105 protein-coding genes (2 of these 105 only partly in view) are annotated in these 113,863 nt (G+C 61.4%); 37 read left to right on the top strand and 68 right to left on the bottom strand.

Going from position 1 to position 113,863, the window contains the following annotated elements; genetic code table 11:
• The 6 genes from NCR40_RS26970 to NCR40_RS26945 all read right to left on the bottom strand — a co-directional run.
• Nucleotides 1–864 carry the 5' portion of a citrate synthase gene (locus NCR40_RS26970; protein ID WP_250511241.1) on the bottom strand. The gene continues 480 nt to the left of window position 1, outside the view, so only the first 864 of its 1,344 coding nucleotides appear in the window; it begins with the start codon at nt 862–864; its stop codon lies off the left edge, out of view.
• A gap of 165 nt (nt 865–1,029) precedes the next feature.
• The gene (locus tag NCR40_RS26965) at nt 1,030–1,962 is read right to left on the bottom strand and encodes a hydroxymethylglutaryl-CoA lyase (RefSeq protein WP_250511240.1); all 933 of its coding nucleotides are present in this window, start codon (nt 1,960–1,962) and stop codon (nt 1,030–1,032) included.
• Between the two features lie 46 nt (nt 1,963–2,008).
• Nucleotides 2,009–3,178, bottom strand: a complete 1,170-nt coding sequence (locus NCR40_RS26960) for a CaiB/BaiF CoA transferase family protein (protein WP_250511239.1) — start codon at nt 3,176–3,178, stop codon at nt 2,009–2,011.
• A complete protein-coding gene (locus NCR40_RS26955; protein WP_250494759.1) occupies nt 3,178–4,461 on the bottom strand; it encodes a CaiB/BaiF CoA transferase family protein in 1,284 nt (427 codons plus the stop codon). The genes NCR40_RS26960 and NCR40_RS26955 overlap by 1 nt, the downstream gene beginning before the upstream one ends.
• On the bottom strand, nt 4,458–4,943 hold the full coding sequence (locus NCR40_RS26950; protein ID WP_250468289.1) for a hotdog family protein: 486 nt from the start codon (nt 4,941–4,943) through the stop codon (nt 4,458–4,460). Before NCR40_RS26950 ends, NCR40_RS26955 begins: the two co-directional genes overlap by 4 nt.
• A 12-nt stretch (nt 4,944–4,955) precedes the next feature.
• Nucleotides 4,956–5,480, bottom strand: coding sequence for an FAS1-like dehydratase domain-containing protein (locus NCR40_RS26945; protein ID WP_250468288.1), 525 nt, complete (start codon nt 5,478–5,480; stop codon nt 4,956–4,958).
• A gap of 157 nt (nt 5,481–5,637) precedes the next feature.
• Here NCR40_RS26945 and NCR40_RS26940 point away from each other — a divergent pair, with 157 nt between their 5' ends.
• Nucleotides 5,638–6,711: an Ldh family oxidoreductase gene (locus NCR40_RS26940; RefSeq protein WP_250511238.1), complete on the top strand. Its 1,074-nt coding sequence runs from the start codon at nt 5,638–5,640 to the stop codon at nt 6,709–6,711.
• A gap of 90 nt (nt 6,712–6,801) precedes the next feature.
• Nucleotides 6,802–7,704 (top strand): LysR substrate-binding domain-containing protein, encoded by a 903-nt coding sequence (locus tag NCR40_RS26935; RefSeq protein ID WP_244830394.1) that lies wholly within the window; start codon nt 6,802–6,804, stop codon nt 7,702–7,704.
• Nucleotides 7,705–7,722: 18 nt separating this feature from the next.
• Here the strand turns inward: NCR40_RS26935 and NCR40_RS26930 are convergent, their stop codons facing one another.
• From NCR40_RS26930 to NCR40_RS26885, 10 genes are all read right to left on the bottom strand, one after another.
• Nucleotides 7,723–8,646 (bottom strand): SMP-30/gluconolactonase/LRE family protein, encoded by a 924-nt coding sequence (locus NCR40_RS26930; protein ID WP_250511237.1) that lies wholly within the window; start codon nt 8,644–8,646, stop codon nt 7,723–7,725.
• A gap of 16 nt (nt 8,647–8,662) precedes the next feature.
• Nucleotides 8,663–9,688, bottom strand: coding sequence for an ABC transporter substrate-binding protein (locus tag NCR40_RS26925; RefSeq protein WP_250511236.1), 1,026 nt, complete (start codon nt 9,686–9,688; stop codon nt 8,663–8,665).
• Between the two features lie 32 nt (nt 9,689–9,720).
• A complete protein-coding gene (locus NCR40_RS26920) occupies nt 9,721–10,476 on the bottom strand; it encodes an SDR family NAD(P)-dependent oxidoreductase (protein ID WP_250511235.1) in 756 nt (251 codons plus the stop codon).
• A gap of 38 nt (nt 10,477–10,514) precedes the next feature.
• Nucleotides 10,515–11,321 carry an ABC transporter permease gene (locus NCR40_RS26915; RefSeq protein ID WP_244830399.1) on the bottom strand — a complete coding sequence of 269 codons (807 nt, stop codon included), beginning with the start codon at nt 11,319–11,321 and terminating at the stop codon, nt 10,515–10,517.
• Nucleotides 11,302–12,174, bottom strand: a complete 873-nt coding sequence (locus tag NCR40_RS26910) for an ABC transporter ATP-binding protein (protein WP_250511234.1) — start codon at nt 12,172–12,174, stop codon at nt 11,302–11,304. Before NCR40_RS26910 ends, NCR40_RS26915 begins: the two co-directional genes overlap by 20 nt.
• A complete protein-coding gene (locus NCR40_RS26905; protein ID WP_250511233.1) occupies nt 12,171–13,196 on the bottom strand; it encodes an ABC transporter substrate-binding protein in 1,026 nt (341 codons plus the stop codon). The genes NCR40_RS26910 and NCR40_RS26905 overlap by 4 nt, the downstream gene beginning before the upstream one ends.
• Nucleotides 13,197–13,339: 143 nt before the next feature.
• Nucleotides 13,340–14,410, bottom strand: coding sequence for a 3-isopropylmalate dehydrogenase (gene leuB, locus NCR40_RS26900; RefSeq protein ID WP_250511232.1), 1,071 nt, complete (start codon nt 14,408–14,410; stop codon nt 13,340–13,342).
• 49 nt (nt 14,411–14,459) lie between these two features.
• The gene (leuD, locus tag NCR40_RS26895) at nt 14,460–15,056 is read right to left on the bottom strand and encodes a 3-isopropylmalate dehydratase small subunit (protein WP_244830405.1); all 597 of its coding nucleotides are present in this window, start codon (nt 15,054–15,056) and stop codon (nt 14,460–14,462) included.
• Nucleotides 15,057–15,058: 2 nt separating this feature from the next.
• A complete protein-coding gene (leuC, locus tag NCR40_RS26890; protein ID WP_250511231.1) occupies nt 15,059–16,489 on the bottom strand; it encodes a 3-isopropylmalate dehydratase large subunit in 1,431 nt (476 codons plus the stop codon).
• A 147-nt stretch (nt 16,490–16,636) separates the two neighbouring features.
• Nucleotides 16,637–17,575 carry a LysR substrate-binding domain-containing protein gene (locus tag NCR40_RS26885; RefSeq protein ID WP_250494751.1) on the bottom strand — a complete coding sequence of 313 codons (939 nt, stop codon included), beginning with the start codon at nt 17,573–17,575 and terminating at the stop codon, nt 16,637–16,639.
• Nucleotides 17,576–17,784: 209 nt separating this feature from the next.
• Between NCR40_RS26885 and NCR40_RS26880 the strand changes: the two genes are divergently transcribed.
• From NCR40_RS26880 to NCR40_RS26860, 5 genes are all read left to right on the top strand, one after another.
• The gene (locus NCR40_RS26880; RefSeq protein WP_250511230.1) at nt 17,785–18,462 is read left to right on the top strand and encodes an aspartate/glutamate racemase family protein; all 678 of its coding nucleotides are present in this window, start codon (nt 17,785–17,787) and stop codon (nt 18,460–18,462) included.
• Nucleotides 18,459–19,232, top strand: coding sequence for a cysteate racemase (gene cuyB, locus NCR40_RS26875; protein WP_250468277.1), 774 nt, complete (start codon nt 18,459–18,461; stop codon nt 19,230–19,232). The genes NCR40_RS26880 and cuyB overlap by 4 nt, the downstream gene beginning before the upstream one ends.
• The gene (gene hydA / locus NCR40_RS26870) at nt 19,214–20,740 is read left to right on the top strand and encodes a dihydropyrimidinase (protein WP_250511229.1); all 1,527 of its coding nucleotides are present in this window, start codon (nt 19,214–19,216) and stop codon (nt 20,738–20,740) included. Before cuyB ends, hydA begins: the two co-directional genes overlap by 19 nt.
• Nucleotides 20,737–21,693: an N-carbamoyl-D-amino-acid hydrolase gene (locus NCR40_RS26865; RefSeq protein ID WP_250494747.1), complete on the top strand. Its 957-nt coding sequence runs from the start codon at nt 20,737–20,739 to the stop codon at nt 21,691–21,693. Before hydA ends, NCR40_RS26865 begins: the two co-directional genes overlap by 4 nt.
• 97 nt (nt 21,694–21,790) lie before the next feature.
• Nucleotides 21,791–22,996 carry an MFS transporter gene (locus tag NCR40_RS26860; RefSeq protein ID WP_250511263.1) on the top strand — a complete coding sequence of 402 codons (1,206 nt, stop codon included), beginning with the start codon at nt 21,791–21,793 and terminating at the stop codon, nt 22,994–22,996.
• A gap of 73 nt (nt 22,997–23,069) precedes the next feature.
• Here the strand turns inward: NCR40_RS26860 and NCR40_RS26855 are convergent, their stop codons facing one another.
• Together NCR40_RS26855 and NCR40_RS26850 are read right to left on the bottom strand one after the other, a co-directional pair.
• Nucleotides 23,070–24,479, bottom strand: coding sequence for a DEAD/DEAH box helicase (locus tag NCR40_RS26855; protein ID WP_250511228.1), 1,410 nt, complete (start codon nt 24,477–24,479; stop codon nt 23,070–23,072).
• Between the two features lie 163 nt (nt 24,480–24,642).
• A complete protein-coding gene (locus NCR40_RS26850) occupies nt 24,643–24,906 on the bottom strand; it encodes an NAD-binding protein (protein ID WP_284503499.1) in 264 nt (87 codons plus the stop codon).
• 434 nt (nt 24,907–25,340) lie between these two features.
• Here NCR40_RS26850 and dacB point away from each other — a divergent pair, with 434 nt between their 5' ends.
• Nucleotides 25,341–27,008 (top strand): D-alanyl-D-alanine carboxypeptidase/D-alanyl-D-alanine endopeptidase, encoded by a 1,668-nt coding sequence (gene dacB, locus NCR40_RS26845; RefSeq protein ID WP_350029329.1) that lies wholly within the window; start codon nt 25,341–25,343, stop codon nt 27,006–27,008.
• Nucleotides 27,009–27,073: 65 nt separating this feature from the next.
• Here dacB and NCR40_RS26840 read toward each other — a convergent pair whose 3' ends face one another.
• Genes NCR40_RS26840 through NCR40_RS26830 form a run of 3 tightly spaced genes read right to left on the bottom strand, consistent with a single transcriptional unit; the run spans nt 27,074 to nt 30,714 of the window.
• Nucleotides 27,074–28,177 carry a porin gene (locus NCR40_RS26840; protein ID WP_250511227.1) on the bottom strand — a complete coding sequence of 368 codons (1,104 nt, stop codon included), beginning with the start codon at nt 28,175–28,177 and terminating at the stop codon, nt 27,074–27,076.
• A gap of 54 nt (nt 28,178–28,231) precedes the next feature.
• Nucleotides 28,232–29,560, bottom strand: a complete 1,329-nt coding sequence (locus NCR40_RS26835; protein ID WP_244830422.1) for a uracil-xanthine permease family protein — start codon at nt 29,558–29,560, stop codon at nt 28,232–28,234.
• Nucleotides 29,561–29,598: 38 nt separating this feature from the next.
• Entirely contained in the window at nt 29,599–30,714 is a 1,116-nt protein-coding gene (locus NCR40_RS26830; RefSeq protein ID WP_250511226.1) for an aryl-sulfate sulfotransferase, read from the bottom strand.
• Between the two features lie 103 nt (nt 30,715–30,817).
• Here NCR40_RS26830 and NCR40_RS26825 point away from each other — a divergent pair, with 103 nt between their 5' ends.
• The gene (locus NCR40_RS26825; protein WP_244830425.1) at nt 30,818–31,771 is read left to right on the top strand and encodes a LysR family transcriptional regulator; all 954 of its coding nucleotides are present in this window, start codon (nt 30,818–30,820) and stop codon (nt 31,769–31,771) included.
• Between the two features lie 11 nt (nt 31,772–31,782).
• Here NCR40_RS26825 and derI read toward each other — a convergent pair whose 3' ends face one another.
• The 12 genes from derI to NCR40_RS26765 form a co-directional block, all read right to left on the bottom strand.
• Nucleotides 31,783–32,235 carry a D-erythrulose-4-phosphate isomerase gene (gene derI / locus NCR40_RS26820; RefSeq protein ID WP_244830427.1) on the bottom strand — a complete coding sequence of 151 codons (453 nt, stop codon included), beginning with the start codon at nt 32,233–32,235 and terminating at the stop codon, nt 31,783–31,785.
• 43 nt (nt 32,236–32,278) lie between these two features.
• The gene (locus NCR40_RS26815) at nt 32,279–33,040 is read right to left on the bottom strand and encodes a triose-phosphate isomerase (RefSeq protein WP_250511225.1); all 762 of its coding nucleotides are present in this window, start codon (nt 33,038–33,040) and stop codon (nt 32,279–32,281) included.
• 98 nt (nt 33,041–33,138) lie between these two features.
• On the bottom strand, nt 33,139–34,092 hold the full coding sequence (locus NCR40_RS26810; protein WP_250511224.1) for a D-ribose ABC transporter substrate-binding protein: 954 nt from the start codon (nt 34,090–34,092) through the stop codon (nt 33,139–33,141).
• Between the two features lie 69 nt (nt 34,093–34,161).
• Nucleotides 34,162–35,256: an ABC transporter permease gene (locus NCR40_RS26805; RefSeq protein ID WP_244830432.1), complete on the bottom strand. Its 1,095-nt coding sequence runs from the start codon at nt 35,254–35,256 to the stop codon at nt 34,162–34,164.
• A 27-nt stretch (nt 35,257–35,283) separates the two neighbouring features.
• A complete protein-coding gene (locus NCR40_RS26800) occupies nt 35,284–36,840 on the bottom strand; it encodes a sugar ABC transporter ATP-binding protein (RefSeq protein WP_250468269.1) in 1,557 nt (518 codons plus the stop codon).
• Entirely contained in the window at nt 36,837–37,493 is a 657-nt protein-coding gene (locus tag NCR40_RS26795) for a DUF2291 family protein (protein WP_250511223.1), read from the bottom strand. The genes NCR40_RS26800 and NCR40_RS26795 overlap by 4 nt, the downstream gene beginning before the upstream one ends.
• Before the next feature lie 27 nt (nt 37,494–37,520).
• Complete coding sequence (gene dhaL / locus NCR40_RS26790; protein ID WP_250511222.1) at nt 37,521–38,174, bottom strand: dihydroxyacetone kinase subunit DhaL; 654 nt, start codon at nt 38,172–38,174, stop codon at nt 37,521–37,523.
• A complete protein-coding gene (locus tag NCR40_RS26785) occupies nt 38,171–39,193 on the bottom strand; it encodes a dihydroxyacetone kinase subunit DhaK (protein ID WP_250511221.1) in 1,023 nt (340 codons plus the stop codon). Before NCR40_RS26785 ends, dhaL begins: the two co-directional genes overlap by 4 nt.
• 10 nt (nt 39,194–39,203) lie before the next feature.
• Nucleotides 39,204–40,136 (bottom strand): sugar phosphate isomerase/epimerase family protein, encoded by a 933-nt coding sequence (locus tag NCR40_RS26780; protein ID WP_250511220.1) that lies wholly within the window; start codon nt 40,134–40,136, stop codon nt 39,204–39,206.
• 15 nt (nt 40,137–40,151) lie between these two features.
• Entirely contained in the window at nt 40,152–41,660 is a 1,509-nt protein-coding gene (locus tag NCR40_RS26775; RefSeq protein WP_244830443.1) for a glycerol-3-phosphate dehydrogenase, read from the bottom strand.
• Nucleotides 41,661–41,681: 21 nt separating this feature from the next.
• Nucleotides 41,682–43,286 (bottom strand): FGGY-family carbohydrate kinase, encoded by a 1,605-nt coding sequence (locus NCR40_RS26770; RefSeq protein ID WP_250511219.1) that lies wholly within the window; start codon nt 43,284–43,286, stop codon nt 41,682–41,684.
• Nucleotides 43,286–44,263, bottom strand: a complete 978-nt coding sequence (locus NCR40_RS26765; RefSeq protein ID WP_244830446.1) for a sugar-binding transcriptional regulator — start codon at nt 44,261–44,263, stop codon at nt 43,286–43,288. The genes NCR40_RS26770 and NCR40_RS26765 overlap by 1 nt, the downstream gene beginning before the upstream one ends.
• 178 nt (nt 44,264–44,441) lie before the next feature.
• On the opposite strand from NCR40_RS26765, the gene NCR40_RS26760 reads away from it, so the two are divergent.
• From NCR40_RS26760 to NCR40_RS26750, 3 genes are all read left to right on the top strand, one after another.
• The gene (locus NCR40_RS26760; RefSeq protein ID WP_250468263.1) at nt 44,442–45,959 is read left to right on the top strand and encodes an FGGY-family carbohydrate kinase; all 1,518 of its coding nucleotides are present in this window, start codon (nt 44,442–44,444) and stop codon (nt 45,957–45,959) included.
• Between the two features lie 15 nt (nt 45,960–45,974).
• Entirely contained in the window at nt 45,975–47,702 is a 1,728-nt protein-coding gene (locus tag NCR40_RS26755) for a glycerol-3-phosphate dehydrogenase/oxidase (protein ID WP_250511218.1), read from the top strand.
• Nucleotides 47,703–47,812: 110 nt separating this feature from the next.
• On the top strand, nt 47,813–48,643 hold the full coding sequence (locus tag NCR40_RS26750; RefSeq protein ID WP_250494731.1) for a MetQ/NlpA family ABC transporter substrate-binding protein: 831 nt from the start codon (nt 47,813–47,815) through the stop codon (nt 48,641–48,643).
• Nucleotides 48,644–48,812: 169 nt separating this feature from the next.
• On the opposite strand, the gene NCR40_RS26745 is transcribed toward NCR40_RS26750, so the two are convergent.
• The 5 genes from NCR40_RS26745 to NCR40_RS26725 all read right to left on the bottom strand — a co-directional run bounded on the left by NCR40_RS26745 (nt 48,813) and on the right by NCR40_RS26725 (nt 53,830).
• Nucleotides 48,813–49,205: an EAL domain-containing protein gene (locus NCR40_RS26745; RefSeq protein WP_250511217.1), complete on the bottom strand. Its 393-nt coding sequence runs from the start codon at nt 49,203–49,205 to the stop codon at nt 48,813–48,815.
• 121 nt (nt 49,206–49,326) lie between these two features.
• Entirely contained in the window at nt 49,327–50,973 is a 1,647-nt protein-coding gene (locus NCR40_RS26740) for a carboxylesterase family protein (protein WP_250511216.1), read from the bottom strand.
• A gap of 276 nt (nt 50,974–51,249) precedes the next feature.
• Complete coding sequence (locus NCR40_RS26735; RefSeq protein ID WP_250511215.1) at nt 51,250–51,996, bottom strand: dienelactone hydrolase family protein; 747 nt, start codon at nt 51,994–51,996, stop codon at nt 51,250–51,252.
• Nucleotides 51,997–52,063: 67 nt separating this feature from the next.
• Nucleotides 52,064–52,825 carry a 3-oxoacyl-ACP reductase gene (locus NCR40_RS26730; RefSeq protein WP_250511214.1) on the bottom strand — a complete coding sequence of 254 codons (762 nt, stop codon included), beginning with the start codon at nt 52,823–52,825 and terminating at the stop codon, nt 52,064–52,066.
• 276 nt (nt 52,826–53,101) lie between these two features.
• The gene (locus NCR40_RS26725) at nt 53,102–53,830 is read right to left on the bottom strand and encodes a Crp/Fnr family transcriptional regulator (protein WP_244830457.1); all 729 of its coding nucleotides are present in this window, start codon (nt 53,828–53,830) and stop codon (nt 53,102–53,104) included.
• Nucleotides 53,831–54,452: 622 nt separating this feature from the next.
• Here NCR40_RS26725 and NCR40_RS26720 point away from each other — a divergent pair.
• The 3 genes from NCR40_RS26720 (at nt 54,453) to NCR40_RS26710 (ending at nt 58,702) form a co-directional block, all read left to right on the top strand.
• On the top strand, nt 54,453–56,411 hold the full coding sequence (locus NCR40_RS26720) for a PhoX family protein (RefSeq protein ID WP_250511213.1): 1,959 nt from the start codon (nt 54,453–54,455) through the stop codon (nt 56,409–56,411).
• Between the two features lie 348 nt (nt 56,412–56,759).
• The gene (locus NCR40_RS26715; protein ID WP_250511212.1) at nt 56,760–57,857 is read left to right on the top strand and encodes an alpha/beta fold hydrolase; all 1,098 of its coding nucleotides are present in this window, start codon (nt 56,760–56,762) and stop codon (nt 57,855–57,857) included.
• A 47-nt stretch (nt 57,858–57,904) separates the two neighbouring features.
• Nucleotides 57,905–58,702, top strand: coding sequence for an SDR family NAD(P)-dependent oxidoreductase (locus NCR40_RS26710; RefSeq protein ID WP_250511211.1), 798 nt, complete (start codon nt 57,905–57,907; stop codon nt 58,700–58,702).
• A 40-nt stretch (nt 58,703–58,742) separates the two neighbouring features.
• Here the strand turns inward: NCR40_RS26710 and NCR40_RS26705 are convergent, their stop codons facing one another.
• A complete protein-coding gene (locus NCR40_RS26705) occupies nt 58,743–60,224 on the bottom strand; it encodes an HD domain-containing phosphohydrolase (protein WP_250511210.1) in 1,482 nt (493 codons plus the stop codon).
• A gap of 154 nt (nt 60,225–60,378) precedes the next feature.
• Between NCR40_RS26705 and NCR40_RS26700 the strand changes: the two genes are divergently transcribed.
• Complete coding sequence (locus NCR40_RS26700) at nt 60,379–60,966, top strand: DUF308 domain-containing protein (protein WP_244830465.1); 588 nt, start codon at nt 60,379–60,381, stop codon at nt 60,964–60,966.
• 68 nt (nt 60,967–61,034) lie between these two features.
• On the opposite strand, the gene NCR40_RS26695 is transcribed toward NCR40_RS26700, so the two are convergent.
• Nucleotides 61,035–62,837 carry an ABC transporter ATP-binding protein gene (locus NCR40_RS26695; RefSeq protein WP_250511209.1) on the bottom strand — a complete coding sequence of 601 codons (1,803 nt, stop codon included), beginning with the start codon at nt 62,835–62,837 and terminating at the stop codon, nt 61,035–61,037.
• 354 nt (nt 62,838–63,191) lie between these two features.
• On the opposite strand from NCR40_RS26695, the gene NCR40_RS26690 reads away from it, so the two are divergent.
• The 5 genes from NCR40_RS26690 to NCR40_RS26670 all read left to right on the top strand — a co-directional run bounded on the left by NCR40_RS26690 (nt 63,192) and on the right by NCR40_RS26670 (nt 68,745).
• Complete coding sequence (locus NCR40_RS26690) at nt 63,192–64,424, top strand: NAD(P)/FAD-dependent oxidoreductase (RefSeq protein ID WP_250511208.1); 1,233 nt, start codon at nt 63,192–63,194, stop codon at nt 64,422–64,424.
• 163 nt (nt 64,425–64,587) lie between these two features.
• The gene (locus NCR40_RS26685; protein ID WP_284507870.1) at nt 64,588–65,793 is read left to right on the top strand and encodes a sugar transporter; all 1,206 of its coding nucleotides are present in this window, start codon (nt 64,588–64,590) and stop codon (nt 65,791–65,793) included.
• A gap of 254 nt (nt 65,794–66,047) precedes the next feature.
• Nucleotides 66,048–66,545 (top strand): hypothetical protein, encoded by a 498-nt coding sequence (locus tag NCR40_RS26680; protein ID WP_250494719.1) that lies wholly within the window; start codon nt 66,048–66,050, stop codon nt 66,543–66,545.
• A 282-nt stretch (nt 66,546–66,827) separates the two neighbouring features.
• Nucleotides 66,828–67,712 (top strand): alpha/beta fold hydrolase, encoded by an 885-nt coding sequence (locus NCR40_RS26675; RefSeq protein WP_250511206.1) that lies wholly within the window; start codon nt 66,828–66,830, stop codon nt 67,710–67,712.
• A 550-nt stretch (nt 67,713–68,262) separates the two neighbouring features.
• A complete protein-coding gene (locus tag NCR40_RS26670; RefSeq protein WP_250511205.1) occupies nt 68,263–68,745 on the top strand; it encodes a 2OG-Fe(II) oxygenase in 483 nt (160 codons plus the stop codon).
• Between the two features lie 108 nt (nt 68,746–68,853).
• Here NCR40_RS26670 and NCR40_RS26665 read toward each other — a convergent pair whose 3' ends face one another.
• Nucleotides 68,854–70,206, bottom strand: coding sequence for an MFS transporter (locus tag NCR40_RS26665; RefSeq protein WP_250511204.1), 1,353 nt, complete (start codon nt 70,204–70,206; stop codon nt 68,854–68,856).
• 298 nt (nt 70,207–70,504) lie between these two features.
• Here NCR40_RS26665 and NCR40_RS26660 point away from each other — a divergent pair, with 298 nt between their 5' ends.
• Both NCR40_RS26660 and NCR40_RS26655 read left to right on the top strand, forming a co-directional pair.
• Nucleotides 70,505–70,789 carry a type II toxin-antitoxin system Phd/YefM family antitoxin gene (locus tag NCR40_RS26660; protein WP_244830477.1) on the top strand — a complete coding sequence of 95 codons (285 nt, stop codon included), beginning with the start codon at nt 70,505–70,507 and terminating at the stop codon, nt 70,787–70,789.
• Nucleotides 70,789–71,124, top strand: coding sequence for a type II toxin-antitoxin system RelE/ParE family toxin (locus tag NCR40_RS26655; RefSeq protein ID WP_250511203.1), 336 nt, complete (start codon nt 70,789–70,791; stop codon nt 71,122–71,124). Before NCR40_RS26660 ends, NCR40_RS26655 begins: the two co-directional genes overlap by 1 nt.
• Nucleotides 71,125–71,164: 40 nt before the next feature.
• Here the strand turns inward: NCR40_RS26655 and NCR40_RS26650 are convergent, their stop codons facing one another.
• The 5 genes from NCR40_RS26650 to NCR40_RS26630 all read right to left on the bottom strand — a co-directional run bounded on the left by NCR40_RS26650 (nt 71,165) and on the right by NCR40_RS26630 (nt 76,054).
• A complete protein-coding gene (locus tag NCR40_RS26650) occupies nt 71,165–71,338 on the bottom strand; it encodes a hypothetical protein (protein ID WP_244830479.1) in 174 nt (57 codons plus the stop codon).
• A 215-nt stretch (nt 71,339–71,553) separates the two neighbouring features.
• On the bottom strand, nt 71,554–72,924 hold the full coding sequence (locus NCR40_RS26645) for an MFS transporter (protein ID WP_250511202.1): 1,371 nt from the start codon (nt 72,922–72,924) through the stop codon (nt 71,554–71,556).
• Nucleotides 72,925–72,948: 24 nt separating this feature from the next.
• Entirely contained in the window at nt 72,949–73,785 is an 837-nt protein-coding gene (locus NCR40_RS26640) for an enoyl-CoA hydratase-related protein (protein ID WP_250511201.1), read from the bottom strand.
• A gap of 45 nt (nt 73,786–73,830) precedes the next feature.
• Entirely contained in the window at nt 73,831–75,048 is a 1,218-nt protein-coding gene (locus tag NCR40_RS26635) for a CaiB/BaiF CoA transferase family protein (protein WP_250511200.1), read from the bottom strand.
• A gap of 109 nt (nt 75,049–75,157) precedes the next feature.
• Nucleotides 75,158–76,054, bottom strand: a complete 897-nt coding sequence (locus tag NCR40_RS26630) for a LysR substrate-binding domain-containing protein (protein ID WP_250511199.1) — start codon at nt 76,052–76,054, stop codon at nt 75,158–75,160.
• 376 nt (nt 76,055–76,430) lie between these two features.
• On the opposite strand from NCR40_RS26630, the gene NCR40_RS26625 reads away from it, so the two are divergent.
• Nucleotides 76,431–76,949 (top strand): Dps family protein, encoded by a 519-nt coding sequence (locus NCR40_RS26625; protein ID WP_244830484.1) that lies wholly within the window; start codon nt 76,431–76,433, stop codon nt 76,947–76,949.
• A 73-nt stretch (nt 76,950–77,022) separates the two neighbouring features.
• Here the strand turns inward: NCR40_RS26625 and NCR40_RS26620 are convergent, their stop codons facing one another.
• Nucleotides 77,023–77,697, bottom strand: coding sequence for an HAD family hydrolase (locus NCR40_RS26620; protein WP_250511261.1), 675 nt, complete (start codon nt 77,695–77,697; stop codon nt 77,023–77,025).
• 525 nt (nt 77,698–78,222) lie between these two features.
• Between NCR40_RS26620 and NCR40_RS26615 the strand changes: the two genes are divergently transcribed.
• From NCR40_RS26615 to NCR40_RS26605, 3 genes are all read left to right on the top strand, one after another.
• Nucleotides 78,223–79,776 carry a sensor histidine kinase gene (locus NCR40_RS26615; protein WP_250511198.1) on the top strand — a complete coding sequence of 518 codons (1,554 nt, stop codon included), beginning with the start codon at nt 78,223–78,225 and terminating at the stop codon, nt 79,774–79,776.
• Nucleotides 79,777–80,545: 769 nt separating this feature from the next.
• The gene (locus NCR40_RS26610; RefSeq protein WP_250511197.1) at nt 80,546–81,328 is read left to right on the top strand and encodes a GNAT family N-acetyltransferase; all 783 of its coding nucleotides are present in this window, start codon (nt 80,546–80,548) and stop codon (nt 81,326–81,328) included.
• A 107-nt stretch (nt 81,329–81,435) separates the two neighbouring features.
• Complete coding sequence (locus NCR40_RS26605; protein WP_250511196.1) at nt 81,436–82,668, top strand: GNAT family N-acetyltransferase; 1,233 nt, start codon at nt 81,436–81,438, stop codon at nt 82,666–82,668.
• 47 nt (nt 82,669–82,715) lie between these two features.
• Here the strand turns inward: NCR40_RS26605 and NCR40_RS26600 are convergent, their stop codons facing one another.
• The 3 genes from NCR40_RS26600 to NCR40_RS26590 form a co-directional block, all read right to left on the bottom strand.
• Entirely contained in the window at nt 82,716–83,474 is a 759-nt protein-coding gene (locus NCR40_RS26600; RefSeq protein WP_250511195.1) for an alpha/beta fold hydrolase, read from the bottom strand.
• Nucleotides 83,475–83,653: 179 nt separating this feature from the next.
• On the bottom strand, nt 83,654–84,409 hold the full coding sequence (locus NCR40_RS26595) for an alpha/beta fold hydrolase (protein WP_250511194.1): 756 nt from the start codon (nt 84,407–84,409) through the stop codon (nt 83,654–83,656).
• Between the two features lie 53 nt (nt 84,410–84,462).
• Nucleotides 84,463–85,236 (bottom strand): 3-ketoacyl-ACP reductase, encoded by a 774-nt coding sequence (locus NCR40_RS26590; protein ID WP_250511193.1) that lies wholly within the window; start codon nt 85,234–85,236, stop codon nt 84,463–84,465.
• A 94-nt stretch (nt 85,237–85,330) separates the two neighbouring features.
• Here NCR40_RS26590 and NCR40_RS26585 point away from each other — a divergent pair, with 94 nt between their 5' ends.
• Nucleotides 85,331–86,239, top strand: a complete 909-nt coding sequence (locus NCR40_RS26585) for a LysR family transcriptional regulator (RefSeq protein WP_250511192.1) — start codon at nt 85,331–85,333, stop codon at nt 86,237–86,239.
• A gap of 97 nt (nt 86,240–86,336) precedes the next feature.
• Here the strand turns inward: NCR40_RS26585 and NCR40_RS26580 are convergent, their stop codons facing one another.
• Nucleotides 86,337–87,206: an alpha/beta fold hydrolase gene (locus NCR40_RS26580; RefSeq protein ID WP_250511191.1), complete on the bottom strand. Its 870-nt coding sequence runs from the start codon at nt 87,204–87,206 to the stop codon at nt 86,337–86,339.
• Nucleotides 87,196–87,948, bottom strand: coding sequence for a sugar phosphate isomerase/epimerase family protein (locus NCR40_RS26575; protein ID WP_250511260.1), 753 nt, complete (start codon nt 87,946–87,948; stop codon nt 87,196–87,198). Before NCR40_RS26575 ends, NCR40_RS26580 begins: the two co-directional genes overlap by 11 nt.
• Nucleotides 87,949–88,405: 457 nt before the next feature.
• On the opposite strand from NCR40_RS26575, the gene NCR40_RS26570 reads away from it, so the two are divergent.
• Nucleotides 88,406–89,761 (top strand): MFS transporter, encoded by a 1,356-nt coding sequence (locus NCR40_RS26570; RefSeq protein ID WP_250511190.1) that lies wholly within the window; start codon nt 88,406–88,408, stop codon nt 89,759–89,761.
• 36 nt (nt 89,762–89,797) lie between these two features.
• Here NCR40_RS26570 and NCR40_RS26565 read toward each other — a convergent pair whose 3' ends face one another.
• Nucleotides 89,798–90,391, bottom strand: coding sequence for a LysE family translocator (locus NCR40_RS26565; protein ID WP_250511189.1), 594 nt, complete (start codon nt 90,389–90,391; stop codon nt 89,798–89,800).
• Nucleotides 90,392–90,491: 100 nt separating this feature from the next.
• Here NCR40_RS26565 and NCR40_RS26560 point away from each other — a divergent pair, with 100 nt between their 5' ends.
• Both NCR40_RS26560 and NCR40_RS26555 read left to right on the top strand, forming a co-directional pair.
• Nucleotides 90,492–91,370 (top strand): LysR substrate-binding domain-containing protein, encoded by an 879-nt coding sequence (locus NCR40_RS26560; protein ID WP_250511188.1) that lies wholly within the window; start codon nt 90,492–90,494, stop codon nt 91,368–91,370.
• Nucleotides 91,364–92,068 (top strand): hypothetical protein, encoded by a 705-nt coding sequence (locus NCR40_RS26555; RefSeq protein ID WP_250511187.1) that lies wholly within the window; start codon nt 91,364–91,366, stop codon nt 92,066–92,068. Before NCR40_RS26560 ends, NCR40_RS26555 begins: the two co-directional genes overlap by 7 nt.
• Before the next feature lie 12 nt (nt 92,069–92,080).
• Here the strand turns inward: NCR40_RS26555 and NCR40_RS26550 are convergent, their stop codons facing one another.
• A complete protein-coding gene (locus tag NCR40_RS26550; RefSeq protein ID WP_250511259.1) occupies nt 92,081–93,064 on the bottom strand; it encodes an aldo/keto reductase in 984 nt (327 codons plus the stop codon).
• A complete protein-coding gene (locus tag NCR40_RS26545; protein ID WP_250511186.1) occupies nt 93,064–93,489 on the bottom strand; it encodes a (R)-mandelonitrile lyase in 426 nt (141 codons plus the stop codon). The genes NCR40_RS26550 and NCR40_RS26545 overlap by 1 nt, the downstream gene beginning before the upstream one ends.
• Before the next feature lie 106 nt (nt 93,490–93,595).
• Here NCR40_RS26545 and NCR40_RS26540 point away from each other — a divergent pair, with 106 nt between their 5' ends.
• Nucleotides 93,596–94,489: a LysR family transcriptional regulator gene (locus tag NCR40_RS26540; RefSeq protein ID WP_250511185.1), complete on the top strand. Its 894-nt coding sequence runs from the start codon at nt 93,596–93,598 to the stop codon at nt 94,487–94,489.
• 109 nt (nt 94,490–94,598) lie between these two features.
• Here the strand turns inward: NCR40_RS26540 and NCR40_RS26535 are convergent, their stop codons facing one another.
• The 6 genes from NCR40_RS26535 to NCR40_RS26510 all read right to left on the bottom strand — a co-directional run bounded on the left by NCR40_RS26535 (nt 94,599) and on the right by NCR40_RS26510 (nt 101,603).
• Entirely contained in the window at nt 94,599–95,852 is a 1,254-nt protein-coding gene (locus NCR40_RS26535) for an arsenic transporter (protein ID WP_250511184.1), read from the bottom strand.
• Entirely contained in the window at nt 95,849–97,087 is a 1,239-nt protein-coding gene (locus tag NCR40_RS26530) for an MFS transporter (RefSeq protein WP_250511183.1), read from the bottom strand. The genes NCR40_RS26535 and NCR40_RS26530 overlap by 4 nt, the downstream gene beginning before the upstream one ends.
• 112 nt (nt 97,088–97,199) lie before the next feature.
• On the bottom strand, nt 97,200–97,748 hold the full coding sequence (locus NCR40_RS26525) for a hypothetical protein (protein ID WP_250468223.1): 549 nt from the start codon (nt 97,746–97,748) through the stop codon (nt 97,200–97,202).
• A gap of 52 nt (nt 97,749–97,800) precedes the next feature.
• Nucleotides 97,801–98,604: a hypothetical protein gene (locus tag NCR40_RS26520; RefSeq protein WP_250468222.1), complete on the bottom strand. Its 804-nt coding sequence runs from the start codon at nt 98,602–98,604 to the stop codon at nt 97,801–97,803.
• A 150-nt stretch (nt 98,605–98,754) separates the two neighbouring features.
• Entirely contained in the window at nt 98,755–100,134 is a 1,380-nt protein-coding gene (locus tag NCR40_RS26515) for a sigma-54-dependent transcriptional regulator (RefSeq protein ID WP_250511182.1), read from the bottom strand.
• On the bottom strand, nt 100,119–101,603 hold the full coding sequence (locus tag NCR40_RS26510; RefSeq protein ID WP_250511258.1) for a sensor histidine kinase: 1,485 nt from the start codon (nt 101,601–101,603) through the stop codon (nt 100,119–100,121). The genes NCR40_RS26515 and NCR40_RS26510 overlap by 16 nt, the downstream gene beginning before the upstream one ends.
• A gap of 426 nt (nt 101,604–102,029) precedes the next feature.
• Here NCR40_RS26510 and NCR40_RS26505 point away from each other — a divergent pair, with 426 nt between their 5' ends.
• A complete protein-coding gene (locus tag NCR40_RS26505) occupies nt 102,030–103,154 on the top strand; it encodes a VIT1/CCC1 transporter family protein (protein WP_250511181.1) in 1,125 nt (374 codons plus the stop codon).
• A 30-nt stretch (nt 103,155–103,184) separates the two neighbouring features.
• Here the strand turns inward: NCR40_RS26505 and NCR40_RS26500 are convergent, their stop codons facing one another.
• The 4 genes from NCR40_RS26500 to NCR40_RS26485 form a co-directional block, all read right to left on the bottom strand.
• On the bottom strand, nt 103,185–104,111 hold the full coding sequence (locus NCR40_RS26500; RefSeq protein ID WP_250511180.1) for an alpha/beta hydrolase: 927 nt from the start codon (nt 104,109–104,111) through the stop codon (nt 103,185–103,187).
• On the bottom strand, nt 104,108–104,848 hold the full coding sequence (locus tag NCR40_RS26495; RefSeq protein ID WP_250511179.1) for a DUF4118 domain-containing protein: 741 nt from the start codon (nt 104,846–104,848) through the stop codon (nt 104,108–104,110). The genes NCR40_RS26500 and NCR40_RS26495 overlap by 4 nt, the downstream gene beginning before the upstream one ends.
• Nucleotides 104,849–105,249: 401 nt before the next feature.
• A complete protein-coding gene (locus NCR40_RS26490) occupies nt 105,250–107,127 on the bottom strand; it encodes a serine hydrolase domain-containing protein (protein WP_502801033.1) in 1,878 nt (625 codons plus the stop codon).
• A gap of 198 nt (nt 107,128–107,325) precedes the next feature.
• Complete coding sequence (locus NCR40_RS26485; protein ID WP_250511178.1) at nt 107,326–108,561, bottom strand: MFS transporter; 1,236 nt, start codon at nt 108,559–108,561, stop codon at nt 107,326–107,328.
• 138 nt (nt 108,562–108,699) lie between these two features.
• On the opposite strand from NCR40_RS26485, the gene NCR40_RS26480 reads away from it, so the two are divergent.
• The 4 genes from NCR40_RS26480 to NCR40_RS26465 all read left to right on the top strand — a co-directional run bounded on the left by NCR40_RS26480 (nt 108,700) and on the right by NCR40_RS26465 (nt 110,621).
• Nucleotides 108,700–109,149 carry a winged helix-turn-helix transcriptional regulator gene (locus NCR40_RS26480; protein ID WP_250494688.1) on the top strand — a complete coding sequence of 150 codons (450 nt, stop codon included), beginning with the start codon at nt 108,700–108,702 and terminating at the stop codon, nt 109,147–109,149.
• A 615-nt stretch (nt 109,150–109,764) separates the two neighbouring features.
• Entirely contained in the window at nt 109,765–110,025 is a 261-nt protein-coding gene (locus tag NCR40_RS26475) for a hypothetical protein (protein WP_244832436.1), read from the top strand.
• Nucleotides 110,026–110,062: 37 nt separating this feature from the next.
• Nucleotides 110,063–110,323 (top strand): hypothetical protein, encoded by a 261-nt coding sequence (locus NCR40_RS26470; protein ID WP_250468214.1) that lies wholly within the window; start codon nt 110,063–110,065, stop codon nt 110,321–110,323.
• Between the two features lie 37 nt (nt 110,324–110,360).
• On the top strand, nt 110,361–110,621 hold the full coding sequence (locus tag NCR40_RS26465; RefSeq protein WP_250468213.1) for a hypothetical protein: 261 nt from the start codon (nt 110,361–110,363) through the stop codon (nt 110,619–110,621).
• Nucleotides 110,622–111,787: 1,166 nt separating this feature from the next.
• Here NCR40_RS26465 and NCR40_RS26460 read toward each other — a convergent pair.
• The 3 genes in view from NCR40_RS26460 to NCR40_RS26450 are tightly spaced (at most 55 nt apart) and all read right to left on the bottom strand, a layout consistent with a single transcriptional unit that may run on beyond the window.
• Nucleotides 111,788–112,450 carry an ankyrin repeat domain-containing protein gene (locus NCR40_RS26460; protein WP_502801032.1) on the bottom strand — a complete coding sequence of 221 codons (663 nt, stop codon included), beginning with the start codon at nt 112,448–112,450 and terminating at the stop codon, nt 111,788–111,790.
• Nucleotides 112,447–113,004 carry a c-type cytochrome gene (locus NCR40_RS26455; RefSeq protein WP_250511255.1) on the bottom strand — a complete coding sequence of 186 codons (558 nt, stop codon included), beginning with the start codon at nt 113,002–113,004 and terminating at the stop codon, nt 112,447–112,449. The genes NCR40_RS26460 and NCR40_RS26455 overlap by 4 nt, the downstream gene beginning before the upstream one ends.
• 55 nt (nt 113,005–113,059) lie before the next feature.
• On the bottom strand, nt 113,060–113,863 hold the end of the coding sequence (locus tag NCR40_RS26450) for a pyrroloquinoline quinone-dependent dehydrogenase (protein ID WP_250511177.1). It continues 876 nt past the right edge of the window; 804 of the gene's 1,680 nt are visible here — the last part of the coding sequence; its start codon lies off the right edge, out of view; the stop codon is at nt 113,060–113,062.

Here is a 113,863-nt window from a genome sequence, read left to right as displayed (position 1 = left end):
GAGCCCCGTCTGCGTGAGGATGGCCGCCGCCACGCATTCGCCGATATCCGCTCCCGCCGACGCCGCGATACGCGCCACGAAGGTCGCCTGCGCGAGTTCGTGATCCGCGCACAGCACGAGCGCGGCGTCGAGCGCGGCACGATGCGCGGCAGACGCCGAACCACCGAGCACGGTCAACAGCGTCGCGGCGAGACCGTCCGCGCGTTTGCGCGTGACGCCCGCCGCAGCGCCCGGCGTTGCGCGTCGCAAATGCGCAAGGCAATGCGCCATCGTTGCGATCATGCGGCTGCATTCGATGAACTGCGCGTCGCCGGCCTGCAACGCGCGCAGATGCTCGCCGCCGAAGCGCATTGCAATATCGGCGAAGAAGCGCACGAGTTCTCGACGTGGCTGGAGACCCGCCGTGCGCGACCAGGCATCGGCGAAACGTAACGTGCGACCGCACGGCTGCCACGAAAGGATCACGTCGTCGCGTGGATTCCAGAGCGCTTTCACGACCTGTTCGAAGGTCTTTCCCTTGCGCGCGAGTTCGAGCGCCGCGACGCCGCGATAACGCGGACCTTCGGCCGTGATTTCGGTGAGCGTGCTCGATATGATCGGCTCGCCCCAGCGCATGGCGGCCGCGGCGACGGGCGCGTGGCCACTGCGGGCATCGGCGCGCGATTTCATGCGTTCGACATCCTGGCGCGCATAAAGCCGGCGCCCCTTGTCGCCTTGCGGCACGCTGCGAATCAAGCCGCGGCTGACGTAGGCGTACAACGTTTGCAGCTTGATCTGCAGCAGCGCGAGCGTTTCAGCGCGTGTCAGGTAATCGCCGGGCGCGTCGGGCGGCGCGCTGGCGGCATCATGCGGGTTCGATTGCACCTCGGTCTCCTGTCGACCCAGGACGGGCGCCGAAGCGCCCGTCCTGGTCCCATGCGAAGCTGCCAGCGCAAAAGCGCCGGACGGGGCACAGTGAACCACAAGATAATCAAACGCGTGGATGCTCACAATCGGGTCATGCCAGTACCGCGGTCGAACACGCTCCGTCTATGCATGAAGTCCAGCCGTCCGGCGGAAAGTCTTGGGAATGCCGGCCTTTGGCACCTGCCCGTACATCGGCTCGCCAGGCAGCCCTTCGTGCAGCAGTTCGCGCGCGGCGATCAGCCGTTCCAGGTCTATTCCAGTATCGAAGCCCATGCTTTCCAGCATGAAGACGAGGTCTTCCGTGACGATGTTGCCCGACGCGCCCGGCGCGAACGGACAGCCGCCAAGGCCCGCGAGCGCGGAATCGAAGGAACGGATGCCTTCTTCGAGCCCCGCCAGCGCATTGGCGAGGCCGAGTCCCATCGTGTCGTGCATATGCAGTTTGGTCAGCTTGTCGCCGATCTCCGCGCGCACGGCCTTGACCATCTTGCGTACCTGAACGGGATTGCCGTAGCCGACGGTATCCGCGAGCGCGACGGCATCGACGCCTGCTTCGGCTAGCGCGACGGCCGTTTCGATTACCTTTTGCAAGGGAATCTCGCCGTCGATGGCGCAGCCGAAGGCCGTCGCGCAACCCGGCTCGATCGCCATTGGCCGCTCCTGCTCGCGCACCCATTCGACGATTCGCCGTACTTCGTCCACCTGCTCCATGGTGCCCTTGCGCGTGTTCGAGCGGCTGTGTCCCTCGCTCACCGAAACCGGTATGCCGACGCCATGTGCGCCCGCCGCATATGCCGCCTGCGCACCGCGCAGGTTGGGCACGAGTGCCATCACGCGCAAGCCGGGTTGTAGCAGCGCCGCCTTGACGATTGCCTCGGTGTCCGCCATTTGCGGCACGAGCTTTGGCGGAACGAAACTGCCGACCTCTATTTCGCCGATACCCGCTTGCGCGATTGCCGCGATCCAGCGCGTTTTCTGCTCGGTCGGCATGATCTCGTGAGCCATTTGCAGACCGTCACGCGGCCCGACTTCGCAAACCATCACTTTTTCTTTCATGGTCCTGCTCCTTCAAAAATGAGTCTTTGCACGAACGCGCTCGTCATCAACGCAGCACGCCCGCTTCGGTCAAGGTTTCAATTTCGTGCGCATCGAGGCCGAGCAGCTCACCGAACACGTAGTCGTTGTGTTCGCCGAGGCGCGGCGGCGGCGTGAAATCGCCGCGAAAGCCGGCGTTATCGCGCCACGGAAGCGCAATGCTGCGTGAGCCGTCCGCGAGCAGCGGGAAGAGGCCGCCATCGGCGAAATACGGGTCTTCCATCACCGCGCCAATGTGTCTCGAACGCGCGGCCGGCACGCCACGCGACTGCAGCGCATCGAGTGCTTGCGCGGGCGTCTGGTCGCGCAGCCACTCTGCCAGTAAATTGTCCGCCGCTGCGCGATGCGCGGCGCGGCCGAACGCATCGGAGAAGCGGGGATCGGTAGCAAGTTCGGGCTTGCGCATGGCGTCGCAGAGCGCTCGCCATTGCCGGTCGTTGCCAATGGAAACGGCGAGCCAGGCGTCGTCGCCTGAGCAGCGGAAGCATCCGGATGGTGCGGCGTCCCATTCGCGCGCGCCCGTGGCCGTTGGCGTCTTGCTGCCGAGCGCCTCGCGAAACAGCTGTTCGGGCAATAGCGCGACGGTGCTTTCTAGCATCGACAGATCGATGTACGCGCCCTCGCCGCTCACGCGCCGGTGCCGGATGGCCGCAAGCACCGCGCAGCTTTCCCAGAGCGCAGTGATCGGATCGGTCCACGCAGGCAGAATGCCCATGGCCTCCACGCGCTCGTTCGGCGTGCCCACCACGCTGGCGCGACCGCTGTACGCCTGCAATAACGAGCCGTAGGCAAGCGCATCGCGCTGCGGGCCTTCGCGACCCGTGCCCGACGCGGACACGAAAATCAGATCGGGGCGAATCTGCGCAAGCGTCGCGTAATCGAGGCCAAACTTCGCCAGCACGCCGTTGGAGAAGTTTTCGACGACCATATCGCTCTGCGCGATCAGACGCCGGATCAGTTCCGGACCTTGCGGCCGGCTCAGGTTGATCGTGCAGCTCTTCTTGCCGGCGTTCACCACTGCCCACCAGGGCGGACGCTGCGTATGTTCGGGCCGCGTCGCGGATTCGATCTTGATGATCTCCGCGCCCATGCCCGCGAGCATCTTGGTAGTCATGGGTCCGGCCAGCACCCAGCTGAAATCGACGACGCGCAAGCCCGCCAATGCTTTCTGTGTCATCACACGACTCCATGCCGGCGCAAGCTTTCGACTTCATCCGGCGACAGTCCGAGGCGCTCTTCGAACACCGCGCGGTTAGCGGAGCCAAGTGCGGGCGATACGACATCGCGCGCGCGTGGCAACTCTGCGCCCGAAGTCGTGCGCATGGCAAACGGCAGGCCGGGCATCGACAGTGGCGTGCCGCCCGCGCACTGCCAGCGATCGAAAAACCCGCGCGCATTCAGCTGCGCGTTATCCAGAAGATCGCGCGCACCGCTCACCGGAAAACACGCCACGCGCGCCGCCTGCGCGCGCTCGAAGACGTCGGCGCGGCTATGCTCGCGCGTCCACTTCGACATCTCGTCTTGCAGGATCATCCAGTTTTCGTTGCGCGCCGTGCGTTCGCCGCACAGCGCCTCATCGCGCGACCACGCCGGGTTTCCGAGCAATTCGACCCAGCGTTCCCATTGATGTTGTTCGCGCGGCGAAATCATCACGAAGCCGTCCTTGCACGGCAACAGCCAGATCAGCCCGCCCGCGACCTCGGTGCCCTGCAGTTCCTCGCGCAGCCGGCTGAAGCTGCGTTCGCCGCGCCCATGATCGGCGACGGGCTCGATCAGCAGATGCGCGATCACATCCAGCTCCGCGCATTCGATACTGCGTCCCTCGCCATTCATCTGCGCTTCGAGCAGGCCCCAGAGCGCCGCGTTCGCGGCGGCCACACCCGTGGCCAGCGCCACTTCGCGGTCGGCACAGGCGACGGGCGCTTGCTGATCGGGTGCGTGAACGGGGCGCGCCTGATGAAATGCATAGCCCGCGTGATGCGTGAGGGTGAAGTCGGTGTACGCGGACGGCGCGTCGGGTCCCGCATGCGTAGCCCAGGGCGTGACGGAAAGCGTGACGAGCGCGGGCTGAATGTGCCTGAGCGTATCGCCGTCGAGTTGCAGTTCCGCAAGGCGGCTTGTATTGGACGTAATCAGCAGATCGGCGGATTCCACGAGACGCCGCAGCAACGCAGCTCCTTGCCGATGCGACGGATCGAGCGTGGCGCTTTCCTTGCCGTGATTCAGATACGCGAAGAGCGCGGCATCTTCACCATAAGGAGCATTGGGTGCGAACGGGCCGGTTCGACGCAGCGTATCGCCAGTACCGGGCGGTTCCAGCTTGAGCACCTGCGCGCCGAGGTCGCGCAGCACGCGCGCACAGAAAGCGGCGGGCATGGCGTCGCTCCATTCGATCACGCGCACGCCGGCGAGCGGCGCGGCGACCACGCGCGCTGGGGATACGAAATCAGCGGCGCTCATGCGGCCTCTTCGAGAACGGCTGGATCGAAGGGATAAGGCACGGGCGCGCCGTTGCGCAAGGGCAGAACGACCGTTGCGCTGCCGGGCGTGCTTTCCCTGCCTTCCTGATTACGCAAGCCGATTTCCAGATGCGCGAGACCGAAGCCGCCGCGCCGTTCGGTTCCGGTCACGCGGCCCCACGCCGTGAGCAGATCGCCCGGCACGTTCATGCCGCGAAACTGGAACTGGAGCTTCCATGCCCAGCCGCTTTCACCGGCCCAGTCCGTCAGCAGTTGCAGCATGATGTGCTGTTTCCACGAGCCGTTGACCATTACGTCGGGTAACTTGTCGTGTTGCGTGGCGAAGCGCCAGTCGTAATGAATGCGATGCCAGTTCTCCATGGATGCCGACCAGCGCACGATATGCGCCGTGGTCATCGGTCCCTTGACGAGCGCCGGGATCTCCATGCCTGTTTCGACATCCTCAAAATACAGTGCAGCCATGATGACCCTCGCCTAGCGCATGATCTGGGTGTTCGTGACCTTCAAAAGCTTCTCGCCCTTCTCGTTCACGTAGGTCTCTTCGATGATGACGAGCACCATCGGTCCGCTTTTGCCGTCGCGCTGCACGATGTCCTTGTAGCGCGCCTGACGCAGCACCTTCTCGCCGACGCGCGCATAACGGTAGAGCTCGTATTCGTAGCCGCCGTTCAGATCGCGTGGCAACTCCACTTCGACGGCCGGCAGGCCGCTGAAACTGCGGCTCAGGCCATCGTAGTCAGGCTTGTTCATGTCATCCAGCGGGTCGGGCGATGACGGCGGTCTGCGAAAGGCATGCACCGGAAAACCCGGCGGCGCGACCAGTGCGCCATAACGACTTGTCGCGGCCCAGTCTTCGTCCCAGTAACGACGCGCGTCATCCATGGTTGCATGATGGAAGCGGCGCACTTCGCTTGCTTCGACGGCATGCGTCGACGTGACCCATTCGGTCTCGGCGCCGATGATGGCTTTCACCTTGCCGGTGATGTATTCGTTGCTCACGGCTCTAGTCTCCTGTCGCTACATCGACGAAGCCAGTCTAGGGGAGCCGCCCTTTAGCGCACAATACTTGATCGTTGAATCAACGTCTTCTCAGGGTCGCATCGATCGACTATCGTGCCTCACGTACCGCTCGACGCATGACACCACCAAGGGAGAGATGTCGATGAGAACGACCCGCTACGACGCGAACGCGCTCTTTGAATATGCAATGGAAGTGCTTTGCCTGGCGGGGCTCGCGAGCGCTCATGCGCGGGACGTGGCACGCACTCTCGTCGATGGCGACTTGATGGGACACGACACGCACGGACTCGCGCTGTTGCCAGGCTACGTGAAGCAGCTCGAACAAGGCGCCATGACACGCGACGGCGCGCCCGCAGTCATCTCTGATCGTCCTGCCGCGTTGCTGTGGGACGGACGGCGTCTGCCCGGACCCGCGCTCGTGCATGCCGGCATCGACGTCCTTGCCCCGCGCGCTCGCGAACTCGGCGCCGCCACGCTCGTGATCCGGCGCAGTCATCACATTGCATGTCTTGCCGCGTATCTCCTGCGCGCCACCGAAATAAACCTGGTGATGATGCTGGCGAGCTCCGATCCGAGCGTGCAAAGCGTCGCGCCGTTCGGCGGCACGCGGGCCTTGTTCACGCCGAACCCGATCGCGCTCGGCATACCGACATCGACGACTCCGATGCTGATCGACATCTCGTCCTCCGTGACGACCAACGCGATGAGCGCGCGCCGCCATCAGAACGGCCAATCGTTCGACGAACCCTGGATGATGGATGCACAAGGTAACGCGACGCATGATCCCGGCGTGCTGTTTGCCGATCCACCCGGATCGATCCTGCCGCTCGGTGGACTGGCCGCCGGTCACAAGGGATTCGGCATGGCGTTGATGATCGAGGCGCTAACAGGCGGACTGGCCGGCTTTGGCCGCGCCGATCCACACGAAGGCTGGGGCGCGACCGTGTTCATGTCGCTGCACGATCCGGCAGCATTCGGCGGTATCGAAGCATTCCAGAGGCAGATGGATTGGCTCGGCGACGCCTGCCGCACCAACCCGCCTCGCACGATCAACGACCCCGTGCGCCTTCCCGGCGAGCGCGCAATGGCAAGGCGGGCCGAACAACTGAAGAATGGCGTGCATCTGCATGCCGATCTCGACACACCGCTCAAGGCTTGCGGAGAACGCTACGAGGTGCGCTTTCCGCAGGCCAAACCGGAGGCAGCATGACGCCTAAACCTTTGCGCTCACCTCAGACCCGATGCATACTTTCTCTTCGGAAGCAGCGCTGCGGCGAAAAGACCGCACCCCGGAGACTCGATGCGATTCGACCTGCAATCGTTGAAACTGTTCATCGCCGTGTGCGAGCACGGCAGCATTGCCCGCGCGGCGGAAGCGGAAAACATTGCGCCTTCCGCGCTCAGCAAGCGCATGTCCCATCTTGAAGACACGCTCAAGAACGCGCTCTTCGTGCGCAGCAACAAGGGACTCGAACTGACGACCGCCGCTGCGGCACTCCTGCAGCACGCCCGCGTGCTGTTACGAGACATCGCCCAAATGGAGAGCGAGTTACTGGACCACGCCGAAGGCGTGCGCGGTCAGATTCGCTTACATGCGAGCCTCTCGACCATCGTTCAGTACATCGCCAACGACATACGCGTTTTTCTGGAGATGCACCCCGGGCTGCGCATCGATCTTCAGGAAAGCCTGAGCCCCGCGGTGGTCCGCGCCGTGGCGGAAAACGCGGCGGACATCGGCGTGTTCGGCGGCACGACGGTTACCACCGGCCTGCAGGTCTTCCCTTATCGCAGCGACCGGCTGGTGGTCATCATGCCGCCCGATCATCCGCTCGGCCGCGCCGAACGGGTCACGTTCCGCGAAGTCGCCGAGTATCCGCTCGTGGGGCCGCAAGTGGGCAGCTATCTGAATTCGTTGGTGCTGCGCGCGGCGGCGGATCTCGATCACCCGCTCAAGCTGTCGATTCGCGTCAACGGTTTCGAACCGGTGCGCAGCATGGTGGAAGCACGGCTTGGCATCGGGCTCGTGCCGGAGCATCACGCCGAACGGTACGTCAGTTCCGCGCCGCTGATCGCCGTGCATCTGGATGAAGCCTGGGCGGAGCGCCACTGGAAAATCTGCGTACGCGAAGCCGAGTCGCTTCCCGTGCCGGTGCAACTGTTTCTCAAGCATCTGCTTGCAAGTCAGGATGCGGCACACCATTAGGCGCCGGCAATCGGTCAATCACGAATAAGCCAGCTTCAATCCTGCTTGCGGCCATTGCAGCCTGGCCAGGCGGCCCGTGCCGGAGAGCGTCACGTAGGCCGTCTTCATGTCGGCGCCGCCGAAGCAGATGTTGGTCACCATGCCATCGGGTACCGGCACCTGTCGCAGCACTTCACCGGATGGCGCGACGACCGTGATGCAGCCGGTCACGAGCGTGGCCACGCAAATGTTGCCCTCGGCGTCCAGCGCCAGGCTGTCGAAGCGCTGATAACCCGGCAAGCCGCAAACCAGACGCCCGCCATGCGGCGACGGATAAGGATGCCTGCGCGCCCGGCCGGGCGCCTCCAGATCGAATGCCCAGAGCCGCGCGGTCTCGGTCTCCGCCACATAGACGATGCTGTCGTCGGGCGACAAACCGACGCCATTGGCCGTGGTGAGCGGATACGCCACCTCGACGATGGCCGAACCATCGGCGCGAGCGTAATAGAGGCCCGCGTGATCGCGCTCGCGCAGCCGGTTCTTTCCGAAGTCGGTGAAGTAGAAGCCGCCGTCGTGGTCGAACACGATGTCGTTTGGACCGCACAGCGGATGATCGCCGCAGTGGTCATACAGCGTCGTGAGCGAGCCCGACTGCGGGTCGAAGCGCTCGATACGCCCGCTCGTATAACGCGGATGCACGCCCGGTTTCGTGCGATTCAGTCCGGCAACGGTACGAAACAGAAAACCGCCGTTATTGCAGATGTAGAAGGCGCCATCCGGCCCAAGCGCCAGACCGTTGGGGCCGCCGTCCACCGCCGCCAGCACGCTCACTCTACCGTCGGGCGAAACGCGGCTGATGGTCTCCCGCTCGATCTCGACGAGCACCACGGAGCCGTCGGGCATCGCCACCGGCCCTTCCGGGAACTTCAAGCCTTCCGCCAGGATTTGTATTGGGCTTTCCATCGCTGTCGTCCTCCCTTCAGCGCTTGTCGGCATGCTCGACAAAACGATTGTCGTAAGTCGCCTTCAGATCGATGGACGCCTTGCCGATGTCGGGATCGAACGCGGCCAGCACGTCGTGCACGGTGTGGGCCGCCGCATCGGTCATCAGGCCATCGCGCGAAATGCAGTCATGCATGTTGGCGTAGGCTTGCGCGAAGACATCCTTGTCGGCTAAAGCGTATTGAGCCGGCACGGCGGCGGCGACTTGTTCGGGCGTCGCCTGCGCCATCCAGCGTTCGGCTTCCAGAATCGCATTGGTCACCGCCTGCACCGTGTTGGGATATTTGGCCGCGAACTCCCGCGTGGTGTAGATGGAGGCTTCCGGATAATCGCCGCCGAGCGTCGCTCGGGTGCCGGCCGGGTCGCGCATCACGGCAAGCGGAAAGAGATCGCCACTCGTCTGCAGCACGGTTGCGACCGGGTCGTTGCTCATCAAGGCGTCGATCTGCCCGCTGCGCGCGGCGGCAATCGCGCCTGCCGACGAGCCCACGCCGATGATCGAAACATCGCCCGGTTTCACGCCCGCCTTGTTCAGCAGATAGTTCGCGCCCATATGAAAGCTCGACCCCGGCGAACTCACGCCGATGCGCATGCCCTTCAGATCGGCGTAGGTCTTGACCTTGTCGTGACTCGCTCGCGTCACGCCGAACACCCAGCCGGGGCACGAAGCCAGCGTGACGAACGACACGAGCTTCTGGCCTTTCGCGGCCATCGTGATGGTGTTCGAATACGCGCCCGCGACGATATCGGCGCTGCCGCCCATCATCGCCTGAAGCGCTTTCGCGCCGCCGCTGAAGACGCCGATTTCGACTTCCAGCCCGGCCTGTTTGAAGTATCCGCGGCTATCCGCAATGACGAACGGCAGATACGGAAAGCCCACACCCGCCGCGGCCAGATGAAGCCTGGGCTTTTCCGGCGCGGGAGCGGCGCTGCTCGCCGACTGGCTGGCCAGTGCCGCACAGATGGCGAGCGCTGGCAACGACAGGCGCCTGAGCGTTCTCACGATGATGTCTCCCTCTTCCCAGGCTGACGTTGCTAGTAAGTGGCCCGACCGCCGGACAGATCGAAAACCGCTCCGGTGGTGAATGAGTTTTCCTCGCTGGCGAGCCACGCGATCATCGCGGCGGCTTCGTCGAGTTCGAGAAAACGGCCGCGCGGAATCTTGCCGAGCATGTAGCGGATATGCTCGGGCGATTGCTCCATCGCCCCGGGCGTCCGCGCCACGGCGGGTGTCACGCAGTTCACCGCGATATCGTGGCTTGCCAGTTCCTTGCCGAGCGACTTGGTCATGGCGATGACGGCCGCCTTCGCCGAGCTATACGCGGCCGCATTCGGATTGCCTTCCTTGCCGGCGACCGAGGACAGATTGACGATGCGCCCATAGTTCTGGTCGATCATCACCGGGGCCACGGCACGGCAGCAGTGGAAAGTGCCGTTGACATCGATATCCATCACCTGCTTCCAGATATCGATCGGATACTCGATCAGCGTGGCGTTCGGGCCGACGATAGCCGCGTTGTTGATGAGAATATCGATGCGCCCCGCGGCCTTCAGCGTGCCCGCCACGGCGGCCTGCACGCTGGCGTAATCGGCAATGTCGACACGCTCGAAGTGGACATCGTGCTCGCCCAGTTGCTCGCGCGCCTCGTCCATGCCGGCGGGGTTGATATCCCAGATGGCAAGCCGCGCGCCGGAAGCAAGCAGCCTGCGGCCGACCGCGAAGCCGATCCCCTGCGCGCCGCCCGTCACCACGGCAACGCGGCCCCTCAAATCGATTGCATTGGTCTGCAAAACGGTCTCCTCTAGTGATCTTCGATTGCGCCGGGGGTTTAAGCGCTCGTGGCCACCGTCTGTCCAGCGACAGGACGCCAGCGCAGCAAATGATCCTCGACCATCGACACGGCGGTATCGAGTATCAAGGCGAACACGGTCAGCACCAGAATGCCGGCGATCACCGAGTTGATATCGAATACGCCTTCGGCCAGCAGGATCAGGTAACCCACGCCCTTTTCCGAGCCGAGATATTCGCCCACCACGCTGCCCACGAAGGCGATGCCGATTGCGTTATGCAGGCTGGAAAAGACCCAGCTCGTCGCCGATGGCAAGTACACATGCCGCAACAATTGACGTGAGTTGGCGCCCAGCATCCGCGTGTTGGACAACACCGTCGGGCTGACCTCGCGCACGCCCTGAAAGACGTTGAAGAACACGACGAAGAAGACGAGCGTCACGCCCAGCGCCACCTTGGACCAGATGCCGAGTCCGAACCAGAGCGCGAAGATCGGCGCGAAGATCAGGCGCGGCATCGAGTTCATCGCCTTGATGAACGGATCGAAGACCGTGGCGAGGAACGGGCTGAGCGCAAGCCACAGGCCGCATGCCAACCCGAGGACCGTGCCGATCACGAACGCCAGCATGGTTTCGACGAGCGTCGTGTACAGATGACGGTAGATCGAGCCCGTCACGAACCAGTCGACGATACGCACCGCCACGCCGAGCGGATCGCCGAAGAAGAACGGCGACAGCCACTTCTGATGCGTGCCGAGCCACCACAGGAACAAGACACCGAACAGGATCAAAAGCCGCGTGACCAGGACGGTGAAGCGATTGTTTGAGTCAAACTCGATTGCGCGCATAGCTTTTCAAAACCTCGCCTCTGAGCACGTCCCAGATCTGGGTGTGCAGTTGCAGGAAACGCTGCGTCATGCGGATTTCCGACATCTCGCGTGGACGTTCGAGGTCAATCTTGAACTCGGCGATAGGCCGCGTTCCAGGCCCGGCCGAGAGCACGATGACGCGGTCCGACAACGAGATGGCCTCCTCCAGATCGTGCGTCACGAACATCACGGACTTGCGGTCGTGCGACCACAGTTGCAGCAACTCGTTTTCCATCAGGTGCCGCGTCTGGATATCCAGCGCGCTGAACGGCTCGTCCATCAGAATGATGCGAGGGTTGAGCGCGAGCGCCTGCGCGAGACCGGCACGCTTGCGCATGCCGCCGGACAACTGATGCGGATACTTCTTGCCGTGTCCTTGAAGTCCCACGCGATCGAGCCAGCCGCGCGCCACGCTGAGCGCCTGTTCGCGCGGCGTTCCCCGAAAGATCAGACCCATCGCGATGTTGTCTTCGGTCGTCTTCCAGGGCATGAGCGCATCGACCTGAAAAAGATAGGCCGCCTGCGTATTCAAGCCCTGCGTTAGCTTCTTGTCGAAGACGATGATGCTGCCCGACGAGGGCCGCGTAAGCCCGGCAGCAACGTTGAGCAAGGTGGATTTGCCGCAGCCCGTGGGACCGACGATCGACACGAACTCGCCGTCGCCGATCGACAACGTGGCCTCCGAGACGGCGGTGTAGGTCTGCGCCCTCTTGCCGTTGCCGGCGAAGGTGCAGGTCACATTGTCGAAACGCAGGGCTTCGCGCACTTCGGTTTTTTCGCTGTCGAGGGGGACGCTCGGGGTGCCCTTGATTCCATACGTTGCCGTGCTCATGGCTGGATCTCCGCCGCTTTCCTGACGAACCGGTTGTCATACGTCGATGCAAGATCGATCTTCGCCGATGCCACTGCAGGGTCGAATGCCGCCAGCACCTCGCGCACCGTCTGCGCGCCCTTCGGCGTGATCTCGCCGTTCTGCGCAATGCAACGGCGGCTGTTCGTGAAGGCCTCCGCATAGAGCGCCTTGTTCTCGCCGATATATTGCGGGGGCACGTTGTCGGCGACTTCCTGCGGCGTCGCCTTGGCGATCCACTTCTCGGCGCGCACGATCGCATTGGCGACGGCCTGCACCGTCTTGGGATTCTTGCCGATGAACTCTTGCGTCGCGAAGAGGCTCGACTCGGGGTAATCCGAACCGAACACCTTGACGTTCCCTTCAGCCGTGCGCATGTTCTCAAGCGGCTTGAGGCTGCCATCCTTCATGAGGATAGTGGCGCTCGGGTCGTTGACGATCAGCGCATCGATCTGCCCGGCCCGCACGGCCGCCACCGCGCCGGCCGCTTGTCCCACGCCGATGATCGACACGTCGGAAGACTGCAGCCCCGCCTTGTGCAGAATGTAATTGAGTGCCATGTGCGTGCTGGAACCCGGCGCGCTCACGCCGATTCGCATGCCCTTCAGGTCCTTGGCCGATTTCACTTCGCCCTCGCGTTTCTGCGACACCCCGAAGATCCATCCCGGACAGATGACTTGCGCCGCGACCACCACGAGATGCTGTCCCTTGGTGGCCATGGTGATGGTGTTCGAATACGCGCCCGCCACCATGTCGGAGCTGCCGCCGAGCAGCGCTTCCAGTGTCTTCGATCCGCCGGAGAATGCGGCGATGGTCACGTCGAGCCCTTCGTCCTTGAAATAGCCGCGCTGTTTGGCGACGAGCATGGGCAGGTAGGTGATGCCCACCGAAGCCGCCGCGATGTGCAGTTCGGGCTTCTCAGGCACATCCTTGGCTGCGGCCGTCAAGGAACCGCAGGCGAGCGCGAACGCGGCACACAGCGCGATGGCGAGTTTCAGCTTCATGGTTGTCTCCTCCCTTTTTAGGGATTTTTAGGTACTTCAGGGACGACAGAGTGTCAATTGCGGACCGGCTTATGAATATCCTCGCATCTCCCGCGACTGCTGATTATCGACATAGCGGAGCCGGTCCGCGCAACGCGATCTTCTTAGGCCGCCTGTTTGCGCAGCGCCTCGACCACGGCATCGCCCATGTCGCGGGTGCCGACGCGCTGCGTGCCTTCCTGCTGGATATCCGCGGTCCGGTAACCGGCCGCGAGCACCGTGCGCACGGCCTGCTCGACCCGGCGCGCGTCGTCTTCCATTTCGAAGCTCTCGCGCAGCATCATCGCGCACGACAGAATCGCGGCAAGCGGATTGGCAATGTCCTTTCCGGCAATATCCGGCGCCGACCCGTGGACCGGCTCGTACAAGCCCTTGCGGTGATAGCCGAGCGAGGCCGAAGGCAACATGCCGATCGAGCCGGTCAGCATGGCGGCCGCGTCCGACAGAATATCGCCGAAGAGATTGCCCGTGACGATCACATCGAATTGCTTGGGGCGCCGCATCAGCATCATCGCGGCGGCGTCCACGAAGAGATGGCTCAGTTCGACGTCCGGGTATTCCCGCCCGACGCGCGTGACGACCTCGCGCCACAGCTGACTTGCTTCCAGCACGTTGGCCTTGTCCACCGAGCAGAGCTTGTGATGACGGCGCTGCGCGGCCTTGAAGGCGGCATGCGCGACGCGCTCCACTTCCGACTCCGAGTAACGCATGGTGTTGAACCCCACACGCTCGCCCGCCTGATTGGTCTCGAAGCCGCGCGGCTGGCCGAAGTAGGCGTCGCCGTTCAACTCGCGCACGATCACGATGTCGAGGCCATCCACCACTTCCGGACGCAACGTCGAAGCGCCGATCAGTTCCGGGAACATGAAGGCCGGGCGAAAGTTGGCATAGAGCGTCAGTGCCTCGCGCAATTGCAATAACCCGGTGCCGGGACGCTCCTCGCGCGGGATATCGGCTTCGTCGGCCACGCCTACCGCGCCGAAGAGAATCGCGTCGGCCTTGCGCGCCACTTCGAGCGTGGGCGGCGGCAGCGGCACGCCGTGCGCCTGGATGCCGGCATCGCCGATGGCAGCCTCCTGCGTCTCGGCGTGCGGCGCCACGATTCGCAGCACCTTGAGCGCCTCCGCGACAACTTCGGGGCCAATACCATCGCCGGGCATGACTGCAATCTTCATCTGTAATCTCCTTGGTCGTTATTGGAAACAGCGCGCCGTGTGCGCGCCGTCAAAAGGTTTCGGCACGGTCGCGCTCGAATGCCACGATGCGGTCCAGATGCGAAAGCGTGTAGTCGATCTCGTCCATGCCGCGCAACAGGCAATCCTTGGCGAAGGGCTCCAGCTCGAACGCGTGCGAGGACCCGTCGGGCAAGGTGACGGTCTGCGCGGGCAAGTCGATGGCGATACGGCTGCCCGGACTCTCCGACAACCTATCGAGCAACGGCAGCACCACGGCCTCGGGCAACACGATCGGCAGCAGTCCGTTCTTCAGGCAGTTGATGAAAAAGATGTCGCCGAAGCTCGGTGCAATCGCCGCGCGGATGCCGTAGTCATAGAGCGCCCAGACCGCATGCTCGCGCGACGAACCGCAACCGAAGTTATGGTTGGCCACGACGATGCGCGACTCGCGCAAAGGCGCCTGGTTGAGCAGGAAGTCGGGACGTTCCGCGCCATTTGCATCGAAGCGCAGCGCACGAAACAGGAACTGGCCGAAGTCGTCGGAGCGGGGTTTTTGCAGATAGCGCGCGGGCAGAATCTGGTCGGTATCGCAGTTGATCGCGACGATCGGCGCCGCGACTGCATCGAGGTACTCCAGTCGTTCCATGTTCACACTCCCAGGAGACGGCGGACATCGGTGAGACGTCCCGTCACCGCCGCGGCGGCCGCCATCGCCGGGCTCATCAGATGCGTGCGCACGCCGGGTCCCTGACGGCCCACGAAATTCCGGTTGGATGTCGAAGCGCAGCGCTGGCCGGGTTCGGCAATATCGCCGTTGGTCGCGAGACACATCGAACAGCCGGGATAGCGCCACTGAAAACCCGCTTCCATGAAGATGCGGTCGAGCCCTTCCGCTTCCGCCTGCGCACGCACTTCATGCGAACCCGGCACGACCCACGCTTCCACGCTCGGCGCGATATGACGGCCGCGCGCCACTTCCGCCGCGCTGCGCATGTCCTCGATGCGCCCGTTGGTGCACGAGCCGATGAACACCCGGTTGATCGCGACGCCTTCGAGCGACTCGTTCGCCGCGAGGCCCATGTAGTCGAGCGCACGCGACATCGCCGCGCGCAGGTCGGGATCGGGCTGCTCCATGGGGTCCGGTACGCGGCCGTCGATGGCGCAGGCATAGCCGGGCGTGGTGCCCCATGTGACCATCGGGACGATCTCGGTCACGTCGATATGCACTTCGCGATCGAACACCGCGCCTGGGTCCGTGAACAAGCCGCGCCAATACGCGAGCGCCCTTTGCCACCGGTCGCCCGTGGGTGCGTAGTGCCGTCCGGCGAGATAAGCGAAGGTGGTTTCGTCCGGGGCGATCATGCCGGCGCGACCGCCCGCCTCGATGGTCATGTTGCAGAGCGTCAATCGCCCTTCCATCGACAAGCCGGCGATGGCGGAGCCGGCATATTCGATCACGTGTCCCGTCGCGCCAGCCACGCCGATTCGCGCGATGACCGCGAGAATCAGGTCCTTCGCCGTGACGCCCGCACCCGGCGTGCCGTCGAGCGTGATACGCATGTTGCGCGACTTGCGCTGCCACAGGCATTGCGTGGCGAGCACGTGAGCCACTTCGGTGGCGCCGATACCGAAGGCCAGCGCGCCCACCGCGCCATGCGTGGACGTGTGGCTGTCGGCGCAAACGACGGTCATGCCGGGCAGACTCAGGCCCTGCTCCGGCCCGACCACGTGGACGATGCCGCGCCGCGTGTCGTTCATGTCGAACAGGGTGATGCGCGATTCGTTGGCGTCGCGTTGCAGCGACTCGATCATGGCGCGCCGTTCGAGGTCGGTCACCGCCGCGATATCGTTCGCCGTGCTGGAAACGTAGTGATCCGGCGTGCCGAAAATGCGCTCGGGCGAACGCGGCTTGAGCCCGCGCTGGCGCAACAGGTCGAACGACTGCGCGGTGACATCGTGAATGTAATGACGATCGATGTAGAGAAGATCCTGCCCGTCGTCGCGGGACATCACGCGGTGGCTGTCCCAGATCTTGTCGTAAAGCGTGCGTGGACCCGCGCTAAGCTGTTCGAGTTGCATTGCTTCGTCTCGCTCCGTCAAATGACCGCCTCGTCAGGCGCGGTGCAGTTTTGTTGTCGGTGGCTGTTTGAGAAGCATCTTGCATCAGGCCGGCCGGCTTGGACGTGGTCATTTGGCAAGGCACCATCGCCAATGGCGATGACAAAGCTACGTCGAACGGCTGACGCCATGCGCGTTCAGCACGTCGCGCAGGATCTCGACGAAGCGCCGGGCCGCGTTCGACAGCGGCTCGACGTGCGAATAGATGAGACTCGCGGTCAGCCGATGCTCGGCTTCGGCACGCAACGGCACGACATCAAGCAGGTCTCGCATGGCGGAATCGATGCAGAACGGATCGACCACCGCGACGCCGACGCCTTCCCTCGCGAGCGTGCAGGCGCTGATGGCCGAGCGCACGCGCACGACCGGCTCCGGCCGACGCTCGTTCCTGAACACGTGCCCGACGATCCGCCCGAGCGGCGTGTCGTGCTCGTAATCGATCCACGGCATGGCGGCGACCTGTTTCGGGTCGAGCGCACGCCGCCGGGCCAGCGCGCCTTTTTTCGCGACACAGAGAAGCCGTCCGCTTGCAATCGGCATGGTGACGAGGTTCGGGTGCTCGACGGCGAACATCGATACGCCGATGCAGTTCTTGCCGAACAGCACGCGAGGCACGAGATGGTTGTGCGTGAGCGGTTCGAACTGAATGGGCAACTGCTGGAATTCGGCGTGGAATCGTGCAATGGCGAGCGGCACAAGATGCACGCCGAGACTCGGGCTGCATACGATGTTGAGCTTGCCGCTCGTGCCGTCGGCGAGAGAACGGACGAGATTATCGACGCGCTCGATGCCTTCATACGCGCGCATGACTTCGTCGAAGATACGTTTTGCCTCGGGCGTCGGATAGAGCCGGCCGCGCATGCGTTCGAAGAGCAAGAACCCGAGTCGGCTTTCCGTCACCTGCAAGACACGGCTCACGGAGGGCTGCGCCACATACAGCGAACGCGCGGCCTCGCTGATGGAACCCGTCATCATGATCGCGCGGAATACTTCAATCTGCCGCAGGCTCATGGTGCGCGTGTTGGGAATTTCCTCGTCGTAATTCATGGGCTTGGTCGTTGTTCATCGCGCCGTCATGTTGCCGCGCCGCCGCTTTCGGATGTAAGTGAACCGCCCGCAGTGTAGCGCGGGCACCGCCGCGCGACGAATCCATGCAGCGCGTCTATGGGATACGAAATTTGAACTATTTCACGGCGAATATCGACGTTGCTATGGTTCGTTCTAGTCGAGCCCCGCGAAGAGAGTCGATCCGAGCCATGCCCAAGCTTATCCATTTCCTGAATCCGAACGGTCTCGCCACCGTCACGCGCGAGATCGAAAAGACCGTGTGCGCGCTTCGAGGCGCGGACGACGCGCCCGTTTGCTTCGAGACGCTTTTCGCGGTCGACGGCGGCATCGAAACCCAGCGCGATGCCGACCGCGCCGCCGTCGCCGTGGCCGAGTACGTCGCGCGGCATGAAGCGTCGGCGAGTGCGTTCGTCATCGCGTGCTACAGCGATCCCGGCTTGCACGCCGCGCGCGAACTCACGCAACAGCCGGTGCTCGGCATCGGTGCCGCGGTCATGGGCGTCGCGCTTGCGCGCGGGTCGCGCATCGGCGTGATCGCGGCGAGCACGCACGGCATGCCGCGTCACTGGCGGTCTTATCATGCGGCGCGCATCGCACAGACGGTCGCGGGAGAACGCGCCGTGAATCTTGGCGTGGCCGAATCGGGCAACCGAGACGCCGCGCTCGACAAGCTCATCGCGACCGGCCGCGCGCTGTGTGACGAAGATGGCGCCGATGTCATCGTGCTCGGCTGCGCGGGCATGACGCCGCTTCGCGCCGATATCGAAGCGGCGCTCGGCGTGCCGGTAATCGATCCGTGCTCGACGGCCGCCTCGCTCGCCTTCGCCATCTGTCGCGAGCGGCAGGACCCATGGCGTCCGACATGAACGCCGCACTCATTGCGCTTCCGCGTCTCGGTGTGCTTGGCGGCATGGGGCCGCTCGCCACCGCCGACTTTCTCGTCAAGCTGATTCAGGCGACGCCCGCCGCGTCCGATCAAGAGCATATGCCGGTCATCGTCCATAACGTGCCGCAAGTACCCGATCGCAGCACGGCCTTTCTCGCGGGATCGGACGCGCCTTGGCCGCATCTGCTTGACGGCCTGCGCACGCTCGAAGCGGCCGGTTGCGCGGCCATCGCGATTCCTTGCAATACGGCGCATGTCTGGCACGAGCGGCTCGCGCAGGAGACGGCACGGCCGGTGCTGCATATCGGCGAGGCAGCGCTTCGAGCGCTTGCGGTGACGTGCCCCGGTGCGCGGCGAGTCGGCATGCTCGCGACGACAGCGACGCTCAAAGCGCGCATCTATCACGATCAACTGGCTGCAAGCGGCATAGACGCGATCGAACCGGGTCAGATGTCGCAGACGACGCAGGTCATGGGCGCAATCGCCGCCGTGAAAGGCGGGAGAATCGACGAAGCGCGTGCGTGGCTCAAACGCGCCGCTCATGCACTGATCGATCGCGGCGCCGACGCGTTGCTCATGGCGTGCACGGAAATTCCGGTGGCGCTGGCGGGCGTTGCGCTCGACGTGCCCGCAATCGACCCGACCGAAGCGCTCGCGCGTGCAAGCGTCGACTGGTGGCTCGCCGCGCGCGAGCGAACCAACACCTCTGAATTCTCAAGCGGACAAAAGACATGCAGCAATTTGATCTGACCATACGTCATGGACTCGTCGCGTCGGACGAGGCAGTCTTCGAGGCGGACGTCGGCGTGGTCGGCGACCGGATCGTCGAAGTGGCGCGCGGCCTGCCCGCAGGCAAACGCGATATCGACGCGACCGGACGCTACGTGCTGCCGGGCGGTATCGACACGCACTGTCACGTCGAGCAACGCTCGGGCATGGGAATCATGGGCGCCGACGACTGGTACTCCGCAAGCGTCGCGGCGGCCCACGGCGGCACCACTATGATCGTGCCGTTCGCCGCGCAGCATCGCGGACAATCGCTCAAACAAGTGGCCGACGACTACGCGGCGCTCGCGCGGGCAAAGTCGGTGATCGACTATAGCTATCACTTGATTGTCTCTGAGACGGACCACCGCACGCTTCAGGAAGATCTCGTCGAGCAGATTCGCCGGGGCATCACGTCGTTCAAGGTCTACATGACCTACGATCAATTGAAGATCGACGACTACCAGATGCTCGACGTGTTGGCTCTCGCCGCACGCGAACGCGCGCTCGTGATGGTACATGCCGAAAACAACGACGTGATCCGCTGGGTCTCGCAAAAGCTGCTCGAAAGCGGCCGCACCGCGCCGAAGTACCACGCGACGAGTCACGTGGCGCTGGCGGAATCCGAAGCGACGAATCGCGTGATCCAGCTCGCCAGGCTTTTCGACGCGCCCGTGCTCATCGTTCACGTGTCCGCGCAGGACGCGCTCGCGACCATCGGCGCGGCGCAGCGCATGGGCGCGCAAGTGTACGGCGAGACCTGTCCGCACTATCTGCTGCTCACCGAAGACGCGATGGACCTTCCCGGCGTCGAAGGCGCGAAGTATTGCTGCAGCCCGCCGCTGCGTGACGCGAACGCTCAAGAAGCCTTGTGGACGGCGCTGAAGGCGGGCGTGTTGCAGACGGTGTCGTCGGATCATGCGCCGTATCGCTTCGACGAATCCGGCAAGCTGCCGCATGGCGAAGCCACCACGTTCAAGCAGATGGCCAACGGCATGCCCGGACTCGAAGTGCGCCTGCCGCTGCTGTTCTCCGAAGGCGTTCACAAGGGGCGCATGACGCTGCCCGAGTTCGTCGCGCTGAGTTCGACGAATCATGCGCGCATGTACGGCATCGCGCCGCGCAAAGGGCTGATCGAAGCGGGCGCGGATGCGGACATGGCGGTTTGGGACCCGCACCATGAAGTCGTGCTGACAGCCTCCGCATTGCACGATCGCGTGGGCTACACGCCCTACGAGGGGACGAAGGTAACGGGCTGGCCGCACACGGTGGTGAGCGCGGGCCGCGTGATCGTCGATGACGCCGGCTTTCATGCCGAACCCGGCAGCGGCCGCTTCATTGCACGCTCGACGCCGTTGCCCTATCAGGCCACGCGCGAAGTCTCCGCGAGCGGCCGGTTTTTCCGCGCGCTTGCCGACGCCGGGACAGGCGCTCTCCACCCGTCTTTCGGATACCCCGAACATCAACACCCGGAACAAAAGAGGAAGTCATGAGCAAGTCACGCAAAATCGGCCTGGCCGTCGCGCAAATGGGACCGGTCCACCTCGCCGATGACCAACGGGCGGTCGTCGAGCGGCTCGTCGCCATGCTGCACGAAGCGAAAGCGCGCAGTGCAAAGCTGGTCGTGTTCCCGGAGCTCGCGCTCACCACGTTTTTTCCGCGCTACTGGATGAGCGAGGAAGCGGCCATGGAACGCTTCTTCGAGCGATCGATGCCGAATCCCGACGTACAGCCGCTCTTCGACGCCGCGCGCGACGCGGGCATCGGCTTCTATCTCGGCTATGCGGAACTGACGGCGCAAGGCGAGCGCTTCAATACGTCGATCATCGTCGATGACAGCGGCAAGATCGTCGCAAAGTATCGCAAGACGCATTTGCCGGGGCATTCGGAGCACAAGCCGGACGCGCCTTTCCAGCATCTGGAGAAGAAGTTTTTCGCGGTGGGCAACTCGGGTTTTCCTGTCGTCGACACGATGGGCGCGCGCCTCGGCATGTGCATCTGCAACGACCGCCGCTGGCCGGAAACATGGCGCGCGATGTCGCTGCAAGGCGCGGAACTCGGCGTGCTCGGCTACAACACGCCGTCCGAGAACATTCATTGGCCCGAACCGGTCCATTTGCGCATGCATACCCATCTCGTCACGTTGCAGGCGAGCGCTTATCAGAATGCGATGTGGATTGCCGCCGCCGCCAAATGCGGCAAGGAAGACGGCTTTCATATGATCGGCGGCTCGGTGATTGTCGCGCCTTCGGGCGAGATCGCCGCGCAAAGCATGAGCGAAGACGACGAGGTGATCTTCGCGAACGTCGATCTCGCGCTCGGCGACACGTTCCGCGAGCACGTCTTCAACTTCGCGAAGCATCGGCGGCCGGAACATTACGGGCTGATCGTCGAGCGCACCGGCGCGGGCGCGCCGCTGCCGCACGATCCAGACGCGCTCAATTAAGGCGTCCACGGGGAGACCACACATGAACGACGACATCACGCAAGATGCATCGGCGTCGGCACGGCCGGCGTCTTACGGCAGCTCGCCACAAAGCGCCATGGACAAATCGATATTCGGACCGCCGCACGTGCGCGCGCTCGTCGCATCGATTTCCGGCTACGCCATGGACGGCTTCGACCTGCTGATCCTCGGTTTCATGCTGAGCCTCATCTCGGCGGACCTTGGACTCAGCTCCGCGCAAGCGGGCTCGCTCGTTACGTGGACGCTCGTCGGCGGCGTCGCGGGTGGCATCGGCTTCGGGATACTCAGCGATTATCTCGGCCGCGTGCGCGTGCTCACTTACACCATTCTGCTCTTTGCGCTGTTCACCGGTCTGTGCGCTTTCGCGACCGGATATCACGACCTGCTCGCGTATCGCTTCGTGGCGGGCCTGGGACTTGGCGGCGAGTTCGGTATCGGCATGGCGCTCGCCATCGAGGCGTGGCCCGCCGAAAAGCGCGGACGCGTCTCCTCGTATGTCGGCATGGGCTGGCAGATCGGCGTGCTGATCGCCGCGCTGCTGACGCCGGTATTGTTACCGCATATCGGGTGGCGCGGCATGTTTCTCGTGGGACTCGCGCCCGCCGTGCTGTCGTTCGTCATTCGCAAGGCGATTGGCGAACCGAAGATCTTCATCGAGAAAGCAACCAGGAGGCGGCACGAATTCCCCCTCAAGACGCTGTTTCGCGATCGGGAAACGCGACGCCGCAGCATCGGCATGATCGTCATGTGTTCGGTGCAGAACTTTGGCTACTACGGTCTCATCATCTGGATGCCGGGCTATCTGACGAAGGCGTTCGGCTTCACGCTCGCCAAGTCGGCGACATGGACGGCGGCGTCGATTCTCGGCATGCTGGTCGGCATCTGGATCTTCGGGCAGCTCGCGGACAGAATCGGCAGGAAGCCTACCTTCGTGATCTATCAGTTGGGCGCGCTCGTCATGGTGTTCGTCTACTCGCGCATGACGACGCCCGAGGCGCTACTGATTGGCGGCATGGTGGTCGGCGTGTTCGTGAACGGCATGATGGGCGGCTATGGCGCACTCATGGCCGAGTTGTATCCGACCCATGCACGCGGCACCGCGCAGAATGTGCTGTGGAGCATCGGCCGCGCGGTCGGCGGGTTCGGACCGCTCGCGATCGGCGCGGTGGCGAGCTATTACTCGTTCGGCACGGCCATCGCGGCGCTGGCTTGTATCTATATCGTCGATGTCGTCGCGACTGTCGTGCTGATTCCGGAGTTGAAGGGCGTGGAGTTGGAGTGAGCGGACGTGACAGGCGGAAAACGCTGGCCGGCGGTCGGGATGCATCGCGAGACCGATCACACCCCGACGAGGGCTAGCGTTTGCCACGCCCGCCAGCCGGCTTACCTGCAACCGCGGCTGGCTTGCTGCCGGATTTGCTACGCGGCTTCTTCACGCTAAACGGATTGACGCCGGACAATCCTGTGTCTTGTTGTGCCACAGGCTTGCGCTTGTTTTCACCATCCTGCGGGCGCGACCTCTTGCCGGGCACCGGCGCCGCGCCCGGCGTAACCTGCGGCACTTTCGGCTTTTTGGGCTTTTTAGGTTTTTTGACGATCTCGCCCGTCGCGCTGGTTTGCGGCACGCGATGCTCGGCTTCGAAACCTGGTTCTTCCCGGCGTACCAGCGTTTGCCGGATCAGCGCTTCGATCGCGGCGAGTTGCGGCGCTTCATCGGCACATACGAGCGACACCGCCACGCCGCTCGCGCCCGCGCGACCGGTGCGGCCAATGCGGTGCACATAGTCTTGCGCCACGATCGGCAGATCGACGTTGATGACCAAAGGCAGGTCGTCGATATCCAGTCCGCGCGCAGCCACATTGGTGGCGACCAGCATATGGACTTCGCCAGTCTTGAAGCGTTCGAGTGCACGCAAACGCGCGGGTTGCGGCTTGTCGCCGTGGATGGTGTCGACCGAATAACCCGCATCATCCAGCATGGCCGCCAGATAGTCGACGCCATTACGGGTCTTGACGAACACCAGCGCGTGCTCCCACTTGTTCTCGGCCACGAGGTGCATGAAGAGTTCAGGCTTGTTCCTCTTATCCACCGTCACCACCCACTGCTTGATATTGCTGGCCGTGGCATTGGGCGGGCTAACGCTGATATTCACCGGGCTGCGCAGAATGCTCGCGGCCATCGTGCGGATTTCATCGGAGAACGTGGCGGAGAACAGCAGCGTCTGGCGCTTTGCGGACAAGGCGGCGAACACGGCGTTGAGTTCGCGTGCGAAGCCCAGATCGAGCATGCGGTCGGCTTCATCCAGCACTAGCGTCTGTACTCGATCGAACTGCACCGCGTTCTGGCGATTCAGATCCAGCAAACGGCCCGGTGTGGCGACCAGCACATCGACGCCTTTGCGCAAGGCCATCATCTGCGGATTGATACTCACGCCGCCATACGCGGCCAGGAATCGCAGGTCGAGGCCTTCGCCGTAATCGATAAAGCTTTGCAGCACTTGTTCAGCCAGTTCGCGCGTGGGCACGAGCACGAGAATGCGCGCGCGATTGCTGGACACCGCCGGCCCGTGTTGCACCAGCCGTTGCAGCAGCGGCAGCGCGAAACCCGCGGTCTTGCCCGTGCCGGTCTGCGCGGCGGCCATGACGTCCTGGCCACCGAGCACAGCAGGAATCGCCTTGACCTGCACCGGCGTGGGTGTCTGGTAATTGAGCTTCTGCAGGTTGCGCAGCAACGGATCGATCAGGCCAAGCGAGGCAAAAGACATGCAGGTATTCCGGGCTAAAACCGCAATTTTAGCGGTTACGGCGCTCGTTGCATGCGCCGAGCCATATCGACAGTGAGCAGCGTCGGCAGTCTCTTACAGGACGTCGACGGAATCCAACGGTAAGGAGCGCTCATACAGCAGGAAGCGCCTTGAGTGACGCCCTTCACTTCTCGGTGCGTGGTTTCTCGATGGTGACTTTCGCCATGGCCGACCAGTCTCGCTCGCCCAATCCCGCCGCGACGGTTTCAGTCATGCGTTCGTAGACGGCGGCGAGCATCGGCAACGCGGCGCCCAGCTCTTGCGCGGCTTCAGACGCGAGTCGCAGATCCTTCAGTCCGAGCGATGCCTTGAACCCCGGTTCGTAGTGTCCATCAGCGATATTCGCCGAATAGACTTGATACGACCGGCTGCCGAACGACGTATTCAGATCGTGAGGTTTGCCGCTGCCGGCATTAGGGCGCTCGCGACAAGTCCGGACGCTGTGCCGAAACTCGCTGCGAAACCGTCAGCGGCGAAGCGTTCGAAGCGCGTGGAGCAGTCGGGTTCAGCATGACGGGAGCCTAGCGAAATGGTCATGCAAGGTGTCGGGGCACGTGCAACGCCTGACCGCGACGCGTAAACATGTTGGCTATCCGGTCTTCTCCAGTCCCGCAGAACATTCCGACAGCCGCGTCTCTGTTCGTCATCGCACAGTTCGTGTATGGGAGTACGTAGTCAGTCCCGCCTTCCTAACTTATATTTGCATCGGCACCGCAAAAAAACGTCCCCGCCCTGATCACCCGCGACCGATGTCCGGTCAAATGCTTCCTCCAAGCGGCGACTCTCAACGCATTGCGCTACAACCAAAAAGGATACGACGCAATGATGTCTTTCCGCTCGGCGATCAAGCCTTTGATGGAACCGACCCTCACGCGCTGCATGGCGCTGGCGTCCGCCGTGTTGCTGGCATCGTGCGGCGGCTCGGACCATACCGATACCACGGTGCCCGACACCATCATGCAGGTGATGAAAAAGCCTGCGTACAGCGGCGCGACGTGGACCATGCAGGTCGTCGATCTGGATTCCGGACATGTCATCTACGATCTCGACTCGGGCTCACAGGTGTTCATCGCGTCCGTGCGTAAGCTCTTCTCCACAGCCAATGCGCTCGACGTCATCGGTGCGCAGCATCGACTGGTGACGCCGGTCTACAAGCAAGGCACCGTCGATGCAAACGGCACGCTCACCGGCAATCTCGTACTCGTCGCGAGCGGCGATCTCACCATGGGCGGTCGCGCGAATCCGGACGGGACGATCGCGCTCACCGCGTTCGATCACAACGAAGCCAATAGTGTCGGCAACGCGCAACTGACCACGCCCGATCCGCTCGCCGGCTACAACGCGCTGGCCGCGCAGGTCGCCGCCTCGGGCATCAAGACGGTCAATGGCGATGTGGTGATCGACGATCGTCTGTTCGACGCGTTCGACTTCCGCGATGAATTCAACGTGACGCCGATCCTGGTCAACGACGATCTCGTGGATGTCGCCTTCAGCGCGAGCGCGCAAGGTGCGCTGCTGCCGTTCGTGTACCGGCCTCAGTCGGCGGCGTTCACGGTGCAATCGACGCTCACCACGGGCGCGCCGACGTCGGACTTTGCCGTCGTGCTCAATCAGGCATTCCCGGATGAGCCGCTCGACTGTATCGGCCAGGCTACCTGTGTCGGCGAAGTGAGCGGCACGGTGCCGGCGGGGGTTCCGCCCGCGCTGACCGGCGCGTATCCGCTGGTGCAGACGTTTCGCGTCACCGATCCCTCCACGTATGCGCGCACGGTGCTGATCGAAGCGCTCGCACGCGCGGGCGTGACCGTGACGGCCGCGCCCGTCAAGGCGAATCCGGTTGCATCCTTGCCGGCGCAAGGTTCTTATTCGAGCGCGCAACGGGTCGCCCAACTCACCGCCGCTCCGTATGCGCAGGATCTGCGTTTCGTGAACAAGGTGAGCTACAACATCGGCGCGGACATTACGCTGATGCAATACGGACTGGCGAAGAACGGCTCGCGCACCATGGCCACGGCGCTTACGACCGAACAAGGCGAACTGTCTTCGACCTTCGGCATTTCGCCGGACCAGTATCACTTCATCGACGGCAGCGGCGGCGGCGATACCACCGCGAACGCGAAGGCTGTCATCACGCTGCTGCGCGCCATGCGGCTCAAGCCCGACTATGCGACATACGTCGATACTTTGCCGGTACTCGGCGTCGATGGCTCGCTCACGACCGTCACCGGCTTCGAGGCCGATCCGACGCTAGCCGGTGCCAAGGGTCGTGTCTACGCCAAGACCGGCACGTATGGCGGTTTGAGCAACACCACACCGCCCGTGCCGCTTCTCAAGTCACAGGCGCTTGCGGGGTATATCGATGCAAAGAGCGGCCGGCGGCTTGCCTTCTTCCTGACCGTGAATAACGTGCCGTTCGTGGGTCTGGAAACCATCCTCGATGCTTTCCAGGACGAAGGCGAGATCGCGGCGCAAATCTGGAAACTGCAATGATGCGACATATGCCGTGGGTCGCTGACTTCGTCGGCGGCCTCACGCTGCCGAAAGATCGATCATTGTCAGAACAGATGATGAATCCCGGCGAGACACACCACCTGCTTCCCACTCGAGGCCGCCCCGATGCCAAGCGTATTGGCCACCGCGCCGCCGCCCGCCGTTTCGAACATCACATCGGCATAAAGCTGGGTTGTCTTCGATAGCGAATACACATTGGCCGCTGTGAATTGCGTCCAGCGACGCGCGCCGAGCGTCGCCGTCCATGCGCCCACGCCGATCTCCTCCGCGGGCGTCACGCGCAGATTCGCGCCGCCGTCGATGCTGCGAAAATGTTCGCTGCCGCCCTTGGACGCGATGCGCATATCGGTTGCGAGCGCATGCAGCGTGACGCGCTCGGACCGGTACGAGCCACCAATACCCATCTCCCGCACCTGGCTCGCATTGAACGTGGCGCCGGGCGCGAGCGTCTGACCTTCGAACGAAGTCAGCCCGAGCCCGCTGGATAGCGGCAGCAGCCGGTCGCGGTACTCCGAATACACCGCCACCAGTTTGAGCGGACCATTGGCATAGTTTCCACCGAAACTGATCGTCCGCCCGTTGGTATTGCTGGCCGACGCGCCCGGAAATCCATAAAGCGCGCCGACGCTCAGGCCGCGATATGCAGCGCTCTTCCACTTGACCGTGCTCGATAACTGCACGGGAAGCGTGCTGCCGAGACCATCGAGATTGCCTGGATGAAACGCGGAAAAGTCGCCGAGCAACTGCGCTGTCGAAACCGAACCGAGCCAGTCGAAGTTCCAGTCGGTTTGACGCCCGAGCGTGACCGTGCCGAGCGTCGCGTCGGACATTCCGACATAGGCTTGTCGATTGAAGAACGTCGTGCTGCTGGCGGATGCACCCGTCGTCGTGACAAAACCGCTTTCGAGCCTGAACAGCACCGAGCGCCCCGCGCCGATTTCCTCGACACCCTGAAAGCCGAAACGGTCCGCCTGCAAGGTCCCTTGCTGCGCGATATAAGCCGACGAGCCGCGCAAATTGCTCACGTATCCAATACCCGAATCGATGCTGCCGTATAACAAGACGCTGCTTTGCGCGAATGCCAGCGGCGAAACGACGAGCGTGGTCAAACCCGCGACGAGTGTCGCGCGATGAGTTTTTGTTGTCATGCTGTCTGGGAGGAGCGTTAGAAGGAGAACTGCCTGAGCTCGAAAGTCCGGAAATCAGGTTGACTGAACCTTCTCCACCGGCGCGAGACGCCACGCGCCGAATATGAGATTGACGATGATCGCCGTCAGCGTGCCCGCCGCCATGCCGTTACCCATCACGATCTGCAGCGAGCCGGGAAGCGCTGCATATACGTTGGGCACGAGTATCGGTAGCAGACCCATCACGAGCGCCGCAGCCAGCGTGTACTGATTGCCGCGCGCGTGCAGATCGACCTTGCCGAGCAGGTTGATCCCCATCACCCCGATCATCGCGAAGACGATCAGCGCGGTGCCGCCGACCACGGGCGCCGGAATCGCGTAGGCAAGGCGTCCGAGCGGCACGAACAGCGCGATGAGCATCAGCATCACGCCCGCCGTCGCGGTGACGTAGCGAGACCGCACACGCGTGGTCTGCACGACGCCGATATTCTCCGCGCTCGTGATGATGAGCGACGTGCCGAGCAACGAGCCGATCAGCGACGCCAGCGCATCGCCGCGAATCGTGCGCGGTACGTCGCGGCGAACGTCGATCTTCCTGCCTGTGATCTCGCCGACAGCAACCGTCTGTCCAGTGGCTTCGGCCATCGAAATGACACTGAAGATCAGCATGGGAAGCGCGGCCAGCACGTCGAAGCGCGGCATGCCGAAGGGCAATAGCATCGGCCACGTGAAGAGCGGGCCGCTCCAGAGGCCGCTTAGGGACATCGAACCCATTGCCCAGGCGGCGAACGTGCCGATGACAAGACCCAGCAGCACCGCGAGCCTGCCCAGCGTGCCCTTGAAGAGACGCGCGACCGCGAGCGTGGCCACGATGGTCAGCAGCGCAAGTCCGAGCGCCTCGGGCCGCGCAAAGCCCGGCGTCCCCGGCTGCCCGACGACGATTCCGGCGTAAATCCGGATGAGACTGACCGAGACGAGCAGCAGCATGGCGCCCACGACCACGCGCGGAAAGAAGCGCAGACAGCGCGCGAATACCGGCAGCACGATCCAGTAGAAGAGACTGGTGAGGATCGCCGCGCCCGCCGCGGTACGCAGATCCGTTTGCATCGCGATGACGGCGAAGAGCATCGCGGGCGCGCCGCCCGGCACCATCACGAATGGCAGCCGCGCGCCCACCGGCCCTGCGCCGAGCGACTGTAAGATCGTGCCGGCGCCGCACACGAAGAACGTCGCGCCGATCAGATGCACGGTCATCTCGGCTGGCAGCGACAACATGCGCGACATCAGAAAGACCGCCGTAACGGGCGATGCGGCCATGGACAGCACATGTTGCAAACCGAACAGCGCGAGTTGCCATGCGGGCAAACGCGCGTCGACATCATGCGTGGCGGATTCAGCTTTCACGAGACCCCCATGGTTTCGAAGCGCGCGGCGCACGGCGCTCAAGCAGGCAACCATGGCAATTGCTCGCGGCGGTAGCGGAAGGTTTGAAAGACGCTGTTCAATTGCCCCGGACCTGTCTTGCGGGCCGCTTCGTCCGGGTATTCGGCGAACCACGGAATCACGTATTCCCATACCACTTCGCCTGCGGGCGTGACTTCGAAAAGACGCCCCGTCGCCGATTCGGTGATATGCGTGTTGCCGTTCGCGAGCCGCTGGGCGTTGCCCATGAACGCGCTGTAGAACATGTTGACCATGTCGTCGGCGTAAGACCATACGATTTCGTGCGTCGACGGATCGATCTCCAGCACACGCGAGAACGCCACGTGCGCGCCCGCGCGAAAGTTGCCGTTGTCGAACGTGAGGATGTTGCCGTTGGCGAGCGCGACCGGCGCATGCTGATGCGAAACCACGTCCGGTGGGATATGCATGGTCACGTGGCCCGTTCGACGGTCGACCGCGATAATGCCCGACGTGGTGCGTAAGCTAATCAGCACCTCGCCTTGCGCATTCACACCGAGCCCGTTCACGAGCGGCCAGTGATAACGGCCGAAGCCCGGCGCGATAGGAAAGTCTTTCGGATCGAGATGCTCCCAGGCTTTCCATTCCCACACGAGTTCGCCCGCGCGATTCACTTCGCGGATCACGTCCGCGAACATGGGCTCGTCCGGACCATGCGCCGTGCCGCCCGGCACGCGATCGGCGAAACCCGCGGGCACCGGCGCGCACGCGGCGTACAGCAGGTTTCCGTTCGGCAGCCACTGCGCGTCGTGATGATGCGCCGGGTCCTGGTACCGCCACACTACCTCGCCCTCCGGCGTGACTTCGTAAAAATCGCCGCCGTGCCACATCGACCAAGGCGCATATCGATCTTCCGAATCCGCATGATTGCCGTTGTAACCGAGATTGCCGTTCGGGAGAATCACCGCATGACGGCCGGGGCGCACCGGCATCTGCCATTCATGCACGACTTCGCCGCGCATATCGACGAGAAACACGCGCCCGCCTGCCGTTTGCGGCGCGATCAGCGTATAGCCGCCAGCGGACAGGTTCGGGTCGTGCGCTATGAGCCCGACGCCGCGGCGACGCTGGGTGATTTGATCGACGGTGGTAGTCACGGTTTGCTCCGTTAAGATGATGGAGCAAAATTTAGGCTATTCCACGCGTCAGTAAAACCTGATTGTTTTAAACGGGTCGTCAGAAAAATCCATACGGTAAGCCATGCGTCCGATATCACAGACCTTCCGTTGCTTCGACGAAGTCGTCAGGCGCGGTTCCATCCGCAAGGCGGCCGAATCGCTGCATCTGACCGCGGCTGCGGTGCATCAGCAGATCCTCAATCTGGAAGAACAGGTCGGCTCGCCGCTCTTCGACCGCTTGCCGCGCGGCATGCAGCTCACCACGGCGGGCGAGATCATCATCGCGGCCGTGCGGCGCGGTCAGCGCGATTTCGACAACGCGATGACTCAGGTCGAGGACTTGCGCTCGCTGCGGCGCGGACACGTCAATCTGGCCGTGTCGCCTTCGTCGGCGGAGTATCTGGTGCCCGGCGCGATTCAGGCCGCGATGACGCGCTATCCGGGCGTCACCTACAGCGTGCGTTCGGGTAACGGCGAAAACATCTTGAAGTGGGTGGAGACCGGTGAGGCCGACATTGGCTACGGCCTGCGTCGCAAGCCGCCGCCCGGCGTCGTGGAAGTGCGCGCATATGTGCAGCACCTCGGCGTGGTCACGCCACCGGGACATCCGCTCACGAAACTCCAGCGACGTCCGCGACTACGCGACTGCCTTGGCTATCCGCTCATCCTGATGTCGCCGGATACCGAATTGCGCGCAATGGTCGATCAAATCGATCACCGCGACCGGCGCAATGCGCGACCGCTCGTCGAAACCAGTTCGGTCGCCATGGTGCGCCGGCTGGTGGCGGATGGCATCGGCATCGGCTTTCTGATTGCGGAGAATGTCGCGGAAGACGTCGCCGGGGGCAAGCTCGCATGGACGCCGCTCGCCGATGCGGGCGCGCAATCGTCCAGTTGCCTGTATCAACGCTCCGATCTGACGACCACGGTCGCGATGGGCATGTTCCTGCAATTTCTCGGACAGGCTATCGAGCAAACCGAGGACCGCTTTCACACGTCGACGCGCCCCGTGCGCAAGCGCGGCGCACGGGTCTAGCGAGCACTATCCTAGCGATGATACTTGTCGTCGAGCTCGTTGATCGCGTTCACATTGCCCGCGCTGCGTCCATTCTCGTCGAAGGTATTGGCGAGAAACGAATCGGCTATGGTCTTCGCGACTTCAGGTCCGATCACGCGCGAGCCCATCGTGATGATCTGCGCGTTGTTGGAAAGCGCCGCGCGTTCCGCCGAATAAGTATCGTGGCACAGCGCGGCGCGAATGCCCGGCACCTTGTTCGCCGAGATGCTCACACCGATGCCCGTCCCGCACACGAGAATCGCGCGATCGTATTCGCCGCTCATCACACCGGAGGCCACGCGGTCCGAGAGATTGGCGTAAAACTCGTTCGGGCTCGCCTCATTGTGCGACACCTCGAATACCTCGAAGCGGTCCTTCAAATAATCCGCCAGCACGCGTGCAAGTCCCACTCCGGCGCTGTCTCCACCAATTGCTAGCTTCATGAGTATCTCCGTCGATTGTTCGATGCAGGTGGCGCATGCCAAGTCAAAGCACCGCGCCGACGCGTTTCAAAATATCCAGATAGCCGCTCACGCTCCACGCCGAACGGCCGATGAAAAGTCCATCGATGTGCGGGCACGCGGCCAGTTCCGCGCAGTTGCCCGGATTGACGGAGCCGCCGTACAAACAGGGAATGCTTCGCCCGAGCGTTTCCTCCGCCACTTTGCTGATCTCGGCTTGACGCGCATCCGCATATTCGGGACTAGCCGGAATGCCGCTCTCGCCGATAGCCCATACAGGCTCGTACGCGAGCAGAATCGGCGCCGTTCGTTGTTCAGGAGAAAGACGCGCCAACGCGCCGCGCACCTCGGCGGCCAACACGTCTGCAGCGCGCCCGCTCTCTTTGTCGGCGAGCGTTTCGCCAATGCAGATCAGCGGCGTCAATCCGTGACGCACGGCGGCCTCGACCTTGCGTCCGACGGTGTCGTCGGTTTCGCCGAAGTGCTCGCGCCGTTCGGAATGGCCGAGTTCGACGAGATCCACGCCGCAATCGACCAGCATCGGCGGGGAAATCTCGCCGGTCCACGCGCCCTCTTCGGCCCAATGCATGTTTTGCGCGCCGACCTTGACATCGGTCTCGGCGAGAATCGACTTCACTTCGCGAATCGCGGTGAACGGCGGAATCACGAAGCACTGGATTCGCGGGTCGTCAGGGCTCGCGAGCAAACCCTCGGCGAAAGCGATCGCTTGCGCCAGGGTCTTGTTCATCTTCCAGCTCGTGCCGACCCAGAACGGGGTATCAGACATGGTTAGGTTGTCGGACAGTGTGTCTTGCAAATGAGGCCGCGTCATGCGCCGGACGTGCCTCATGCCCGCCCGGCGCGCGGATGAAAACGCCTGCTAGGTCACTTCGAAAGCACGAACGGCGCGGTGTATTTCGACACGTTCGCCTTCGTGATCAGCACGCAGTCGAACAACTGCTTTTCGCTGGCGGCGCCCGTCTTGCCGGTCTTCAGGAACTGATCGGCTTCCTGCACGGCCTTGGCGGAAAACTCCGCGACCGGTTGCAGCACGGTGTACTGCAACTCACCCGCTTTCACTGCCTCGACCGCGGCCGGCGAGCCATCGAAACCACCGACTTTTACGTTCTTCAGCTTGCCCGATTGCTTGAGCGCCGCAATCGCGCCGAGCGCCATTTCATCGTTGCCGCTGATCACGCCGATCACATCCGGGTGCGCCTGCAGCAGGCTCTGCGTCGCATTGAAGCCTTGCGTACGATCCCAGTTGGCCACTTGCGAGCCGACCATCTTCAGATCCGGATACTGGGAGAGCACCGACTTGTAGCCGTTGGAACGCGTCGCGGCGTTGTTGTCCGAAGGCGAGCCGAGCAATTCGACATAGTTGCCCTTCGACCCGACATCCTTCGTCCATTGCTGAGCACCGAGCGCCGCGCCTTGCGCGTTGTTCGACACGAGCTGCGCCTTCGCGAGCCCCGGCTGGTTGATTTCCGCGTTGACGAGGAACACCGGAATGTTCGCGGCAATCGCCTTCTTCACGGCGCCGACGGAGCCGCTCGCATTGGCCGGATCGAGAATGATCGCAACCGACTTGTTGGTGATGGCCGTGTCGATCTGCTGGCTTTCGGTGTTCGTGTCGCCTTTCGACGCCGACACGTTCGCGCTATAGCCCAGCTTCTTGGCTTCCGCCGCCGCGATGTTGCCTTCGGCGAGCCAGTACGGATTGGCGGGATCGTTGACGATAATGCTGATCAGCCCGCCCGCCGCCTGAGCCTGGCTCGCAAACAAGGGCGCAGCCACGGCGAGGGCCGCAAGGATCAAGGTGTTTCTCTTCATAGTCATGGCGTGTCTCTTTCTTGGGTTGGTGTTGGCGCAGGACTTCGATATTCTTCTCGCGTGCCGGAGGTCGGGCTATGCCTTGCCGCCGCCTTGCGGAGAAGCCAGTGGGCCGCCGGTCGGCGTCGGACGCTTGACCTTGCGGCGATATTGAATGGCGTTGAGCAACACCGCGAGCACGATGACCGCGCCGGTGAATACCGTTTGCCAGTAAGACGAGATGCCGATGATCACGAGCCCGTCGGACAGAAAGCCGATCACGAACGCGCCGAGCAACGTGCCGCGAATGTTGCCGGTGCCGCCCATCAGCGATGCCCCGCCGATCACGACCGCCGCGATGGCCGTGAGTTCGTAGGTCGTGCCAGCGGTCGGCCCGGCGGACGTGAGCTGCGACGAAAGAATCAGTCCCGCGATAGCCGCGCACATTCCCGACAGCATGTACACGCTGATCAGCACGCGCTTCACGGGCACGCCCGACAATTCCGCCGCGCGGTCGTTGCCGCCGGACGCATAGAGCCAGCGCCCGAAGGCCGAGCGATTGAGCGCGATACTGCCGAGAATCGCGATGATCGCGAGAATCAGCACGCCCACCGGCACGTTGAACAAGCGGTCGAAGCCCAGGTAGTCGAAACCGGTATTGCCCAGGTCCGCCTGACCGCCCAGGTTGTTGTACGTGAGGCCATTGGTCATGAGAAGGGCGAAACCGCGCACCACGTACATCACGCCGAGCGTGGCGACGAAAGCCGGCACCTTGAAGCGCGCAATGAGAATGCCGTTCACGAGCCCGATGAACGCGCCGAGCGCGCAGCACAGCACCACCACGACCCAGACCGACGGGTACATGACGACCCCGAACATATTGAGCGTCACGCCTTGCATGAAAAATCCAGCGACGACGCCCGACAGCCCGAGCGTCGAACCCACCGACAAATCAATGCCGCCGTTGATGATCACGAGCAGCATGCCGATCGCGAGAATCCCGTAGATCGCCACGTGTGAGGCCATCGTAAGGAAGTTTTCTACTGCGAAATAATTCGGCGAGAGAAACGAAAAGATGATGATGATGGCGATCAGCGCGAAGAACGCGCGTCCTTCGAGCAGCACTTTGCCGAGGTCGAACCCTTCGCCGGACGATCCGGAGCGAGTCGATGTTTTGGCGGCGTCGTTCATGTTCAATGTCTCCAGGCATGTTCTGATTCAGGCGACCACGGCTTCGCCGGAGGCGGCCATGATGTCGTCCTTGTTGGCGTCGGGGCCGAATTCCGCGGAAATCTTTCCGCGCCGCATGACGATGATGCGATGCGCAACGCTCAGGCATTCGCCCACTTCCGACGTCGAATACACGACGGCCAAACCCTTCTTCGCGTTCTCGGCGAGCAGACGAAAGACTTCCGACTTCGCACCGATGTCGATGCCGCGACTGGGTTCGTCGAGCAGAATGACGCGCGGTCCGGTTGCCAGCATCTTGCCGATCACCACCTTTTGCTGATTTCCGCCCGACAGCGAACGGATCGAAGCGCCCGGGCCCGAGGTCTTCACGTGCACGTTGCGGATCGACTGGCCGACGAGTTCACGCTCGACCGGCGGCGACATCAAGATGCCCTTCACGAAAGAGCGGATGCTCGCGAGCGACAAGTTCGAGCCGACGCTCATCGTCGGCACGAGGCCGTCGCGCTGACGATCTTCCGGCACCAGCACGAGCCCACGGCCAATGCGCTGCGCAATACTCAGCCCCGCCATGCTCTCGCCTTCGAGCCGAATGGTTCCGCCCGTCACCGGCAGCCGCGTGCGTCCCGCGACCGCTTCGAGCAGTTCCGTGCGGCCCGCGCCCATCAGTCCGTAGATGCAGACGATCTCTCCCGCGCGCACCTTGAGCGACAGACGATCGACCACGGACACGCCTGAGCCGGATTCATCGGCGATGCTGACATCGTCGATATCGAGCGCGACTTCGCCGAACTCGTAGCCGGTCGGCGGCGAGCCGAGGTCGAAGTTCTCGCCCACCATGTTGCGCACGATCCATCCGAGGTCGATGTCCTTGCGCTCCGCCGTCGCAGTGATGCGGCCATCGCGCAGCACCACGGCATAGTCCGTGACCTGCAATGCTTCTTCCAGATGATGCGAGATGTAGACGATCGATACGCCCCGGCTCGTCAAGTCGCGAATCACCTTGAACAGCACCTCCACTTCGGATGCGCTCAGCGCCGAAGTCGGTTCGTCCATGATCAGGATGCGCGAATCGACCGACAACGCCCGCGCGATCTCGACGACCTGCTGCTGACCGAGGCGCAGATCGCGCACCAGCGTCATGGGGTCGACGTCTTCTTCGAGTTCCTCCATCAGCGCGCGCGTCTGCCGCGCTTCTTCGGCGAAGTTGACGCCGGTCGGCGTGCGCAGCTCGCGGCCCATGAAGACGTTGTCGCGCACGCTCAGGTTCGGCGCGAGACTCAGTTCCTGATGAATGATCGAGATGCCGTGATTGCGCGCATCCGTCGATGACGTGAACGCCACGCGTTCGCCATCCAGCTCGATTTCTCCGGAGGTCGGCTTTTCCACGCCGGAGAGGATTTTCATGAGCGTCGACTTGCCCGCGCCGTTTTCGCCGAAGAGCGTCGTGACCTTGCCGCGATGAATCTCGAAGTTCACGCCCTTGAGCGCATGCACGCCGCCATACGACTTGACGACATCGCGCGCAGACAGCAGCACGCCATCCTTCGCCGCGCCCTGTTCGTTGGTTGGATCGATGGTGCTCATTTCGCGTCCAGCTTCACAGGAGTGACGAGCCAGCCATTCGGATTGATCAGCTGGAACACGCCGACGACATCGACTGTCTTGCCCGTCAACTTGGCGGTATCGACCTTCGACAGAACCTGTTTCTTCATCTCCGTGTTGATGGCGTAACCGGCGTTCTGGTAATCGATCTGATTCGTGAACTGGCCGAAGCTGATGTCGCCCGTGGCATCGCGCAAGTCGGTGCCGTTGATCGCCGGTCCCGTCTGCACGCGTATGACGAGCGAATCGGGCAGGCCCGGCACCTTGACTTCGTACACGCCGGAGTCTTCCTTGCCCGCGACACCCGAGAACTTCACCGACATTTCAGGACCGATGCCGCCGCCCGCGATGCCGTATTGCTTGCCCGCCGCGTCCTGATCCTTGGCAATGGCGGCGGCCAGCGTCGCCGCATCGACGGCGCGCTTTTCTATCGCGGCCTGCGTCTTCGGAAACTGCTTCTTGCCGTAGGCTTCCGGCTCGAATTCCTTGGTCTGCGTATCGGCGCCGGAACCGATCCTCACGATTTTGGTACTCATGGCCATCGCGATCAGCAAAATGGCCAGCAACACGATGCCGATCACAACGCGCATGCCGCGCTTGCCCTGATGCTTGATCGACGGAGTCATTGCGCTCATTGGCTCACCTCGCGGCTGTCCATTCGTTCAGTGCGTGTCATGTCTTCCCCAGTTTTCTGCAATCACGTTGATGACCATCGCGGCGGAGGCCGCGCCCGGATCGATGTGACCGATGCTGCGTTCACCGAGGCGCGCCGATCTTCCCTTGGTCGCCACCATCGCCTTCGTGGATTCCGCGCCCGCGTTCGCCGCTTCGCGAACGCGCGTCAGGATGTCGCTCACGGACAAGCCGTCCGCCATGCCTTGTTCGGCTGCCGAGGCGGCAGGCGCCCACGCATCGACCATGGTTTTTTCGCCGACTTCCGCCTTGCCGCGCGACCGGATGCCTTCGGCCATCGCGACGATCAACCCCGGCGCGTCGTTCAGCGGCAATGCCTGACGCGCACCCGCCGCCTTCGCCGCGCGCATGAACGCCGTTGCGTAAAGCGGCCCCGACGATGCGCCGACCGCGTTTAGAAAACCCTTGGCCGCGGCGTTCCACTGATCCGCGAACGTGCAGTCGGACGGCAACGCGTCGATGGCCCTCGACGCGGCAGAAAAGCCCTGCTCCATCGCGATGCCGTGGTCCGCGTCGCCGATCACGCCGTCGAGCCGGCACAGTTCGTCGCGCGCCGCCGCAATGGTGCTCGCGAGTTCGCGGAACAGTTGCGCGTTGTCGGCGGCAGAAAGCGCGGACATCATGCAGCCCTCTGCTGAAACATCGCGCACTCGCACGGATGATCGATGAGGCGCTGCAATTCATCGTCGAGATGCATGACGGTGATCGACGCGCCCGCCATTTCCAGCGATGTGCACAGCGGCCCCACGAGCGTGCGATGCACGACGAGTCCCGCCTCCTGCAAGCGCTGCGAAACGCGCCGGTTGAGAATGTAAAGCTCCATGAGCGGCGTCGAGCCGAGCGAATTCACGAGTACCGCCACGCGGTCGCCCTTGGCCGCGCCCATCTCGGCGAGGATCGCATCCATGATTTCGTCGGTGATGTCGTCGGCCGTGCGCAAGGCTTCCCGGCGCATGCCCGGTTCGCCATGAATGCCCATCCCGATTTCCATGTCGCCGGCGGCAATCTCGAAGTTCGGTTGACGCGTCTGCGGCAGCGAGCAAGGCGCGAGCGCCACGCCGAGCGTGTACGTGCGCGCATTGGCATGGCGCGCGACGCGCTCCACTTCGCCGAGCGGCATCATCAGGTCCGCCGCGGCGCCCACTGCCTTGAATATGAACACGTTGCCCGCCACGCCGCGCCGCGTCTCGCGCTTGTCGCGCGGCGCGGAGGCGATGTCGTCGGTGGTCAGCACGGTGCGCGCCTCGACGCCGTCGAGTTCGAGCAGTTCGGTCGCCATGTCGAAGTTCATGACATCGCCCGCGTAATTGCCGTACATGAACAGCACGCCCGCGTTGCCATGCGCGGCGAGCGCGGCATCGACGGCCGGTTGCGGCGGCGGCGAAGCGAAGACGTTGCCGATCACGGCGGCATCGGCGAGACCGCGGCCGACGAAGCCCAGAAACGTCGGCTCGTGTCCCGATCCTCCGCCGATGATCAACGCCACCTTGCCCTCACGCGGCCCGTTGCGCGCGATGATCGCCCGGGGCGCGCTGTCGCTGCGCGTCAGCAGATCGCCGTGCGCGGCCATGACGCCTTCGAGCATCTCGTCGACGGCGGCATCGCCATCGTTGATCAGCTTTTGTGTCATCGTGCCTGGCATGTCTGACTCCTCAGATGTTGAGATCGGCGATGCCGGTGTCGAAATGCGGCGCCCAGAACGCCACCGATTCGGCGATCTGCGCGACGACCTGCCGATCCGTCGGCTCGCGTTCCTTGAACGAGAGTTCCAGGCAAATTTCGTTGTCGCGCCCGCCGCCCGCGTGCAGCGCCTCGATGAGCGGTTCCGGCTGAATGCGGCCGCGCGCGTTGTAATCCGCGGTAAACGGGCGATGTCCGCCCTTGTCCATCAACGACTGCTTGATATGGATGATCGGCGACACGCGCGGCACGGCGCGCGCCCACGCATAGGGATCGAAGTCGTCGGGGTTGGAACTGGTGACGTCGCCGTGGTCGATGTCGGCCATCATCCACATGGGAATGGCCATGTTCGCGGCGCTCAGGCGGTCTTGCAGCGCCATGCACGCGGCGATGGTCTCGCCGAATTCGCGGCCAATGGACATCGGTTCCCAGAACACGTATTTCAAGCCGGCCGCTTTGGCATGCTCGGCGACTTCGGCCCAGCAATCGATCGCGGTTTGAAGCAGCGCGTCGCGCCGTTGCGGATCGTCGAAATCCCTGTAAGTGAAGATCGCGAACTGCGTGCCGATGGAGTCGCCGCCCAGATCGGCGGTGATATCCGCAAAGGACTTGAACCAGTCGATGTAGTAGCGGCGCACGTCTGCATCCGGATGACCGAAGTGATTCAGACGGCCATACGGCCCGGTCATGCCCGAGGTGATCCGCACGCCGGTGCGCGTCATCGCCGCGCGCATCTCGCGCGTGAGCCGCCGCGTGGTTGCCGCCGGCCACGACGGATTGATGAACTCGTGCGTCAACTGCACGTCGCGGATTTTCATGTCGTGCGCGATGGTGTCGATCAGGTCGCCCGGTTCGGCGAAGCGGTTCACCAGCGGATTCGTGTTCAGTGCAAGCGTGAATGCCATGTTCGTCTCGTGTCTTTAAGCGGATTTACGCACGAGGCCGTCGAGCCAGGCTTCGAACGCGGACTTCTGCGCGGCGCTCATGTGCAAGCCGTGCTTGGTGCGCCGCGTGAGCATGTCGTCCGCCGACTCGGCCCATTCGTGCGACATCAGGTAGCGCGCTTCCGCTTCGTGGAAGTTCGGTCCGAACTGCTGGCCGAGACCGGCGAGCGAGGTCGCGCCGTCGATCACCTGCGAGGTCAGCGTGCCGTAGGTTTGCGTGTAATAGCGCAGCAGATTGCGCGGCAGCCACTCGTAGCGGCTTTGCAGACTCGCCATGAAGCGCGGCACGTCGGCGCCTTCCATGTCGCCGCCCGGCAGCGTCGCCGATGAAGTCCAGTCGGGGCCCATCTTCGGGAAGGTCGGCTGCAGCTTTTGCAGCGCATGTTCGGCGAGCTTGCGAAACGTCGTGATCTTGCCGCCGAAGACATTCAGCAAGGGCGCGCCGCCGCTGGCGTCGAGATCGAACACGTAGTCGCGCGTGACCGCCGACGGATTGCCCTTGCCGTCGTCGTAGAGAGGACGCACGCCCGAGAACGTCTGCACGATGTCTTGCTTGCGTAACGGATGCTTGAAGTAGCGGTTCACCGCCGTCAGCAGATAGTCGATTTCCTCGTTCGATATCTGCACGGTTTCCGGCGCGCCGTCCCACGGCACATCGGTCGTGCCGATGAGCGCCTTGTCGCCCTCATAGGCGTTGATGAAGATCACGCGCTTGTCGTGGTTCTGCACGAGATACGAGTGCGGACCGTCCCAGAACTTCGGCGTAACGATATGACTGCCCTTCACGAGCCGCACCTTGCGCGTCGACTTCGCGCCCGCGCGCCCGATGACATCCGATACCCACGGTCCCGCCGCATTGACGAGCGCGCGTGCGTTCACGACGCGCGTCGATCCCGTTCGCGTGTCGCGCAGTTCGACGCGCCACGCATTGCCCTCGCGCCGCGCGCCGATGCATGCGGTGCGCGTGAGCACTTCGGCGCCGCGCTTGGCGGCATCGACGGCACTCAGCACGACCAGACGCGCGTCGTCGACCCAGCAATCGGAATACTCGAAGCCACGCCGGTACTCGTCCTTGATCGGCGCGCCTTCCGGATTGCGCCACAAGTCGAGCGAACGCGTGCCCGGCAGCTTCTTGCGGCCGCCCAGATGGTCGTACATGAAGAGGCCCGTGCGCACGAGCCATGCGGGACGATCACCCGGACTATGCGGCAGCACGAAGCGCAGCGGCCAGATGATATGCGGCGCGGCATTGAGCAGCACTTCGCGCTCGATCAGCGCCTCGCGCACGAGCCGGAATTCGTAGTATTCGAGGTAACGCAGCCCGCCATGCACGAGCTTGCCGGAACGCGACGACGTGCCCTGTGCGAGATCGTCCTTTTCGCACAGAATCACCGACAGTCCGCGGCCCGCCGCATCGCGCGCAATACCCGCGCCGTTGATGCCGCCGCCGATGACACACAGGTCCACCCTATCCTTCTCGCTCATCTCAGCGTTCCATGTTCGACGTTAGTTGAGGCCCGCGGCTAGCGCGTTCGGCCGATGCCGCGATTTCAGCAACCGCGCCGTTTCATCCCAGGTCGGTACGAGCGCCTCGCGCGCCTTCCGATACGCGGGAAAAAGCTGCGCATACAACTGCGTCAGTTCCGCATCGGGCGCTTCCACTTGTCCGAGCAGCGGCGTCACCCATTGCGCGATGCACGTGTTCATGTCGGGATACACACCGAGCGCGACCGCCGCCATCATCGCCGCGCCCGCCGCGCCCGCTTCCTCGCGCAGCGAGATACGCACCGGCGCGCCGACCACCGCGCCGAGCACGCCGCGCAACGCGCGCGAACGCGTCGCGCCGCCGGTGAGGCGCAGTTCATCGGGCATTGGAATGCCCATCGACGTATAGCAATCGCGCGCGGCCATGCCGAGCCCTTCGACCACCGCGCGAAACAGATCCGGGTAGCGGCTCTCGCTCGTGAGTCCGATGAAATCCGCGCGCGCGTTCGGGTCCACGAAAGGACCGCGCTCGCCGGCATCGGAGATATAGGGGTGATACAGAAGCGCACCGGGACGTCCCGACTGCAGCCATCCGTCGATACACTTCATCCGGTCGCCGTGCGAAAGGCTCGTGCCGAACTGCGCGAGCAGATCGCACGCGAGATTCAACACCCAGTCCACGTTCAGCGTCGCCGCCATGTTCGACTGCACTTGCGCCGACATGCCCGGCACCGGCAACGCGATCACGTACCCCGTGCCTTCCGCGTTCAGATGGATGTCGGCGTTGTGCATCGCGCGCATGTGCATGCCCGTGGAGCCGACGATCGAGCAACTCGCGCCCGTCGCGCCTTCCGTGTGAATGCCCGCGCCGAGCGCCGTCAGCACGATATCGACGAAGCCCAGACACACGGGCGTGCCTTCGAGCAGGCCGGTCGCGGCGGCGGCGTCTGACGTCAGCGGATGCATGATCTCCGTGCCGTCGATGATTTCCGGCAACAGGTCGCGCCACGCGGTGAGGCCGAGCGCTTCGATCACCGTGTCGTCGTATTGGCGCGTGCGAAAGTCGCCGTAGGTGAAGCTCGCCTCGGACGGATCGGTGGCGCGCACACCGGTGAGATTGAGATACAGCCAGTCCTTGCAATGCAGTGCCACTTCGGTGCGTTCGAGCACTTCGGGCGTCGTCGCGGCCATGTGCGCGATCTGCGCGCCCTGACTGCACGCGGCGAGTCCCGTGCCGGTCGCCTGGAACCGCGCGCGGCTCGCCGGTCCTTCCTGCAACAGCCGCACCGTGTTCGCGGCGCGCGCGTCGAGCCATAGCCATGCGTCGCTCGCCGGCTTGTTGCCTGCGCCGACGAGCCATGTGCCGTCGCCTTGACCCGTCACCGCCAGCGCGCGCGTGCGTTGCGCGAGACCTTCGATCTTCGCGCCCAGATCCCGCAAGGTCTTCGCGCAGTCGCCCCAAGTTTGATCGAGCGATTGAGTCGCCGCGCCATCGGGGCTCGTGGTGTAGCGGTTCGGCACCGAGGCGACGGCAATCTGCCGTCCCGTCAGGTCGAAGGCGACGGCCTTGATGACCGAGGTCCCCGCGTCGATGCCGATGAGAAGGTCGCGTGCGTTCTCGCTCATCACGCCGCCTCCGTCGCGACAGGTTCCATCTTCAGCGCCAGCGCCGAGGCTTCGTCGGTGATCAATCCGCTCAGAAGGCCGCTATTGAGCACCGCGCGAATCGCCGCGATCTTCGACGCGCCGCCCGCAATCGCGATGATGCGCCGGCCCTTGAGGTCGTCGAGTTCGGGCGCGACCGTGCGCGCCGCCAGCGATGTTTCGACGGATTGGCCGGTATCGCTGAAAAAATGTCCGAGCAATTCGCCTTGACCGCCCTTGTCGCGCACCTCCTGAATTTCGTCGGGCTCGATCATTTGCGATGCGACGAGTTGCGCGTCCGCATTCACCGATCCGATACCGACGACCATCAGATCCGCATGCGCCGCCATGTCGAACACTTCGCGCACGCCACGCTGCGCCAGCAACACTTCGCGATCCTCGGCCTTGTTGGCGAAAAACGGCAGCGGCAGCACATACGACACCGCGCCCGTTTGCTCGGCGAGCCGGTGAATCACGTCATACGGATTTGCCGTGTATTTGCGCGTGACGCCGCCAAGCAAGGACACGAAGCGCACCGTGCCCGCGTCCAGGCGCGGAATGTTCTCCACGACGGCCGCGAGCGTTCGCCCATGTCCTATGCCGATCACGCCGCCTTGTCGCGTCGCGATCTCGCGCTGCATGAAGTGCGCGCCAGCGACGCCAAGGGCACGCAGCGGCAGATCGCCTTCGTTTAGATCGGGGACCACTTCGCAATAGCTAAGACCGAAGCGCTGCGCAAGCTCCGCTTCGAGCACGACGCATTCGGCGACATCGCCGTCGATGGTGAACTTGACCGCGCCGCTCTGATTCGCTCGCATGATCAGCCGATGCGCCTTGACACTGCTCACGCCGAGACGAGCCGCGACGTCGGCCTGCGTCTGACCGGCGGCGTAGTGCAGCCACGCCGCTCGAATCGCAAGACTGTCCTCGGCGTCACGCCTGTCGGCGGATTTCGTCATGTCGTCTCCGTGCGCACGTTGAAGTGATATTTTTTCTACGTGCTGAAATTTTTTTCATTGTAAGCACAATAGGCAACCCGATCCTCGATTACCATCCGCTATAACCCTAGATAAGCATCGCGCAATCCGAAGGCGAAATGTCGGCTTGACGCGATGCAACAAAAAATTCGGAGACACGATGGAGACGTATCTGCTCGGCGTCGACAGCGGTTCGACAGCCACGAAGGCGGTTGTTTTCGACACGGCCGGGCGCACCGTCGCCGTGGGCAGCCGGCGCGTCGAACAGCGGCAGCCGCGTGCGCGCCATGTCGAACGGGACATGCGAGAAACCTGGGATGCGGCCTGTGGCGCCATTCGCGATGCGTTGAGCGAGATTGCGCCTGGTTCCATTGCGGCCGTCGGCGTAACCGGACACGGCGATGGGCTCTATCTCGTGGATTGCGCGGGCGCGCCGCTCGGCGCCGGCATTCTCTCGCTCGACAGCCGCGCCTTCGACGTCCGGCAACGCTGGCGCGAGGAAGGCGTGCTGGAACGGGCGCTGTCATTGACCGGACAGCAGCCTTATCCGTACGCCGCCGTCAGCCTGCTGAAATGGATTCAGCTCAACGAGCCAGCGCGCTTCGCGCGGATCGGCCATGTCTTGTTTTGCAAGGACTGGCTGCGGCTCTGTCTCACGGGCGTCCCCGCCACCGATCCAACCGAAGCCAGTTCGTCTTTCACCGATGTGAACACGCAGCAGTACAGCGCCGAGGTCATGGCGCTGTACGGCCTGGGGACTATCGGCCAGGCGCTCGCACCCATCGTCGCGTCCACGGCGCAGGCCGGCCGCGTGACGGCGCTTGCCGCATCGCAAACCGGCTTGAAGGAAGGCACGCCCGTCGCAACCGGGCTGCACGACGTCACGTCGAGCGCCCTCGGTATGGGCAACGCCGAACCGGGCGTGTTGTCGGTGACGGCGGGAACGTTCAGCATCAACGAAATACTGTCGGATCGGCCGCAACTCGATCCGCGCTGGTCGTGCCGTAACGGCACACGGCCCGGCCAGTGGATGAACATGTCGATTTCGCCCGCTTCGTCGAGCAATGTCGATTGGGCTTTGCGCGAACTCTTTCAGCACGAAACGCAGGAAGCGGCACGGCGCGGATGCTCGCTGTTCGATCTCATCGGCGACGAAGTGCAGGCGGTGTCGGCCGAACCGAGTTCGGTCATGTTTCATCCCTTCCTGTTCGGTTCTCCGTTCGAGCAGCCGGCGAGCGCGTCGTTCTTCGGCTTGCGCTCGTGGCACCGGCGTGCACATCTGGCGCGTGCGGTGCTCGAAGGCATGGTGTTCAATCACCGCTGGCACATCGAAGCGTTGACGAGCGCTTTTCCGGCGCATCGTGCGGGGTTGACGGGCGGTGGATCGTCGAGTCCGTTGCTTGCTCAGTCGTTCGCGGATGTGCTTGGCATCGCTATCGACATACCCGAAAGTCAGGAGGCGAGCGCGCTCGGCGCGGCGCTTTGCGCAGGCGTCAGCGTGGGCGTTTTCGATTCGCTTGCCGATGCCGTGGCGCGCGCCTGCCGCGTTGCGCGCACGCATGCGCCGGACCCGCAACGCCACGCGAAGCTCGACGACGCGTACGCGCTCTGGTCGCAACTCATCGCCGCAGTTCAGCCCTTGTGGCCCGCGCTCGACCGCGCGGCCACCTCGCATTGAAGCCGGAGAATCTCGATGACAGAACGAAACCGCAATTTCTTTCTCGACCGGTTGAAGCAGAGCCCGAAGATCGGCGTGTTGATCGTGGGCGGCGGCATCAACGGCGCGGGTGTGTTTCGCGATTTATCGCTGCAAGGTGTCGACTGCCTGTTGATCGACAAGACCGACTTTGCCGCCGGTGCGAGTAGCGCGCCATCGCGGCTCATACACGGCGGCGTGAAGTATCTGGAGACGGGCGAGTTTCGCCTCGTCGCCGAATCGACGTTGGAGCGCAACCTGTTGCTGAAGAACGCGCCGCATTACGTGCTGCCGCTCGAAACCGTGCTGCCGATTCACTCGTACTTCGGCGGCATGGTGGCGTCCGCTCGACGCTTCTTCGGCATGAAGGCCAAGCTTGCGGATCGCGGCGCGATCATCTCGAAGATCGGCCTTGCCATGTACGACTTCTTGGGACGGCACGACCGCACGATGCCGCGTCATCATCTCGCGACGCGAGCGCAGTCGCTTAAAGACCTGCCGCTGCTCGATCCGGCAATCAAGGCGACCGCCACGTATTACGACGCCAAGGTGACGCAAGCCGAACGCCTGAATTTCGAACTCGTCGCGGACGGGCTTGCCGCGTGCAAGCAATCGGCGGCGGCCAATTACACGAGCGTGGAGCGCGTCGAGGGCGGCGTCGTGTGGTTGCGCGACCTCGTAACGGACGAGCTCGTCGCGGTGCGGCCCGAGGTCGTCGTCAACGCGGGCGGGGCGTGGATCGACAGCGTGAATGCTTCGCTCGGCATAAAAAGCAAGTACATCGGCGGGACGAAGGGTTCGCATCTGATCGTCGATCACCCCGAGCTCCATGCGCAACTGCGCGGCCGCATGGTGTACTACGGCTCGAAGGACGGGCGCATCTCGCTCATCTATCCCTTCATGGACAAGTTGCTGATCGGCTCGACCGATATCCGCACAAGCGAGCCCGACGCCGTGCGCTGCGAGGACGATGAAGTCGCCTACATGCTCGGCGCGCTGCGGGAAGTTTTTCCACGCGTGGTGTTGAACGAATCGAACATTGCGTTCCGATACAGCGGCGTGCGCCCGCTGCCCTATTCCAATGCCGCCGATCCCGGCGATGTAAGCCGCGATCACGCGATGCATGTGGATCGTCTTGCCGGCACGCAAGTCCCGGTTTTATCGCTCGTCGGCGGCAAGTGGACGACGTTTCGCGGATTCGCCGAAACGGTCACCGACGACACGCTCGTACGCCTCGGACGCTCACGCGCGGTCCGCACGCGTCACACGGCGATCGGCGGAGGCCGCGATTTTCCGCGCGATGCGCATGCACGGGCCGAATGGATCGGCGATGTCGTTCGACAGTATGGGGTGTCGGCCGAGCGTGCCGACGGCTTGCTCACGCGCTATGGCACGACTGCTTCGGCAGTCGCGGCGTTTTGCGCGGGCGCACCGGATCGGCCCTTTGGCAGCGCATCGGACTTCACGGTGCGCGAGATCGAGTACCTGTGCGCGCATGACATGGTCACGCGTCTTGCGGACCTATTCTTCCGTCGCACGACGATCGCGATCTCCGGACATCTGACGAACGCGCTGTTGCTCGAAGGCGCGGAGATCGCGGCACAGGTGCTGGGTTGGGACGAACTTCGCAAGCAAAAGGAAATCGATGCGACGCGTCAAGCGGCTCGCGAGCGGCATGGCATTGCGCTGCCCAGAGTCGAACTCGCGCGACAGACTATCGATTGATGCGAAGCCTCGGTTATCGCATTGCGGACTAAGGTTAGCTCGATCAATCTGTTCCGCCCGCATGGGTTGCGTTGATACGATTTCTGCTTTCGTTCAGCCCACTCATTCCTATGATTGCACCGGTAAAACTCAGGACGTTCCTGCTCGCGCTGACGTTGAGCCAAGCTGTCTTCATCTCGCCCGGCTTCGCCGCGGACAATGCCGCGCACACACTGCGAGTGGGCTTCGTGCCCGGCCCTTACGCGGACGAGTTTCGTCAGGGCGTCGAACCGCAACTCTCGAAGAAGGGCTACACCGTGCGCTACGTCGAGTTCAGCACCGGCCTGGAAGCGAACCAGGCGGTGTATCGCGGCGAGATAGCGGCCGACGTGATGCAGCACAGCGTGTATCTGAAGTCCTATAACGACCGCAACGGCACCGATCTCGTCGGCGTGGTGCAAGTGCCCACGCCACCGATGGGCCTCTTCTCCACGAAGCACCATGCGCTTGCCGAGGTCCGGAAAGGCGCTACGGTTGCAGTGCCCAACGATCCCGTCAATCTGGAACGCGCGCTCAAGATCCTTCAGCGTATCGGCTGGATTCGCATCCGTCCGAATCCGAATCCTGTCGATGTAACCGAGCGCGACGTGACCGATAATCCTGCCGGCATCAAGCTCGTGCTGCTCGAATCGGCACAGGCGCCGCGCGCGCTGGAAGACGTGGATTTTGCGGCGATTCAGGGCAACTTCGCGGTATCGAGCGGACACGCCCTGACCACGGCGCTGGCGCTCGAGGAGATGACTTCGCCCTACGTGAATCAGGTCGTGGTGAAAGCCGCGAACCAGCATTCGCAGACCACCGACGATATCGTCGAAGCGTATCGTTCGGATGCGTTCAGGCAAGCCATCGTCGGCAATCACGCGTATGACGGCTTTCGGCTGCCCGACTATTTTTCTCGATGACTTCGAGCGGCGCCCCCTTCACTGCTGTGCGCGACTGCTCGAAGCGAGCAATCGTTTGATCGAAGCAAGCCCACGTCCGTGCGCTGGCGGCATGGATGTCCACGCATCGGCTTGCATCGGAAATGTCGTCGAACGAGAAAGAACGGATGAACGTGACTTGCGGATGAGTTCACGCGAAACGCAGATTGCTCTCCTCGACCCCACCCGCGAGCCAGAGTTCGAGCTTGGCCGGCGGCAGCGGGCGGCTCAAATGAAATCCCTGCGCAAGATCGCATTGCAACTCCCGCGGGCGCGTCATCATTTGTTCGCTCTCGACATCTTCGGCCACGACCTTCAGTCCCATGTTGTGCCCGAGATCGATGGTCGAGCGCACGATGGTCTCGTCGTCTTTATGATCCGTGATGCCCATGACGAAGGATCGATCGATCTTGATCTCGTGCACGGGCATGCGCTTCGGGTACGACAAAGAAGAGTATCCCGTGCCGAAGTCGTCGACAGACAGGCGAATGCCGAGCGCATGCAGACGGTCAAGGGTTTCGATAGCATGGTTCGGGTCGTCCATGCGTTGGACTTCGATCCGGTGATCGATGCCGCGCACCGAGCAGCAGCCAGCGAGCGGGCACCGACGCGATTGCGGAATAACGGCGCATGAGTATGAAGCGCCGTTTTCCCACATCGATAAATCAGGCAGTCAGATTCACGGGCAAGTCCACGACATGCCAGTACGACGCATATTCCGGCCCTCGCGGCGCACTCGATAACTTTTTGGTGAAGCGCACATAAACCTTGAGCGCAGTGCCCGTGTAAGTGTCCGCGAGAGCGATCCTCAGATAGACCTGCTTGCCATCGAGAACATTCGGCGTCGCAAGCGAGTTATTGACGTTCGGGCCGCCGCCGTTCGTCAAGTTCACCGTGCTCGGTCGGGCAATGGGCGCCGGGCTCGCCTGATTCGTCAAGACGATGCTCGTAACCTGCCCCGCCATCACGGCCCATTCCACGGTCCAGTTCGCGTTGAAGGAGGCAAAGTCGTCCCCGTACGCACCGGTGTAGCCCTGAATGGTCATGCATAGCAATTGGCCGGACTTGAGACCCGCGGTTGCCGTCGTCGCGCTGTCATAGGTGGTCTGCGTTTCGTCGCCGATACGAAAGCGTCCGATCACATAGCCGCCGCTGCTCGTTCCGTTCACCGTGGGAACAGCAAGCCGGGTCTTGATGGTGTCCCAGGTCGGATTGTCCTGTGGCTCGGTCCACGTTGCGTACGGTACGTCGGTAGCCCAAGTCGGCACATCCGGTAATACCGAGCGGCCCGCCCACTGATACGCGGAGAAGGGGCTGACCTCGGTAAGCACGGGGCCATCGAAGCCCACACCCTTCTTCTGCGTGAGGAGCCAGTCCTGCCACGGATAAACACTCGTAACGGGCGTGGCCGGGAAATACTGCGTGCCCGACAGCGCGTGCGTTCCCGTCACCACGTCCAGCTTGATGTTGCGTTTGCCGAGAGCGGACAAGTCGTTGTAGACCCGGTACGCTTCGTTCACTGGAATGTACTGATCCTGCGCCCCGTGCGCGATATAGAGGTTGACGTCCTTTAGCTTGGTCAGGTCTGCTTCGTTGCCCCAGGTCGTATGGACGACCGTTCCTGAATTGATGAAGAGTGCCGCGAACAGATCGGGTTGCAACGATGCCGCTTCGTAGGACCAACCCGCGCCCTGCGAGATGCCTGTTGCGTATATGCGCGTCGAGTCGACATTGCCTACGCGCGTCGAGATGGCCTTCATCAACTCGCCGATGGCGTTCATATAGACCATCTCGGCGTCGTAGTTGACGCACGCTTCCCAAGGCAAGGTCACCGTCACGATGTATGACGGATACTTCGCCTGCAAGGCCGCGTTTGCGAAATCCGCCGCGCCGTTGGAGGCATAAAAGTTGGTCGTCATGTTGGCGTCGTTGCCCAACCCGCCCAGCACGGCCACCAGCGGATATGTCGTCGATGCCACCGTTTTCGGCGTGTAAAGCCGCACGTACATCTGGCCGACGCCGTCGTTTGCTGTCCCGACTGCATCCAGCGTTTTGTCGATGGGAAACGTCCACTTGTACCATTCGAAGTCGGTGTAAGTGTCTGGATTCGCGGCTTTGGCCGTTGGATCGAGCGCCAACGTCCCTGAAGATTTGGATGAATCGTCTCCGCCCCCGCCGCACCCGACGAGCAACGCGAGCGGCGCGGCGCCGAGTAATCTGGCAAAGTCTCGCCGACTCATGCCTTCGCGACGCGCATCGCTCGCTTTTACGCCGTGCTTCTGGCTCGCGTCATCGTCCGGTTTCCTGAACATCGTCTCTCTCCTCGTTTGAATGCATGGATCGAACGCATGAGCTAACGTGCCTTCGGTCGATCGCGTCAGCCGTTTTGTTTTTGTAAATGTACTGACTAGTTCGCATGCGGATCAGTAGGAGAACACCTTACGATCGTTTTTTCTCTTTATGGTCTAGTGGGATGCGACGAAGGTAATTAGTGCTGTGACGCGCCGCACCAACGTAGCGGCGGATAGGGGCTTCGTAAGCGGTGCTTTACTACGATCGCGCGACGACATGATCATCGCGCGAAGATTTCAGACCGGACCTTTGAGCGTCCGATCGAAGAATTCGATCATCGTGGACCATCCGCGCTCGGCGGCCTCTTGGTCGTAGACCGGAAAATCCGGCTTCATCCAGCCGTGCGCGGCGCCGGTATAGGTCTCTGCGACATACCGAACGCCGGCCTGCTTCAATGCGTCTTCGAAGCGCTGCGCCATGGATGACGGGTAACTTCCATCGGCGTCGGCCGCTGCGATATAGAGTTCGGCCTTTAGTCGTGGCGCTGAAAGATGCGGGCTGTCAGGGGCATCGGTTGCGAGATTGCCGCCGTGAAAGCTTGCCACCGCCGCGAAGCGATCGGGATATTGGCCAGCGGCGGTGATAGCCATGCCGCCGCCCATGCAAAAACCGACCGCGCCGATACGTTCGGGTTCAACGTCCGTGCGCGTGTCGATGTAGGCAAGCAATGCTTCTGTATCTTCGGCCGCCTTCGCGTTACCCGTGGTGACCATCAGTGGCCCGAGGATCGCTCGCACATCGCCCTTGAATACTTCCACGGGATCGAAAGGCCCATACGAACCGTAGCGATAGAAAAGGTCTGGCAGCAGGACGACATAGCCCGCGTTCGCCAGCCGTTGCGCCATATCCGATACAGCTGGACGTATGCCGCCCGCATCCATGTAGAAGACGATGGCCGGCGAAGGCGTTGCCGTATCGGCGGTGAAAACGTGAACGGGACACATACCGTCGCGAGTGGAAACGCTCACCTTTTCATAAGCCATGATGTCGTGCCTTGAGTCGAGAGCCGTGCTTGGGAATTGTCGAGAGATCATGTGTGAGCAAGACGCTTCAATCCTTGACCAAACCGCCATCGACGACGAGGTTCTGTCCCGTCACCGCTCGCGCCCACGGTGAGAGAAAGAACAGCACTGCGTCGGCGAATTCTTCCGGCGTCGTGACACGGCGCAACGGCGTGAATCCGGCGACCATATCGAACACGGCTTCGGGCGTCGCGCTGCTGGCGTCGGTCGTGCGCAAGAGTCCGCCGGACACCATGTTCACCGTGATGCCGTCCGGTCCGAGATCGTTCGATGCAGTTCTCGTCAACGCGAGCAATGCCGCTTTGGCCGCCGTGTAGTCGTGATAAGGCACGACGGGGTTCTGAAATAGGTTGGTGCCGACATTCACGATACGGCCAAAGCCAGCGGCACGCATTGCGGGCAACGCGGCTTGAATCGTATTGAGCGCGCCCTTGAGGGCGCCTTCGATCTGCTGCTGAAAGCGCGTCCATTCGATATCGCCGATCTTCGGTCGCGCGTCGCCATCGAAGCTGAATTCGGCAAGCGCGTTGTTCACGACGGCATGTATCGGCCGGCCGCTTTTAGCGAGCGCTTCGTCGAAGAGACGCGCGACGGATGCCTGATCCGTGATGTCGGCCTGAACCGCCACGACGCGCGGTCCAAGCCGCTCGACCAGCACGTTCGCTTGCGCTTCGCTACGACGATAGTTGATGACGACACTGGCGCCTTCACGCGCGAGGGCTTCAGTGATCGCCGCGCCCAGTCCGCGCGCGCCGCCGGTGACGAGTACGTTTTGTTCAGACAGCAGCATCGACATCTCCAAGGTTTGTTCTGGAATAGCCGATGCATTATGCAGCATGGGGTTAAGCGGCGCGTAAGTACACACGCGCTTCAGGCGCGCCGCAGCCTTCGTTTAAGGCGTACGCAGTTGCGTCACGAGCAATCGTTGCGTCTGATTTAGCTAGACCATAGCGTGGCTTCGGACAGCGCCTGCGCGGCTATCAGCCTTTGCCAGAGCGCTCGAAAAAATTGCAAGCCACGCGCTTCTTGCCAGCAACCGTCAATGCAGCCACTAAACCCAATTCGCTCAGGCGAGATCGACTTGTCGCGGTCGCAGAATCTTTTCGAATTCTTTTCTTAAGATGCAATAGCAAGCGCACGCCTGCTTCTCCAGACCAACGCGATCGAGAATTTCAATGCTGCCTCGGCCGTGCCGAATCAAGCCTGCATCGTGAAGTTTGCCCGTCGCCTCGGTGACGCCTTCTCTTCGCACGCCAAGGCTGTCCGCGACGCCTTGTTGGGTGACGCGCAAAACCATTGACGGCGCCCGGTCCGCTTGCGTCAATAACCATCGGCACAATTGCTGGCGCAGCGAATGATGTCGGTTGCATGCGGCTGTTTGTGCAACCTGTGTCAGCAACGCCTGCGTGTATAGAAGCATTAAACGGCGCAAGAACGCCGAACGGCCGATAAGTTCACGCAACGCATGAGCCTTGATGCGGTACGCAGATCCGGGAAACTGGACCTGAACACGCGTTGGCATGAACTTGCCGCCCGTTAGCACCGGCAAACCTGTCATGCCCTCGCGCCCGACGGCGGCAATCTCGGTCGATGCACCGTCCTCCACCATGTGAAGAAGCGAGATGATCGACGTAGTCGGAAAATAGACATACTGCATTTGTTGGCCGGGATCATACAGGCGTTGTTCGCTACGCAGTTCGATCAACTCCAGATGGCGTGCGATCTCTTTCCACTCCGGCGCGGGAAGCGAACATAGCAAGGCATTACCATGCAGGTCCGATGTCAAATTCAGCATGCTCTTCGCTCGTTTAAGCTATTGCATAACCTTAGCATTTTTTCGTTTTGCAGGTTGCTTTTAGCCTTAAGCGGTTGTTGGTCTGGCAGCTACCCTATCAAGCGAAAGCTATAAGCGCTTAGCGTCTTAGCGGTCGTTTTGTTAAGTCGCCATCAAGGTCTGGTCTTAAGCCTTGAACGGCTTTTGTCGAAGTGGTGACAACCAGCTAAGAAAATGCTTCTTTAGACGTTAAGGCATTAATGCTGAATTTGGCTCAAGCGTCTTTGAAGATCGCCACCGCTGATTCTTCTTCTTAGAATCGAACGAATCGCTCTGTTGCCAGCCATCGTCGTGAGTCAAAAATCCGGGCACGACTATCTGTTGTTTTAGGCAAAGTCAGCCACCCGACCTCTGCCACGCGCCGACTGCATCCTTGCTATCTTGCTGCCGATAGTGACTCTCGCATTTTCCACAAATGCTCGCCAACACGTGCATGAGCACAACCCAATTCTTTCTAAATAATTCTATTTTCCTGTCATATACATTTCATCATCCGGCCTTACATTCCTCTTTCGACGCTGCACGCGGGCCGAGTACCTAAGCAGCCTGATCCCCCGATCATCGATAAAAACAGGAACTCCCCATGTCCGACCGGACGAATCTTTCCCGCCGCCGCACGCTTAAACTTCTTGCGGGGGCGCCGATGTTACCGCTCGGCGGATTCGCCGCCGCCACGACGCTCGCCGGCTGCGGCGGCAGTGATTCCAATGCGGCCCCGGCTGCCACCGCGACGTTCGCAAGCGCGGCATTCACGTCGATGGCCGCACCCACGCTCAACGACCCCGCGTCGATGGCGACGACCACGGTAAAGTCGTCGCTCAACGTCACGTTCGCGGACGGCACCACGCAAGCGTACAAGCTCGCCTATCAACCGTTCTTCGTCACCGGCGACATGGTGCCGAACGGCAGTGGCGGCAACATCCTTGCAGGCGGTTATTACGATATCAACGGCCAGCCGATCGTCGATACCTCGGTGCCGGGCAAGGAGCGTCAGTTCTATTCCGACTGCCCCGACGGCAGTTCGTTGCTCACGCTTGCCAATGCAACGGTGCCGGGCATCAAGGGCAAGACCGTATTCGCCGTGGTGCAGTTCGAATACACCACGCGGGATCAGAGCCTCGCGTCGCAGTACGGCCAGTTACCCTCGCCTATCGCGGTATTGACGCTCGATCAGAACCCGACGACGGGCCACCTCACGCTGGTGAAATATCACAACGTAGACACCTCGAAAGCGAACGGTCTATGGATCACGTGCGGCGCGAGCCTTTCGCCCTGGAATACGCACTTGTCGAGCGAGGAGTACGAGCCGGACGCGTCGAGCATCGCGAAAAACGCGCAGTTCAAGGCCTTCAGCCTAGCGCTATATGGCGACGCGACGCGCGCCAATCCCTACCACTACGGGCACTTGCCGGAAGTCACGGTGAATCCAGACGGGACGGCATCGATCAAAAAGCATTACTGCCTCGGACGCATCTCACACGAATTGATCCAGGTGATGCCGGACCAACGCACCGTCATGATGGGCGACGACGCGACCAACGGCGGCTTGTTCATGTTCATCGCGGACAAAGCGGCGGACCTCTCGTCAGGCACGCTGTACGTCGCCAAGTGGACGCAGACCTCGTCGGCGGGCGCGGGATCGGCGAACCTCTCGTGGATTCGCATCGGCAATGCCAGGAGCGCTGAAATCGAAGCACTTGCCGGATCACTCAAGGCAGCCGACATCATGGACATCGCCACCGCGGACCCGGCGGACGCCAGCTACACGAAGATCAATTTCAACGGCACGTTCAACTGGGTCCGCGTCAAGCCGGGCATGGACAAAGCGGCGGCGTATCTGGAAACGCACCGCTATGCGGCGCTTAATGGCGGCAGCATGGGATTCACGAAGCTCGAAGGCACGACGGTCAACGCGAAGGACAAGATCGTGTACACGGCGATGTCCCGAGTCGAGAAATCGATGGTCAAGGGAAACGCGGCCTCGCGCGATGTCGCGGTCGACAAGACCATCGTCGCAGGCGCCGTGTACGCGCTCAATCTCAAGGCCGGTCAGAAAGACGTGACGGGCGCGGCCATAGACAGCGAATGGGTGCCGGTCGACATGGCCGCGCCCGCCGCGCTCGTCGGCGAGGACCTGGCTGCGCCCGACGCGCTCGGCAACCTCGCGAACCCCGACAAGATCGCGAATCCGGACAACCTGAAGTTCTCGGAGAAACTGCGCACGTTGTTCATCGGTGAAGATTCCAGCACACACGTGAACAACTTCCTTTGGGCCTATAACGTCGATACCCAAACGCTTGCACGCGTGCTTTCGTGCCCGTCGGCTGCGGAATCCACCGGATTGCACGCGGTCGACGAGATCAACGGCTGGACCTATATCATGAGCAACTTCCAGCATGCGGGCGACTGGGAGAGTCCGCTGCATGACAAGGTCAAGGCAACCGTCGATCCTTTACTGCGCGCGAATTATAAAGATCGATTCGGCGCGACTGTCGGTTATCTCACTGGCGACGCGAGCAGCATCAGGCTGGCGAAGGCTTGAGAAGCGGCATGCCGGCACTTCGCTGCATCTGCAATAGATGAACCGAACTTGAATCTGCAGCCAGGCCCGCAGTGTCGCTCACGACCGTCGGGCCTGACGATAAAAACCGCTACGACGCGTTCGCCTCAAGCAAACTACTTGACGGCACCCGACGACATGTCCGAACTCTGCGGCATGGCTTGCGACGAGGCTTTGTTGCCCGGCTCATAGGTTCGGTTCACATCTCCCGGATCTCTGTTCCACGGACTCGACACTGGCTCGCTGTGGTAGGTCCTTTCGGACGTAGCCGCGCCATGAGCACCACCGCTGCCGCTCCCGCCGTTACCGTTTCCGCCCGCCAGCGCGGGCATGGACACCAGCGCGGAAACGAGTGAAGCCAACACGCACGAAACCTGGACATACGACGCAGTCTTTGCCATTTCGGAACTCCTTAAGGACCACAAGCCTCGACACCCGTGTTCGATTCGTCGGTCTGATTTTGATAGAGCCGCGACGGGTCAAACATGCCGCTGCAAAATCAAATACGTAGAAGCCTGGGTGTTGGATGCAGCATTTCTTTTATTCGTCAGAGTATGCAGTTGCTTTTCCGCCAACGAGCAAAGACGATCAACGGGTACAAATCTGGCTAAGGCGCTCACTTGGAGCGCTGATCGAGGAACGAATTCAGCGCTCGGTCCCGACCATCCAGAGAAACTCATGCTCCCTTACAGCAGACAGGGCCAAGGCGACGTCACCTTCGTGCTCATGCATTTTTTAGGCGGCTCACACCGTACTTGGTTTCCTACCTTGCCTTTTCTTGACCATGAACACCTTTGCGTCGCGCTCGATACCCCCGGCTTCGGCGATGCCGCGCATATCGAAGGCTACAGCGTGAGCGAGATGGCCGATCACATCGACGCTACCGTCCGTGCATTGCAACTCGAACGTTGCGTGCTCGTCGGTCATTCGATGACGGGGAAAGTCGCGGTTGTGCTTGCGGCCCGCAAGCCGGACTATTTGGCAGGCTTGATCCTCGTCGCGCCCTCGCCTCCCGGACCGCAACCCATGAGCGAGCAGGACCGGGAACAGCAACGAGCGTATGGCAAGACTCGGCCGGAAGCGGAAGCGTTCGTGGATGAATCGAGCGCACACCGCTTGCCGGATGATGTTCGCGAAGTCGCAATCCACGATGCCCAACGCGTCGATCTCGTTGCCTGGCGCGCATGGGTGGATGGCGGCAGCAAGGAGGATTGGAGCGATCGCATCGGTACGCTCGATTATCCGGCGTTGCTCGTTTGCGGCGCGGACGATAAGCAAGTGCCCGGTCCGGACGAGCAACGCATGACAACATTGAAGCATTTTCCGAATGGCAACGTGAGCGTGATCGATGGCGCAGGCCACCTCATGCCCTTGCAGACGCCGCGGATCTTGGCACAGGAGATGCTGAATTTTGCAGAGACGCTTTAACCACGACGACTTGCGTGGTTGCGGAATCAATCGACTAAGGGGAATTCATGGATTTGGGAATCAAGGGGCGCGTGGCGCTCATCACCGGCGCGAGCGGCGGCATCGGTCTCGCGGTTGCAAAACAATTGAGTGAGGAAGGCGTGCATCTGGTGCTGTCGGACGTGGATCAACAAAAGCTCGAAAAGGAAAGCGGCGCGCTCGCGCAATCCAGCTTGTTGATTGCGGCCGATATGACCAGGCAACAAGAGGTAGACGATCTCGTCAAGCGAGGCACGGAACGGTTCGGGCAGATCGATATCGTGGTTCATACGGCTGGCGTTACCGGCGCAAAAGGCGATCCGCTCGAACTGGCGGATGCAGACTACGAGGAAGCTTGGGCGACCGACTTTTTTTCGGCTGTACGTGTGGCTCGTGCGGCCATTCCGCCCATGCGTGCGAAAGGCTGGGGGCGCTTCGTTTGCATCACGTCCGAGAACGCGGTGCAGCCTTACTGGGAAGAGGCGGTGTACAACGTTGCCAAGGCCGCGCTTGCTGCATTCATCAAAAATCTGTCCTACAAAGAGGCTGCACAAGGCGTGCTGTGCAATACCGTCTCGCCTGCATTCATCGAAACCGGCATGACGAACGGCATGATGGAAAAACGCGCCAAGCAAATGGGCGTGTCCTTCGACGAGGCGGTCAAGAGTTTTCTCGACGAGGAACGGCCGGGAATCGTTCAAAAGAGACGAGGTCAGCCCGAGGAAGTCGCGGCGGCCATCGCTTTGCTGGTTTCGGATCGTGCGTCGTTCATCAACGGCAGCAACGTTCGGGTGGATGGCGGCTCGGTTCAGGCAATCCAGAACTGATTTCGATACGAAGCGTGCACGCTCGCCAGACATGCGCGCTTCAAAGCCAGCCCATTGCCGATGCCTTGAGCGTTGCCGCCGCGCGTGTCGAGCATTCTAGTTTGCGAAAAATATTCTCTACGTGTGTGCGCACCGTGCTTGGACTCAAGACGAGTTCGCGTGCGGCTTCCTTGTTACTCGCGCCGCGTGAGATCGCTTTCAAGACGTCGATCTCTCGCACGGAGAGCAGCGCACGCGACGGAGCATCGCTTACCTGATGTCTTACGGGAGCGTCGGCGTCGGTGAGCAGCGCATCGACCGCATTGGCATCGAAGCGGCCTTTAGCGACTTCGTTGAGCATTCTCTGTGCGGCCTCGTTGGGTGAAAGCGCCGCTCGCCACGGACGCAGGGAACGAAGCGCCACCCACGCAACAGACGCGGCCAGCACGCGCGCTTCCAACCCAAGCGCCTGATCGCGCACGCCGCGAAAATAGCCCGAGCCGTCGAGGCGTTCATAGGCATACGATGCGACCTCCGCCGCTTCACCTATCGCGCCCGCCAGACGTCCCGCACGCGACGTCCAGTACGGCACCAGACGCACCTTTTCCCACGCGCTTTCGCTCAAACGCTCCGGTTGATTCCACACCGCGTTAGGCACCGACGCGCGGCCAATGCCGTGGATCAACCCGGCGTGATAGACCCGGGCGCGCGCTTCATCGCTCGAGGTGAGCCGGGCGCACGCCGCCAGTGCCGTCGATGCAACCGCGCGCGAGAAACCCGTCATCCACGGAAGTTTGAGGTCGATGACGTCTGCAATCAACTCCGGCGAAGTGGTCTGCCGCATGTGCGCGGTTGAAAGAACCGCATCGACTTCGGCGGGCGTCAGGCAATCCAACTCCTTCAGCCAATGCACCGCATGGCGCTTCGCATATCCTACAAGCACTGCCGGATAGCGCATGTCGGCGCGCTTCGCGATTTTAGCGAGCGCCCCGTCCACGCCATACACGCGGCTGTAGATTTCCAGATCGCCCGCTAGCGAGACGATGGACACAGGCACGGGAACCGCTTCGTGCGTGAGATGCGAAGGCAAGCCGCGACCGTCCCACGTCTCGAAGATGTGCCGCAACGCCGTTTCGGTCGCGCGCGCGAGTCCGAGCATGCGCGCCACTTCTCGCGCGACCTCGCAATGGGTCACGGCAAGCGGCGTGAGCGCCGCGCCAGCGTCGCCGAGCGCTTCGAGCGGTTCCGCCCAATCCGGATGATCCTCGAGCATGGCCTGGCGAAACGCTACATCGTCACCGAAAACCTGCGCGAAGCCCGACGCATTTGCCGTGCAACCGGACCAGCGCAGCAACGCCGCCTCGCGCACTACGTCGGCATTCGCGATCGCGAGACCGGCCGCACTCGCCAGACGCGAGGCGAGCCACGCTGTACGAGGCGAGTGGTCGGTTGGCTGCCCCATGCTCAAGTCACCGATGAAGGCAAGCGCCTTCACACAATCGAACACGAGCAAGGGAGACTGGCCGGCTTCCTGATCAGTCATGGGATGACCACGGGAGTTTTGCACGGAAATGCGCCCACTATACGCGACATCAATTTCCCATAGCCTCGGTCATTTGACCGATGCACAGTGCACGCGCGAGGTGCAAAGATCTCGGTCATCGTGAAGCGCCAACCAGTCATTGCAAGGAGTCACCATGTCCGACTACTCACTGCCAGAAAAAACGCTCGCCAACGCAGAGCGCTGGCTCAAGAACTACTATTTCACCCGCGCGGCGGTTTCGATCGTATGGGTGGCGCTGGCCTTCGTGGTCGGATTGCACTCCGTGGCCGGCGCGGCGGTTTTGCTGGTCATCTACCCGGCATGGGATGCGCTCGCGAACTATATCGACATGTCGCGAAGCGGCGGGAAGACCGGCAATCGCACGCAGGCGATCAACGTTGCGATCAGCGCGGCTACGACCGCCGCCGTGATCATTGCGCTCAAAACGAATACGGCATGGGTCCTCGGCGTCGTCGGCGTCTGGGCCATCTTGTCCGGGCTGCTTCAACTTGCCACCGCGTTACGTCGATGGAAGCGCTTCGGCGCGCAATGGGCCATGGTTCTTAGCGGCGCGCAATCGGCACTTGCAGGATGCTTCTTTCTGGCGCTTACACCCGCACCTCTTACGCTTGCAATTTCGAAGATAGCCGGTTACGCGGGCGTCGGTGCGGCCTACTTCCTTATCTCGGCCTTGTGGTTATCGGCTGCGCAATTTCGGCGCCATCGCGCGAGCACGGTCTGAGCAATCGAGCGCGCCGAGATGGATTGCAGCGAAGAACGCCCGTACAACGACCGCGATGTACAGCACCTTTATTTGTACCCCTGCGCCTGTAGGCCGAACAGGTGCGCATAACGTCCATTCAGCGCGAGTAGTTGTCGATGGCTTCCGCTTTCCAGTATCCGCCCCTGGTCCAGCACGATGATTTGGTCGGCTCCTCGCACGCTCGAAAAACGATGTGAAATCAGAATGGACATCCGCTGCCCTGACTGCGCCTGAAACTGCTCGAACACCCCAGCCTCGGCTTCGGGGTCGAGGGCGGCGGTCGGCTCGTCGAGAATCAGGATATCCGCGCTTTCCCGCATATAGGCCCTTGACAGTGCAATCTTCTGCCACTGCCCGCCCGAGAGTTCTCGACCACCCGCAAACCAGCGTCCGAGTTGAGTCTCGTATCCGTTCTCCATCTGCTCGATGAACGCGGCAGCCATGCCCTTCTGCGCCGCTTCGCTCCATCGGGTCCTGTCCGAGAAGGCTTCGATATCGCCGACGCCCAAGTTCTCGCCAGCCTTGAACTGGTAACGAATGAAGTCCTGGAAAATGACACCGATCCGGCGGCGCAGTGTGTATTCGTCCCACTCCTGGAGGTCCGAACCATCGAGAAGGATACGACCGGCGGACGGCGTGTAAAGGCGCGTGAGAAGCTTGATGAGCGTGGTCTTGCCCGAGCCGTTCTCGCCTACCAAAGCAAGTGTCTGCCCGGGCTTCAAATCGAAGCTGATGTCGGTCAGTGCCGGGCGCTCGGCACCCGGATAAGCGAACGACACCCGCTCGAACTGCAGACCTTGTCCCGGATGCGTTCCTTGAGTCAGATGACCGGAGCTCACGTTTTCGGGCTGCGCGAGGAACTCGAACAAGTCGCTCAGGTAGAGACCATCCTCGTAGAGCCCGCCAATCGAGGACAGGCTGCTGCTCACCGCACTCTGACCTTGCCTGAACAGCACGAGGTACATCGTCATCTGACCCAGCGAGATGGCTCCGCTCACCGTCTCAAGGACAATCCATCCATAAGCCGCATAGAACGCGATGGTGCCGACCACGCCGAGCAGAAAACCCCAACCGTCTCGTCGCAACGTGAGTGCGCGGTCTTCCGCATAGAGCTTCTCGAAGGTGTCGCGATAGCGCTGCAGAAGAAGCGGGGCAAAGCCGAACAGCTTGACTTCCTTGATGTTCGCTTCGCTCGAGAGCAGAGACTCGATGTAATTCTGCTGCCTGCTTTCGGGCGTCCTTCGCCCAAAGAGCCGGAACGCGCTACCCGAAAATCGCGCTTCGGAAATAAAGCTCGGTATGGCACCGACGACCAGGATGACAAGCGCCCACGGCGAAAACCTCACGAGCAACACCGCGAAAGTCGTGACGGAGATGAGGTTTTGTACCAGACCGAGCGACTTCATCACGAGCGACAACGGCCGTGAAGACGCGTCTCGCCGTACTCTTACAAGGCGGTCGTAGAACTCTGAATCCTCGAATTGAACGAGACTCAAGTTTTGAGCCTTCTCCAATATAAGCAGGTTGACCTTCTGCCCGAGTTGCGCGCGGAGTAGCGCCTGCAGCAAGGACAACGACCGCTGGCTCGCCGCAAGGGCAATGAGCACCAATGCTTCGAGGAGGAGATAGCGAATGACCGGCCAATGTAAGCGATGCGCTGGTTCGTGGGAGGCCGTGACGACCGCGTCGACGATACGCTGCCCAATGACCGCGGCCGCCGCGGGAAGCACGCCGGCAACGATGGTCGCGACGAGAAGCCCACTGAGAAATAGCGGTGACGTGCTCCAGACGAGCATGAACGCTTGCGTAGCTCGCTTGAGAAACTCGCCGACCTGACGCAGCATTTTCATGGTTCTGCTAGGCGACATTGGAATGAGAGATGATCCGGAATATGCAGTGGACGCCTGGTCGCACGTGGCGAGCCCGCCAACGTAGACGGTCCGGTTGTCCGCGAGACGAGCTTACCTCACAACGAATGGCAAGACTGCATGAACAAACTTGCGAGGACCGTATGAGCAGTCGGTAAGAAAACACGCTTCTCCGGGGGGTTCCCACCAACGGCATCCGCTGCTTCGCTTCCGGACGTGCAGAAATCTGGAGCTGCAATTTCTGGGAGCCTTGGAAATAGAATACAGTCCGGCAGTTCAGCACGCGGTTATGGCCGGCGTCCGGACGGCAAGATGGATTGACCACAAGGAAGACGCATGGACTTCGATGCAGTCGTATTGGGCGGGGGTATTGTCGGAACGTCGATAGCGATTCATTTGCAGCGCCGTGGACTCGCCGTTGCACTGATCGATCGCAAGCCTCCAGGCAATGAAACCTCACTCGGCAATGCAGGAATAATTCAGCGCGAGGGCGTTTATCCCTATGCTTTCCCTCGTGACCTCGCCAAGATTGCCAGGTATGCGAGCAATCGCGCCACGGACGTTCGATTTCATGCGGCGGCAATGCCTAAGCTGGTGCCGTTTCTTTATCGTTATTGGCATCATTCGCGCGCCGACCGTCACGCAAAGATTGCGAAGGCTTACTCGACCCTCATCGAGCACAGCGTCTCGGAGCATCGCGAGTTGATCGAAGCGGCCGGAGCGCAATCTTTAGTGCGAACGCAAGGCTGGATAAACGCTTTCCGAACTTCAAAAGCGTTCGAAGCGGCCATGGCGGAGGCGTCGCATTGGCAGGACGCCTATGGCATCCCGTTCGACGTTCTCGCCGACGGCGCTTTACAGGCAGCGGAACCCTCTCTTGGTCCCGCGCTCAGATATGCAATCCGGTACTCGTCGGCAGAGTCCGTGAGTGATCCATCGGGGCTCGTCGGCGCTTACGCGAAATTATTCGAAAAGCTCGGCGGCACGTTCTTCATTGGCGACGCGTCGACACTCGAGTCCGGGTGGCGAGTCACCACCGAGTCGGGTGTGGTCACCGCGGACCAGGTCGTCGTTGCCTTGGGACCGTGGGCCAATGACGTCACGACGAAGCTGGGTTACGCGTTGCCGCTCGAAGTAAAGCGCGGCTACCACATGCACTATGCGGCGAAGCCTGGAGCAACGTTGAATCAGCCCGTTCTCGATGCGGAAATCGGTTACGTCATCACGCCGATGGTTCGTGGCATCAGATTGACGACCGGCGTCGAGCTAGGCCTTCGTGACTCACCGAAAACGCCTGTGCAACTCGAGGCCGTGGAGCCCTTCGCCCGTCAGACGTTTCCAATCGGCGAACGTCTCGACGAGGCGCCCTGGCTCGGACGCCGGCCTTGCACGCCCGACATGATGCCTGTCATCGGCCGCGCACCGAATCATGAGAAGCTTTGGTTCGCCTTCGGGCACGCTCATCACGGGTTGACACTCGGCCCTGTTACCGGACGGCTCATCGCCGAGTTGATGACGGGCGAAGATCCGTTCGTGGACCCGCATCCGTTCCGGGCGGAGCGGTTTTAGGTCCCTTAGCGTTTGCAAGGCAAGTGCAGCAACGCGAGCACATCGAGGGAACATTCCCGCATGGCACGGCACGTCGTGTCATACCGCGAGCAACGGTGTTGTTATGATTGCGTCGTCGCGAGGCAACGTTACGCGACGACGCCCCTCGTCCTCGAGTTCCCTGATGCTCACGCACCATCTATCGTTTTTCAAGCGCCCTTGGTGGGGTGTCATGGCGCTGACTTTCGCGGCGTTCATCTTCAATACCACCGAATTCGTGCCCGTCGGTTTGCTTACCGCAATCGGTAACAGCCTGGACATGCGTCCGACCGACGTCGGCGTGGTGATGACCATTTACGCATGGACGGTGTCCGTCGCGTCGTTACCGTTGACCTTGTTCGTCCGCGAAGTAGAACGCCGCACCCTGCTAATGCGCGTCTTTATCGTGTTCATACTCAGTCATATCGTGACCGGACTAGCGCCGAACTTCGAGATATTCGTACTGGGTAGAATCGGCATTGCGTTTGCGCATGCCGTCTTTTGGTCGATCTCCATCCCGCTCGTCGTGCGCCTGGTTCCACCGGACGGAGAGCGCCGTGCACTCGCGATGATATCGATCGGAACATCGGTCGCCATGGTGGCCGGTGTCCCCATCGGACGAGCGATAGGCGATACTTTTGGATGGCGCGCGACCTTCCAGATCATCGCAGGCGCAGCGGTGCTCGGCATGGGCGCGTTATGGTTGACGTTGCCAAAACTCGATAGCCAGGGTTCAGGTTCGTTGAACAGTCTGCCAAAGCTCCTCAAGACACCCGTGCTGGTCGCGCTCTTTGCTGTGACGGTTCTTACGGTCTGCGCGCACTTCACTTCCTACACTTATCTCGAACCGTTTGCTCGCGCCGTGACAGGCGCGAGCAATATCGAAGTGACATTTCTGCTGGTGCTGTTCGGTGCCGCGGGCGTTCCGGCCGCGGTCTGCTTCAGTCGCTTTTACGCCAACCGCCCCCGCCGGTTCCTGTTGTGGACCTTGTGTGCCCTTGCCGCTTGCTTGCTGTTGCTTTGGCCTTGCGGACAGTACGTCGGCACGCTGTCGATGCTCTTGCTGTTCTGGGGCGTGGCGATCATCTGCTTCGGGCTTGCCATGCAGGCACACGTGCTGCGACTGGCTCCGGATGCGGCGGACATAGCCATCTCGATGTTTTCCGCTCTGTACAATATAGGCATCGGAGCCGGCGCGCTGGTCGGAAAGTTCGTCGCGCGCGATGTCGGGCTAGCCTGGATCGGAATGTTCGGCGCAGCGGTCGCCGTGCTTGGCGCGGTAGTGTGTTGGCTCGCGTTCATGGCGGCACGTCGTGGCACGCGGCGCGCTGCGCCCTTGTTGACTCACTAGCGAGCCGCGTGGTCGGGCGTGGTTGGTCGGATGTCATCCGACCCGTGTCGACTTTCGTGAACCGCACGTCTTGCAAGAGCATCGAATACTCGAGGCCGGTGAGTGTTCCTTGCGACAAAGAAATCGAATAGGCGCGCTCCCGCGCGTGCATCTGAGTAACTGGCTTCGATCGTCGTTCTTGCGCGCCTGCGTCGCACGAATCGTCGGGACGAAACAGCATTGGAAGTCGCAAACAAAGAGGCTATTAGCAGCACATGGATATCTTTTATCACGCGCCAAGTTTCGAGCAGAACGTCAAGAACGGGCTGGTTGGTTCGATTGGCTCCAGCAGCGCCAAACTGGTCACGCTCTCCCAGCGGCTGCCCAAGCGGATCTGGGTCTTCAAGACGCCAAGAGGTTTGAAGGGCTCTATTCAGTTGCTCGCGTCATTGCTCGTTTGCGATGAACCCAGCGTCGCGGTGCAGTCCGACCAACCGCACATGGTCTTCTACGACGTGTTTTCGCCTGAATCCGTGATTTTTACGGAGTCAGGGACGCCCGAGCGCATCGAAGAAGTCTCGGGGTACTTCCAATACCGGTGGCATGCCGCCTTCAGCGCCAGTTTTAGAGGCGACGTGGGACTGCAGGCTATGGAAGCCGATGTCGTGCGAGGACTGGAGGCACTGGTTTCCGGTTGGGAAAGAGTACAGATGCTCGAACGTGTGAAGAACGTCGATAGCGTTCGGCCTATCAATCCCTTCGCGCCGCGCTGAACAGTCGGAAGCCAACCGTTACGCTTGGTGTAACCGAATACGCCGTGCGACGAAGCACACGGCACATCCGTGATGGTGGTCGTGGCGCGGCGGCCGCCGGCGTCCGCCTTCAGCCGCCCCGTTTATTCTTCTCCTAACCCGAACAGTGCATTCTGCGCCGGGGTGATTCCGCAAGAAGCGCAAACGCTGCAGTATGGCTTCAGGCCGCTGCAGACCGGTTCCGAGCGAAACAAGTGCTCGCCAGGACGCGGCGCCATAACCACTCCTTGTTCGGGATACACCATGACCGCGATTCCTGTCATTCGATACCAGTCCGAGAATATCGATGGGCTCAACGTGTTCTACAGAGAAGCGGGGCCTTCGGAAGCCCCCGTGGTGCTGCTGTTGCACGGCTTTCCCACGTCCTCGCATATGTTCCGCAATCTCATTCCCATCCTGGCCGAAAAGTATCACGTAGTCGCGCCCGATTACCCGGGCTTCGGTCAGAGCGATGCGCCCGATCACACCGTCTTCAAGTACGGCTTTCAGCATTACGCTGAAATCGTCGATGCGTTGCTCAAGCGTCTTGGCATCGACCGCTTTGCAATGTACGTGATGGACTACGGCGCGCCGGTGGGATACCGCCTCGCGCTCATGGACCCGGCGCGGGTGACGGGGCTCATCGTTCAGAACGGCAACGCGTATGTCGAAGGGCTGCGCGAATTCTGGAACCCGATCAAAGCGTATTGGGCAGACAATTCGGTCAAGAATCGCGAAGCGCTGCACAGTCTCGTGACGCTGGACACGACCATCTTTCAATACACGGACGGCGTTTCGGATGTATCGAGAATCAGCCCGGATAACTGGATTCACGATCAGGCGCTGCTCGACCGGCCCGGCAACCGCGAAATCCAGATGGACCTCTTTCTGGACTATGGGACGAACGTGCCGCTCTATCCTGAGTTTCAGGCGTTCTTCCGTGAGCATCGGCCGCCGACCATCATCGTGTGGGGCAAGAACGACAAGATCTTCCCGGAGGAAGGCGCGCATCCTTATCTGCGGGATCTTCCGGATGCGCAAATACACATTCTCGACACGGGACACTTCGCGCTGGAAGACAAGCTCGACGAGATGGCGCCACTCTTGATCGATTTTCTCGATCGCTCGCTCGTGCGATCGAAGACGTAGTAAGCGGGCAGATACCGCAAAGCGCGACGTGACCGCCGCAACCATCGTCCGTCGCGCGCTTGGTACCGAATGTGTCCGATTCAAAGTGTCGACGCTGCGTATAGGACGTCCGCCGAGAACTTCGCTCGCGCAGCAACGGTCGAATCGGTCTCACTCGTGTAGACTGCGCCGTGATTTCGACAGATCGGCTGCCTCGACGCGGCTTATCCCGCCGGGTCCGGCGTGTGTCGATATCCGCGTTCGACGCGACCATCGACGCTAAATGGTCTCGAACAACCGGTAGCAGGCCGGAGCGATTACTCTTTCGAGCCGCCAGCGCAAGAACAAATAAAAAAGGGCATCTCTGGAACACCCCCTGACTAAAGCGCAAGTCCAATCTTCGAATAATGATTGGATATGCGAAGCCGCATGTGACAACGTAACCGACGTCTCGACGAATTCCCGATCCGGCGAATTCGATACTGCGACAAGCGCCCTCGCCGTCAATGGCTGGTGTGTCGTGCCAGATTTTCTGACACAGCCCCAGACACAGGCATTGGCGACCGAATGCATGGCGATGTATGCAGCCCAGTTGCTGACACCCGCCCGTGTGGGCGCCAAGCGCGCGGCCACGCTCTTGCGCGGCGACAGTACGCGCTGGTTCCAGCCCGATGCGTTGAGTCCGCGGCAGCAGACGTTCGCCGATCGCATCGAAGCGCTGCAAATGGCGCTCAACCGCGAACTGTTTCTAGGCCTGGTCGATAGCGAATCACACTACGCGGTGTATCGGCCAGGTACCGGATACACACGTCATCTCGATTGCCTGCGCAATAACGACAGCCGCGTGATTTCCGCCGTGTTCTATCTCAACGAAGCGTGGCAGGACGTCGAAGGCGGCGCACTGCGGCTCTACCTTGCCGATCAGACACATCACGACGTCTTTCCACGCGCCGGGACGCTGCTGTTGTTTCTCTCGGCACACTTCGAACACGAGGTACTGCCCGCGACGCGCGATCGCTTGAGCATCGCGTGCTGGATGAGGCAACGAGTGTGACGCTGGCGGCACGCAAGCCACGTTCATACGTTCGCTGGCGGCCGCATGACTGAACGAACGATAGCGAGCGGCCCGGGCCCTCGCTATCGTTGTCCTGCTTCTACGCTTTTACGCTTCGTGACTGAGCGCGGCAGGCGGAATCGGGCCGCGTACGAGCAACCAATAGCCGATCACCGCAACAGCGGCAACGCCCGCTCCCACGAACAGCGCGGGCTGGAACGAATGCGTCTTTTGCACGATGAAGCCCGTGACCACCGGCGCCAGCGCCCCGCCGAAGTAGCCGCCGAAGTTCTGCATCGCGCCGATCGACGCGGTGCAGTTGGCGGGCGCGGCAACGGACGCCGTCGCCCAGGCTGCACTGCTCGATACATACAGAAGCAACATCGAGATGGAGATGAACACGACGGCCAGCGTCGCGCTGTGCGTGAGGCCCGTTAGAATCGTGAAGACGCAGACACCGAAAAGCGATGCGGCCATCGGGTATTTCCGGCTGTTGACCGCCGATACGCCGCGCCGCGCAAGCACGTCGCAGATCTTTCCGCCGGACAAACTACCCACCACGCCGAAGAGATACGGAACGGCCGCCACCCATCCCGACTTCGAGATGGTGAGATGAAATTCCATTTGCAGGTACGTCGGCAGCCATGCGTTGTAAAGCCACAAGACGTAGATCGTGCCGAAGAAACCCAGCAGCATGCCCCACGTCGTTCCGAACTCCAACAGACGGCGCCACTCGCGCCACGTCGGGCGGGTCTGCACTTCGCCATCGACATCGGTCAGATAGGCGCGCTCCCGATGCGTCAGGTCGACCTGACGCGGGTCGCGATGCACGAGGTAGAAGCACAGCGCCACGACGAGGCCCGCGATACCCATGATGCCGAACATCCATCGCCATCCGACAGTCAACATGACGACCGTGAGCAAGGGCGCCGATATGGCGGTGCCGAGCGTCGACGAGCTGTTCCAGATGCCCGTGGCGGCACCGCGCTCTTTCTTGCCGAACCAGTCACGAACGACTTTGGCGCTCGTCGGAAATTGCGGCGCCTCGCCTATGCCGAGCACCATGCGCGCCGCGAAGAACTGAGCGAAATTGGTCACGACGCCGCCGAACGCTTGCGCTATCGACCACATCGCAAGGCTTACAGAAAGCATGACACGCGCACCGAAGCGATCGACCAGCGCACCCGCCGGGAGTTGCGCAAAGGCATAAGCCCATAGAAACGCCGACAGCAACAAACCCATTTCCCCGACCGAAAGGCCGAGATCCTGCCGGATGAGCGGATTCGCAATGGACAGCGTCGCGCGGTCGATGTAATTGATGACTCCGCTCAGGAGCAGCAAAGCAAGTGCGGTACGCTGAATTCGCCGCACTCTCGGTGAAGCCTGGTCATTCGATGCCATGCTCTCAGCATCGCCAAGGTCGGATTCCGGGACATGCGGCGCCGTGGTGGATTGCTCCATGTATCTGTCTCCTGGATGTTTGGTTTTATCAGCGAAGCCGTTTTTTAGATCCGAACGCGAGCAATACTGCATTGGACTGACGCACGATAGCTCCGCCTTAATTAGAAATCCAATCAATTTGCGCGTGATGTGGCCCGGGGAAAACCCGCGTTCTGCCTTGGATCGAGGCGTGCATGAAACGGCAGCCGCCACAAGGTTACCGCGCGCACTCGCCGTAGTTGTAGCAGCAACGGCCGTTGTCACCAGACTGAAATTGGTCTATATTTAGTCTCGTTCAACCTGTAGAACGGAGTATTCGATGCACATTGCCGATCATGTGAAGCCGATCAGCTATTTAAAGAGCGAAGCGGCACAAATCGTCAAGGACCTCGCCGAGTCGGGCGAGCCGCTAATCATCACGCAGAACGGCGAAGCAAAGCTCGTTGTGCAGGATGTGCGAACTTACGAAGCCGCCCAGCAGACACTCGCCATGTTGAAGATTCTGGCAATCGGTCAAAAGCAGATCGAACGCGAGGATTATGTCGAAGGCGATGCATTCTTTTCGGAACTCGACGGATTGGACCGCGAGGAAAGGCTTCGTTGATGCCGGTGCTGTTGAAGTACCGGGTGTTGCCGACAGCCCGAATCGGCATCGAGGAACTGAGAAGTTATATCGTCCGTACTTTCGGCTGGGAAACGTGGCGCCAGACCTCTGCGCACTTGCAGGAGACGATCACGCAAATCCGCCAGTTCCCCGAGAGCGGCCATATTCCGGTTGAACTCGAAGGTTTCGTCGACGACACTTTCCGGCAAGTCATTTCCGGCAAGAACCGAATTGTCTATCAGGTGCGCGAAGGCGTTCTGTACATCCATATCGTCTGCGACACGCGACGCGATCTGCAAGCGCTCCTTCAGCGAATCGTGCTGCGGCTGATCTAAACCTAGTGGTACCGCACGTCCAAGGACGTGCGCGCGCCACTTAATTGCCGGCATCGTCCGTGGATGAGGCCTCGTCCTTCGTTTCCTCGTGCTTTATATGCGGCTTCTTTCCGGGCTGCGGCGCGTGTTCCGCGTCCGGCGCGATGTCTTCGCCGTGATGTTTCTTTTCCTGCTGCACTTTTTTGTCGTGCGCGACGTTACGGGGATCGGTCATGGATTGTCTCAACGGTTGGTTCGACTTGGCCGCTCAAGTTCGCGACACCGAAAAGGCAGCGCAGATTCCGGGCCAGCTACCGGCGCGAAGCTTGGCGACGCGTTCCGTTGAGCTGCCAGTTCGCATCGAGAAATTTGCCTGCGGTTGGCGAATCGAGCGCACAGGCGCCGAAGGACTTCGAATCCGCGCCGATGTGAGCCACGGCCGTGTCCGGCTCAGCGCGTGGTCAGCGTCTCCGCATTGGCATGCGCTGGCATGTCGTTGCCGCGCACGGCTCTCATCCGCGCATCCTGCCTCAGGCCCCAGATCCATGTCACAGCGAGACAGGGCAGGAGCGAAGCGATCGAATAGCCGACGCCCGCAAGCGGGTTGCCGGTCAGATTGACGAGCGCGAGGCTGATCAAAGGCAGAAACCCGCCGAACACCACGTTGCCGAGTTGTTGTGCAAGGCCGAACCCGGTCGTGCGGCTCTGCGGAGGAAAACACTCGGCGACGAACGCAGGCAGTGGCGCCATGATCATCGCGGTCAGCACGGCGAGTACGGCGATCAGCAGCGAGACGGAGATCCACTGCGACGACGCCGCGCTGGCCCTGATGCCCGCAAACGCCGGATAGACAGCCGCGATCCACATGACGATGCCGATCAGCATCACGCGCGCGCGCCCGATGAGATCCGACAATCGGCCGAACACCGGATAGAGCGGCGCGGCGATCAAGATGCCGGCGCCAAGACACACGTTGGCCTGTGTCGGTTCGACTTTGAGGACGTTCTGCAAGAAATAAAGCATGTAGACGATCGAGGTGTACAGCGACACCGAGGTGCCGCCTTGCGCGCCGAACATCGCCACCAGAATGGCTTTCCAGGACGTTCTGCTCGACAGTGTCTCCTGCAAGGGCCGCTTCGACAGCCGGCCTGCGTCGCGCATCTCCGTGAATACCGGCGTCTCCGTCATGCCGAGCCGTATCCACGTGGCGACGGCCACGATCGGCGCGGAGATCAAAAACGGCGCCCGCCATCCCCACGATTCGAAGCTGGCCGTATCGAGCGAAAGCTTCAGGGCCGAGACAACGACGAGCGCAAGTAGCAAACCGATGCTCGCCGTGCTCTGCAAGACGCTGGTCGCCATGCCCTTGCGGCCTTCCGGGGCATGCTCCATGACGTACACGACAGCCGAACCATACTCGCCGCCGAGCGCGACGCCCTGCACGATGCGCAATGTGAGCAGCGCGATGGGCGCGGCAATGCCAGCAGATGCATAGGTAGGCAAACAACCGATGCCGACGGTGGCAATTCCCATGATCGCGAGCGTGATGACGAAGGTCTTCTTGCGGCCAATGCGGTCGGCCATCGGACTGAAGATCACGGTGCCCAGCGGGCGGGCCACATACGCGATGCCGAACGTGGCAACGCCTGCCAGCGCCGCGACGGACTTGTCCGTGGAAGGGAGGAACAGATGCGTGAGCGTCGCCGTCAGCGCGACGTAGACGAAGAAGTCGTAATACTCGAGCATCGTTCCGAGACTGGACGTCACGATTATGCGCAACATGCCGGGCCGACCATGCACCTTGCCTGATTCTTTGTTCATGTGTCTCTCCTCCAGTTGGTCATGTCAGGCGGCGCCGCCTTCGCCGCGCGGCGCCTTTCGTCGGGCCTGCTGCTCGATGAATGCCGACACCGCCTGCTTGTGCTCGTTCCCGCACAGCAAGATGGCCTGCATGTTCGCCGCCAATTCGAGCGCGGCGGGCAACGTACAGTGCGACGACTCGCGCACCAGCTTCTTCGACATACGCAGCGCGAGCGGCGGACTGCCGGCAATGCGCCGCGCAAGCGCGAGCGCTTCGCTATCCAGCATGTCGTCGGGATAGACGTTCGTGACGATACCGAGCCGCCTGGCCTCGTCGGCATCGATGAATTCGCTGGTCAGCGTCAGTTCGAGCGCCTTCGCAGGTCCCACGATGCGTGACAGAAACCACGCGCCGCCGATACCGGAAACCAGGCCGAGTCGAAGGAAGCTCTCGGCGAAGACCGCGTGCGCGCCGGCGACCCGGATATCGCACATCAGCGCCAGGTCGCAGCCTGCGCCGACCGCCGCGCCGTTCACCGCGCAGATCGACGGCACCTCCATTTCGCCGAGCGCGCGCGTGATCCGGTGCAGACTCGTACGCAGGCGTTCACGCACTTGCTCGACGCCGCCGTCCATTAGATCCTTGCCGCTCTGCATGTCCTTGACGTTTCCGCCCGTGCAGAAATGCCTCGACGACGATCGCAGCAGCAGGCAGTGCACATCGGCCCTGCGATCGACGGTTTCCAGTACATCCGATAACGCTTCGGTCATTGCCACCGTGAGGGCGTTGCCATTCGCGGCGCCATCGAGCGTGACGGTCATCACGCCTTCGTCGACTGTGTAGCGCACGAGCGGCGCATCGCCGCGTTCCATGTCCTGCATGGTCTGTCTCCTGAGCTAAATGCGTTCTTGTCCGACGCCGCGCGCCTACGTCGTACCGGCATGCGCCGCGCTCGCGCGTATCACGCCGGCGTTCAGCAACGCGGCGATTTCCTCATCCTCGATGCCGTAAAACCCCAGCATGTCGAGCGTGTGCTGACCCGTCGTCGGGGCGGGCGTCTCGTCGGGCGGGGCTGAATCGGATGGCCCGAGCGCGAAGCCGTGGGTCTGCATACGGCCCGCGACCGGATGCTCGACCGTGCGGGCAATGCAGCTCTCGCGATACTCCGTCGTCTCGATGACCTCGCGATACGTGGTGACGGGCGCGCAGAGAATATCTCTCGCCGAGAGCAGGTCGATCCACTCGTCTGTGCTCCGCCGGGCGAAATGCGCGTCCAGAATCGTGTGAAGTTCCGCACGGTGACGCACGCGGGCGTCGTTGGTGGCGAAACGCGCATCCGCTTCGAGGCCGGGCGCATCGAGCAACTCGCACAACGCACTCCAGCGGCCGGGATGGTAGGCCACGACCATCATCCATCCGTCGCGGGTGCGGAAGGCTTCGTTTGGGCACGCATACGGCGCCGCGCTGCCGACTTTCTCCGGGTCCGCTCCTGACGCAAAGAACGCCGCGAAGCTGATCTGCTGCAGCATCAGCGTTGCGTTGTAGAGGCTCACGTCCAGGTGTTGCCCCGTTCCGTTCAGGCGCGCCGTGTGCAACGCGCCCAGCACGGCGATCGTGGCGAGATAGCCGCCCATCATGTCGGCTACCGGCACCGGCACTTTCAGCGGATCGCCGTGCGCCGTCCCGAGCGTGCTCATGAGTCCGCTCACGGCCTGTATCACGCCATCGACGCCGGGCCGCTTCGTGTTCTCGCCGCGTTGACCGAATGCCGAGATCGAGCAATAGACGAGTTTCGGATTGGCGGCGCGCAGCGCCTCGTAGTCGAGGCCCAGCGACGCCATGACGCCCGGCCGAAAATTCTCGACGAGCACGTCCGCGCGGCGCGCCATGGTCGCGACGGTCCGCCGCCCGGCGTCGGTCTTGAGATCGATGGCAAGGCTGAACTTGCCGCGATTGACGCTCATGAACGTCGGGCTCACGCCGTTCTGCCACGGCGGCCCTATCTGCCTGCCGATTTCACCGCCAGGCGGCTCGATCTTGACGACGTGCGCGCCGAGGTCGGCGAGCGTCATCGAACAGACCGGTCCCGCCAGGACATGCGAAAAGTCGAGGACGCGCACGCCTTTCAAGCTATCTCGAATCATTGTCGTGGTCCTGTCTCCGGGTCCGACGTTGCGTCGAACCATGGCGCAGATTAGAGCCGCGCCATCACCGGAACAATCGACTTTTTCGAAACGAGGCTTTGAGTTTTTGTTAAGAGGTGCCGCTAGTCTGTACGAGCGAGATCAACCAGTCGCGAAAAGTCGTCAAGGCTGCGGAAGGACGGCGGGTGGCGGCCCACGCGAAGTAATAGGTGTATGCGCCACGGTCGAGCTCGAAGCGAAATGGCGCGACCAACTGGCCGCTGTCGAGTTCGGCCCGGACCAGCGCTTTTTGCGCGATTGCCACGCCATGACCTTCGATTGCGGCCTGATACGCCAGCAGTGAGGTTTCGTAGCGCATTTCGCGACGGCGCCCATCGAGCGGGAAGCCCGCCGCCTTTATCCACAGCGCCCAGTCGTCGGCGCGCGCGAGCGAATGCAGGAGCGTCTCGCCCTGCAACCTGCCGCGCGCGCGGGTCTTGCGCGATGGCGCGGCGACGGGCACGAGTTCATTGGGAATGAGCCTTTGTGCGGAAAGACCGGGCCACTTGCCGTCGCCGAGCTGGATGCCGCCGTCTATATCCTCACGCTCGAAATTGAGCGGTGCCGACGACGTGGTGAGTTGGACATCGACGTCCTCATGCTGGCGATGAAAACCGGCGAGCCGCGGTATGAGCCAGCGCACCGCGAACGTCGCGGGGCATCGAATCTTGAGCACCTGCGAGCGCCGCCCTGCCCCGCGGATACTGTCGGTTGCCTGGCGCAGTCCTTCGAAAAACGGCATGAGTTCGGCGAGATAGCGCGCGCCCGCCGAAGTCAGTTCGAGCCTGCCCCTGACGCGCTCGAACATTTCCACGCCAAGAAACCCTTCCAGCGCTTTTACTTGCCGGCTGACGGCCGCCGGTGTCACGGCGAGTTCGTTCGCCGCTTTCGAGACGCTCAGAAGACGTCCGGTAGCTTCGAAAGCGCGTATCGAATTCAGAGAAGGCAGCAGCGCGGGACGGTCCATGAACTTCTGCGTGATTTACGGAGGTTCTAATACTGACGTAAAAGCGCGGCTAATGCACTCCGTCTGCGGCGGTACTTCAAGTGGCTAATGCAACCTCGTTTTAACTTCTTGATGATGTAATCGGAATATTCGTCGCGCCGGATGAACACGGTATCAATAACTCGTCGTCTTCTTTGGATTGAACGCCTCAAGCAGCGGCGACAATGGCCCGCTCTGATTTTGGTGATTAACCGTCTCACGGCATACGCGTTCCATGCCGACTCCTCGAAATCGAGTCGCCACGCTTCTTATGTTCGGGAGATTGGCAGCCGGTTGGGTACGTCGTTTGCGCCATGGCTCCTGCAAGACGACACTAAACACTTTCCTGGAGTTAAAGATGGCAACGACGGACTCGAATCGCGCTGGCGAAAAGAACCTGACCACCCCGACCGACCTCGGCAACGACGCCCGCACGGAGGTGTCCGCAGGATTGACCCAACTTCTCGCGGACGTCTTCTCCTTGTTCGTCAAAACGAAGAACTTCCATTGGCATGTAAGCGGTCCGCACTTTCGCGATTACCACCTTTTGCTCGACGATCAAGCCGCCTTGGTCTTCGCGATGATCGATCCGGTCGGAGAACGCGCTCGTAAGCTGGGCGGAACGACCTTACGCTCGATTGGGCAAATCGCCTCGCTCAAGCGACTAGGTGACAACGATGAGGCGTTCGTCGCGCCCGAAGCGATGCTGGATGAATTGCGCCAAGATAACGAACTGCTGATCAAATTCATGCGTGAACTCCACGAACTTTGCGACGACAAGGATGACGTGGCAACGGCGAGCCTGCTCGAGAACTGGATCGATCAGACCGAAGAACGGGTGTGGTTTCTCTTCGAAACGACTCGTCATACGCGCTGAGTTCTCCGGGAAAAGCACGGTCGCACGGTGCGACAGGGCATGGACGCGACCGTTTGTTTCCGCCTGGCTTCGTTCACTTATCTGGATGGGTTGCAAGCTCGCTCATGTGAGCCAGCATATCGGCGGGGTCGACGAATACGTGCAAGGCCCCTGCCCGCTGCAGCTCGGCCTCGCCCACACCGCCCGACTGCAGCCCTATTCCGTAGGCATGGCAACGGCGCGCGCCAAGCAAGTCCCAAGTGCTGTCTCCGACGACATAGCTGTATTCGATTGCAACACCTAGCTGCTTGGCTGCGGCCATGAACACGTCCGGCTCCGGCTTGCCATGCTCGACTTCGCTGCTGGTTGCAACTACGGCCGTTTTGGCATCGATGCCCAGCCTTTCGAGGTTTGCCGCAGTTGCTTCCGGGCTTCCGCTGGTTGCGATGGCCCACGGTATATCGGCCTTGGTCAAGGCTGCAAGCAACGCCTGCGCACCCGGCAGAGGCAAGATCTGCGGTGACAGTTCCTTCAACAGTTCGCCCTGCCGACGCTTTACGCGATCAATGCAGTCCGCCGAGGTTTCGCCAGCGATCTCCCGAAAAATCTGCGCTGCGAACAGTTCGCTACTCATCCCAATTTTTCGATGGATTCTCGATCCAGGCAGCGCAAGGCCCTCGCTCGCAAGCGCTTCGGTCCAGGCGGAGACGTGTTGGTAGACGCTGTCGACGAGCGTTCCATCGAGATCGAAGATAAAAGCCGTTTTCATCGTGTATTCCTGAAGCATGCCGGTTGACTGAAAAGCTACTTGGAGATGCGAACGCGTGACGGGCTGCGCCTCTCCTTCCTCCCTGTCGAGATCCGACATGACCCGCGCACGCGCGCGGGCGCTTGCAGCTTGCCGATGTTGACTAGCGTCGAAGTGTGAGTTGAGCCGTTTTCCCGGATGCTAGATGTTCGGCATCCTTAGGTCCAACCCCAAAGGCTCACGCTTGCCAGGGGTCTTCTCTAACGCTGCGCACGATGGATGCCTGGGCGTGTGTCACAACTGCCATCCACTCCGATTTGCTCGGCGCGCTGCTAAAAATGCGGCATTCATTCGCCTTGAGGTTGCGCATGACGGTCGCTTTCACTGACAATCACCAAGCCACTCGTCGAGCCGCGGCCGGGCCGTCGATCGAAAAGTTATTCAGGAGATCGAGGTTTGACCCCAGAATACACACTGCCGCGATAGCGTCCGGCATACCGCCTTCAATAAGACTGTTCGAGCAGACTGATCTCGTCGAGGAATGACATGGCCCCGAATTCGCAGCGAACACCGGCGTCGGTATCGTCGAAGCTGGTTGCACAACGTCTGCGCAAGCAACAGGAGCTGGCAGTTGCGTTTGGCGCCACGGCTTTCGGGTTGCTTCACTTCCCTAAGGTTCTCGACGAGGCATGCCGGGTCCTGTCCGAGGGAATGAATGCGAAGCACACAAAAGTGCTGCGCTACGTCGCCTCAAATCACACGCTCATCATGACGGCGGGTATTGGATGGGACGACGAGGATTGGCTCATTCCAGTGGAAGCGGAAGCGAGTAATCCTGCTGGGGCGGCGTTCCTCACGCGCCGCATCGTCGTAAGCGGCGACATCGACGTGGACAAGCGATTCAACGTTCCTCCAATCATGGCCCGGCATGGACTCAAAAGCGCGATCAATGTCCCGATTCAAGGTATGGGAGAGCCGTTCGGCATTCTCGAGGTGGATAGCACGCATAGCCATGCTTTTGCCGACGTCGACGCGGTGTTCATTTCGGCTATCGCCAACATCATTTCCTTCTGCCGGGAACAGAGCCTGGCCGAGGACGGACTCGGCGCGGCACAACGCTTTTCGCCTCAACTCGTGGGTGCGAGTTCCGACTGCGTGTTGCTGGTGACGACGGACGGAAAAATCGAATTTGCCAACGAAGCCTGCCAATCCGCATTTGCATTCGAGGAAGGCTCCAACCTCGTCGGGGCTGCTCACACCGCGTTATGGCACGACGATGACCAAGCACGCATTGCACAGGCCGTTCGCGCAGCCATTGCAGGTAAGTCCACGCGCGTCGATGGGCGCAGCGCGTCTGCCATCATCGGCGACGAGCAGTCGTGGGATGTATCCATTTCCCCCGTGCTCAATGAGCACGGCGCCATTACCGGCGCGTTGATGGTGCTGCGGAACATCACGGAATGGCGCTCGCATGAAGACGCGCTCGTCAAGATGGTCTCATCGCAGGAAGCCAGGCTGGAAGACTCGGCTCTGGCAATCAAGGAAGTGCATCATCGCGTCCGCAATAGTCTCCAGTTGGTGCAGACTCTTCTCTCGCTGCAGGCAAGTTTGGCAGCAGACGCAACCGTCAAGCATCAGCTCCAGGCAGCGGCCACGCGAGTGGATTGCATTGGATCGGTACATGAGCGTTTGTATTCGACTAATAACGCCTTGAAAACCGATGCGCAGGATTACCTAAGCGGCGTGGTCGATCACATAGCCGAATTAGACCCAGGCAGATCGATCTCGGTCGATGCGAGAGGCGTCTCGTTGAGCGAGACGCAGATGACCACATTGGGACTCGTCGTGGCTGAAATGACGATGAACGCGTTGAAGTACGGTCGTGGGCATATTCATGTGGGTCTGACGGACGAGACGAGTAATCTGACGTTAGTAGTCGAGGATGAAGGCAACGGCTTTCCGGAGAATTTCCCTACGCCTAGCGGGACCGGTCTCGGAATGCGCTTGATTCAGCGGTTCAGTGGCGCGTCTGGAGGCAGCGTCCGGGTCGACAGGTCGGTTTCGTTTAGTCGACTGGTTGTAACGTTCACCAAGAGGTGATGGGCGACAGGCCAGCGACGGATCGAGAGCGCAACGCTGCTCTTAGCGATGGTACGAAATTCCTCATCGGCCGTCGATTGTCACAGCGAACGCGGTATGCCAAACGAGCGCGCCGCCAACGACGCTCGCAGCAGCGCCGTGGTCCCTGACCTACTAGCTTGCATGCCATGACAACGCAATTGTCCGAGCTTTCCTGACGTGCATTGTTTGGTCGCGCACAGAGTCCTGAACCCGCACGCGTAATATTCCGTAAGCATCTATTTAGCGCGGAGCCGATTGGACGAATGCCGTATTGCGGATTCGGTCCACTACGCGCGTCGAGATTCAATAAAACAAAGCGAGCATGCCCGCGGTCCACCGACTGTGAGTGTACGTGCGCGTATAAAGATTTCACCGGGGGTGTCGCTGTTTCATGACACGTCACTAAACTAAAAGAACTCATTCTGACCAAATGCAATCGTCAATTCTTGCCAAGCCTCCCAATGCGGACGAGACAAGACTTTCTGCGCCAGATAAGTCCATTAACGAATCGACACTCCGTGGATTGGCAGGTAAAGATCGACAAAGCTCCAAGCCGTCCGCTTTGCCAGAAAGAAAAGCGAAATCGGAAAGCGCCGCCCTCGCTCCTCGATCAGTCTTTCATGAACCGTGGTGGCTCGATATTGCAACCGATGGCAATTGGCGGTCAGCCAAAGTCCGGCGCGGCGACGAAATTGTCGGCGAGATGCCGTACTCGCTAAGCCGCAAAGGACTCTGGCGCACCTCGCAAATGCCACCGCTCACACGGACGCTCGGACCGGCTTTCAAGATCAATGAAACCGATAAGACGCGCGCGATGCTGGATCGCATCAGCATCACGGAAGAACTGATCGGGCAGATTCCCGACGTCCACAGCTTCTATCAGATCTTCGACCCGCGCGTGGAAGATGCCCTTGCGTTCGGCCTGAATGGCTTTACCGTGTCGACGCGATACACGCTGCAGTTCTCCGCCAATCGCTCCATCGAGGAACTCTGGAAAGGTCTGCATTACAAGACTCGCAATATGATTCGTACCGGTCAGAAGTTCGTGACCGTGAAGCCACTCGAACCTGCGCAATTCAACCGGTTCTACGAAAACAACCTCGAAGCACGCAGTCGTTCGAATGTCTATGGATCGAGCGTGATGCAACGACTCGTCGATGCTTTCGTCGAGCGCGGCGCGGGATATCTGCTTGGCGCATTCGACGCGACCGGCGCGCTCGTCGCCGCGATAGGCGTCACCTTCGACAATCATGCCGCGTATTACATGCTGTCTTCGCGCACGCGGGATGCTCATGGCGGTGCGATCAGCGTGCTCGTCTGGCAGGCTATCGAAGACGCCATGAAACGACAGTTGACCTTCGACTTCGACGGCATTCCCAACGCAAGCACGTTCCGCTTTCTTAGCGGGTTCAAACCCGTGCTCAAGCCGCGCATCGTGATCGAGCGGCATAGTCCCGTCTGGTCGATGGCCAAGGCAGGCCGCCGTCTGATTCGCCCGAGAAAATCGGACTGGTTCGTCTCGACGGTTTGATGGAACGCCAGGGGTGCGCTCGAGCATTTCATAGAGAACGGGGTCTGTGTTTTCCGCAAGGAAGCACATGGCAGCGGTAAATCCAAAATAACAAATCGGCCAACGTTATGCAGCGACTGAACGGCAATGCAACACGCCAGCAGACTGGCATCAGCATCATCAGCGATCCGGAAAACTTTCTTGCACTCCGCGACGAATGGAACTCGCTATGGTCCCGTATAGGCGGACATCATTACCAGTCATTCGACGTTTGCTGGCTCTGCTGGACGCGAGTAGCCAAGCCGCGTGGCGGTAGCTTGCATTGCATCGTATATCGGGAGCGCGGGGAACTCGTGCTCGTCTGGCCTCTGGTGCGCCGCCGACGCTCGCTATGGACGATCCTCGAGCCGCTGGCATCGGGAACGGCCGACCATACGAGCATCCTCGCATCGACCGGATCGAAAGCGGCTATCGAAGCTGCGTGGCAGGCCGCCAGCAAGGGAAGCCGCATCGATCTGTTTTCTATTCCCTACGTGAGCAAAGGCACGCGGCTCGACCGTCTTGCGTCGGGGCACGGCGGTCTCGTCGTAGCCAGACAGGACATCTCGGCTCTGGCGCTCCTGCGCCAGGAACCCGACTGGACGGCGTATTGCAAAACGCTCTCCACGTTGTCGAAGAAAAAGCCCGGCGCGCTGGAGCGCCGCTTCATGAAAGAGGGTGCGCTTAAAATCAAGGTGCTCGACGCTCGGGATGTGAGCGAGCATCGCAAATGGGTCGATTGGATGCTTGCGCAAAAGCGGCAATGGGCCGAACGAAACGGCAAGGATGGCCCGTGGCTGCAATCGGAGGGATACCGCGACTATCTGGTCGATCTGCTCGATGGAAGCCGTGGGAAGTCGTCGGCATTGATGTTCGTGATGACCCTCGACAATGCACCGGTGTGCGCCAACATGGTCGGACTGGCGCTGACTTGCGCAAGTGGTCTGATCGCGGGCTTCGATCCGAGCTTCTCCAAGTTCTCGCCTGGCGCCATCATGATGGAGCGCTGCGTCAAGTGGGCATGGGAGAACCAGATGGATCTCGATTTCGGCGTCGGATCGGAACCCTTCAAGGCTTACTGGAGTCGCGGCAACGTTCTTCAGAACACGAGTTTCGAACTCGCGCTCTCCCCGTGGGGACAAGTCGCTTTCCTTGCGAAAGATTGCTTGAAGAAGCTGGCCGAGTGGAAGGCGTCGCGAGCGAATGGCAGCGAGGCGCAAGGATCGGTTCAGCCAGCCGATGCCGACATGGCAAAGTTTCCGTCCTCGCTGCCGGGGAAAAGCGTTGCAGGTCTCACGCGCTCGGGAATGAGTGCGCAGTGAGCTAGCGCGATCGCGCTAGCTCACCGGCTGCGAGCGCGCAGCGCTCGTCAGTGCTCGCAAAATTCTCTTAGCGCCGCGACGAGCAATTCGGGTTGTTCCTCGGCGAGGAAATGTCCGCACTTGGGCAGCGAACCGCCGCGCACGTTGTCGGCGACGGCGCTCATTCGGCTGACCATGTGCGGGCCCCAACGCTTCTCGCCGCCCAACGCGAGAACCGGGACGCTTGCCGGCAACCGCGCCGCCGCGCGGTTATCTATGACATCCTGAGGGAATTGCCGATACATCTCCATCGCCGCCCGGAACGCGCCGGGATGCATATAAGCACGCACATATTCGTCCATGTCGCGTGCCGATATGGCAGCGGGGTTATCGGTTCGATCGTTGATGAATGCGCTGATATAAACACGCTCACGGCCACCGCAAATCAGGGCTTCCGGCAGGAACGGCTTCTGATGAAACGAGAAGTGAAAGAGCAAGGGACTCGATGCGATCTCATCCCAATCGCCGATGCCCGGAATGGACGCGTCGAGCACGGTGAGCGAACGCACGGGAAACTGCCATGCGAAGGCGTAAGCGACCATCGCGCCGATATCGTGACCGACGACATGGGGCGGCTCGTCGCCGAACTTCCTCACCAAACCGAAGAGGTCTGCCGCGAGTTGCTTTTTCGCGTAGCCCGCTTCCGTCTTGTCGGAGAAGCCCACGCCTCGAAGATCAGGGACGATCAAAGTAAAGTCTTCGCCGAGCGGCAGGAGCACGCGGCTCCATTCCCACCAGTTCTGCGGAAAGCCATGGATCAGAAGCATGATTGGCGCTGTACCAACGGGCCTTCCGCCGGTCACGTAGTGCAGTTTCACGTCTCCGACAATGTCTGCGTCATGCCGGAACCCGTCGGGGAGAACGTCTGGGGAGAATTGTCCTTCTGAAAACATCTGCATACTCCGGATCGAGTTATTGCATCAATTGAGAAGCGAACGCTCAAGGCTTAGCTGATCGCCGCGCCGATGATTTCCGCAAGCTGCGCGGGTTGCGAGAAGAATGGTGAGTGGCTCGTCTCGATGGTCACGACCTCGGCGCCCGGCACGTCGGCTTGCATCAGCCGTTGTTGCGCGATTGGAAGAGCGAGGTCCTTCGTGCATTCGATGAAGACTCGCGGAATCGATCCATAACGCTCCTTCGTCGTGTCGATCCGCGCAGCGTAAGGCGCCGTGGCATTGATGCGGGCAACGTTGGCCGCGGCCACGGCCACGTCCCGATCGCTGCAATCACCATAAAACGATGACCGCACTCTACGGACGTCATCGACGTTCAACGCTACGCCCTTGCCATCAGGCGTTGCATTCACAATCTCGAAGAGCGCTTCGACCGAAGGATCGTTCGTATAGCCTTCAGATAGAAGGTAATCGTTCGCCGATGTGCCCGGCGGCGTCATGAACGCGGCAAGGTAGATGAGCTTGCTGATCTTCTCCGGATATTTCTCGGCAAGATAAGTGAGCGACACGCCTCCCATGCTATGTCCGAGCAACACGAAAGGCTCGTGCGCGCCTTCGAGCAACGCGGCGACGGACGCCGTGTAGTCGGCCATGTCTTCGACTTGATCGTAGATTGCGGGATCGAATCCGTGCGATTTCAAGTCCGGGTGGATGACGGAGTGTCCGCGCGCTGCAAGCAACGTGGCCACCTTCTGAAAACAACCGCCCCAATGCCATGCGCCGTGTATCAACACGATGGTTTGCTTCATATGCGCGCTCCTGGGAATGTGTTTAATCGCGAGTGATGTCGATGCACGCTGGTCTACAAGCGATTCATATGCATCCCGGCGTCGAGCTCGAAGGCACTTCCCGTCGAGAAGGCGAACGTTCCGATGGCAAGCGTCGCGACCGCGCGTCCGATGTCGTCGGGCGTGCCCCATCGGCGAATCGGCGTAAGTCCATCACGTATGCGTTCGTCGAAACTGGCCGCCGAAACCGACGTCATGTCGGTGCGAATGATGCCGGGACGAATCTCGTGAACCGCGATGCCATGCTCGGCAAGACGCGTGGCGAAGAGCTTGACCATCATCGAGACGCCCGCTTTGGAGATGCAATATTCGCCACGGTTGATGCTGACGGTTTCCGCGCTCGTCGATGAAATGCACACGATGGATCGATACAAACTCGAATCAGGCTCATCCAGCATTCGACGCGCAATCCGCTGCGTCAGAAAGAAGGGACCGCGCAGGTTGATGTCGAGATTGCGATCGTAGCTTTCGACCGAGACATCGAGCAGGTCACCGCGCGAAAGCACGGACACGCCAGCATTATTGACGAGCGTGTCGATGCGTCCGAACGCGGACCACGCGCGTTCAGCGAGGTCGTCCTGCTCGTTCAGCTCGGCGATATCGCCCAGCGCCATCGCCCATTTGCGGCCTCTTGCTTCGACTCCCGCGATGGTTTCCCGCATGGCGTCGTCATCGCACAGATCGTTGATGACGATGTCGCATCCGGCATCCGCGAGATGCCAGACAATGCCTCGGCCAATGCCTCTTCGACCGCCTGTGACCATCGCGACTGGCGCGTTACGCTTCATGCAATCTCCCTGGCTGGTTCATGTTGTTCGTCGACCATCGGTTTCGAATGCTAATCTCGTCCGGTGCTTCGAACCTATCGATCGGATAAAGACAATGTCAGACATCGACGTCAAGCTGCTCACCGTCTTCGCGGAGACCTACAAGACGGGCAGCGTCTCGCAGACGGCAGTCAACCTCGGTCTCTCGCAACCGACCATCTCGTTCAATCTTTCAAAGCTGCGCGAGCACTATCGCGATCCACTCTTCGTGCGTTTCCCTCATGGGATGGAACCCACGCCATTTGCCACCGACCTCTACGGACGAGTGCTCGACCTGCTTGCGTCGTTCGAGGTCGTCTCGAAGTACCAGACCCAATTCGACCCCGCACTGGCCAATCGCGACTTTCATGTGGCATTGACCGACGTTGCACAGAACGTGTTGCTGCCTCGCTGGCTCAACCGGCTACGTTCGATTGCGCCCGAGGTCAAACTGACGATAAGTCATATCGCCGACGAAACGGCTGGCTTGATGCAGACTGGCGAAGTCGAACTTGCTATCGGCTACATGCCTCAACTCAACGAAGGCTTCTATCAACAAAGGCTGATGGAAGAAACGTATATCGGCATCATCGCCGCGGATCATCCAAGACTCAGCAGCCGGCCGAGTGTCGCCGAGTTCCTGGCGGAAGGACACATCGCGGTTACGCCATCGGGCACGGGTCACTCCATTCTCAACCGGGTCCTGCGCGAGATGCATCTCACGCGAAGGGTCATGCTCGAAGTACCCAGTTACCTCGGCGTTGCTGAGATTGCGGCTCGTACCGATCTCGTCGCAATGATCCCATCACGACTTGCCGTACTCATGCTCAAGGAAAAATCGATTCGATCGTTCGCGTTGCCGTTCGATCTTTCGGCTTATGTGGTGAAACAGCATTGGCATTCGCGTAACCATCACGACTCGGGGCATCGATGGCTGCGTTCCGTCGTGGCAGATCTCTTTCTCGAAGACTCGACGTCATCGTAACCTTGAGTCGAGTATCGGCAGATAGTGAAGTGGTGTCCATAAAGCCAGCTTGATAAGCCTTATCCAATCCATCGATAGGCGCGCAACGGACAGTGCGCTATCTTTGAAGAACGAACTGCCGCACGGCATCGGCGAATTCCGCTGGTCTTTCTTCCGGCACGTAATGACCGCAATCGTCGATAAGCCTCTCCGTCACGTTCGATGCAACGCGACGCAACGTATTGGCCGATGCCGGTCCGTATCCCCATTGCGCGCCGATGGCGAGGCACGGCGTCTGAAGCGGCGAGCGTCCCCAGACCGCGTTGTCCTTTCTATCGAGCGGTAGCGTGCGGTAATAGCTGAAGGAACAGCGCAAAGCGCCGGGTCGCGCCAATGCGCGCGCATAGACTTCAATGTCGTCGCGGCTGATCGAGTCGGCATCGAACACGCCGACCGTCTCCCGATGCACGAAGTGATCGACGAACAGGAACTCGCGGCCGCTCACGAGCGACTCTGAAATATCCCCGGCCATGTTGAAGCCAAAATGCCAGCTACCGCCGCGCGAAACGTCCATGGCCTCTTCTTGCCCGAATGCCGGAAGACTGCTCTCGACGAAGACGAAGTGACTGACCGCATCCGGCCACTGAGCGGCATATGCATAGGCCACGTGCCCGCCGAGATCGTGCCCGACGATAGCCACTTGCCTCACGCCGAGCGCTTCGACCAGATCATGCAATCTGCGAGCGATGGTCTTCTTGTCGAAACCGGACTCGGGCTTCGAGGAATCGCCGAAGCCCGGAAGATCCGGCGCGATGACATCGAAGTCACGGCTCAACAGCGGCATGACGCGCCGCCATGCCCATGAGGTTTGCGGCCATCCGTGCAGCAAGAGCAGCGTCGGCCTGCCGTCGGGTGTTCCGCTACGCCGGTAGGCCAGCCGAGCATCATGCAGGCGATGGGAGCGCAGCGACGTGTTGTCATCGGTCATGGTGAGGCTCCTGCCTACCGCTCAGGCTCTGCGCGGACGCACGCAGATCGTCCAGTGGCGTCGAAGAGATGATCTCCAGAACCGGGACACCGGAGAAGTCCACGTCGTTCAGAGCCTTGAGGATCTCGTCGAAGCGCACCGAGCCCAAACCCACGCGGTCGTGGCGCCATTGACTACGTGTGCCGTCGGACAGGTGCAACTGGCCAAGGCGTGCCGCGCATTGCCTGACTGCATCGGCCTGATCTTCTCCAACGAACTCTGCGTTGGACACGTCATAGGCGATCAGCAGCCTCTCGTGCGGCAGAGCATCGAAAAAGGCGAGCATCGCGGCGGTCGTGGGAATAGGCGTTTGCGGATGAAGCTCGACGTAAAGCTTTTGATCGAGACGTTCCGCCACGCGCAGAAGCTGCTCCAGGCTATCGCGCAGCAGAAGCTCGGTGTCCTTTTTCGGCGGAGGAAAGAGCGAAGACACCCTGCCCGGCACGACGACGATTGCCCCGCAGCCCAAGTCCGAAGCGAGTTGCATCGTGTCGATGTAGAGATCGACGGAGTATTGCCTGAACGGCTCGACCCGGCTTACCAGATTCAGATCGAGCGCAGGCAGGTTCAAAGATTCGATCCGAAGGCCTTCGCTTCGAAGCGTACCGGCAAGACTCGATCTATCGGCAGCGGATAGTTCATCCGGCCAAAGATGACCGGGTACGACCAACGCATCGAAGTCGTTCAGGCCGATCTCCTGCATCTTTCGCATGGCGCCAAGCGCCGTCTCTTCCCACATGAATGAGAAGGTGCTGCCTCCAAAGGATCGTGCGAGTTTTCTCATGCCTTCCTCAAGCCGAAGTTGGAATGAACTCAATTGTGAACGCGTTTCCTTAAAGGAACAAGCAGTCTAACTTGCTTCCCATGAGATTTGGTGTCTTTTCTTCGGAAAAAAAGCACGTGAAGCGCGAACCAATTAGACAGCAGGCACTTCGGGAAAAACCCTCGTTTGTTTCCATACAAGAACTGATGGATAAAAATCGTTGACTTCCAATTGCTGAAACTTTAAACAGAGAAGATCGCTTCGATAAAGACGCAGCCTCGACATGCGCTCATTCGCGTTTCATGAGGACGATGAGAAGGTCATCGTCGACTGCATCGAATACATGCGTCGTCTGCTTGAGGCAGCGTCGCAACAATCACGACACTAGGAGACAGCGATGAGCAGTGCGGTAAAGCAATTGAACGTCCAGCAGTTCCTGGATACGAGGCCATTCAGCGGCTTTCATTGGAAGATCCTTTTGCTGGGTCTCGTCGTCCTGATTCTCGATGGCTTCGATGTGGTCGCGATGGGATTCATCGCACCCGCGCTCATCGCCGACTGGAAGATCAGCCGGGCCGCGCTCGGGCCAGTGTTGAGCATGGGACTATTCGGCCTCGCGATCGGCGCGCTGACGGGAGGTCCGCTGGCCGATCGCTTCGGCCGTCGCAAGGTCATCATCGCCGCGGTCGTCTTCTTCGGCGTGATGAGTCTCGCCTCGGCCTGGTCGCCGAACATCGAAGTGCTTTCGGTGATGCGTTTTCTGACTGGACTCGGCCTCGGCGCATCGCAGCCGAACGCCGCGACGCTTGCTTCCGAATATGCGCCGGAGAAGCATCGTTCGGTCATGGTGACGGTCATCTATTGCGGCTTCACGCTTGGCGCGGCGGGCGGCGGCTTCCTCTCAAGCTATCTCGTGCCGACTCACGGCTGGCATTCCATACTGGTCGTCGGCGGCATCGTGCCGCTTCTCTTCGCGGTTCTGCTGTTCTTCGTTTTGCCGGAATCCGCGAAGTTTTTAGCTCTGAAGCACGAGGGACGCCCGGCGCTTGCGAAGATCATCAACGAAATTCAGCCCGGCACGGTAAACGGTTCGACCGGCTTCGTGACGCCCGAACGCGAACACGCCGGCAAGGGCGTGATTCGCCTCATCGTGTCAAAACCGCATACCACGGTCACGCTCGCGCTCTGGGTCGGGCTCTTCATGAACTTGATGACGGTCTACTTCCTGAACAGCTGGCTGCCGATTATCGTCAAGGACAACAACTTCTCGCTGGCTGACGCGGCGCTCGTCGGCGCGATGATGCAAGTGGGCGGCACGCTCGGGAACATCGTCATCGGCTGGGAGATGGATCGCTTCGATTCACGCAAGGTCATGATCGCGACACTATTCGGGGCGCTCGTCTTCACGGTGGCGGTGTCGCAGATGAACGTCGGGCTAGCCGGTCTCATCACGCTCGTGTTCCTGCTCGGTTATTGCACGAACTCCACGAACACCGGCTGGACGGCGATGGCCGCGAGTTACTACCCAACGGAGATTCGAGCGACAGGCACGAGCTGGATGACGGGCATCGGCCGCTTCGGTGCCATCTCCGGTGCGTCGGTCGGTGCGGTGCTTCTGAGCTTCAAGTGGAACTTCGGGCAGTTGTTCCTCTTTTTGACGGTGCCAATTGCCATTGCCATCGTCGCTGCGTATGTCCAAGGCCGCGGCCGGGGGAACGCAGCGCCGGTGTTGCGCGACGCCACCATGCATTGATGATGAGCTCTGCTGCTGGCCGAAGGCGCTGCGTCGTCATCTCCAGATCGACAAGACGGATGCGGCCAGCAGCAAACCCATCGCAAGATTGACCACGCCCCAATGACGCGGCGTTCGAAGCAACCGTGCAAGCATTGCACCGAGCGCGCACCACAATACGAGCGACCCGCATGCCGCAACGCCGAAGGCCGCGCCGAGGAGAATCGCAAGCCGGTTGGGACTGTCCGCCGCTAGCGCGAAGGACGCCGCGGCGCCGACGGTCATCGCCCAGCTTTTCGGGTTGAGCCACAAGAGCAGGATGCCGTTGATCAACGTGACCGGCCGCGCGGGACCACTGTTCTCATTCGGCGGTCCGCTTCGGGCGACGCGCCATGCCAGCCACAACAAGTACGCGGAACCAAGCGCTTTCACGGCGGTTTGCAGCGCGGGCATCGCGAGCAAGATACCGGCAAGCCCGAGTGCGGCGAACGCGCCGAGCACGGCAAGACCGATGGCGATGCCGAGCATCAACGGGATCGAGCGCATGAAGCCGAAGCGCGCTCCAGACGCGGTGGCAAGCGTGGTGGCGCCGCCGGGCGTGATGGTCGCGACGACTGCGAAGAGAAAAAGCGGGAGGTTGAGCGAGGCCATGAACATGCGTGCGAGTATCGAGACTTGCACTCTACTGATCGCCCACGCATCAGCAAAACCAAAAATCTTGATGGCACGCATTACGATGCATAATGCGTCGATGCCTCGAAACTTCGATCTCGATCTCATCCGCACCTTCGTTACCGTGGCCGACAGCGGCAGCATGACGGTTGCCGCGAATCGGCTGCACATGACGCAAGGCGCCATCAGCCAGCAAGTCAAACGGCTTGAAGACTTGCTCGACTGCCTCTTGTTCGTGCGCAAGACGCGCAAGCTCGAACTCTCACGCAAGGGTGAACAGTTCCTCGTGAAGGCGCGCCAGTTGATGCGGCTCAACGACGATATTTGGTCCGACATGACCGGGCAGTCGTTAAGCGGCAGCCTTCGCGTTGGCGTGCCCTACGACCTCGTCACCGCGCTCGCGCCCGCGATGAAATCGTTCGCCGATGCTCATCCGCACGTGGAAATTTCGCTGGTATGCGGCGCATCACGCGAACTGCGCAACGCGTTGAACAGCGGTCTGGTGGATGTGTCGCTCGTCGAATACGTTGCGAGCGAGGCCGAAGGCGAAGTGATCCGCATCGAGCCGCTCGTGTGGGTGACGGGCCGCGGCAGTGATGCGTGGCGCAAGCGCCCATTGCCGCTGTCGATGGTCGACGAACGCTGCGCCTTCCGTCCGATGGTGCTGCGCGCGCTTGCGGACGAAGGCATCGCCTGGCGCACGGTGTTCGAGAGCGGCAACATCGAGGCGACCGCAGCCACCGTGCGGGCGGGCCTTGCGATCACCGCATGGCTTGCCTTTACCGTACCCACCGACCTCGAAAGGCTTGCGCTTCATGAGTCCGGCTTGCCTGCCCTTCCGCCATTCGCCATCTGTCTGCAATTGCCGCAATCGATCCAGCCTGCCGCGCTGGCGTTTGCAACGTGCGTGCGCGAGTCGATGCGCGAGGATGTCGCCTTCCCGTTCGAGACATGCTGACTTCCTTTTTTCATAGCGGCGATGCCATCCGCAGCCGACGCGTGAGCGACATCGTTTTGTCGACCACACTCGACTTGCCCGAGCCGCCTGCAAGTCTCATCGCCGATTGGCAGAGAGAAGCGACGTCGCGGCTCGTTCTCGAACCCGGCGATGTCGAGGTCATGCCATTGGCGCGAACTCGCGCGCGCTGGACGGACTACAAGCACTGCGTGCGAGCTATCGTCGACTGGACGAACGCGCTCGGACTACCCGGCGTGCTCGCCGCCAGCGACATAGCGCTCATGGCCTGTCGTGGCGCGAGATACCATCATGACGGAGCGCAATATGGCAGCGCGGCTTTTTGCAATCTCTTTCTGAGCGAAGACAAGGGTCTGGACGTGCATTTCCCCGCTGCGAGTCATCGCATTCCGTTGACCCGTGGAACCGCCATGATCTTCGATACGGGCCAGCCTCATGGCGTCATTCAACGCGATAGCGAAAGCTTCAACGTGTCCGACTTCGCGCCCGACGAGGACTACGTTCAAGTGTTCCTGAGCTGGGAACTTCCGATCGAAAACGCCTGCGTGGCACAAGCACTGCAAGTGGAGTTCGATGTGGATGGCGCGAGCTCATCGCAACTGGATGACGAGCAAGTGTGGTTCGAAGGCGCGCCAGCCGATGTGTGCCCGGAGACGGGTCGATGGCATCGGCTTGGCTAATCGGCAGGCGATTCATTTGCCGACACGCGCCTGCAAATGTGCGGGATAGCGTTCACCCTGTACGATGATATTCGCGAGCCGCGTATCGATATCGCGCAGATTGTCCGCCGTCAACTCAATGGAAGCACCACCGATGTTTTCCTTCAGTCGATGCAGCTTCGTCGTGCCGGGGATCGGCACGATCCACGGCTTTTGCGCGAGCAGCCACGCGAGCGCGACTTGCGCGGGCGTCGCGTTCAGACTCGTGGCGATCTGCTTGAGCACATCGACCAGCGCCTGATTTGCCTTGCGATTTTCTTCCGAGAAACGCGGCACGACATTGCGAAAATCGGTTTGATCGAAACCAGTGCTCGCGTCGATTGCGCCCGTCAAAAAACCCTTGCCGAGCGGACTGAACGGCACGAAGCCAATTCCGAGTTCTTCGAGCAGCGGCAGGATTTCTTTCTCGGGCTCACGCCACCATAGCGAATATTCGCTTTGCAACGCCGCAACCGGTTGCACGGCGTGCGCACGGCGAATGGACTCGACGCCCGCTTCCGACATGCCGAAATGTCTGACCTTGCCTTCCTGAATCAGGTCCTTCACGGCGCCGGCGACGTCTTCCATTGGCACCTCGGGGTCGACGCGATGCTGATAAAGCAAGTCGATGCGATCCGTGCGCAACCGCTTGAGCGCCGCGTCCGTCACCGCGCGAATGTTGTCCGGCTTGCTGTTGACGCCCTTCTGCACGTCGCCGCCCTCGAAACCGAACTTCGTTGCGATCACGACTTGATCGCGGAACGGCGCAAGTGCCTCGCCGAGCAGTGTTTCGTTCGCGCCTTGCGCATAGGCTTCGGCTGTATCGAAGAAAGTCACGCCTTGCTCGAAGGCAGAGCGGATGAGTTCGATCGCATCGGCCTTCTCCGCTGCAGGGCCGTAGGCAAAGCTCAGTCCCATGCAGCCAAGGCCGATTGCCGATACTTCGAGACCACTCTTCCCGAGAATACGTCGGTTCATCATGCGACTCCTTCGTCGTTTGCCGGCACGCCGCCGCGATACTGCTTGTCCGTGACCTTTTCCATCCAGTCGACGGGACTGCCGTCGAGCTTCTCGGCAATGGCGATATGCGTCATTGCCGTGGTGGCGGTCGCGCCGTGCCAGTGCTTCTCTCCGGGCGCAATCCAGACGATGTCGCCCGCTCTGATGTCCTCCAATGGTCCGCCATCGCGCTGCACCCATCCGCGGCCCGCGATCACGATCAGCGTCTGACCCAGCGGATGCGTGTGCCACGCGGTGCGCGCGCCTGGTTCGAACGTCACCGTTGCGCCGCCGATGCGCGCGGGTTCGTCGCCCGCAAACGGCGCGTCGATCCTCACCGTTCCGGTGAAATATTCAGTTGGGCCCGTCGCCGAGGACTGCGAGCCGCATTCGATGATCCGCATGTGCGTTCCTTGCAATAGTTGTCTCGACGTTCAATGTAGCAACGCGACTTCCTGCGATAAAGAGCTAAAATCGGCATGAAGTTAGAAGCCAGGCTTATAAATCATCATGGCACGTTCCGATCTGTCCGATATCACCGCGTTTCTCGCTGTCGCCCGCGAGGGCAGCTTCACGAAGGCGGCCGCGAAGCTTGGCGTTTCGCAGTCTGCGCTGAGTCAGACGGTGCGCAATCTCGAAGCACGGCTGGGCCTTCGCCTCCTGACCAGAACGACACGCAATATATCGCCGACTCAAGCTGGCGAACGGCTGATCCAGTCGGTCGCCCCCAGGCTCGATGAGATCGAGGCCGAACTAAGCGCGCTCACCGCCTTGCGGGATACGCCGGCGGGCACCGTGCGCATCGCTGCTGGAGAACACGCGGCGGAAATGCTGCTATGGCCGGTGATAGAACGGCTTTTGCCCGACTATCCGGACATCACGATCGAGCTCTTCATCGACAACGGGCTCACGGATATCGTCGAACAGAGGCTCGATGCGGGCGTGCGGCTCGGCGAGCAAGTGGCCAAGGACATGGTTGCGGTGCGCATCGGTCCCGACGTGCGCATGGCCGTGGTCGGCACGCGCGACTATTTCGCCGCGCATCCGAAGCCGAAGACACCGCGAGACCTGACGGCGCATAACTGCATCAACATCCGGCTGCCGACGGCCGGCGGCATTTATGCGTGGGAGTTCAAGAAAGGCGGACGCGAGCTGAACGTGCGCGTGGAGGGACAACTCGTCTTCAATAGCGCGACGATGGCCGTGAAAGCCGCGCTTGCGGGAGTGGGCCTCGCCTTCGTGCCCGAACAGCGGGTCTTATCGCAGATCGAAAGCGGTGCGCTCTTGCGGGTGCTGCCTGACTGGTGCCCGTCGTTTTCAGGCTTTCATCTTTACTATCCCAGCCGACGTCAGCCGACTCCTGCGTTCGTCGTCGTTGCCGATGCGCTGCGTCGCGGCGTGTAGGTTCGCGGCGACCCGTGTGCCCGAACTCGGTCAGTCGAGGTTGAGCGGCTGCTCGTGCGGAGCGTGACTAGCCACGCGCTGCTCATTGTTTGTATTCGAATGCCTGAGCTCAATTTCCGACTAAGAGCCGCGCGCCGAGGCTCAATAAGAGCGCGGGCAGCATGACGATCGCACCGACCTTCAGGAACTGCATGAAGCTCACTTCCTCGCCTTCGCGCCGGATGGACGAAAGCCAGAGAATGGTCGCCAGCGAACCGGTGATCGAGAGATTGGGACCGAGGTCCACGCCGATCAGCAACGCATCGATCACGCGTTCGGGGCTATGTGCTTGCAGCACGGTCGCGCTTGCAATGAGACCCGCTGGCAAGTTGTTGATGGCGTTGCTGCCGAGCGCGATGACCACGCCCGACACCGCCGGCGTCACGGTCTGATTCTGCTGCGACGCGAGCGCCAGCAAATGCGAAAGCGCCGCGACGACGCCCGTATGCGCCAGCATCTCCACGAGCACGAAGAGGCCAGCCACGAGCGGCAGCACGCTCCACGATATCTCGCTCATCAGCTCGACCGGAGATTGACGTTCTTTCACGAGCACCACCAAAGCGGTGCCGACGCCGAGGATCGCGGTGGGCAGGCCGAGTTGCATGTCGAACGCGGAGACGGTGAGCAGAGCCACCGCCGTGACGCCGATGCCCGCGAGCGTCACTTTGCCGTTCGCGCTGAGCGGTTCGACGTTCAGATCGCGAGCGCACGAGCCAGCGAGTTCGTCGCGCTGCGTCCAGCGCAGCATGAAATACGTCGCAACGATCGACAACACCGAAGGCAAGGCAAATCGCGCAATCCACGAGCCCAGCGCGGGCGTGTGATTCGCGTAAAGCACGAGATTCGCCGGGTTCGAAATCGGCAACACGAAGCTCGCCGCGTTGGCGATGAACGCGCACACGTACAAGAGCGGCAACGGCTTCGTATGCGCCTTCCTCGCCGCCGCGAAAACAGCGGGCGTGAGCACGACGGCGGCGGCATCGTTCGAAAGGAACGTCGTCACCACGACACCGACGAGATACACGAGCAAAAAGAGCTTTCGGGGCGAGCCCCTGGCATGGTTCACGGCAAGCACCGCGATCCAGTCGAACAGGCCTTCGCGCCTGCCGAGTTCCGACAGCAGCATCATGCCGATGAGAAACAGGTAGACGTCGCTTCCCTTGCCTATCGCCTGCCACGCGAGATTCAGCGGTAGCAACCCGAGCGCGACGAGCAACACGGCGCCCGTGACCGCCCAGATCGCCTCGGGCCATTTGAAGGGACGCAGGATGACGCCGGCAGTCGCGGCAAGCCCGATGCCCCAGGAGAGAAAAATCGGATTCATGTAGCGAGAGAGGGTTCGTTGGCAGAATCGCGATGGATGCCGCATGCCTTCTTGAGCGCGCTGCCGAAGAATAGCCACAACAAGAGCGAGCCGATGGACACGGCTCCGAGTACGAGAAACGCAACCTTATAGCCGAAGTGCTGGGCCAGCATGCCGCCGAGCGCCGGACTGAGCGCCGCGCCGATTCCCTGCACGGTCATCACCACGCCCTGCCCGACATTCACGCGCCCCGTGCCTTGCAGCAAGCGAACGACGAGCGCGGGAACGGCCACGCTTTGCAGCCCCGCGCCAATGCCGTCCAGCGCCTGCACGGGCCACACGCCCCAGGCGTTGATGAACATCGCCGCGACCAGACCGCGCAGCGGCAGTGCAAGAAAGGTGATGAGAATCACGCCCCAGTAACCGATACGTTGAATGATCCGGCTTGCGAAAAACGCGGCGGCCACCATCACGAGTTGCGCGATGACGATGGTTTGCGCGGTAAAGGCGCTTGGATCGCCCTTGTGTGCCGCGACGACGGCAAGGCCATAGAGCGGCAACATCGCCGCATTGCCGAGGTGGAACATCGCGAGTGAAGCGGCAAGCAGCAGCAACGGCTTGCACGTGAGCAGCATGCGAAAGCCGCTTGCGTGCTCGTGTTCGCGCTCCTTCGAGGACGAAGCGCCGAGCCCGCGCGCACAATCGTGATCGATCGAATCACGCCGGATCAGAAGCGTGGAAATCACGGTCATCGCGCCGAACAAGCCCGCGAGCACGAACACCGCGCCGAAGCCGAAACGCCAGCCGAGCCACCCAGAAAGCGCCGCAGCCACGACATTGCCTGCGTGATTGGCCACCTGGTTGCGCCCGAACTGCCGGTCGAAACCGCGTTCGCGCACCATGCCGAGCGTGACGCCAGCCACCGCCGGACCGAGCGCCGCGCCCGTCACCGCCGTGAGGATCTGCGAGGCGGCGACCATCCAGTAATCGTGCGATACCCATAGCACGAGCGAGGCGAGCGTCGTCATCACGCCTGCCACGACGATCAGGCCGCGCTTGTAACGCGTGGCATCGACGAGTGCGCCCGCTGGCGAGGTCGCGAGCATCCCCGCAATGCCGCCGAGCGTCATCACGGTTCCGATAGCATCCGTATGCCAGCCCTGAGCCTGCAAAAAGACCCCGAGAAATGGTCCGATGCCGGCTTGCACATCGGCCATGAAGAAGTTCAGGCCTTCCAGCGCGTAGAGAGGATTCATTGGGCGATCACCTCTTCAGGTGGTTCAGGCTTTGGTAATCATCGTCGAATGAAGCGTGCAGATCCCCGAAATGCACCCAACTCAGCATGTCGCTCTCCTCGTCGTGCTTGCTTTACGCGTCGATCAGTTCGGCGATCTCGTCCACTTCGATCGTGCAGCCATGACGATTCTTGACGCCATGCCCCCACGCCTGGACATGCGCGCCCGGAGTCAGATACGCGACCAGTTCGGCGGCGGCATGCGGCGGCATGCGCAGCGACGTGCCATCGTCGAGCAATGCGCCGCGTAACTCGCCCTTCGGACCGAAGAGCGAGAGCACCACTTCACCGCTCGCGTCGATCGGCTCGCGCTCGACGTGCGGCTTCTCATGCGGCTTGCCATCGCGATGCGGGCCTTCGTCGAGAATGACCTTGCCCGTCTTCGTCACGAGCGCGACCGCCGCGATCATGTCCGCGCCGCGCGGCTTCACGCCACGCACGCCGACTTCATCGCCCACGGCGATTTGCCGCGCGATCTGGCGCGACAGATGAGGCGGGAAATGAACCTGCCGCGCATGACGGGCGCCGAGCACGAAGCCATCCAGTTCGCCGTGCGGATTCAGAAGGAAGCGCGTCACGGTGCCACGCGTTTCGGGAAGGCTGTCAGGGTCGATCCAATGCATGTTTTGATTCCTCGTTCAGATGTCGATGAAAGTTCGCTTGTAACCGGCAGCTTCAAGGGTTGGCCGGAGCGCGGTCATAAAGCCGCGTGAGTTTTCCCGGTGCGCCGAATGCCGTTGCCTGAAGCGCGGTGCCGTACTGATTGCGCGTGCCGTAGCCTTGCGCGGATACCTTCGCGCCCGTGTGGACAAGACTCGGAAACTGCTGCGCGACCGGAGGCGTGAGCTTGATGACGGTGCCATCCGCGAGAATCACGCCGTCCGGTTCGCCGCGCGGAGCGGTCGTGACATGGGCCACTTGCCCCTGTGCGCTCAGATGCGCGAGCCCCGCGCCACGCAATTCACGCGGCATGGGTTGCGCGCCCGGAAGCGGCGGCGTATCGACGAGTTGCTGGCCGCTTCTCGAATCCGCGATGCGTTGTGCCTTGAGATTGCCGCCCGCATCGCGCAAGCCGCTGATTTGCACGCTGTCGCCGGGACGCATCGCGGAGACAAGCTGCGCGCTCATATGCGGCGGAAAGCGCACGAGCGCGCCGTCGTCGGTCAGAAAGCCGTCGACGTCGCCATCCGGGTTGGTGAGGAAGCGGGCCACCGTGGCCCGTGTGTCCACTGCCGTGCCGGCGTCAGTTGATTCGAGCGGAGCCTGACCAGGCGGCGGCGCGGGCATGGCAGTCGGTGCGGGCGCGGCGGCAACCGGCGGCGGTACGACGGGCGCCGCTGCCGGTGGCGCAACGGGTGTTGCCGCGGCTTGCGTCTGAGCGACGCAGCCTGTGCTGGTCACGAGCAAAGCGGCACAAGCCGCCGCGCCGAACACGCGAACAGCGTTGAGTTGAATGGGATACTTCGAGATCGATTGCATGACTCACTCCTCCACTAGGTGCGCAGTCTTTTGCAAGCCCTATGCCATGAGCCTCGACCCCTTGCAGCCTATGGGCGACGCCATGTCACGCGATCACGGTGTCAAGGAATCGGACACACGCAGTCCGGTTGCTTGACACTCGCCGTTTGCTCAGTCGCCGGAATTGGAAGAGTCGACGTTCGCCAGACGCGTATAGAGCGACTGGCGGCTGATGCCGAGCCTGCGCGCGGCTTCTGCGCGATTGCCATCGGTGAGTGCGAGTGCACGGACGATCAGCGCCCGTTCGAGTTGCGCGAGCGCGTCGTTGAGCGGCAGTTCGGCGAGACTGGCGGGAATGGCGTCGTTGACGCTGGCGGCGGTATCGAAGAGAAAGGCGAAGTCATCGCGCGTGAGCAGCGCGCCGGGCGCAAGCGCGCTCGCCCTTTCCATGGCGTTGGCGAGTTCACGGACGTTGCCGCGCCAGCCGAAGGTGACGAGCAGACGTTGTGCATCGGATGACAGATGCTTGCGCGTTTCCGGCGATGCCGCGAGCGTCGAGAGGAAGTGCTCCGCGAGCGGCAAGATGTCCGCGACGCGTTCACGCAAAGGCGGCATATGCAGCGGAATCACGTCGAGCCGGTACAGCAAATCCTGACGGAACGTACCTGCCGCGACCATGGCCGGCAGGTCGCGATGCGTTGCGGCCACGATGCGCACATCGACGGCTATGGTTTGATTCGCGCCGAGCGGCGTGACCTGGCGCTCCTGAACCACGCGCAAGAGCTTCGCCTGCATGGCAAGCGGCATGTCGCCCACTTCATCGAGGAACAGCGTGCCGCCGTGCGCCTCTTCGAAGCGCCCGCGCCGTTGTGCATGCGCGCCAGTGAACGCGCCCTTGCCATGCCCGAAGAGCTCGCTCTCGAGCAAATCCGCTGGAATCGCCGCACAGTTCACGGCGACGAACGGTCCCCCGGCGCGCGCCGACGCGCGATGCAGCACGTGCGCCGCCACCTCCTTGCCCGTGCCCGTTTCTCCGGTGATGAGCACGGTCGAACTCGTGCCCGCCGCGCGGCCAAGACGCTTTTGCACGTCGCGCATGGTTTCGCTGATGCCGAGCAATTGCGGCTCGCGCGACCGCGCTTCATCGGCGAATGCCGGCGACGCGGCGGCGGGCGCATAGGCGTGCGCGGCGAGCATGCGTTCGAGCAACGCGGCGATCTCGTCGCGGCCGACGGGCTTGGTTAAATGCTCGAACGCGCCGAGCCGCATTGCGCCGATGGTGTTGTCGCTCGTCGCGTGCGCGGTGAGCATTGCCACAGGCACGCGTCGAAGGTCTGCGTTCTCGCGCAGCGATTCCAGAACCGAGAGACCGTCCGCACCGGGCAGCCGGAAGTCGAGAAAGATGCAGTCGGGGATGTCGTGCTCGCGCAGCCTTTCGAACGCCGCCTCGCCGGAGCGCGCTTCGAGCGGCGTATGACCCAAGTCCTGAACGGTTTCGGCGAGGCCTTCGCGGAAGGCGTCGTCATCGTCGATGATCAGTATGGTCGCCATGGCAAATCGATCACAAAGCGCGTCACGTCGGAATCTTCCGCAAGATAGGCGCGCCCGCCATGCGCCGATGCAATCTCACGAACCACGGCAAGACCGAGCCCCGAGCCGTCGGGGCGCCCCGTCACGAACGGCTCGAAAATGCGCTCTCGTTCGGCCACGTTCACGCCGGAACCATCGTCGATGACTTCGATTCGCAGACGTTTGCCCTGCGCACATTGTGCGCCATGCACGCGCACCGTTACGTGTCCGCCCGGCGGCGCATGCCGCAACGCGTTGACCACCAGGTTGTCGAGCGCGCGCGCCAGTTGCGCGGGATCGAAGACGGGCTGGGTCGCGCCTGTCTCGACCTCCGCGTGCAGGGAGACGTCCCGGCATTGCGCGCGCGACTCATGCGACTGCACGATCTCCGCGAGCCAGACGTGCGGGTCGACCGCGCGCGCGTCGATGGTCACGGGCTGCGTCAGGGCAAGCAGGCTCGTCACCTGTGATTCGATGCGGCCCACCTGCTCGATGATCGTCTTCAACGCGGCTTCGCGGCGCGTGGCGTCGCCAGCAAGCGCGTTTTCCGCTTTCAGACGCATGGCGCCTGCGGGGTTGCGTATTTCGTGCGCGATCTGCGCGGCCATCTTGCCCAGCGTGCTGAACCGCTCCGCCTGCGCGAGTTGTGTGCTCAGTGCGTTCGCTTCGCGCTGCAGGCGCTCGGCGCGTTCGACGTATCGATTGAGCGCCGCGACGATCTGATCCAGGTCCTGCTCGCCGAGCCGTTCCAGCCGCTTGCCTTGCTCGAACGCGCCCGCTGGCGCAAGCGCCTGTTCGAGCCGCGTGAGGTTGCGTTTCCAGCGCCTGAGGGCCAGCGCAAGAAAGAGCGCAAGCACGACGATGATGGTAAGCACGCCCGCGAGAATGCTCGCGGCACGCTCTCCATACGGCCCGAGCGGTGGATGCGCGCGCGTCAGCATCCACGCAAAGAGGCCTGTATGGCGCGGCACGGGACACGCGACGGCGACCACGGCATCGCCGCCGCTCGACACGACATCCTCTTGCATCTGGCTCGCGCTCGCCGCATTTTCTAGCGTTCGCAGAATGAGCGGCGTTTCGGCCTCGGGGACATCGCGCTTCACGCCGCTGCCTTCGTACGTGGGAAAGGCGTACGCGAGAAAGCCGTTCGGTGCGCCCTTTGCAGGAGCCGCGGTCCAGAAGCCGCCTTCGATGCCATCGGTGCGGATCAGCACGAGGTCGAGGACCGCGTGCATGAGATCGAAATTGGTTTCGCCGGGACGTTGCATTGACAAGTCATAGCGCGATGCGACCGCCGTGCAGGCTGCGGTTGCCTGGCTTTTCGCGGCGGTGACGCGCTCGCCGAGCGCCGAGGAAAGCATGAGCCACACGGCGGCCGTGAGCAGCCCGCAGAGGACCGCCACGAGTATCCAGAGCGCAAAGAGCTGTGCGGAGAACGACGGTCGCGGCATCAAGATAGGGAGGCTGAATGGGTTGGCGCTCTTGTAAGCAAGTATCTCGCCTAGCTTGGATCGGGAAGCGATTGTTCAAGCATTGGATGACGATGTCGAATGCTTTAGTTTTCGCGGCATATTTGTGTGGTGCATTGAATCGCTCCTCCCAACTTCGTGATACGGTAGCGCAGCACGTGTCTCGTCGAAGCATGACGCAACGTTGACGCAACGGGCTTACCGCATCTTTGTTCCATCGATCATGCAGTTCGATTTCCCATTCGGGCGACCATCCTTCAGAGGCTGGTCGCCCGTTTGTGCATTTGGGCTCGCAAAACCGTGAGCAGAGTTAGAAGTGTTTTTATTCTCATCTGAGATGAGAGTCGCTTGAATATTTTTTGCGCGCCTCCATGCGAAAGGCAAGAAGTGCGCGCGATGGGAAACGACATGGCTTCCGCACAAGAACTCAGAAAATTTCGGGCAAACCTCGCCGATGAACTTCACAGCGCCGCGATCTACGAGACGCTGTCACGCGTGGAACAAGACCGCTCTAGGAGCGAAGTCTTCAGCGAACTCGCCGCATCCGAACGAATGCATGCACGCGTGTGGGCCGATAAACTCAGGGCAAACGGAAAAATGGCGCCTTCCGGTTTCAATGCCAAGACTTATCTCATGCAAGCGCTCGTCCATTTGCTCGGACCGCGCTTCGTGCTTCCGTCGATTGCGGCTGCGGAGTTTGCCGACCGCAACAAGTACGCGGGCAATCCGGACACCGCACGCATGTCGGAAGACGAGCAACGACATGCGAGCGTCGTGCAGGCAATGGCGAACTCGGGCATGCCCGCGGCGTCGCAAGGCGCGGACATCGCGCAAGGCGAGTCGTGGCATCGCGGCGTTTCATCCGGCAACGACTTGCGCGCCGCCGTGCTCGGCGCCAACGACGGCCTCGTCTCGAACTTCTGCCTGATCATGGGCGTGGCGGGCGCTGGCACGGGCAACAAGGCCATCCTGCTGACCGCGCTTGCCGGATTGATTGCCGGCGCCTGTTCGATGGCACTGGGCGAATGGCTTTCGGTGACCAATGCACGCGAGCTTGCGCAGGCGCAGGTATCGAAGGAAGAGAACGAACTCGAGCACAGCCCGGAATCGGAAGAACACGAGTTGACGCTCATCTACAAGGCGAAAGGACTGAGCGCGGAAGAAGCGAGGCGCGTGGCCGCGCAGATCATGCAAGACAAGGACAAGGCGCTAGATGTGCTCGTGCGCGAGGAACTGGGTCTGGACCCGGCTGAACTCGGTGGCAACCCTTGGTCCGCGGCGGCCGTGTCGTTTTGTCTGTTCGCCGCCGGCGCTATTTTTCCCACGATGCCGTTTCTGTGGACATCCGGCACGACCGCCATTGTTCAGTGCATCGGCTTCAGTGTGCTGGCGCTGGTGGCTATCGGCATGTTCACGTCGCTCTTCAATGGCCGCAGCGCAAGCTTCTCGGCGATGCGCCAGGTTGTCGTGGGACTGGCTACTGCCGCGTTCACGTTCGGCATCGGGCACGCGCTGGGAGTGGCGGTGTCGTGATGGAAGCAAAAGCTGGACATTACCGTCACGTCAAAGGTCGCGGCGAAACCACTTCGCGAAGACGCCAGATTCCGCGAGCGAGTGGGTAGCCTGACGCCGCGTTCCTTGCGCTCGCGCGACAGAGACTGCATTCAAGCCATCGTTCTTCAGCTTGGCCGCCTCTTCAAAAAAATAATGCGTTTCGCGAGCAACCAGATCGCGTTCATTGTCCATCGTGATGATGTGATAGCAGTCGTCGAGGAAAATCTTGCGTCGACGTGTCGAACCGATACCGCGATACACGACATCGGCGTTCGCGGTGGTGGAGATGTCGTCGTCTATTGCATGAATCAGCAGGCAGTCTGCTTTGATCTTTGCGATGTTTTTGGTTACGTATTTCGCCAGGGCTTTGGCTTCGAAGATATGGTGCATCGATAAAGTGGCGGCGCCGATTTCGGAATCCCCTCGACGCTGCATGCTCTTTGCCACTTTTGCCCTTAGCGCCTCGTTCTTCAAACCGAAGGGCGAGCGCTCACGCAAGCTGTAGAAATTCCGGATCGGTGTTTTATAGGCGAGGCCTAGCATCCAGTGATACCAGGGAATGGTCCAGCCGTCGTAGTCGAGCGTAACGGAGAGCAACGACAGCGCAAGAATTTCAGGCTCCTCTATGGCGAGCGCAAGCGCCAATGTGGCGCCAATGCAAAGACCGCCTACCGACACGCTGCCATACGCGCCCGCGAGTTTTCGAAAATGCGCCCTGACCTGCTCGCGCCACTCGACGGACGTGCCGCATTCGGTTCCAAGTCCATACCCGGGCAGGTAGGGGACATGCACGGCAAAGCCTTGTTTGGCGAGCGCCCGGGCCACATAACCCATTTCCTGCGGCGTGCTTCTCAAGCCATGAAGCAATAAGACAGCATGATTTCGGCTGCTTGCGGCGTGGACGATATCCTGCATCAATAGGTTTTGAGCGCTCATTCAATAGACTCGGGCGGAACTTTCAAAATCAGATACGCGCCGTGCGAAGTAGGAAAGCGCTCCAAGCGACATGTCAAATCGGAACCAATGACATCACGGCGAGGCAATCTGACAACCCAGCTTCTCGTGACCTCGTCGCTCGATTGTTCGAAGGCCGAGGCAAACGTAGACGCGTCGCTTTCGGAAAATGTCGCCATTAGGCGCGATGAAGCCGATTCTCCTTCCAACGGCGCAAGTTCTTTTTCGAACGATTCGTTGACGTACTCATAGGACGACCCAACCTTCCCTATGTATAGGATATCGGCGCTTTCGTCCGTGAACTGACGAAGCAATCGGTCTGAAATCAAATGCGACGCCTCCGCGCTTCTTCTACGCTTGTCGGACCGTAAAAGCATTTGATGTCGGGACCGCGCGACTTCAGCAAAAAGTCTGGCTTCGTGTTGAGTGCGTCTAAGCCACTCGATCATGCAGAGGAAAAGAAGCGTAGCCGTTGGGAAAGCAACGAAAAGAATCACGTCCTCTTTGTCGAAGTATCCGAAGTTGGCATACGGTGGTACGAAAAAATAGTCGGCGATAGGCACGCCAATGGCCACCACGAGTATGGCTGGACCAATACCGAGAAAGAACCCCACGAGGACCGCCGCGACCGTGAAGAAAAGTGCAGGCATGTGCGCTTCCAGCACGGGGTGCATCAACTCTCGCGCACCGAAGGCCGCGAGCGCGGCGACCAGTGCCACTCCATAGCGCCAGGCGCCTCTGGGCGCCCAGCTCCTTGCGTTGTTCAACACTCGTACTCCACGGAGTTTTGGATGGTGCGTCTCGGCGTCTGAATACGCCATTCATGCGCACCCGTTGCGCGCTTTTCCGTCCGACAAACCACACCACATGCCAGCCGCGACGCCCACCATCTTTCGCTTCGATGAGCCTTGACTGAGATCGCGATGATTACGGCCATACTAAGCTTTGGATACTTAGGCGACCCTTAGCAAGCCGTTTCGCGTGATCGATTACATTACGCATACGCATGGCGACAAGGCACCAGACGTTTGGTTCTTTTGACGTGAACGTGAGGGTTTTGCTAGACGTGCCGATGCGTGTCGACGCGCCAGGCGTCGACACGGCTTTCGTCGTGAGGGCGTTACACCTGCGCGTAAATCGAACTGCCCAAGGTCAGCGTGGTGGCGTTGCTCGCCGATGCAAAGCGAATCTCGTAGAGATCGCGGCCGAAGTTGCCCGGCACCTTAACCGACATGCCACCGCGGTCATCTGCAAGCGGCACGAAGAGTTGATAGCGAAGGTCGCTATTGCCATACAGCACGTAGCCCGGCAATTCGGGCAGGCTGGTGAGATACGCGGGCTCGTTGCCGTCGACCACTATTGGCACCGCTGTCGGCGAGTCGTTCGTCACGCGCCATTGCGTGCCCAGGCGTTGCTGCCACGCGGCGTCGAGTGGTGCGAGCGCGGCAAGTTGCTGGCCGATGGGTAACGTAAGGAAGGCATAGCCCGCGCCAGGGACGACGCGTTTCATCAGATAACGATAGCTGAATGGGGTGCCGACCTCGTCGGTTCCGGTGACGACCGCGAAACGGTATGAGGCCGTATCGCTATTGCTCCAGTACCATCCGTCGCTGCGGTACTGATAGGCGCCCGCGCCAAGCTGCCCCCACGTGCGCGTCACACCATTCCACTGGTTGAGTTGCACACTGCCGTCGCCGTTGGCGATCACCTGAACCGGCGAGTCCGAGTTGCCGTAGATGCCGGCCGTGTCCGCGATAACCGGACCCGTCGCCGCTGAAGGCGCCGTGCCGCCGACCGTGGGCGGCAGCGCGGCGATGGTTCCGTCCTCTTTCAATGCCGAAAGCACGATGCTCTCCGCAAGCTTGCGCGCGTCGTAGCCCGTATTGCCGGTCACCATCAACGCCAGTTGCGCCTTCGGCACGATGAAGAATTCGCTCGTGAAGAAGGCCGTGCCGCCGTCCTTTTCCCATCCGAGAACGCCGGCAGCGGCTAGCCCCGGTTGCACGACTGAATCCCATGCGAGACCCCAACGCCATTCCGGCGATGGATTGATCAGGAGCCCCGCTGTCTGGTCCGTACCCATCTGCGCGATGCCCGCCGCGGACACGATCTGCTTGCCCTCGAACGCGCCGCCGCCGAGGAACATCCGCGCGAGATTCATCATGTCGCCGGGCGTCGAACTCAGCCCGCCCGTCGCGTAAGCGTTGACGAACTCCTGATATTGCGTGCCGTTCACATAGGGATACGAGAACGAGCCATCGGTCGGCACACTCGTCAGATAACTCGAATTGGTCATCTTCAGCGGCGCGAGAATGTTCGCCTCGACGAAGCTCGCGAAGCTTTGCCCGGTCATTGCCAGGACGAGTTGCTCCACCATCGTGAAGCCGTCGTTGCAATACACCGCAAGCTCGCCCGGCAAATGCTTCAGATGAGTGTTGGCGAGCTCGGCCTGCGTGTCGGCCGCATAGCCGGGAACCGGCGAGAACGTGAATAGATTGCGCGAATTGGTACCGGGAAAACCCGACGAATGCGACAGCAGATGGCGTGTCGTGATTCGCGTGTACTCGGGGGAAAGCATCGAGAACGTGGGCAGATAGCGGACGATGGGGGTATCGAGCGTAATCAGTCCACGGTCCTGGAGGATCGTTGCGGCAAGCCCTGCAAAGAGCTTGCTGACCGATCCGATATTGAAGCGCGTCGCTGTCGTGGCCTGGGTCTGGCTCGGCACCGACGATGCGCCGAACGCCTGCTGCCACACGACGTCGTTGCCCTTGAGCATGGCAACCGAGATGGCGGCCACGGGCTGCGCCGTATTGCCGATGGCTTGCTGGATAGCCTGCTGGCCCATCGCAATGGTCTGCGGGTAAGAGGCGGCGTGGTTGTCGTCGCCGCCGCAACCGGGCAGCAGTGTCGCTAGCATGCCTGCGCCGGTGAAACCGAGGAACTGCCGGCGTCCCGAGCTGGAAGGTTTGTCGTTATTGCGGTCAGATGGAAGCACGGCGGTTCTCCTTGTTGATCCAGAGCCTACGTAGTGCGGTTTCTGCCTTGCGCGGCGAATTATAGCCTTCCTAACGGCTTCTTAGCATCGAAAATTTTGCTCTTCGGTGCGGTGTATTCGTCTCCCGTCGACATCGCCTGGACAAGCGTCATTTGCCGCTTCGCCTTTCTCGCGAAGCGGCTTTGCATGAGTCGTCGCTTAGCGATTTTGCGAACGCAACGTAACGGCCCAGAAAACGAGCGCAGCCACACTTACGGCGAACCCGAGGACGCAGACACCCATCCAGCCCGCTTGCGCATACACGTAAGTGGACGCCGCCGCGCCGATACCGCTCCCCGCCGAATAGAAAAGCATGTAGCAGCCCACGAGACGCCCGTGCGACGCAGTCTGGCCGCTCAAAATCATGCTTTGATTGACCACGTGCACTGCCTGGCCGCCGAGGTCGAGCAACGCGATTCCCACCATCAACGCGATCATGCTCTGCGACATGAGGCTTATGGGTATCCACGAAGTCACAAGACAGATCAGCGCGATGCCAGTGGTCCACTGCCCGAGACCTCGGTCGGCCAGATAGCCCGCCCTCGCTGCGGCCAGCGCCCCGATTGCGCCGACCAGCCCGAACGCGCCGATCTGTGTATGCGACAGCGAGTGCGGCGGCGCGCTGAGCGGCAAGACCAGCGCGCTCCAGAAAATACTGAACGCCGCGAACATGAAAAGGCCGATCACGCCACGAACCCGCAACACGCGCTCGGATGCAAGCAGCATGAACATCGACCTTAGCAGTTGAGCGTAGGTCAGCTTGAGCGGGCTCATGCGCGGCGTCGGCACTGCGTTCCAAAGCACGAGCAGCATGACGGCCGCCAATAGACCCGATATGAGATACACCGAGCGCCATCCTGCAAGGTCGGTGATGACGCCAGCGAAGCAACGCGCCATTAGCAACCCGACTACCACGCCGCTTTGCGCGGCGCCAACTACGCGACCGCGTTCCGATTGATGCGCAAGTGTCGCCGCGTACGCGATCAATCCTTGCGTCATCGCGGTGCCGAGCATCCCGACGCCGACCATGCCGATGAGCAATATCGCCGGCGAATACGCGAAGCCGACCATGGCCAGAGCAGCCGTGAGAAAGACGAGCTGTATGCACATCAAGACCTTGCGGTTAAGCAGATCGCCAAGCGGTACGACCAGCAACAAAGCCAGCGCGCAGCCAACTTGCGTTGCCGTGATGACGCCACCAACGGCTGCCTGCGTAATGCGGAAGTCTTCGGCAATGGCGTCGAGCAGGGGCTGCGCGTAGTAGACGTTCGCGACACTTACCGCGCAGCACACTGCGAGCAGCAAAACGAGGACGGACGGCAGTGAGCGAGGCGCATCTTCTGCGGGATTGTCGTTTTGTTCTGTCGCGTCGCACGGTGTGCTTCCGGCATTCATGAATCGCCCTGCCCTTATATCTTTAACTAGTTTCACAATGCAACTAGATCCAGTCTAGACAAACTTGTTTTAAAATGCAACTGGTTGAGATGGGTCGCTAAGACGGATATCGGTTCGGATTTGACTGGAGAAATGCAAATGGCGCAGCGCAAAAGTCTTGCGGATTCATCGTGTCCCGTCGCACGGGCACTCGATATCGTAGGCGAGCGATGGGCGCTGCTTATCGTGCGCGACGCGTTCGACGGCGTGCGTCGCTTCGGCGAGTTTCAGGAAAGTCTCGGGATCGCACGCAATATTCTCACCGACCGCTTGCGACTCCTCGTCGATGCGGCCGTGCTCGAAGTGGTTCCCGCGTCGGACGGCTCCGCCTATCAGGAATATGCGCTAACGCCGAAGGGCGAAGCGCTGTTCCCTGTGATTGTCACGTTGCGGCAATGGGGTGAAGCCAACCTTTTTGCACGCGGCGAAAAGCATTCGCAGCTAATCGATCGCGCGAGCGGTAAGCCGGTGGCTAAGCTGACGTTGCGTACGGCTAGCGGTATCGCACCCGCGGCGCGTGGAACATACGTTAAGAAAGTCACGGTGTGACGATCTTTTTCGGTGTGAAAGGCACTCAGAACAATTGATTTCAACGTTGAGTAAACCAGACTGCGCCGATGAATGGTCTGGGCCTACTCAAGGTCATCCGCCCTTGAGATCGTCAACTCGCCCGACTTAACGATCGCATGTTTCAGTCGCTGAACTTAATCGCACGGTCTCCGCTTGATTCGTTGCCTTCGGCGCGTCGACGGATTCGTCTGCGGTGCCGACACGAGTGCATTGTGGCTTAGCGAGTTCGAACCATCATTCGATTGACGCCATTGCGTGCGGGCTCTCCTTGCCATGTACTCTCGGCACTCGATAAAAGACCTTCAGAGCGCGGCCGCGTCCGCCTTAGAAATCGTGAGTCGGAGACAAGTCCCAAGGGTGTCTGTTTGTGACGTTCACTTTCCAGAACGCTGTCTGCCGCTTTAATACACCCCCAATTTCGAATGCGTATGGACGCTTGCCCTTAAAAGCCGTTTTTAGCATTTTTAACGTTTAAATTCATTCACTTAGAAAATAGTAACCGCCTTGGTGGCTTGGTTGGCATGCCTCTCGCATATGTAGCTGCGAGCGCAACAAGTTATCGCTCGACCAACCCAACCACTTAGGAGATTCACCATGCTGACGATCAAAGACCTCGCCGCTTCCAAAGAACTCGGCCGTGCTGAAATGGGCGCCATCACGGGCGGTAGCTCGTTCTTCTCGAATGCCGGTATCAACAGCAACGTTCAAGCAGGCGGTCTGTCCTTCGCTTCGCCGCAAGCGAACATCGCGCCTGTCACGCAAGTCGATGCATCGACCACCACCAACGTCGATCTCAAGACCGTCAACAAGTCGATTACCGCCGTGGGCAGCCTGCTCGGTGGCATGGCGCTCTAATTCACACCATCCAATCACATTGTTTAGGAGATTCATCATGCTGACCATCAAGAACCTCGTTGCTTCCAAGGAACTCGACCGCGCTGAAATGAGCGCCATCACGGGCGGTAATTCGCTCTTCTCGAACGCCGGTTTCAACAGCAACGTTCAAGCAGGCGGCGTGTCGTTCGCTTCGCCGCAAGCGAACGTTGCGCCTGTTTCGCAAGTCGATGCATCGACCACCACCAACGTCGATCTCAAGACCGTCAACAAGTCGATCACCGCTGTGGGCAGCCTGCTCGGCGGCTTGGCACTTTAATTCACACCATCCAAACACATTTCTTAGGGGATTTATCATGCTGACTATCAAGAACCTTGCTGCTGAGAAAGAACTCGATCGCGCTGCAATGGGCTCCATCGCGGGCGGCTTCTCGATCTTCTCGAACACCGGCGTCAACTCGAACTATCAGGCAGGCGGCGTGTCTTTCGCGAGCCCGCAAATCAACGTCGCACCGGTCACGCAGGTCGATGCCTCGCAACACACGAACGTGGACGTCAAGAGCATCACCAAGTCGGTCGATGCGCTCGGCAGCATGTTCGTCGGCATGAAGGTCTGAGGCCTCGCAGGCTCAGAGAGGGAAGGACCACGTGCCTTCTTCTCTCGTTGATTCTTGCCGATAACGTCCGAGCCTCAACGAGAGGACCGTATCTCCTTGCGGCCCTCTGGGTGAACTGCTTTTTTTGGCCCGCTCTTTAGCGGGCTTTTTTTCGTTGGCTGTCGCACGGTATTGAGTTGGAAGCTGATGACTCTCCGAACAGTCCTACACTGTCTCTTCGAACTGAAGCTATTCGCTCTATACGGCGAAAAAAAAAGGCGTCCGTTACTTGCGACAGCCGTTGCGTCCTTAGCCGGCCGAACAAACGTAAATTCCTTGACTCTTTCCTAGCGTGGCCGAAACGTCGGTTTCGCTTCGTTTCGAGTGGCGATTACCGAAAGACGACTGTCTTGGTTGTCAACTCGAGTGCGAGGGTTTGCCTGGCAGAAGCGCTCATCCGCGAGCGCTATATCGGCGGACACCGGTCACGCACTTGTCTGTCGCGCTACGCTGCTGGTGGACCACTCCTGCGCTCCCTTCTAGCGTCAAGATGAAACACCGTTTCGCCGCCCAACACAAAAGCAAGGTTGTTGTCCAACAAATGCCCAATCATGTTCCAAAAAAAAGGCAAGTATCGTTAAATTGACGCTTAAGAACCAAGACGGGCATCCGTTAACTGAGTTTCTCTCAAAGAACATGGTCCTCGGGTTAAAGACATGTTCATTCTGGCCGCCCCGCTTTGCGGGCGGCTTTTTTTTGCCGGAAGTAGTAAAGGCTTTTGCTATGGAAACGAAGGTGCCGAGAACAAGAGAACGGACGCTCGGCAGGCAGGAACGCAGGTGAACTGATCTGGACGCCATGGTCAACCGACTAAACAAACAACGCTATGGTCCAGTTCCTTCACTGATCGAACAGACACCGTCCAGCATAACCGTCCGAATAACCGAGAATTCATACGGTCCACATTGAGCAATATCTTGCGAATGCCACTCTCGAGACAAGACCCGCGCGTGTTGGAAGAGCACTCGACGCCTTCTCGCAAAGCGGTGCATATCAAGCTTGAGAGCAAAAGAGACGATTCACACGGCGACTTGGACGCAACGAAATTGGACATGCATCCGCGCAACGACGCACTGCGGCAATCGCCTAACGATTGAATCGCACTGCACGCTCACGAGCGAAAGCAATCATGGCGCGCTAAGCAAGCTCGCCACATGAGCCGAGCGCGTCTCATCGGCAATTTCCCGCGCAGTCTTGCCGCGGTCATCCTTCAAATCCCGATTCGCGCCACGAGCAAGCAGTATCGACGCAGTCTGCGCTCGATCGTATCCCGCCGCCCACATGAGCGCCGTCAGATGATTGTGATACGCGGCGTTCACGTCGACACCCGAGTCTAATAGACGCTGCACGATCGCGGTTTGCCCGAGTCCAGCCGCATATTCCATCGCTGTCTTGCCTACGCGATCCGTCGCCGCCGCATCCGCGTGTCGCGCAATAAGCAACGCCACGATTTCATCGTTGCCGTCGAACGCGGCAGCCATCAATGGTGTAATGCCCTGCACGTCAGCCTGGCTCACATTAGCGCCGCGCTCGATCAACAAGCGCGCCATCGGCGTCATGCCGCGCTTGCATGCGCTGATGAGCGGCGTGTCGCCTATACGGTTACGCGAATCGATTTTCGCGCCTTGATCGAGTAGCTCGACCACAACATGCGTGTCACCATTGCGAGTCGCGTTAAGCAAGCGTTCGTTGAGCGCATAGGCATCGTCATCGGCATGAACGGAGTCGAGCAACGCAAGCGTCATGCATGCGAACACGAGCGCTTTGCTAATCGGTATGGAAAAGGTCATTGCAGATTAGCGACGTAGTTCGCAAGATTCTCGATGTCCGCGTCGGTCAGGTTCTTCGTCACGCTCGTCATGTTGCCCGCGTCGTTCGTGCGCTTCTTCGCGCGGAAGTCCTGCAGTTGCTTCACGATGTACGGATACTGCTGACCCGCGACCCGCGGTATTTCGTTCTGCCCTTTCATGCCGCCGAGATGGCACATCGTGCAGAGCACTTCATCGGACTTCTTTTTGCCCGCCTCCACCTTGACCGGGTCGGCCTTGAAATCGGTCGACACGAGTGTCTGCGCCGCGAAGTAATCGGCGAGATCGTGCATGTCTTCCGACGACAGATTGGCGGCCATCGGCGACATGCGTGGATCGCTTCGACGGCCTGCCTTGAAATCGCGTAACTCAAGGAACAGATAGCGCGATGTCTGACCCGCGAGCGATGGATAATCGCCGCTCGTCGAATTGCCGTTCTGCCCGTGGCATGCAACGCATACGACGGCTTTCGCGGCGCCGGCCTGCGCATCGGCGCGCGCGAACGCTGGCATTAAAAACAACAGGCAAGCGACCATTCCCGCTACACGAATGCGTTCGTCTCTCTTGCGTTTCGATGGACGCATCGTCACCTCAAGGCAGCGCAAACACGAGAAGGCTATTGCCACGCTTGAAGTCCAGCTGCGTGTTGCCGCCCGCCGCGACCGCGACGTATTGCTTGCCGTTCACCATGTACGACACGGCCGGTGCGTTCACGCCCGCACCGCATTGAAACTCCCACAATTTGCGGCCGGTACTCGCATCGAACGCGCGAAAGAGGCCATTACCCTCACCGTTGAAGACAAGTCCTCCCGCAGTCGCGAGCACGCCGCCAATCAAGGGCTGATCCGTCTTGTAACCCCATGCGATCTTGCCGGTATCGACATTCACCGCAACCAGCTTGCCCCACTGTTGCTCGGCTGGAATGGTCTTGAAGGCGCCGCCGAGCCATAGTTTTCCGCCGGGATAAGCGGCGTCTTCAACCTGATACGTCATCGGTTGATGCAAATTTGCCGCATACGCCATGCGCGTCTTCGGATTAAATGCCATGGGCGACCATTCGACGCCACCGTTCGCGCCCGGCAGCATGCGCGCGCCGGACGCTGTCGGCAAGGTCCAGACGCCTTCTTGAGGAATCATCGCTTCGGAAATGCGGATGATGTGACCGTCGCGGCGATCATGCACATAGACGAATCCGGTCTTGCCGCCATGAATGATGGCCGGAACCATCTGACCGCTCTTGTCCTTTACGTCGATGAGGATTGGTGGGCTCACTGCATCCAGATCCCACACGTCGTGCGCGATGTATTGGTAATGCCATTTGTACTTGCCGGTATCGAGATCGATGGCGACGAGCGAATCGGTGTAGAGATTGTCGCCAGGACGAATGGCGCCATG

The sequence above is a fragment of the Caballeronia sp. GACF4 genome (genome assembly GCF_023631025.1).
Lineage (GTDB): Bacteria > Pseudomonadota > Gammaproteobacteria > Burkholderiales > Burkholderiaceae > Caballeronia.
Note: the sequence above shows the minus strand (reverse complement) of the source record. Positions and strands in the feature narration are given on the sequence as shown.

Bases quoted from the DNA above. Each gene is read 5' to 3' on its own strand.
- NCR40_RS26785 (WP_250511221.1), bottom strand. From the start codon at position 39,193: ATGCCAGGCACGATGACACAAAAGCTGATCAACGATGGCGATGCCGCC.
- NCR40_RS26715 (WP_250511212.1), top strand. From the start codon at position 56,760: ATGGACACCAGCGCGGAAACGAGTGAAGCCAACACGCACGAAACCTGG.
- NCR40_RS26555 (WP_250511187.1), top strand. From the start codon at position 91,364: ATGCTGACTTCCTTTTTTCATAGCGGCGATGCCATCCGCAGCCGACGC.
- NCR40_RS26465 (WP_250468213.1), top strand. From the start codon at position 110,361: ATGCTGACTATCAAGAACCTTGCTGCTGAGAAAGAACTCGATCGCGCT.
- NCR40_RS26860 (WP_250511263.1), top strand. From the start codon at position 21,791: ATGGACAAATCGATATTCGGACCGCCGCACGTGCGCGCGCTCGTCGCA.
- NCR40_RS26815 (WP_250511225.1), bottom strand. From the start codon at position 33,040: ATGTCTGATACCCCGTTCTGGGTCGGCACGAGCTGGAAGATGAACAAG.
- NCR40_RS26640 (WP_250511201.1), bottom strand. From the start codon at position 73,785: ATGCAGGACATGGAACGCGGCGATGCGCCGCTCGTGCGCTACACAGTC.
- NCR40_RS26635 (WP_250511200.1), bottom strand. From the start codon at position 75,048: ATGATTCGAGATAGCTTGAAAGGCGTGCGCGTCCTCGACTTTTCGCAT.
- NCR40_RS26650 (WP_244830479.1), bottom strand. From the start codon at position 71,338: ATGACCGATCCCCGTAACGTCGCGCACGACAAAAAAGTGCAGCAGGAA.
- NCR40_RS26610 (WP_250511197.1), top strand. From the start codon at position 80,546: ATGCCACCGCTCACACGGACGCTCGGACCGGCTTTCAAGATCAATGAA.
- NCR40_RS26550 (WP_250511259.1), bottom strand. From the start codon at position 93,064: ATGAACCGACGTATTCTCGGGAAGAGTGGTCTCGAAGTATCGGCAATC.
- NCR40_RS26540 (WP_250511185.1), top strand. From the start codon at position 93,596: ATGGCACGTTCCGATCTGTCCGATATCACCGCGTTTCTCGCTGTCGCC.
- NCR40_RS26665 (WP_250511204.1), bottom strand. From the start codon at position 70,206: ATGGAGCAATCCACCACGGCGCCGCATGTCCCGGAATCCGACCTTGGC.
- NCR40_RS26510 (WP_250511258.1), bottom strand. From the start codon at position 101,603: ATGCCGCGACCGTCGTTCTCCGCACAGCTCTTTGCGCTCTGGATACTC.
- NCR40_RS26525 (WP_250468223.1), bottom strand. From the start codon at position 97,748: ATGCATTGGATCGACCCTGACAGCCTTCCCGAAACGCGTGGCACCGTG.
- NCR40_RS26755 (WP_250511218.1), top strand. From the start codon at position 45,975: ATGACAGAACGAAACCGCAATTTCTTTCTCGACCGGTTGAAGCAGAGC.
- NCR40_RS26600 (WP_250511195.1), bottom strand. From the start codon at position 83,474: ATGCTTCTGATCCATGGCTTTCCGCAGAACTGGTGGGAATGGAGCCGC.
- NCR40_RS26955 (WP_250494759.1), bottom strand. From the start codon at position 4,461: ATGAGCGCCGCTGATTTCGTATCCCCAGCGCGCGTGGTCGCCGCGCCG.
- NCR40_RS26950 (WP_250468289.1), bottom strand. From the start codon at position 4,943: ATGGCTGCACTGTATTTTGAGGATGTCGAAACAGGCATGGAGATCCCG.
- NCR40_RS26825 (WP_244830425.1), top strand. From the start codon at position 30,818: ATGCGTCCGATATCACAGACCTTCCGTTGCTTCGACGAAGTCGTCAGG.
- NCR40_RS26705 (WP_250511210.1), bottom strand. From the start codon at position 60,224: ATGACTGATCAGGAAGCCGGCCAGTCTCCCTTGCTCGTGTTCGATTGT.
- NCR40_RS26730 (WP_250511214.1), bottom strand. From the start codon at position 52,825: ATGCTGCTGTCTGAACAAAACGTACTCGTCACCGGCGGCGCGCGCGGA.
- NCR40_RS26670 (WP_250511205.1), top strand. From the start codon at position 68,263: ATGGCGATGTATGCAGCCCAGTTGCTGACACCCGCCCGTGTGGGCGCC.
- NCR40_RS26675 (WP_250511206.1), top strand. From the start codon at position 66,828: ATGACCGCGATTCCTGTCATTCGATACCAGTCCGAGAATATCGATGGG.
- NCR40_RS26810 (WP_250511224.1), bottom strand. From the start codon at position 34,092: ATGACTATGAAGAGAAACACCTTGATCCTTGCGGCCCTCGCCGTGGCT.
- derI (WP_244830427.1), bottom strand. From the start codon at position 32,235: ATGAAGCTAGCAATTGGTGGAGACAGCGCCGGAGTGGGACTTGCACGC.
- NCR40_RS26720 (WP_250511213.1), top strand. From the start codon at position 54,453: ATGTCCGACCGGACGAATCTTTCCCGCCGCCGCACGCTTAAACTTCTT.
- NCR40_RS26475 (WP_244832436.1), top strand. From the start codon at position 109,765: ATGCTGACGATCAAAGACCTCGCCGCTTCCAAAGAACTCGGCCGTGCT.
- NCR40_RS26910 (WP_250511234.1), bottom strand. From the start codon at position 12,174: ATGAGCACGGCAACGTATGGAATCAAGGGCACCCCGAGCGTCCCCCTC.
- NCR40_RS26530 (WP_250511183.1), bottom strand. From the start codon at position 97,087: ATGAATCCTCTCTACGCGCTGGAAGGCCTGAACTTCTTCATGGCCGAT.
- NCR40_RS26740 (WP_250511216.1), bottom strand. From the start codon at position 50,973: ATGTTCAGGAAACCGGACGATGACGCGAGCCAGAAGCACGGCGTAAAA.
- NCR40_RS26685 (WP_284507870.1), top strand. From the start codon at position 64,588: ATGCTCACGCACCATCTATCGTTTTTCAAGCGCCCTTGGTGGGGTGTC.
- NCR40_RS26520 (WP_250468222.1), bottom strand. From the start codon at position 98,604: ATGCAATCGATCTCGAAGTATCCCATTCAACTCAACGCTGTTCGCGTG.
- NCR40_RS26880 (WP_250511230.1), top strand. From the start codon at position 17,785: ATGCCCAAGCTTATCCATTTCCTGAATCCGAACGGTCTCGCCACCGTC.
- dacB (WP_350029329.1), top strand. From the start codon at position 25,341: ATGATGTCTTTCCGCTCGGCGATCAAGCCTTTGATGGAACCGACCCTC.
- dhaL (WP_250511222.1), bottom strand. From the start codon at position 38,174: ATGATGTCCGCGCTTTCTGCCGCCGACAACGCGCAACTGTTCCGCGAA.
- NCR40_RS26560 (WP_250511188.1), top strand. From the start codon at position 90,492: ATGCCTCGAAACTTCGATCTCGATCTCATCCGCACCTTCGTTACCGTG.
- NCR40_RS26480 (WP_250494688.1), top strand. From the start codon at position 108,700: ATGGCGCAGCGCAAAAGTCTTGCGGATTCATCGTGTCCCGTCGCACGG.
- NCR40_RS26630 (WP_250511199.1), bottom strand. From the start codon at position 76,054: ATGGACCGTCCCGCGCTGCTGCCTTCTCTGAATTCGATACGCGCTTTC.
- NCR40_RS26795 (WP_250511223.1), bottom strand. From the start codon at position 37,493: ATGAGCGCAATGACTCCGTCGATCAAGCATCAGGGCAAGCGCGGCATG.
- NCR40_RS26460 (WP_502801032.1), bottom strand. From the start codon at position 112,450: ATGACCTTTTCCATACCGATTAGCAAAGCGCTCGTGTTCGCATGCATG.
- NCR40_RS26455 (WP_250511255.1), bottom strand. From the start codon at position 113,004: ATGGTCGCTTGCCTGTTGTTTTTAATGCCAGCGTTCGCGCGCGCCGAT.
- NCR40_RS26620 (WP_250511261.1), bottom strand. From the start codon at position 77,697: ATGAAAACGGCTTTTATCTTCGATCTCGATGGAACGCTCGTCGACAGC.
- NCR40_RS26905 (WP_250511233.1), bottom strand. From the start codon at position 13,196: ATGAAGCTGAAACTCGCCATCGCGCTGTGTGCCGCGTTCGCGCTCGCC.
- NCR40_RS26960 (WP_250511239.1), bottom strand. From the start codon at position 3,178: ATGACACAGAAAGCATTGGCGGGCTTGCGCGTCGTCGATTTCAGCTGG.
- NCR40_RS26485 (WP_250511178.1), bottom strand. From the start codon at position 108,561: ATGAATGCCGGAAGCACACCGTGCGACGCGACAGAACAAAACGACAAT.
- NCR40_RS26565 (WP_250511189.1), bottom strand. From the start codon at position 90,391: ATGGCCTCGCTCAACCTCCCGCTTTTTCTCTTCGCAGTCGTCGCGACC.
- NCR40_RS26590 (WP_250511193.1), bottom strand. From the start codon at position 85,236: ATGAAGCGTAACGCGCCAGTCGCGATGGTCACAGGCGGTCGAAGAGGC.
- leuD (WP_244830405.1), bottom strand. From the start codon at position 15,056: ATGGAACGACTGGAGTACCTCGATGCAGTCGCGGCGCCGATCGTCGCG.
- NCR40_RS26505 (WP_250511181.1), top strand. From the start codon at position 102,030: ATGGCTTCCGCACAAGAACTCAGAAAATTTCGGGCAAACCTCGCCGAT.
- NCR40_RS26855 (WP_250511228.1), bottom strand. From the start codon at position 24,479: ATGTCTTTTGCCTCGCTTGGCCTGATCGATCCGTTGCTGCGCAACCTG.
- NCR40_RS26645 (WP_250511202.1), bottom strand. From the start codon at position 72,924: ATGAACAAAGAATCAGGCAAGGTGCATGGTCGGCCCGGCATGTTGCGC.
- leuC (WP_250511231.1), bottom strand. From the start codon at position 16,489: ATGCAACTCGAACAGCTTAGCGCGGGTCCACGCACGCTTTACGACAAG.
- NCR40_RS26765 (WP_244830446.1), bottom strand. From the start codon at position 44,263: ATGACGAAATCCGCCGACAGGCGTGACGCCGAGGACAGTCTTGCGATT.
- NCR40_RS26700 (WP_244830465.1), top strand. From the start codon at position 60,379: ATGTCCGACTACTCACTGCCAGAAAAAACGCTCGCCAACGCAGAGCGC.
- NCR40_RS26750 (WP_250494731.1), top strand. From the start codon at position 47,813: ATGATTGCACCGGTAAAACTCAGGACGTTCCTGCTCGCGCTGACGTTG.
- NCR40_RS26915 (WP_244830399.1), bottom strand. From the start codon at position 11,321: ATGCGCGCAATCGAGTTTGACTCAAACAATCGCTTCACCGTCCTGGTC.
- cuyB (WP_250468277.1), top strand. From the start codon at position 18,459: ATGAACGCCGCACTCATTGCGCTTCCGCGTCTCGGTGTGCTTGGCGGC.
- NCR40_RS26535 (WP_250511184.1), bottom strand. From the start codon at position 95,852: ATGAATCCGATTTTTCTCTCCTGGGGCATCGGGCTTGCCGCGACTGCC.
- NCR40_RS26940 (WP_250511238.1), top strand. From the start codon at position 5,638: ATGTCGATGAGAACGACCCGCTACGACGCGAACGCGCTCTTTGAATAT.
- NCR40_RS26760 (WP_250468263.1), top strand. From the start codon at position 44,442: ATGGAGACGTATCTGCTCGGCGTCGACAGCGGTTCGACAGCCACGAAG.
- NCR40_RS26935 (WP_244830394.1), top strand. From the start codon at position 6,802: ATGCGATTCGACCTGCAATCGTTGAAACTGTTCATCGCCGTGTGCGAG.
- NCR40_RS26710 (WP_250511211.1), top strand. From the start codon at position 57,905: ATGGATTTGGGAATCAAGGGGCGCGTGGCGCTCATCACCGGCGCGAGC.
- NCR40_RS26545 (WP_250511186.1), bottom strand. From the start codon at position 93,489: ATGCGGATCATCGAATGCGGCTCGCAGTCCTCGGCGACGGGCCCAACT.
- NCR40_RS26745 (WP_250511217.1), bottom strand. From the start codon at position 49,205: ATGGACGACCCGAACCATGCTATCGAAACCCTTGACCGTCTGCATGCG.
- NCR40_RS26585 (WP_250511192.1), top strand. From the start codon at position 85,331: ATGTCAGACATCGACGTCAAGCTGCTCACCGTCTTCGCGGAGACCTAC.
- NCR40_RS26800 (WP_250468269.1), bottom strand. From the start codon at position 36,840: ATGAGCACCATCGATCCAACCAACGAACAGGGCGCGGCGAAGGATGGC.
- NCR40_RS26615 (WP_250511198.1), top strand. From the start codon at position 78,223: ATGGCCCCGAATTCGCAGCGAACACCGGCGTCGGTATCGTCGAAGCTG.
- NCR40_RS26625 (WP_244830484.1), top strand. From the start codon at position 76,431: ATGGCAACGACGGACTCGAATCGCGCTGGCGAAAAGAACCTGACCACC.
- NCR40_RS26515 (WP_250511182.1), bottom strand. From the start codon at position 100,134: ATGGCGACCATACTGATCATCGACGATGACGACGCCTTCCGCGAAGGC.
- NCR40_RS26580 (WP_250511191.1), bottom strand. From the start codon at position 87,206: ATGACCGATGACAACACGTCGCTGCGCTCCCATCGCCTGCATGATGCT.
- NCR40_RS26735 (WP_250511215.1), bottom strand. From the start codon at position 51,996: ATGGCTTATGAAAAGGTGAGCGTTTCCACTCGCGACGGTATGTGTCCC.
- NCR40_RS26605 (WP_250511196.1), top strand. From the start codon at position 81,436: ATGCAGCGACTGAACGGCAATGCAACACGCCAGCAGACTGGCATCAGC.
- NCR40_RS26805 (WP_244830432.1), bottom strand. From the start codon at position 35,256: ATGAACGACGCCGCCAAAACATCGACTCGCTCCGGATCGTCCGGCGAA.
- NCR40_RS26660 (WP_244830477.1), top strand. From the start codon at position 70,505: ATGCACATTGCCGATCATGTGAAGCCGATCAGCTATTTAAAGAGCGAA.
- NCR40_RS26690 (WP_250511208.1), top strand. From the start codon at position 63,192: ATGGACTTCGATGCAGTCGTATTGGGCGGGGGTATTGTCGGAACGTCG.
- NCR40_RS26655 (WP_250511203.1), top strand. From the start codon at position 70,789: ATGCCGGTGCTGTTGAAGTACCGGGTGTTGCCGACAGCCCGAATCGGC.
- NCR40_RS26780 (WP_250511220.1), bottom strand. From the start codon at position 40,136: ATGGCATTCACGCTTGCACTGAACACGAATCCGCTGGTGAACCGCTTC.
- NCR40_RS26965 (WP_250511240.1), bottom strand. From the start codon at position 1,962: ATGAAAGAAAAAGTGATGGTTTGCGAAGTCGGGCCGCGTGACGGTCTG.
- NCR40_RS26930 (WP_250511237.1), bottom strand. From the start codon at position 8,646: ATGGAAAGCCCAATACAAATCCTGGCGGAAGGCTTGAAGTTCCCGGAA.
- NCR40_RS26470 (WP_250468214.1), top strand. From the start codon at position 110,063: ATGCTGACCATCAAGAACCTCGTTGCTTCCAAGGAACTCGACCGCGCT.
- leuB (WP_250511232.1), bottom strand. From the start codon at position 14,410: ATGAAGATTGCAGTCATGCCCGGCGATGGTATTGGCCCCGAAGTTGTC.
- NCR40_RS26775 (WP_244830443.1), bottom strand. From the start codon at position 41,660: ATGAGCGAGAAGGATAGGGTGGACCTGTGTGTCATCGGCGGCGGCATC.
- NCR40_RS26840 (WP_250511227.1), bottom strand. From the start codon at position 28,177: ATGACAACAAAAACTCATCGCGCGACACTCGTCGCGGGTTTGACCACG.
- NCR40_RS26695 (WP_250511209.1), bottom strand. From the start codon at position 62,837: ATGAAAATGCTGCGTCAGGTCGGCGAGTTTCTCAAGCGAGCTACGCAA.
- NCR40_RS26865 (WP_250494747.1), top strand. From the start codon at position 20,737: ATGAGCAAGTCACGCAAAATCGGCCTGGCCGTCGCGCAAATGGGACCG.
- NCR40_RS26725 (WP_244830457.1), bottom strand. From the start codon at position 53,830: ATGCTGAATTTGACATCGGACCTGCATGGTAATGCCTTGCTATGTTCG.
- NCR40_RS26770 (WP_250511219.1), bottom strand. From the start codon at position 43,286: ATGAGCGAGAACGCACGCGACCTTCTCATCGGCATCGACGCGGGGACC.
- NCR40_RS26885 (WP_250494751.1), bottom strand. From the start codon at position 17,575: ATGAATTACGACGAGGAAATTCCCAACACGCGCACCATGAGCCTGCGG.
- NCR40_RS26570 (WP_250511190.1), top strand. From the start codon at position 88,406: ATGAGCAGTGCGGTAAAGCAATTGAACGTCCAGCAGTTCCTGGATACG.
- NCR40_RS26500 (WP_250511180.1), bottom strand. From the start codon at position 104,111: ATGAGCGCTCAAAACCTATTGATGCAGGATATCGTCCACGCCGCAAGC.
- NCR40_RS26595 (WP_250511194.1), bottom strand. From the start codon at position 84,409: ATGAAGCAAACCATCGTGTTGATACACGGCGCATGGCATTGGGGCGGT.
- NCR40_RS26680 (WP_250494719.1), top strand. From the start codon at position 66,048: ATGGATATCTTTTATCACGCGCCAAGTTTCGAGCAGAACGTCAAGAAC.
- NCR40_RS26575 (WP_250511260.1), bottom strand. From the start codon at position 87,948: ATGCAGGAGATCGGCCTGAACGACTTCGATGCGTTGGTCGTACCCGGT.
- hydA (WP_250511229.1), top strand. From the start codon at position 19,214: ATGCAGCAATTTGATCTGACCATACGTCATGGACTCGTCGCGTCGGAC.